This is a genomic window from Micromonospora sp. WMMD1155 (genome assembly GCF_029581275.1).
Classification (GTDB): domain Bacteria; phylum Actinomycetota; class Actinomycetes; order Mycobacteriales; family Micromonosporaceae; genus Micromonospora.
In genome coordinates this window covers 4,092,501-4,206,596 of sequence record NZ_CP120742.1, presented here as the reverse complement: position 1 = coordinate 4,206,596, position 114,096 = coordinate 4,092,501, and the positions used below count along the sequence as shown (strand labels likewise).

Below are 114,096 nucleotides of genomic sequence, written 5' to 3'. Positions count from 1 at the left end.
ACACCCCGCTCGCCGCGCAGCAGCCGGCGCAGGTGCCGGACGAAGGCCGCCTCGCCGTGCACGAAGGCGTGCACCTGACCGGCCGGGAACTCCAACGCCCGCACCGCCGCGACAAGCGCCTCGCCCACCGGGCGTTCGCCGCGGTGCAACCAGGTCACCTCGACCGCTCCCGGGCTGAGCAGCTTCTGCTCCTCCTCCGGGTCGGCGATCTCCACGAAGACGTGGGCCGGGGCACCCACCGGCAGCCGTTCCAGCGCGGCGGCGATCGCCGGCAGGGCGCTCTCGTCGCCGACCAGCAGGTGCCAGTCCGCCTCCGGGCTCGGGGCGTACGCCCCACCGGGGCCGACGAAGTGCACGGGGTCACCCGGGCGCAGCGCGGCGGCCCAGGGACCGGCCAACCCCTCGTCGCCGTGGTACACGACGTCGACGGTCAACTCCTGCGCCAGCGGATCCCACCGCCGCACCGTGTACGCGCGCAGCCGGGGCCACTGCTCCCGGGGCAGGTCCCGGCGGATCGCGGCGAGGTCCAACGGCTCGGGGTACGCGACGCCGGGCTGCGGGAACACCACCTTGATGTAGTGGTCGGTGAACTCGCCCACCGGCAGACCGGCCAGCTCGTCCCCGCCGAGGACGAGCCGGATCAGGTGCGGGGTGGGCCGCTCGGTGCGCAGCACCCGGGCCGAGGTGACGTTCCTGGGGCGTTCCGTCATGCCGGTTAGGCTAGCCTAAGCTGCCCCGCGGTGAGTCGGCGGAGCACTCCCACCCGCCAGACGGGTGTGCCAGGTCACGGCCGCCGGGTCGGTGAGCGAGGCGACCTGGTCGACGACGACCCGCAGGCGGGCCGCGTCGTCCGGGGCGTCCCGCCACAGCACGGCGAAGGTCGGGTCGAGCCCGTCCGGCGCACGCCGGACCAGCGCGGCGACCAACTCCGCCAGGATCGTCCGCTGCCGCTCGTAGCGGCCCCGGAAGCCGGACCGACGCATCACGTACCGCAGCGCGATCCCCTTGAGCAGGGCGCACTGCGCCCGCACCAGCCGGGGCACCACCAGGTCGGCGGCGTAACGGCGGTGCGGCCCGGGCCCGAACCGCTCCTCGGTGGCGGCCACCGCGGCGGACACGAATCGCCCGGTCACCCCACTGGTGGTCGCCTTCAACGCGACCTGCGCGCGATGACTGCCGTCGTACCCGGCCAGCGGGGCGAGCAGCGGGTCGGCCAGCAACTCGACCAGCACCTCGGCCAGGTCGGCGGCGGACTCCACCGAGTACGCGCCGGCCACGTCGGCACAGAGCGCCGCCCGTTCGTCGGCGTCGGCCAGCAGCGGGCGCAGCGTCACGTACCCGCCGTGGATGCCGTCCTCCACGTCGTGCACCGAGTACGCGACGTCGTCGGCCCAGTCCATCACCTGCGCCTCCAGGCAGCGGCGGTCGCCCGGCGCACCGTCCCGGATCCAGTCGAAGACCACCGCGTCGTCGGCGTACACCCCGAACTTGCGCTCGCCGGGGCGGCGCGGCCAGGGGTACTTGCCGATCGCGTCGAGCGACGCCCTGGTCAGGTTGAGCCCGGCGGACGAGCCGTCCGGGGCGAGCACCTTCGCCTCCAGGCGGGTCAACACCCGCAGGGTCTGCGCGTTGCCCTCGAAGCCGCCGCACGGCGTGGCCAGCAGGTCCAGGGCCGCCTCACCGTTGTGCCCGAACGGCGGGTGCCCGAGGTCGTGGGCCAGCCCGGCCACGTCCACCACGTCCGGGTCGCACCCCAGCCGGGCACCCATCTCCCGGGCGATCTGGGCCACCTCCAGCGAGTGGGTCAGCCGCGTACGCAGGAAGTCGTCGGTGCCGGCGGTGTGCACCTGGGTCTTGGTGGCCAGCCGTCGGAACGCCGCGGAGTGCAGCACCCGGGCACGGTCACGCTCGTACGGTGAGCGGCGGTGTCCGGTGTCCTTGGGCGACTCCTCGACCAGCCGGGCCTCCGCCCCCGCAAGCTCAATCTTCACGCAGCCGCCGCTGCTCGCGAAAGCGCGGCTCGCTCATTTCGCACGGAGGACGCAGAACTCGTTGCCCTCCGGGTCGGCGAGCACCGTCCACTCGACGTCACCCTGGTCGATGTCGACGTGCCGGGCGCCCATGTCGACCAGCCGCTCGACCTCGGCCTCCTGGTCGGCGGGGCGCAGGTCGAGGTGCAGCCGGTTCTTGCGCTCCTTGCCGTCGGCAACCGGCACGAAGACCAGGCCGGGCAGCCGGTCGGGGGACTGCCGGATCTCCACCTCGTCCATCTTCTCGGCGATCACCTGGTAGCCGAGCGCCTCGGCCCACCAGCGGGCCAGCCGAGCCGGATCGCGGGCATCGACGGTGAGGCTCTCCCAGACACTGGTCATGCAGTCACCCTTCCCGTTCGACGGCCTCCACAATCGGCCGTGTGCGAGCGAGCCAAGATTACGCCCGCCGTAGCCTCTCGGCCCGCCCCCGACGCATCGACGATGGGCACACAACCGCCGATCGGTCCGCAGTTGCCGTCCGATCGCCGAGGGTTATGGGCTCGCGGGCGGAGGTGGCAGCCGGTAGCGTTCCCGGCGCGGAACGTGACCAGCCGATCGACACACGCGGATCCCGACCGGTAAGGGGACAATCTCGTGCACGCAGACCCGGTGGTGGGAACGGAACTACGCGGGCTACGCCGCCGTCGACCCGAGATCGCCGGCACGGTCCTGGCCGGCACCGACGGGCTACTCATCTCCAGCGACCTGCCCAGCACCGACGCCACCCATCTCGCCGCCCTCGCCGCGGCCAGCTTCGGGCTCGGCCACCGGGTGGCCGACACGGTCCGATGTGGCGAGTTCCGGGAGTCGGTGGTCCGCACGACCAGCGGGTGCGTGGTGACCTACCCGGCCGGGCGCACCGCCCTGCTGACCCTGGTCACCGTGTCGCCCGCGGCGGATCTGGAGGCGCTGCACGAGGAGGCCCGAGCGGTGGCCCGTCGAGCGGGCACCGTCGTCGACCGGCGCGGCGGAGGCGTCGGCGGCACCGCCGTGCCGGAGGCACACGGGCCGCTGGCAGTGCGTACCCCGATGGCGACCCTGCCGGCGCAGTTGCGCCGCTCGTCGCGGCCCACCTGGCGTCGCCCGCCGATCTGAGCGCCGGCGGCGGACCGGCCGTCCGGTCCGCCGCCGACAGGCGTCAACGACTGTCCGAGCCGCCGGTCTCCACCACCGCCCGGCCGGCCTCCAACCGGGCCACCGGCACCCGGAACGGTGAGCAGGACACGTAGTCCAGGCCGACCTCGTGGAAGAAGTGCACCGAGTCCGGGTCGCCGCCGTGCTCACCGCAGACGCCGAGCTTCAGGCCGGGCCGGGCGACCCGGCCCTCCTCGGCGGCGATGCGCACCAGCCGACCGACACCGTCGCGGTCGATCGACTCGAACGGCGAGATGCCGAAGATGCCCAGCTCCAGGTACCGCCAGAAGAACGCACCCTCGACGTCGTCGCGGGAGAAGCCCCAGCCCATCTGGGTGAGGTCGTTGGTGCCGAAGGAGAAGAACTCGGCGGCCTCGGCGATCTGCCCGGCGGTCAGCGCCGCCCGGGGCACCTCGATCATGGTGCCGATCAGCACCTCGACGCCGCTGTCCCCCACCACCTCCGCGATGATCTTTTCGGCCTCGGCGCGTACCGTCTCCAACTCCTGCACGGCCCCGACCAGCGGCACCATGATCTCCGGGCAGGCGGTGCCGCCCGCGCGGGTGACCGCGACGGCGGCCTCGGCGATGGCCCGGACCTGCATCGCGAACAGGCCGGGGATGACCAGGCCCAGGCGGACGCCCCGCAGCCCGAGCATCGGGTTCTCCTCGTGCATCCGCCGGACGGCGGCGAGCAGCGCCTCCTCCTTGGCCACGTCCTCGCCACGCTCCTGGGCGACCGCGACGTTGACGGCGAGCTGCTCCAGCGGCGGCAGGAACTCGTGCAACGGCGGGTCGATCAGCCGGACGGTGACCGGCAGCCCGTCCATCTCGCGGAAGATCTCCTCGAAGTCCGCCCGCTGCAACGGCAGCAGCGCCGCCAGCGCCTCGTCCCGCTCACCCTCGGCACGGGCCAGGATCAGCCGCTCGACCAGCTCCCGACGGTCGCCGAGGAACATGTGCTCGGTGCGGCACAGGCCGATGCCCTCGGCGCCGAAGCGCCGGGCCCGGGCGGCGTCCGCGCCGGTGTCGGCGTTCGTCCGGACCGCGAGCCGCCGCCTGCCGTCGGCGTGCGTCATGATCCGGTGTACGGCCCGGACCAGGGCGTCGTCGACGTGCTCGGCGTCGAGGCTGCCCTCGAAGTACTGCACCACCTCCGACGGCATGACCGGGACCTCGCCCAGGTAGACCTTGCCCGTGGTGCCGTCGATGGACACCACGTCGCCCTCGTTGACGGTCTGCCCGGCCACGACGAACTTCTTCGCCGGGACGTTCACCTCGATCTCGTCGGCGCCGGAGACACAGGTCTTGCCCATGCCCCGGGCCACCACCGCGGCGTGGCTGGTCTTGCCGCCCCGCGAGGTGAGGATGCCCTTCGCGGCGATCATGCCGTTCAGGTCGTCCGGGTTGGTCTCCCGGCGGACCAGGATCACCGACTCCCCCTCGGCGGCCAGCTCGACGGCGCGGGCGGAGGTGAAGACGACAGTGCCGGACGCCGCACCGGGTGAGGCCCCGATGCCCTTGGCGACCGCCTCGAACTCGTGGTCGAGCTGGAAGCGGGGGAACATCAGCTGGGCGAGCTGCGCGCCGTTGACCCGGTGCAACGCCTCGTCCAGGTCGATCAGGCCCTCGTCGACGAGCTGCCCGGCGATGACGAACGCGGCGGCGGCGGTGCGCTTACCGACCCGCGTCTGCAACATCCACAGCTTGCCGCGTTCGATGGTGAACTCGATGTCGCAGAGGTCCTTGTAGTGCTCCTCCAGCCGAGCCATGTACCCGAGCAGCTCGTCGTAGGACTTCTTGTCCAGCCGTTCCAGCTCGTTCAGCGGCACGGTGTTGCGGATGCCCGCCACGACGTCCTCGCCCTGGGCGTTGGCCAGGTAGTCGCCGTAGATGCCCTGCGCGCCACTGGCCGGGTCCCGGGTGAAAGCCACACCGGTGCCGGAGTCCGGGCCGAGGTTGCCGAAGACCATCGTCACCACGTTGACAGCGGTGCCGAGATCGGCCGGGATCCGCTCCTGGCGGCGGTAGAGCACGGCGCGCTCGGCGTTCCACGACTCGAACACCGCCCGGATGGCCAGGTCGAGCTGTTCGCGCGGCTGCTGCGGGAACTCCCGACCGGTGTGCTTCAAAAAGATCTTCTTGTACGCGTCGACCAGCCTCCGCAGGTCGTCGGCGTCCAGGTCCAGGTCGTCGTGGGTGCCCTTGGCGTTCTTGGCCTCGTCCAGCGCGTGCTCGAACTCCTCGCCCGGCACCTCGCACACGGTCTTGCCGAACATCTGGATGAGGCGGCGGTAGGAGTCCCAGGCGAACCTGTCGTTCTGTCCGGCCTGGGCGGAGAGACCGACCACGCTCTGGTCGTTGAGACCGACGTTGAGGACGGTCTCCATCATGCCGGGCATCGAGAACTTGGCGCCGGAGCGCACCGACACCAGCAGGGGGTCCTGCGGGTCGCCGAGGCGCTTGCCCATCGCGCGTTCCAGCGACTCCAGGTGGGCCTCGATCTGCCCGGCGAGCCCGTCCGGCTCCCGTCCCGTCGCCAGGTACGCCTGGCAGGCCTCGGTGGTGATGGTGAAGCCCGGCGGGACGGGCAGGCCGAGGTTGGTCATCTCAGCGAGGTTGGCGCCCTTGCCCCCGAGCAGGTCCTTGAGGTCCTTGTTGCCCTCGGAGAAGTCGTAGACGTACTTGTGATCGACGGTCTCTTGCGCTGCCACCAGAGCCTCCACAACACACGCGCCGGATTGACACTTAACGAAGGTTCAGTTTTCTGTACCCCGAGGCGGACCACCGGCAATCCCCGGGGTCGACGCGATCGGTGGGCGAAGGTTAAGCGAACATCGCGCGACCTGGGACCGTTCGGTGACAATTGGCACAGCCATCACGACTATCCGTGTTCGTACCGTTTTCTGGGAACGCTTCCATGCGCACCAACACGCACCCCGGCCGAGCGTCGTACGCTGGATGACACGCCAGCCGGTGAACCTCACTTTTGCCATAACCGACGCGAATACACCCCGGAGTCGCCACCGTGTCGACCACCCCCGCCCCCGGCCCCGCCGCCACCCCCGCCCCGCTGTCGGCGGAGGAGCCGGGCGCGGCAACGCTGGCCCGCACGGCCGAGCAGGCCGCCCGCAACTTGCTCGCCCCGGCGGCCCCGCACCGACTGGCCGATGTCGTTCCCGCCCCCCAGCAGGTCCAGCCGGACCCGGCCGGAGACTGGACACTGAGCGCGAAAGCGGTCATCGTGGCCAGCTCCGACCCGGCGGCGCTGGCGGTCGCCGAGCAGCTCGCCGGGCTGCTGCGCCCGGCCACCGGCTACCCGCTGCCGGTCACCGACGCCACCGCGCCGGCACCCGTCGACGGCATCGCGCTGGTGCTCGACGAGACCGCCGCCGACCTGGGCGCGGAGGGCTACCGGCTCGACGTCACCACCGATGGGGTACGCGTCACCGCCGTCACCGCCAACGGCCTCTTCCACGGCGTCCAGACGCTGCGTCAACTGTTGCCGGCCACGATCGAGAGCCCGACCCCGGTCACCGAACGGTGGGCGCTGCCCGGCGGCACCATCACCGACGTACCCCGTTACCCATACCGGGGAGCGATGCTCGACGTCGCCCGACACTTCTTCACCGTCGAGGACGTCCTGCGGGTGGTCGACCACCTGGCCCGCTACAAGCTCAATCACCTGCACCTGCACCTCACCGACGACCAGGGCTGGCGGATCGCCGTCGACTCCTGGCCGAAGCTGACCACCGTCGGCGGGGCGACCGAGGTCGGTGGCGGCCCCGGCGGGTTCTACACCAAGGCCGACTACACGCGGATCGTCTCCTACGCGGCCGCCCGGCACATCACCGTCGTTCCGGAGATCGACCTCCCCGGGCACACCAATTCGGCGCTCGTCGCGTACCCCGAACTGGCACCGGACAAGGTCGCGCCGCAGCCGTACACCGGCACCGAGGTGGGTTTCAGCTACGTCGACCCGGCCGACGACCGGACGTACGACTTCATCGCCGACGTCCTGGGCGAACTGGCCGCGCTCACACCCGGGCCGTGGCTGCACATCGGCGGCGACGAGGCGTTCAAGGTGAAGGGCGAGGTCTACACCGGTTTCGTCGAGCGGGTCCAACGCATCGTCGCCGGCCTGGGCAAGACCGTCGTCGGCTGGCACCAACTCGCACCGGCCGCCCACGTCGACGGGCGGGTCCTGCAGTGGTGGGGCACGAACGGCGAAGACCCCACCACGGTCGAGGCCGTACGCCGGGGCGCCCGAATGATCGTCTCCCCCGGCAACCACGCCTACCTGGACATGAAGTACGCCCCGAACACTCCGATCGGGCACGACTGGGCCGGTCTGATCGACGTGCGACGGGCGTACGACTGGGATCCGGGCACGCACGTCGCCGGGGTGCCCTCCACGGCCGTCATCGGTGTGGAGGCCCCGCTCTGGACCGAGTCGGTCACCTCGTTGGCGGACATCGAGTTCCTGCTCCTGCCCCGGCTCCCCGCCATCGCCGAGCTGGGCTGGTCAAGCCGGGAGACCCATGACTGGGCCGGCTTCCGCGACCGCCTGGCCGGCCACGGCCCACGCTGGGACGCCGCCGGGATCGCCTTCCACCGCGCGCCCGAGATCCCCTGGCCGAGCGGGCCCACCATCCCCACCCAGCGCGACTCGGCCGTTGCCACCACCACCCGAGAGGGCGTCGACCTGACGTAGGCCCCACCTCGGTGATCGACTCCGGATCGCCGAGGTGTTGGCATCTTCCAACCCGAACACCCCCATATCGCCGACCTGGCGCGGGCCATGATCTCGGGCCGACCGGCCCGCCCGCGCCGACCCCACGCGAATGTCCGGTAACGACCGCAACGTCCCGTGATCGGGCCCACCCGGATCGCGGAATCGTGGCCCCGGCGGGGTCGTTATACCTGGCACGCCACCGGGACTGTCGAGTCGTCGGCGCGGGGCAGCCGCCGGGAACACCGGCCGGGCCACCCCGGTTACATCCCCCGCACAGCCGAGCAGCACGGGCCGAGGAGCCCGGCGGAATGATCCGCCGCCCCGGACCGTTGTGGTCTGTCCCGACGCCGACCCCACCGGGTCGCCGGGCACTGAACTTCCCCCGCATGGCCGTCCCCCGTGCGTCGTGCGGTATCCCCCGATGAAGCAGAGGAGCACGCCATCATGCGTACCGATCTGATTCGTAAGACCGCCCTGACCGCCGCCGGTCTCGCGTTCACCGGTGGCGCCATCGCCGGACCCGTCACCACCGCCTTCGCCGCCCCGAACACCAGCAAGCCGACGTCGCAGGCGCAGACCGACCGCAAGGGTCACGGTGAGCGTCAGCTGGGCGTGCGCTACGAGGCCCAGCCGAACTTCTACTACTGCGGCCCCGCCGCCGCCCGTAACGCCCTGAGCGTGCAGGGCAAGGACATCAGCGTCGACGCCATGGCCAAGGAGATGGGCACCACCGAGGCCGGCACCAACTCCATCAACGACATCACCCCGGTGCTGAACAAGGAGACCGGCAAGAACGACGCCTACCACTCCGTCGAGATCAGCACCCCGAAGGCCGACGACAAGCAGACCGACAAGCTGCGCGCCGACATCGTCCGCACCGTCGACGACGGCCGGGCCGTGGTCGCCAACATCGCCGGCACCACCACTGACACCGACGGTGGTATCCACTCCTTCGAGGGTGGGCACTACATCAGCGTGGTCGGCTACCGCGACAACGGCACCACCGTCACCATCGCCGACTCCGCCGACCCGAACACCGCCTCCTACGAGGTCACCGTCGAGCACCTCGCCGACTGGATCGCCACCCGCGGCTACGCCACCAGCTAAGCCGTAGACACACCGAAGGGCCGGACCCCACCACGGGGCCCGGCCCTTCAGCATGTCCAGATCCAGTCTCATTGCTGCGCCCCGCGCCCCGCGCCCCGCGCCCCGCGCCCCGCGCCCCGCGCCCCGCGCCCCGTGTCAACGCCGGCTGAACTTTGACCCCTCTGTTCCGGCCGAATTTTGACCCCCTCGCTGGTTGTTGATGTTCAGTCGTTGGTCTTGGTGGCTGCGGGAACGCGGCCGAGGTCGCGGTCTTTAAGCCGGTAGCTGTCGCCCTTCATCGAGATGACCTCGGCGTGGTGGACGAGGCGGTCGATCATGGCTGCGGCGACGACGTCGTCGCCGAACACTTCGCCCCAGCGGCCGAAGGGCTTGTTGCTGGTGACGATCAGCGAGGCTCGTTCGTAGCGGTTGGAGACGAGCTGGAAGAACAGGTTCGCCGCTTCGGCTTCGAAGGGGATGTAGCCGACCTCGTCGACGATCAGCAGCGGGATCCGGCCGAGCTTCACGAGCTCGTCTTGCAGTCGGCCGGCGTGGTGGGCGTCGGCGAGGCGGGACACCCATTGGGCGGCGGTGGCGAACGCGACCCGGTGTCCGGCCTGGCAGGCCCGGATCCCCAGGCCGATGGACAGGTGGGTCTTGCCGGTGCCGGGCGGGCCCAGGAAGACGACGTTCTCCTTCGACGCCACGAAGTCGAGGGTGCCCAGGTGGGCGATCGTCTCCCGCTTCAGAGAGCGTTGGTGCTCGAAGTCGAACTCCTCCAGGCTCTTGCGGGCGGGGAACCTGGCTGCCCGGATACGTCCCTCGCCGCCGTGTGCTTCGCGGGCGGCGACTTCGCGTTGCAGGCAGGCGGCGAGGAACTCCTCGTGCGTCCATGACTCGGCCCGGGCCCGCTCCGCCAGGCGTTCGACGGAGGCAGCGAGGGACGGCGCCTTGAGGGCGCGGGTGAGGAACGCGATCTCCGAGGCGACGTTGCGGCTGGTCTTGGCGGCCATCACGCAGCCACCTCGACGTCCAGGCCGAACATGCGGTCGTAGTCGCTCAACGGCCGGCGTTCGACCTGGGCGTCGACCGCGGTCGTCGGCTTGTGTTGGGCAGCGACGCGCAGGTCGGCGGCGGCTTGCCGGTGGGCAGGGTCGGTGATGCTCTGATGGCTTGCCCAGCAGCGGTCATGTCGGGCCACGGGCCGGCCGTCGGAGACCACCGTCACGTGGTCGCAGTCGGCGGTGACCTCAACCCGCCTGCCGACCACGGATGGGTGCACCGAGTAGTCGTTGCCGTCCAAGCGGACGTAGTGATCGCGGGGCAGCCGGGTGGCCTGGCGCCAGCCGACCACCGGCGCGACCGGTGGCAGTGACAGCATCGCGGCCCGGTCGGCGTCCCACCGGTCCAGCGGGCGGCAGCCCAGCATCCGGTGTTGGCGGTTGTTCGCCCGCACCAGCCAGTCGGTGAGCTGGGTGTTGAAGTCGCCGGGCGAGGCGAAACGGCGTCCGGGCAGGAACGAGGTTTCCAGATAGCCATTGGCCCGCTCGACCAGGCCCTTGGCCTCCGGGTCCGCCGGTCGGCACTGAATCACCTTGATGCCGAGGGTGCCGCGGAAGGCGTTCATCGCCTCGGTCAGCTGCGGCCTGCCAGCCCGCCACTGCCCGACGGCGGACTCGTTGTCCCACACCAACGCCTTGGGCACCCGTCCCCAGCCGGAGATCAGCGTCCAGTGCCCGACCAGCAAGTCCGGTGACTGCCGGGTCGGGATCATCACCGCTGACAGCCACCGCGAATACCCGGACACCATCACCAGCACCGGCGGCCGGCCGACCTGCCCGAAGCCCAACGGCACGTCCGCCGGCGGGAACCACAGATCACACTGCGCCAACTCGCCCGGCAGATACTCCGTCCGCTGGGCCGGGTCCGGGCGGCGGAACAACGGCCGCAACTGCTGCACCCGATCGGCGAACACCGTCTTGCCGCGGGCCCACCCAACCCGCTCCATGATCACCGTCGTCGGCATGTCCGGGAACTCCGCCAACAACGCCCGGATCTGCGGCTCGACCGCGTCCACGATCGAGCCCTTCGCCGCCCGCTGATAGCGAGGCGGCTCATGACTGGCCAAGGCCTTACGCACCGTGTTCCGCGAGACCCCCAGCCGGCGACAGATGGCCTTGATCGCCATCCGCTCCGCCCGGTGCAACCGACGGATCTCCGCCCAGTCCTCCACGCTCAGCACCTCCCGATGCTTCCGGAAGGGGTCAAAATTCAGCCGGAACCACGGGGTCAGTTTTCAGGCGGAGCCGACACCCCGCGCCCCGCGCCCCGCGCCCCGCGCCCCGCGCCCCGCGCCCCGCGCCCCGCGCCCCGCGCCCCGCGCCCCGCGCCCCGCGCCCCGCGCCAAGATCCTCACAACATCGGGGATGTTGCTGCCTCAGACACGCGGGACACAGCAACATCCCCGATTTCGCGCGAATCTTGCGACGCGCACCGGGCGCGGCCCGTCGGTTGTGTCACGGGTCCTTTGGAGCTGATGTCGTAGACGAATCAGCGTCGCAACGGCACCCGCAGCGCCGCACGACGCCAGAGCGCCGCACGACGCCAGAGCCCCGCACGACACGAGAGCCCCGCACGACGCCAGCCCCGCACGACACCAGAGCCCCACACGAGACCAGCCCCGCACGACACCAGCCCCGCACGACACCAGAGCCCCGCACGACGCCAGCCCCGCACGACGCCAGCCCCGCACGACGCCAGCCCCGCACGACACCAGAGCCCCGCACGACACCAGAGCCCCGCACGACACCAGCCCCGCACGACACCAGCCCCGCACGACACCAGCCCCGCACGACACCAGAGCCCCGCACGACACCAGCCCCGCCAGGTGGCAGCCCCGCACGGTGGCAGCGGCGGGTTGCGCATTCCGAGCTGACGTCTTGACTCGTTTACGACATCAGCTCGACAGCCTGCCGCACCCGCACGTCCGACCCCTGCGCCCGGCGGAACGGGGTCGGCATCCGGGCAGAGACAAACCCGCCGACGGCATCCCGTCGCGGACCACGGGCTCAGCCGCCGGAGTCGTCCATCTCGGCGCCCTCGGGGACCGTGTCGTCGTCCCGGCTGGCCAGCCAACCGTCCGGCAGGGCGACCTTGCCCGGCGAGTTGGTGCGCCCACGCGGTTGGCCCAGCGTGGCCACCGGGAACGGCTCCGTCGGATCGAGCTTGCCGAGCAGGTCGTCGAGCTGGGCCAGGCTCTCGATCATCGCCAGTGAGCGGCGCAGTTCGCCGCCGACCGGGAAACCCTTGAGGTACCAGGCGACGTGCTTGCGGAAGTCGGTGCAGCCGTCGCGTTCACCTCGGGCCGGGTTGCGGGCACCGGCGACGAACTGGTCCACCAGCAGCTCGGCGTGCCGGCGCATGGTCGCCGCCACCTCGCCGAGGCTGGGCAGTCGCCGTTCCGACCGGCCGTTGAAGGCGGCCTCCAGGTCGGCGAAGAGCCACGGCCGGCCCAGGCACCCACGGCCGACGACCACGCCGTCCACGCCGGTGTGCGCGACCATCCGCAGCGCGTCGTCGGCCTCCCAGATGTCGCCGTTGCCGAGCACCGGCACGTCGAGGGCCTGCTTCAGGGTGGCGATCGCGTCCCAGTCGGCGGTGCCCGAGTAACGCTGCGACGCGGTCCGCCCGTGCAGGGCCACCGCGGCCACGCCGGCCTCCTGGGCGGCCAGCCCTGCTTCGACGTACGTCAGATGGTCGTCGTCGATGCCCTTGCGCATCTTGACGGTGACCGGCACCCCGGAGGGTGACGCGGCGTCGACGGCAGCCTTCACCAGGCGGGCGAAGAGCCGGCGCCGCCACGGCAGGGCCGCGCCGCCACCACGCCGGGTGACCTTGGGGACCGGGCAGCCGAAGTTGAGGTCGATGTGATCGGCCAGGTCGCGCTCGACGACGATCCGCACGGCGGCCGCTGTGATCTCCGGATCGGTGCCGTAGAGCTGGAGGCTGCGCGGTTTCTCGTCGTCACCGAAAGCGATCATGCGCAGCGTCTTCGGGTTGCGCTCGACCAGCGCCCGAGTGGTGATCATCTCGCAGACGTAGATGCCGCCGCCCTGCTCCCGGCACAGCCGGCGGAACCCGACGTTGGTGATCCCGGCCATCGGGGCGAGCACCACGGGCGGCCACACCTGGTACGGCCCGAGAGTCAACGGCCGCAGCACGGGCGTGGTCGAGGCAGTCACCGCACAAGTGTACGGGGCCCCGACCGGCGCTCATCGCGTCGGCCGAGGCCCCGTGTGCGGCGTCTCAGCAGCCCGGAAGGCGCTCGATCAGGTAGCGCTCGACCTGGTCCAGGGAGACCCGCTCCTGAGCCATGGTGTCCCGGTTGCGCACCGTCACAGCGTTGTCGTCCAGGGTGTCGAAGTCGACCGTCACGCAGAACGGGGTGCCGATCTCGTCCTGCCGGCGGTAGCGGCGGCCGATCGCCTGCGAGTCGTCGAACTCCACCACCCAGCGCTTGCGCAGCAGCGTCGCGAGGTCCTTGGCCTTCGGCGACAGCGCCTCGTTGCGGGACAGCGGCAGCACCGCCACCTTGACCGGGGCGAGCCGCGGGTCGAACCGCATCACGGTGCGCTTGTCCACGCCGCCCTTGGTGTTCGGGGCCTCGTCCTCGTCGTACGCCTCCAACAGGAACGCCAGCACGGCGCGGGTCAGACCCGCGGCCGGTTCGATGACGTACGGCATCCAGCGCTCACTCTTGGTCTGGTCGAAGTACGACAGGTCGACGCCCGAGTGCTTGCTGTGCGTGGAGAGGTCGAAGTCGGTGCGGTTGGCCACACCCTCCAGCTCGGCGAACTCGCTGCCGCCGAACTGGAAGCGGTACTCGATGTCCACCGTCCGCTTCGAGTAGTGCGAGAGCTTCTCCTTGGGGTGCTCGTAGAGGCGCAGGTTGTCCGCCGACAGACCGAGGTCGAGGTACCAGTTCCAGCGCTCCTGGAGCCAGTACTCGTGCCACTGCTCGTCGGTGCCCGGCTCGACGAAGAACTCCATCTCCATCTGCTCGAACTCACGGGTCCGGAAGATGAAGTTGCCCGGGGTGATCTCGTTGCGGAACGACTTACCGGTCTGCGCGATGCCGAACGGCGGCTTCTTGCGGGCGACCGTCTCGACGTTCTTGTAGTTGACGAAGATGCCCTGCGCGGTCTCCGGGCGCAGGTAGTGCAGACCCTCGTCGCTCTCCACCGGGCCCAGGTAGGTCTTCATCAGGCCGTTGAACATCTTCGGCTCGGTGAAGGTGCCCTTGTTGCCGCAGTTGGGACAGTTCAGCTCGGCGAGGGAGGTCAGCGGCTTGCCGTGCTTCTCGGCGTACGCCTCCTCCAGGTGGTCCGCCCGGAAGCGCTTGTGGCAGAACTGGCACTCGGTGAGCGGGTCGACGAACTCGGCGATGTGGCCGGACGCCTCCCACACCTTGCGGGCCAGGATGACGGCGGAGTCGAGGCCGACCACGTCGTCGCGCTGCTGGACCATGGTCTTCCACCACTGGCGGCGGACGTTCTCCTTGAGCTCCACGCCGAGCGGACCGTAGTCCCACGCCGATCGGGTGCCCCCGTAGATCTCGCTGGAGGGGAAGACGAAGCCTCGGCGCTTGGCGAGGCTGACGACGGCGTCGATACGGTCGGCTGGCATGTTTCCTCCTACGCCGGCTGGCGGTCGGCGGGGGCGAGATGTGGATGGATCGGTCAGTTCGGGACCACGGTACGAGAACCGCAGCCCTGAGCCCAGCAGAATACCGGGGGCGGGTCAGCTGACCCCGCAGACCTCCACGCCCCCGGTCTGCCCGTCCTGGCCGAGGCTGACCTGCTGCTGCTCCCGGTCGCCACCGGCGAGCGTCACGTCGACCGGCACGGTCAGGCTGGTGGTGTCCACCTCACCCACCCGGAACGCCGCGACCTGTGGCTCGGCGGCGGCACGCCGCTCGAACTCGGGCCGCGACTCACGCCGTTGCGCGTCGTCGCAGAGCTGGTCGTACGCCCGCCCGTAGTCCCGCTCGACAAGCGCCTGGTAGTAGTCGCCGGTCACGGTGCGGGCCTGCTCGCGGATCGCCTGCACACCGCTGACGGCCAGGCCGACGACGGCGCTGCCGCCTCCGCCACAGCAGAGCACCACGGCGAGCGCGCCGACGCCGAGGCCGAGCCAGAGCCGGGTGCGGCGGCCCTCGGTGGGCGGCGCGGCGAACGGCGGAGCCACCCCTGGTCCGGGCGGCGGGGCGGGTGCGGTCATAGGAGCAGCGTAGTGTCCGCGGGCTCAGCGGTAAGGACCCGCAGCCCGATCACTCTCGGCGACGACCACCGCCCCGCCGGGCGCAGCGATGGCCAGTGCCTCGTACGCGGAGGGCTCGTCGACCGACTCGGCGAGCAGCGGCACGGCGCTGACCTTGACGTCGAAGGCGCCCAGCGCCCGCCGGTACGTCCCGACCGACTCCCATTCGGTGACCAGCGACCAGTACCGGGGGTCGTCGAGGGCCCGGACCAGTTGACCGCGCAGGTAGCCGGGGCGGGCGGCCAGGGCGGTGAGGGCGGCGTGCGCCCGTTCGGTGAAGTCGTCGGCGACATCGACGTCGACCACGAACCGGTTGGTCACCAGCAACGGGGGTCCCTCCTCGTAGAGTCTGTGGGATGCAGCGTACGCAGCGCCCTCTGCTCGCCCGGTTGGCCGGGGCGAACCCGACGTCGGTGTTCCTGCTCACCCTGGTGGTGGTGCTGGTGGCGTTCTTCACGCCCGGGGTGGTCGGCGGGCTGCTGACGTTGGCGCTCGCCGCGGGTCTGATCGCCCTGTTGGCGACGACCTGGGCGGTTCAGGCACCGCAGACCCGCCTGATTCGGCTGCTGATGCTGACCCTGCTCGTGACGGTGGGCCTCGCGAAGCTGCTCTGACATGCAATCATGCGTTTTTGACAATCATTATCGTTGCCACGGACAGTTGACGACATGACCAACCGCGCCACGTACCGTGTCCTGGCCGCCGCGACCGCCCTGCTCGCCCTGGGCGCCGGGGCCGGCTGCTCCACCGGTGACTCCGCCGGCGCCGACCCGAAGAAAGTCGACGTGGTGGCCGCGTTCTACCCCCTCCAGTTCCTCGCCGAGCGGATCGGCGGCGACGCGGCCCGGGTGACCAACCTGGCCAAGCCCGGTGCCGAACCGCACGACCTGGAACTCAACCCGAGCCAGGTCGGCCAGGTCAGCGATGCGGAGTTGATCGTCTACCTCAAGGGGTTTCAGCCGGCCGTGGACGACGCCGTCGCCCAGAACGGCGGCGACCGGGCCTTCGACGTGACGAGCGTGCAGCCGCTACTGGACGCCTCGGCCGGCGGGCACGACCACGAGGGCGAGGAGGGGCACGCCGAGGAGAGCGGTGGCAAGGACCCGCACGTCTGGCTCGACCCGACCCGGCTGGCCGGCATCGGCGACCAACTCGCGCAGCGACTCGGCAAGGCCGACCCGGACCACGCGGCCGACTACACCGCCCGCGCCGCGACGCTTCGCTCCGACCTGACGGCCCTGGACAGCGAGTTCAAGACCGGTCTGGCGACCTGCCAGCGACGGGAGATCGTGACCAGTCACGTCGCGTTCGGTTACCTCGCCGACCGCTACCAGCTCGACCAGGTCGGTATCACCGGGCTGAGCCCGGACGTCGAGCCCTCGCCGCAGCGGCTCGCGCACGTGATCGAGGAGGCGAAGGAGCACCAGGCCACCACGATCTTCTTCGAGACCCTGGTCAGCCCGAAGGTCGCCGAGACCATCGCCGGCCAGGTCGGCGCGAAGACCGCGGTGCTGGACCCGATCGAGGGGCTCGCCGCCGGCAGCGACGGGGACTACCTTTCGGTGATGCGTACCAACCTGCGGACTTTGCAGACAGCCTTGGGCTGCTCGTGACCGCACCTGTCATCACCGTCGAGCACGGGGTGGTCGGCTACGACGGCCGCCCCGTGCTCCGCGACATCTCGTTCACGGTGACCGCCGGCGAGGTCGTCGCGGTGCTCGGCGCCAACGGCTCCGGCAAGTCCACCCTGATCCGCGCCGTGCTCGGCCTGGTGCCGCTCAGCTCCGGCTCGGTCACCCTCTTCGACCGGCCGTTGCGCCGGTTCCGACAGTGGGCCCGCATCGGGTACGTCCCACAGCGCCTGGGCGCCGGCGGCGGCGTACCGGCCACCGTCCGCGAGGTGGTGGCCTCCGGCCGGCTGGCCCGCCGGGGGGTGCTCCGCCCGCCGGGTCGAGCCGACCGCGCCGCCGTCGACGCCGCGCTGCTCGCGGTCGGGCTCGCCGACCGGGCCGGTGATCCGGTAGCCACGCTCTCCGGCGGCCAGCAGCAGCGCACCCTGATCGCCCGCGCCCTGGCCGGCAAGCCGGAGCTGCTGGTCCTCGACGAGCCCACCGCCGGGGTGGACGCCGCCAGCCAGGAGGCGTTCGCGGGCGCGTTGCGCGACTTCGTGGGCGACGGCGGCACGGTGCTGCTGGTCGCGCACGAGCTGGGCCCGCTGCGGCCGGTGATCAGCCGGGCGGTCGTCGTCCACGAGGGTCGCATCGCGCACGACGGTGCGGTGCCGGACCCGGCCGGGCACCACGCGGCGCCCGACCACGACCACGTGCACCCGCACTGTTACGACGAGCCCGCCGGGCTGTGGAGCAACTGACCCATGGAACTCTTCCAGTACCCCTACATGCAGCGCGCCCTGATCGGCGCTCTGGTGATCGGCCTGGCCGCCCCGGCGCTCGGCATCTACCTGGTGCAGCGCCGGCTGGCGTTGATCGGTGACGGTGTCGGGCACGTGGCGTTGACCGGCGTCGGGGCCGGTCTCCTGCTCAACCGCTCACCGGTGCTGGTCGCCGTGATCGCCGCCACCATCGGCGCGGTCGCCATCGAGGTGGTACGCGCCCGTGGGCGTACCTCCGGCGACCTTGCCCTGGCCCTGCTCTTCTACGGCGGCATCGCGGGCGGCGTACTCCTGGTCGGCCTCTCGGACGCGACCAGCGCGAACCTCAACGCCTACCTGTTCGGGTCGCTGACCACCATCTCGCCCGCCGACCTGGTCACCATCGGGGTGCTCGGCGCGGCGATCCTGGTCACCATGATCGCGCTGCGCCCGGCGCTCTTCGCGGTCAGCCACGACGAGGAGTACGCCCGGGTCTCCGGCCTCCCGGTACGCACGCTCAACCTGCTGATCGCCGTCGCCACCGCGGTCACCGTGACCATCGCGATGCGGGCCGTCGGCGTACTCCTGATCAGCGCGCTGATGGTGGTCCCGGTCGCCACCGCTCAGCAGGTCACCCGGGGGTTCCGCGGCACGATGGCCGCCGCGATGGCGCTCGGGTTCTTCGCCGCCGGCTCCGGTGTCTGGGTGGCGGCCACGGCGGACACCGCTCCGGGCGCCTCGGTGGTGCTGGTGGCGATCGCGTCGTTCCTGGTGGTGGCCGTGGCCGGCGGCGTCTGGCGGGCGCTGCGCCGCCGGGCGACACCGACCGCCGCACCGGCACCGGAACCGCACGAGGTCGTACTGAGTTGATCCTCATCAGCAGGACGTCGGTGGTATTGGTTACCGTTGCAAGATGACCAGCGCGACGGGTTACGAGGGTTTCGACGGAGCCAGCGAGTTGCTCCGCGCCCTGTCCGCGCCGATCCGGCTGGCCATCGTCAGCGAGCTGGCCGATGGTGAACGATGCGTTCACGAGCTGGTGGAGAAGCTCGGCGCCGCGCAGCCGTTGGTCTCCCAGCACCTGCGGGTGCTGCGTGGCGCGGGAGTGGTCCGCGGCTCCCGCCGTGGCCGGGAGATCGCCTACAGCCTCGTGGACGAGCACGTCGCGCACATCGTGGCGGACGCGGTCAGCCACGCCGGGGAGGGATCATGAGCGAGAGCAGCACCGCGGTGCGCAACACCCGGCAGCGCTCGGCGGTGAGCGCGCTGCTGGGTGAGATGGAAGGCTTCCACAGCGCCCAGGACCTGCACGCCATGTTGCGGCAGCGCGGCGAGCGGGTCGGCCTGACCACCGTCTACCGCACCCTGCAAGGGCTCGCCGACGCCGGCGAGATCGACGTGATGCGCCCGCCGGGGGGCGAGCACCTCTACCGCCGGTGCAGCGAGGGGCACCACCACCACCTGGTCTGCCGGGCCTGCGGGCGCACCGTCGAGGTGGCCGGGCCGGCGGTGGAGAGCTGGGCCGACCGGGTCGCCGCGCAACACGGCTACGCCGATGTCAGCCACACCCTGGAGATCTTCGGCACCTGCCCGACCTGCGTCGGCTGACGGGTGCCGGTCCCGGCGCGTTCGTGGCACGCTGTCCGGCGTGAAGATCTATGCCGATCGGTTTCCGACCGCCGCCCGTCAGTTGCTCACCGACCTGCTCGTCGTCGCCTGGGTGTACACGGCGATCCGGGGCGCGCTGTGGCTGCACGACCTGGTGCAGAAGCTCGCCGTACCGGGGCAGAAGCTGGAGGGTGCCGGCAGTGGCCTCGCCGACAACCTCGCCGACGCCGGCGGCAAGGTGCGCCGGGTCCCACTGGTCGGTGACGAGCTGACCGCGCCCTTCCGGCAGGCCGCCGACGCCGCCCGAGGGCTCGCCGACGCGGGCCGGGACCAGCAGCACCTGGTCGACCAGCTCGCGCTCGCCCTCGCCGTCGCCGTGCTGATCTTCCCGCTCGGCCTGGTGCTCTTCGGTTGGCTGCCGTTGCGGGTGCGCTGGATGCGCCGGGCCGGGTCGGCCGCGAAACTGGCCGCCGGGCCGGCCGGTCGGGACCTGCTCGCGCTGCGCGCGCTGGCCACCCAGCCGCTCGGTCGGCTGACCCGGATCGCGCCGGACGTCGCCGAGGCGTGGCGGCGCGGCGACGACGCCACAGTCGACGCCCTGGCCACGTTGGAGCTGCGCCAACTCGGCCTCCGCGGCCGGGGGCGCTGAGGTCTCGCGCACACCGGCCACGACCGCGCCCCTACCATGGGGCCGCCACCGGCCCACCTCATGTCCACCGCCCCTGCCTCGAACCGCGACCGCGCCCAGCCTCGGGCCGCCACCCCGGCCCGCCTCGGGCAGCCGTGCCCGTGCGCGTTCGCCGCGCCGAGTCGGGCCGTCGCGGCTGGGGCCGCTAAGGTCTTCGGGTGTTCTACTTCCTCGTCGTCATCGCCGTCCTGCTGCTCGGCTACGCCGCCGTCCTGGTCTCCTTCCTGCGGCGGGGCAGGAAGATCCCGCCTGCGGCGTACCTGGCCCTGGCCGGGCTCAACGGCCTGATCCTGGCAGGCGTGCTGGCGTGGGCGGTGGCCCGCTGACCGTCGCTGCCACGCCGCCTCCTGCACTGCACGCCGGTTGATCAACTCCAGGTCGGCGAACCAGGGGCATCGAGGCGGCGGAATGCCACCACCTCGCGGATGTGCAGTCGATCAAGCCAGACGGCGTGCGAGGCGGCGGGGTCACGGCTTCGGTGGGATGCGGCGGCGGACGTCCGCAGCGGTGGACGGGCCGGGCGTCCAGCGGGCCACCCAGGGCAACTCGTCGGACGGGGTGATCACACCCTCCTCCAGGCCCGCGTAGCGGCCGGCGAGGATGCGCTTAGCGGCGGCGGTGTCGACCGAGTCGGTGTTGTCCCAGAGTGCGGCGAACAGGGCGTCCACCCGCACCCGCGCCTGCCGGCAGAACAGGTCGGCCAGCTCGACGTTCTCCGGTCGGGTGTCCCGTTCGGCGGCGGCCCGGACGCAGACCGCGGACATCGCGAACAGTTCGGCGCCGATGTCCACCACACGGCCGAGGAACGCCTGCTTGCGCTCCATCTTTCCCTGCCAGCGCGACATCGCGTAGAACGTCGACCGGGCCAGCTTGCGGGACGACCGCTCCACCTGCCGCAGGTGTACGGCGAGTGGCCCGAACTCGGCGTACGCCGAAGGGCTCTGCCCCCGGCCCACGGCGAGCGTCGGCAACCACTTCGCGTAGAAGGCCCCCGCGCGGGCGCCCGCTCTGGCCTTGCGGCCCAACCCCGCGTCCGGGTCGATGATGTCGCCGGCCACCGACAGGTGGGCGTCGACCGCCTCCCGGGCGATCAGCAGGTGCATGATCTCGGTGGAGCCCTCGAAGATCCGGTTGATCCGGAGGTCGCGCATCATCTGTTCGACGGCGGCCGGGCGTTCGCCCCGGGCGGCCAGCGAGTCGGCCGTCTCGTAGCCGCGCCCGCCCCGGATCTGGATCAGCTCGTCGGCGATCTTCCAGGCCATCTCGCTGGCGTACAGCTTGACCAGCGCCGCCTCGATCCGGATGTCGTTGCGGTCGTCGTCGGCGAGCAGGCAGCAGAGGTCGAGCATGGTCTCCATGCCGTAGGTGGTGGCGGCGATGAAGGAGAGCTTCTGCGCGACCGCCTCGTGCTCGCCCACCGGCCGGCCCCACTGGACCCGATCGGCGGCCCAACCCCGGGCGACGTTCAGCGCCCACTTGCCGGCGCCCACGCACATCGCCGGCAGCGACAGCCGGCCGGTGTTCAGCGTGGTCAGGGCGATCTTCAGCCCCTTGCCCTCGCCGCCGATGACGTTCTCGGCGGGTACGAACACGTCGTGGAACCGGGTGAGGCTGTTTTCCAGGCCGCGCAGGCCGATGAACTCGTTGCGCCGCTCGACGGTGATGCCTTCGCTGTCGCCTTCCACGACGAAGGCGGTGATCCCGCCTCGACGCCCCTCGCTGGCCGGCACCCGGGCCATCACCACCAGCAGGGTGGCCACGATGCCGTTGGTGGCCCACAGCTTCACCCCGTTGAGCCGGTAGCCGGTGCCGTCCTCGGTTGGCTCGGCGGTGGTAGCGAGCCGGGCCGGGTCGGAGCCGACGTCGGGCTCGGTGAGCAGGAAGGCGGACACCTCGCCGGCGGCGAGGCGGGGCAGGAAGCTCTGCTTCTGCTCGGCGGTGCCGAACATCTTCAGCGGCTGCGGCACACCGATCGACTGGTGCGCCGAGAGCAGCGCGCCGATGGCCGGGCTGACCGAACCGGCGAGCATCAGCGCCCGGCAGTAGTGCAGGTTGCTCAGGCCGAGCCCGCCGTACTTCCGGTCGATCTTCATGCCGAACGCGCCGAGGTCGGCCAGGCCGTGGAACACCGAGTCCGGAATGGAGCCGTCGCGTTCGATGGCCGCGCCGTCCACCTCGGTGGTCAGGAAGGTGCGGAACCGGCCGAGGAAGTCCTCGGCGCGCGCCACGTCGCCTGGGTCGGACCGGGGCCACGGGTCGATCAGGTCGAGCCGGAACCGACCGAGGAACAGTTCCTTGCCGAAGCTGGGTCGGTCCCAGGTGGACTCGCGGGCGGCCTCGGCGACCTGCCGGGCCTCCTTTTCGGAGACCTGCCCGGCCTCTGCCGGCAGTGGCGCGGCGGCACCGACGGTGGTTGCGGAGTCGGGATCTTCCGGTGCCGGTCGGCCGTTCTGCGTCGTGGTCACGGCTGCCCCCTCGAAGCTCGATGCGGCTACCGCCACGCTACCCCCGGTTGTTACCCAGGGGTAGCGGTGCGTGCAGATCGGCGTGGTCAGCGACCGATGATGGTGTCCGGATCGTCGTCATCATCGTCGATGTCGTCCTCACCCCAGTTGCGCCGGACGAACGGCAGGGTCACCCAGAACACGAGGAACCAGATGCCGGTCAGGGCACTGAGCAGGAAGGCGATCGGCCGGTCCAGCACGAAGTCGGTGATCAGCAGCACCGCGCTGACCATGGCGATCAGCATGAAGGCGAGGCCACCGGTGGCCATCCGGTGCGCGAACCGCACCAGCTCCGGCTTGCGCCCCTGGCGGAACAACGCCCGGTGGAACGCCACCGGTGAGATGATCAGCGCGGTGGCGGCGGCAGCCGCGAGCAGCGCGACGATGTAGACGTCTCGCTGGAACTCGCTCGTCCGGGTGAACCCGCTACTGAATGGCAGGGTGAGCAGGAAGGCGAAGAGGATCTGCACGCCGGTCTGCGCGACCCGCAACTCCTGGAGCAGGTCGGCGAAGTTGCGCTGCCAGCGCTGCTTCTCGGTCTCCTTGGACACGCGCTACCTCCGGTGAGACGCTACTGCCGGCGGTCCCGGCCGCCGGCAGCAACGCCAATGCCCCACCCGGCCGAGCGCGAAACAGGTTCACGACATCTCCCGTTCACCTCGGGGACGCACGTCGGCCACAAGCACCGGCCGAGCCGTCGCCGGCAGCCTCAGGACCCGCGCCGGATCCGACCCGCGTAGCGCGCCTCCAGCTCGGTGTTGTGCGCGTCGCCGTCCGGGATGTTCGCCGACAGGTAGACCGGGGGCCGCTCCCCCGCCGCCAGCAACCGCGCCACCACCTCCACGGTGACCTGCTGGGCCAGCAGGGCGGCGGTGATCGAGGAGACCGCGCCGACCGCGCCACCGCCGGGAAGGGGCACTGTCGCGTCACCGTACGGAGCCCCGTTGTCGAGCACCACGTCGGCGAGGTCGCTCAGCTTGCGCCCGGACGGGTGCCGGGAGGTCATCCGGCCGGAGTGCTGCGCCGAGGTGATCGCCACCAGCCCGTGGCCGCGCTCCTTGACCACTGTGGCGAACTCCACCATCGCGCCGTTGACCCCGGAGTTCGAGGCGAGCACGAACACGTCGGTGGGCCGCACCGGGGCCAACTCGTAGAGGCGGTGCGCCACGCTCGGGTCCCGTTCCAGCATCGGACCGAGCCGGTCGGCGGGTTCACCGCCGAGCAGCACCAGGTCGCGCAGCGCGATCCGGTTGGTCGGCACCAGACCACCCGCCCGACCCGCGATCTCCATGGCGAGGGCCTCCGAGTGCCCCGTGCCGAACGCGTGCACCACACCGTCGGCGCGTACGGCATCGGCGATCAGGTCCGCGGCCCGGCCCACCGCCTCCCGCTGACTGGCGGCCACCCGGCCGATCGTCTCGGTCACCACGGCCAGGTAGTCCTCGGCACTCACCGTCATGCGTCCTCCGTCGTCCGATTGCGGGCCATCTAGTCAACCGTGCCCGAGTCGAGCGGGTCGACCAGGGTGCCTCGCGTTCCAGCAGCTCAGGCTGTTCCGCCGACTCGGGCCAGGATCGCCTCGGCGAGCGGACCCGGTGCCTCGTCCGGGATCCAGTGGCTGACGCCGGTCAGCTGCACGAAGCGGTAGTCCCCGGTCACGTTCGCCGCACACGCGTCGGCGGCGGTCCGGCCGATGGCGACGTCCTGGTCACTCCACACGTACGTGCTGGGTACCGCGACCGGGCCGACCGCGGCCAGGTCGGCGCGGGACATCGCCCGGTACCAGTTCAGCGCGGCGGTGAGCGCCCCGGGCTCGCGCATCGGGTCGGCGTAGCGGTCCACCCGGGGCCGGTCACCGACCCCACCGAGCAGCTTGCGCAGCGCGGTGGCGTGCCACGCCAGCAGCACCCTCTCCGCCTTGCCCGGCTTACGGAACAGCGCGATGTACGACGACCGGGCCCTCTGTCGACCGTCGTTGGCCAGCGCGTGCGCCATGGCCGCCGGGTGAGGCACGGACACCGCGGTCAGGGTGCGGACCCGCTCGGCGTGCCGGGCGGCGACCGCCCAGGCCACGACCGCACCCCAGTCGTGCCCGACCAGGTGGACGGCGTCCAGACCGAGGGCGTCGAGCACCGCCACCACGTCGGCGACCAGCTCCGGGATCCGGTAGTCGGCCACCGCCGTGGGCCGCGCGCCCGGCGAGTAACCCCGCTGGTCCAGCGCGTACGTGCGCAGCCCGGCGGCGTGCAGTGTCGGCACGACGTCGTCCCACTCACCGCTGTGCTGCGGAAATCCGTGCAGCAGCAGAACGGGTACGCCGTCCGGCGGACCATCGACGGCTACCTCGAACGTGAAGCCTCGTGCGTCGACCCGCATGATCCGAAGCGTACCCAGCCGGGAGTCGGGCCGGTCGCTCCCGCAGGTCAGGCTGATGCCCTGCTGGGCCCACGCCCCCGGTCGGTGTTAGCGTCAGCGAGACAACTTCACATCCGACAGGGGAGCGCACAGCGCTGAGAGTGCGGGCATGCCCGCAGACCCTCGAACCTGATCTGGGTAATGCCAGCGCAGGGAGTTCGGTCGACCTCCAGCCGCGCCGTCGTCCGGTGCCACCGGACGCGGCGTGCGTCTTCTCCTGGTTCGCACTCACGAACTGGGAGCAACACATGAAATCCACCACCGACACCCACCGTTGGCGGACCATCGACATCGTGGTCGCCTCGGTGATCGCGGTCGCCTTCGGCGTCATCTTCTGGGCGTGGGGCCTGGTGTGGAGCGCCACCGAGGGCGCGTTCGCCTTCTTCCCACCGGCGCAGACGCTGCTCTACGGCGTCTGGTTGATGCCGGCCGTGATCGGCGGCCTGGTCATCCGCAAGCCCGGTGCCGCGCTCTACTGCGAGACGGTCGCCGCGGTCCTCTCCGCGCTGCTGGGCAGCCAGTGGGCCGGCACGGTGATCCCGCAGGGCATCGTGCAGGGCATCGGCGCGGAGTTGGCGTTCGCCGCCTTCCGGTACCGGTCGTTCCGGCTGCCGACCGCCGTCCTGGCCGGCGCGCTGACCGGTCTCAGCGCCGCGTTGTTCGATTTCTTCATCTGGAACGTCGAGACCGAGCTGACCGACTACCGCATCCCGTACGCGCTGATCACCATCGTCAGCGCCACCGTGATCGCCGGTGCCGGAGGCTGGCTGCTGACCAAGGCACTGGCCGACACCGGCGTCCTGGACCGGTTCCCGGCGGGCCGGGACCGAGCCCTGATCTGACCCCGGGCCGGATGCGTTGATCAAGAGGTTTGCGTCAACCGGAGGCGGAATCCTGACGCAAACCTCTTGATCAACAACGAGAAGCCGTGCGGAAGGGGGTTCGGTGGGCGCGGTCGTTCTGCGGGGGTTCGGGTGGCGGCACGCCGGGCGGCGCGCGTGGGCTCTGCGCGGCGTCGACCTGCGGGTCGAGGTCGGAGAACGGGTTCTGCTGCTCGGCCCATCGGGAGCCGGCAAGAGCACCCTGCTCAGCGCGCTGGCCGGGCTGCTCCCCGAAGACTCCGGCGAGCAGGAGGGCATCGTCGAGATCGACGGGCTCGACCCCCGTAAGGGGCGGGAACGCGTCGGCATCGTCTTCCAGGACCCGGAAACCCAACTGGTGATGGCACGCTGCGGCGACGACGTCGCCTTCGGGCTGGAGAACCGGGGAGTGCCGACCGGCGAGATCTGGCCCCGGGTGGACGAGGCGCTGCACCGGGTCGGCTTCCCGTACCCCCGGAACCGCAACACGGCCGCGCTCTCCGGCGGCGAGCAGCAACGCCTCGCCCTGGCCGGCGCGCTCGCCCTCCGCCCCGACCTGCTGCTGCTCGACGAGCCGACAGCCAACCTCGACCCGGCCGGGGCCGAGCTGATCCGGCGGGCGGTGGCCGGCGCGCTGGACGACGACACCACGCTGATCCTGGTCGAGCACCGGGTCGCCGAGGCGCTGCCGCTTGTCGACCGGGTGGTCGTCCTGGAACCCGGCGGCGGCGTCCGCGCGGACGGCACCCCCGAGGCCGTCTTCGCCGCCCACGGTGCCGCCCTGGCCGCCGAGGGGGTGTGGGTGCCGGGTCACCCCATCGCGCCCCGCCCGGCCACCGCCGCGCCCGGAGAACTGTTGCTCACCGCCGACCGGCTCGGCCTGCCACCCCGGCTGGCCTCCACCGACCTTGCGGTACGCGCCGGCGAGGCGCTCGCCGTACGCGGACCCAACGGCGTCGGCAAGTCCACCCTGGCGTTGCTGCTCGGCGGGCTGCTCCGGCCGGGCAGCGGGCGGGTCACCGCCTCCGCCGAGTTGGCCGGCGCGGACCACCGCACTCCCCCACACCGCTGGCGCGCCCCCGCTCTGGCCCGGCGGATCGGGTCGGTCTTCCAGGACCCGGAGCACCAGTTCGTCACCAGCACCGTCTTCGACGAGCTGGCGCTCGGCCCGCGCCGGACCGGTCAACCCGAGTCAGCCGTCAAGCAGACAGTGGCCGAGCTGCTGGAACGGCTGCGGCTGGCCCGACTCGCCGCTGCCAACCCGTACACCCTCTCGGGTGGTGAGGCGCGGCGGCTGAGTGTGGCGACCGCCCTGGCCACCGCGCCCCGTCTGTTGATCTGCGACGAACCCACCTTCGGCCAGGACCGGCGGACCTGGCGGGAGCTGGTCGACCTCTTCGCCGACCTTCGCGACGCCGGACACGGCGTGGTCGCGGTCACCCACGACGCGGATTTCGTCGCCGCGCTCGCCGACCGCAGCGTCACCCTGCGGCCGACCTCCGGCGACGACCGATGATCAGCATCGAGCCGGTCGCCGCGCCCGGTGCGCCACTGGCCCGCCGCAACCCGGTGGCGAAGGTCGCCGCCGCGCTGGTCTTCTCGTTCACCCTGCTGGCCACCCTGGACCCGGTGGCCCCGGCGATCGCCATCGCGCTCGAACTCGCCGTGCTGCCGCTGTTCGGCATCCGCTACCGGGTGCTGGCGCGGCGGGCCTGGCCACTGCTCCTCAGCGCCGCCGGCATCCTGGTCACCCTCGTCCTCTTCGCCGCCGACCGGTCCGGCCGGGTCCTGCTGGACGCGGGGCCGGTGTTCGTCAGTACCGGCGTGCTGCTCACCGCGCTCGGCCTGGTGCTGCGGGTCTTCGCGGTGGCCCTGCCCGGTGTCATCGTCTTCGCGACCACCGACCCCACCGACCTGGCCGACTCGTTGATCCAGAATGCGAAGGCTCCGGCCCGGTTCGCCATCGGGGCGCTGGCCGCGTTCCGGCTGGTGCCGCTCCTCGGACAGGAGTGGCAGATGATCAGCATGGCGCGGCGGGCGCGGGGCGTCGACGCGGGACGCAACCCGCTGGCCAAGCTGAGACTGTTCGCCTCCACCGCTTTTGCGCTGCTGGTCGGTGCGATCCGTCGAGGCACCCGGCTGGCCGTGGCGATGGACGCGCGAGGCTTCGACGCCGGTACACCCCGGACCGTGGCCCGCCGCCAGCACTTCACCCCCGCCGACGGGCTTCTCGTCGTCGGCGCGGCACTCCTGGCCGGAGCGGCCCTGACCACGAGCGTCCTTCTCGGCACCTTCCGCCCACTGATCGGCTGACTCGGCCCTTCCGCCGCTCCCGCCCCGAGAGCTGCGGCGCTCGTCACCCCCCCACTGGTCGCGCGCCGTCGGCCGCCCGCCGTTGGGCCGCCCGCCGCTGGCCGCGCGCCGTCGGACGCGCGCCGTCGGCCGCCCGCCGCTGGTCGCCCGCCGCTGGGCCGCCCGCCGCCCGCCGCCCGCCGCCAAGATCCGCACAACAACAGGGATGTAGTGGCCTCGTTGGTGAAGGAGGCCACTACATCCCTGATATTGCTGTCATGTCCCAGCACCCCCGCGTGGCGAGGACGCCAGGACGTCCGGTCAGCTGCGGCGGAAGGCGTAGCGGCGGGTCTGGCCGGCCTGTCGGCTACGGCCGCCGCCCGAGCGACCGCCGCCACCCTGGGGCGGTCCGGCCGTCGGTGCCACCGGTCGCCCGGCAGACTTCGGCAGGTCTGCCACCGCCGGAGCGTCGACCGCCGCGGGCACGTCGATCGACGGCGTCAGCTCACCGAGCACCGCAGCCGACTCGACCCGCACCGCCGGCAGCACCGGCTCGGGCAGCGACACCGGCACCGTCGACTCGGACAGCACCGCCGCCAGCAACGCCCCGGGCAGCGACACCGGCACCGCCGACTCGGCCGGCACCGCCGGCTCGGCCAGGACCGGCGGCAACGCCGACTCAGCCGGCACCGTGCGCTCGACCGGCACCGCCGGCTCGATCGCGAGGTCGGGGCGGGATCGGCCGTGGGCGGCCGTCTGGTCGGTGCCGAGTGGGGTTCTACGGGACTTCTTCGGATTGCGCCTGGCAGGCATCCGGGCCTCCTTCGGTGCCGACCGACTGGCCGGTCCCGCGCGTCGGCGGTCGGTCGGATCGGCTGGTGGCCGCCGCGCGACGCGACGGCCGAACAGGGAAGGAACTGCTCGCCGGGGTCGGACACAGCCAGCGCCGCCGAACGGCGGGAGGACATGCGGGACGCCCGCGAGCGCACGGACCGCGACGCGGGGCGGCGGGCCGGCTCGGAAGGTGGGGCGTCAGTAACGCATGGCCGTACCCTAACCGCCTCCCGAGCGGACGCGCACCCGATTTACTGGCACGATCGGCACATGCTGATCGCTTTCTCGATCACCCCGCTCGGCGGTGACGACTCCGTGGGTGACCTGGTCGCCGAGGCGGTTCGGGTGGTCCGGGCATCCGGCCTACCCAACCGGACCGATGCCATGTTCACCACCGTCGAGGGCGAGTGGGACGAGGTGATGGCGGTGGTGAAGCGCGCGGTCGACGTGGTCGCCGCCCGGGCGCCCCGGGTGAGCGTGGTGCTCAAGGCCGACGTCCGCCCAGGGGTGACCGACGCGCTCACCGGAAAGGTCGCCCGGATCGAAGCCCGCCTCGCCGAGGGTTGACGGGTCCCGCACGGTGTGCCCGTGGCGCCGACCGCCGCCACCAACAGCAGCCTCGCCGCCACCAACGGCAGCCTCGCCGCCACCCCGAGTATCAGAGGGTGGATCACTGGTCCCGGATCAGCCCACATCGCGATAGGTTCGGAAACGCCAATAGTGGTGACGAGAGGTGGCGGCACGGATGGCTGAGCAGGCGAGGGCACAGATCGGTGTGACCGGGTTGGCGGTGATGGGTCGCAACGTGGCCCGCAACCTGGCCCGCAACGGCTTCACGGTGGCAGTGCACAACCGCTCGCCGGAGCGCACCCGCAGCCTCGTCGCGGAGCACGGCGACGAGGGCACGTTCGTGCCCGGCGAGACGATGGCCGACTTCGTGGCGTCACTGGAACGGCCGCGCGCAGTCATCGTCATGGTCAAGGCCGGTGCGCCCACCGACGCGGTGATCGACGAGTTGGTGCCTCTGCTGGAAGAGGGCGACATCATCGTCGACTGCGGCAACGCCCACTTCGCCGACACCCGCCGCCGCGAGGAGGCGCTGCGCGCGCAGGGGCTGCACTTCAGCGGCACCGGCGTCTCCGGCGGTGAGGAGGGCGCGCTGCTCGGTCCGAGCATCATGCCGGGCGGCTCCGCCGAGTCGTACGCCAAGCTCGGGCCGATGTTCGAGAAGATCGCCGCGCAGGTGGACGGTGTGCCGTGCTGCATGCACGTCGGGCCGGACGGCGCCGGGCACTTCGTCAAGATGGTCCACAACGGCATCGAGTACGCCGACATGCAGCTCATCGCCGAGGCGTACGACCTGCTCCGCTCCGGTCTGGACGCCAAGCCGGCGGAGATCGCGGAGATCTTCCGCGACTGGAACGACGGCGAGCTGGAGTCGTTCCTCATCGAGATCACCGCCGACGTGCTCGCGCACACCGACGCGGAGACCGGCCGGCCGTTCGTGGACATCGTGCAGGACCGGGCCGAGCAGAAGGGCACCGGTCGGTGGACCGTGCAGAGCGCCCTGGACCTGGGCATCCCGATCACCGGGATCGCCGAGGCGACCTTCGCCCGCTCCCTGTCCGGGCACGTCGACCAGCGGGAGGCCGCCCGCCGGGCGTTCCCGGACGCGGGCGAGAAGTGGCAGGTCACCGACCGGGACGCGTTCGTCGAGGACGTCCGCCGGGCGCTGCTCGCTTCCAAGATCGTCGCGTACGCGCAGGGCTTCGACCACATCCGGGCCGGCAGCCAGGAGTACGACTGGGACATCGACCTCGGCGGCACGGCGACCATCTGGCGGGGCGGCTGCATCATCCGGGCCCGCTTCCTCGACCGCATCCGTGAGGCGTACGACCAGCAGCCCGACCTGCCGACGCTGCTGGTCGCACCGTACTTCGCCGACGCCGTCGCGGCCGGTGTGCCGAGCTGGCGACGGGTGGTGGGCGACGCGACCCGGGCCGGTGTGCCGACGCCCGCGTTCTCGTCGTCGCTGGCGTACTTCGACGCGCTACGCGCCGAGCGGCTTCCCGCCGCGCTGATCCAGGGCCTGCGGGACAACTTCGGCGCGCACACCTACCAGCGGGTGGACCGGGACGGCTCGTTCCACACCACGTGGGCCGCCGACCGCACCGAGTCGCCAGCGTAAGACAAACCACGGCCCACGGCCCGATCGCTCGATCCTTGATGTAGTGGCCTCCGCGACGCGGGGAGGCCACTACATCCATGTTCGGGCACGATCATGCTGGCCGCGGATCGCGGGAGACGACCGCGCCGTGGAGGGCGCCCCGATCGCGGGAGACCACCGACCACGGGAGACGTCGGCTGTGCGGGCAGCACCCGGTCAGTTGATCGTGGCGTGCATCTCCCAGACGAGGATCTCGGCCGGTTCGTCGGCGGTGACCCGTCGGCCGCCGGTCATGGTCAGTCGGGCGGCGTCGCCGGTGTTGAGCGGCCCGCTGCCCTCCAGCGTCACTGTGCCGTCAGGCACGTACAGGTGCACGAAGGGCGCGTCGGGGATGGTGACCTCGTCGCCCGGGGTGAGTCGGGCGGCGTGCAGCGTCGCGTACCGGTTGCGGATCCGGATCGCGGACGCGCCGTCGGAACGGTCCATCCCGGAGGCGATCGGCACGAGGCCACCGCGCAGCAGCACGTCCTCGATCTCCAGCTGCTCGTAGCCGGGGTCGACGCCCTGCTCGTCGGGGAGCACCCACATCTGCACGAAGTGCACCGGGTCGCTGTGCGGCTCCTGGTTGTCGAGCCGCCAGGCGTCGTTCTTCTCCGAGTGCAGGATGCCGGTTCCGGCGCTCATCCGCTGGGCCAGCCCCGGGTAGATCACCCCGGAGTGCCCGGTGGAGTCCTGGTGCACCAGGGAGCCGCGCAGCACCCAGGTGACGATCTCCATGTCCTGGTGGGGGTGGGTCTCGAAACCGGCACCCGGGCGTACCACGTCGTCGTTGTTGACCAGCAGCAGACCATGGTGGGTGTTGGCCGGGTCGTAGTGCCGGGAGAACGAGAACGAGTGCTTGGAGTCCAACCAGGAGATCCGGGTGGCGAAGCGGTCGTCGGCGCGACGGACGTCGACCGCGGGGGCCGGTGCGGTCACCAGGCACGCTGCCCGGCGTCGGGGATCGACGGCGCCCAGGTCAGGGCCGGCTCTCCGGTTGCCAGTTCGGCGATCTCGCCGGTACGCAGCTGCGGCGTGTGGCCGAACTCGGCGCAGTGCTGCTCGGCGATCTCGGCACAGATGTCGGCCACCTGCTCGCAGATCGGGTCACCCAGATCGGCCGCGTTCAACGCCATGATCATCTTGAACCGGAGATCCCGCATGTTCACCTCCGAGCGCCGCGGTCCCGCCACCTTCGGACCCTACCCGCCGCCCATACCCGGCACCCCGGAACCGCGCGGCAGCCCAAGATCGACACGACGTCGGCGATGTGGGGGCATCCCGGCGAGGCAACGCCGCCAGATCGCCGACCTGGAGTGGATCAAGGCGCCGACCGCAGACAAGCCCCGGCGCTGCACGCCCACCCGAGCACAGCACAGCGCGGCGCCGCCCGCACTCGGGTGCGGGCGGCGCCGGGGGCAGGTGAGATCGGTCAGAAGAAGCGGCGGCGCTTGGCCTTCTGGGGGCGGAGTAGGTCGGCGCCCTTGGTCAGCAGCCGGGTCGCCCCGGAGGGACCACGTCGGGCCTCCAGGGTGTGGCTGAGTCGACGGGCGCCGGCCGCGGCTACCGGCACCGCGATCGCCATCACCGCCCACTGGGCAATGCGCTTCTGGATCATGTGGGTTCACCTCCGTCAGTGGCTTCTGACGTCACTGATACCCAGTGTGACGTGCGGGTAAGCGCGTCAGCTCAGAACCGGGGCGACCGGGTTGGGCAGCGCCCCGCCGAAGCGCCGGTCCCGCTGCGCGAACAGCTCGCACGCGTACCAGAGGTGGCGGCGGTCGAAGTCGGGCCAGAGGGTGTCCAGGAAGACCAACTCGGCGTACGCGGTCTGCCAGAGCAGGAAGTTGGAGATCCGTTCCTCCCCCGAGGGGCGCAGGAACAGGTCCACCTCGGGGATCTCCGGGTGGTAGAGGTACTTCGCGACGGTCTTCTCGGTGACCTTCGCCGGGTCCAGTCGACCGGCCGCCACGTCCCGGGCGATCGCGGCGGCGGCGTCACCGATCTCGGCCTGCCCGCCGTAGTTGACGCAGAACTGCAGGGTCAGCGTCGAGTTGCCCTGGGACATCTCCTCGGCGGTCTGCAACTCGGAGATGACGCTCTTCCACAACCGCCCGGGGCGACCCGACCAGACCACCCGGACGCCGAGGTCGACCAACTGGTCGCGACGGCGGCGGATGACATCCCGGTTGAACCCCATCAGGAACCGGACCTCGTCCGGCGAGCGCCGCCAGTTCTCGGTGGAGAAGGCGTACGCCGACAGGTACGGGATGCCCATCTCGATGGCACCCTCGATGGTGTCGAAGAGGCTGTGCTCCCCCGCCTCGTGCCCCTTGGTGCGGGGCAGCCCGCGCTCCTTGGCCCACCGACCGTTGCCGTCCATCACCACCGCCACGTGCTTCGGCACCGCCTCGGTGGGCAGTGCCGGCGGCCGGGCGCCGGACGGGTGTGGTGTCGGCGGGGTCGGCTCGCGCCGGTTGGCCTTCTTGGATCGGATCACTCGGTCACTCCCTGTTCGCGCCGTCCGCCCCGGCCTCGACGTCGCCCTGTGGCCGGAGCACCACGGCTCCGCCGCCTTCCGGCGGCGAGGCCGTGCCGGCCGCCGAGGGACCCCGGTCGACCAGCGGCAGCGAGCGTAGCGCGCGCTCCAGGTGCCACTGCAGGTGAGCTGCGACCAGTCCGCTGCACTCCCGGCGTACCCCGGTGTCGGTGGCGTCGGCGACCACCCAGTCGCCGGTGGTCAGCGCGGACATCAGGTCGATGGTGGCCGGCGCGGGGTGAGCCGCGCCGGGTGGCCGGCAGTCGGGGCAGACGGCGCCGCCGGCCGGCACGGAGAACGCCCGGTGCCGGCCGGGGGTGCCGCAGACCGCGCAGGCGACGAGCGCCGGCGCCCAGCCCGCGAGGGCCATCCCCCGCAGCAGGTACGCGTCGAGGACCAGGGTGGTGGCGTGCTCCCCCCGGGACAGCGCCTTCAGTGCGCCCAGGGTGAGCTGGAACAGCCGCAGCGACGGCTCCCGCTCGACCGGGGTCAGCCGCTCGGCGGTCTCGGCGATCGCGCTGGCCGCCGTGTAGCGCGGGTAGTCCCCCAGAAACCGTTTGCCGTACAGGTCGATGCCCTCGGCCTGGCTGACGGTGTGCAGCGCGCTGCCGTGGTTGCCCTTCGGGTCTCCGGCGAGCTGGAGGTCGACGTGGCCGAACGGTTCCAGCCGGGCGCCGAACTTGCTGGTGGTGCGGCGGACCCCTCGGGCCACCGCGCGCAGCCGGCCGTGTCGACGGGTGAGCAGGGTGATGATCCGGTCGGACTCGCCGAGTTTCTGCACACGCAGCACCACCGCGTCGTCGCGGTAGAGCTGTCGGCGGTACCCGGCCATCGGGCCATTCTCCCTCGGGGTGCGATATCAGGGTTGGTTCGGGGTGCAGGCGCGGAGTAACCCCGATGCGCGCGGCTCTTCACCGGTCGTAGCGTGCTGGCCATGGCAATGCAACCGACCTCCGGCGGTCTCCGTCGGCGCGCCGCCGCCCCCGTGGCCCTGGGGCTGGCGACCACCCTCATCGTGCTCGCCGGGTGCGACAACCTGGCCATGCGTCGGCTCGACTACGACGACACCGAGCCGGTGAAGATCACCAACATCCGGGTGCTGCCGGGTTCCGGCGATGTGGTCGTCCGGGGCACCGGCACCGCGGCGGAGGCGCGGATCAAGCGGGTGGTGCGCTACCAGGGCGGCGAGCCGCAGGCCCGGTACGAGATCAAGGGCAGCGAGCTGGTGCTGGACACCGACTGCGGCGACCGGTGCAGCGTCTCCTACGAGGTCACCGTGCCGGAGGGGGTGGCCCTCCAGGGCGAGTCCGGTTCGGGTGACGTCGAGCTGAGCAGGGTCGGCGCGGTGGAGCTTCGGCTGGGTTCGGGTGACGTACGGGTCACCGGGGCCGATGGCAAGGTCGAGGTGGAGACCGGCTCCGGCAACATCGACGTGAGCGAGGTCAGCGGGGCCGTCCGCCTGCGCGCCGGGTCCGGTGACATCACCGCACGACGGCTCGTCGCCACCACGGATGCCGAGGCCGGCTCCGGCAATGTCACAGTCGAGCTGGACACACCGGCTGCGGCGCGGGTGCACGCGTCCAGCGGCGACGTGACGTTGCTGGTGCCGCCGGGCAGCTACCGGGTGCGCTCCGGTGCGGGCTCCGGGGACACTCGGGTCACCGTCGCCGACGACCCGGCCGCGTCCCTGGTGCTCGACGGTTCGGCCGGCAGCGGCAACGTGACGATCAGCCAACGTTGACGTCGACGGTGGTCGGCTCCCCGGCCGACCGCTGGGCCGGCACCGCGGCCGGCTCGGGCGCACGCCTGGACGACCCCGCACCGACGGAGTCGCCCGACAGCGCACCGGACCGGGCATCCGGCCCGGCTGGGGGCTCGCCGACGGGCGCGGCCGCCCCGGCCGGGCGCGGCGGGCCACCGGGGATCAGCTCCGGGCGGCGACGGGCGGCGACGTCCTCGACCCAGCCGACGGCGAGGGTGACCAGTCCGACCAGCGCGAAGACCAGCAGCACCCGGATGGCCAACCCCACCGGGTCCTGGTGGGACCAACCCACCACGTCGACGAGCGGGGTGAGCGCCACCACGAACGGCATGTGCCAGAGATAGACGGTGAGCGCCCGCCGGTTGACGACTGTCACCGCCCGGTCGGCCAGCCGACTGCGACTCAGCCACACCACCCCGGAGGGGGCCCGACCCAGGACGACCAGGATGAACGCGGCCGACCAGAGTGCGTTGCCCAGGTGGTTGTCGTTCAGGTCGTACCCGCGTGGGCCGGGATGCCCGACGATCCAGGCACCGCCGCCCACCGCGAGGGCGGCCGCCACCGGATAGAGCAACCGGCCGGAGAGCCGGCGCAGCATCCCGGCGTGGTGGGCGAAGCCCAGCGTCCACGCCCCGAAGTACAGCCCGAACTCGCGCAGCACCGGTGGTGCCGGGTAGATCCCCGCTTCGATCGCCACCAGGAGGAGGTACGGGGCCAGCACCGTGGGCAGCGGGGCACGCCGGAACAGCCAGAACGCCACGGGTGAGGCGAGCACGAACCACAGGTAGTCGCGCAGGTACCAGATGACGCTCAGGGCCAGTGCGCCCCAGTCGTTGGCCGGCGGGTCGGCGATCGGGAACAGCCACAGCAGAACCCGGGGGCTCACCGGCAGACCGGTGAGCAGCATGGCCGGTACGAAGACCGCCGCGAGCACCCACAGTGACGGCAGCAGCCGACGCAGCCGACGCGCGACCGCCGTCGGCCCGGAGCGGGTCAGCGACGCGGCCATCAACGAACCGGCCAGCGCGAACATCACCGACATGGCGGGGAAGACGAGGGTGAGGGTCGCCCACCCGGTGACGTGGTAGACGACCACTCGGACGATGGCCAGGAATCGGAGCAGATCGAGGTACCTGTTGCGCATCAGCCTGCATCTCGGTCGGGGACGCTTGGCGTTGTTCCCCTACCCTGCGCGGTGCCGCCGCGAAACGGGCAACACCCCCGACCGAACGTGAATCTTTCCACCACCACGACCGAAGACGATCATGAGGTACGCCGACAGTCGCGCTCCCGCCGACCGGGGCCGGTCGGCGCGGTGGTGTCAGAAGCCCAGCTTGCGCAGCTGCTTCGGGTCGCGCTGCCAGTCCTTCGCCACCCGTACGTGCAGGTCGAGATAGACCCGGCCGCCCAGCAGCTCCTCGATCTGGCGGCGGGCGTTGGTGCCGACCTCCTTGAGCCGGCTCGCCCGATGACCGATCACGATCGCCTTCTGGCTGGGTCGCTCGACGTACACGTCGGCGTAGATCTTCGTCAGTTGACCTTCGGGGATCATCTCCTCCACCACGACGGCGATGGAGTGCGGCAGCTCGTCGCGGACCCCTTCCAGGGCGGCCTCCCGGATCAGCTCCGCGACCATCACCTGCTCGGGGTCGTCGGTCAGCATGTCGTCCGGGTAGAGCTGCGGCGACGGCGGCAGGTAGTCGGTCATCACGTCGACGAGCGTGTCCACCTGGTGCCCGGAGACCGCGCTCACCGGCACCACCGCGGCGAAGTCCCCCAGCTCGCTCACCGCGAGCAACTGCTCCGCCAGCCGGCGCTTGTCCACCAGGTCGGTCTTGGTGACCACCGCCAGCACCGTCGCCTTCAACTCGGCCAACTCGCCGGTGATGAACCGGTCGCCGCGCCCGACCGGCTCGTCCGCCGGGATGCACAGGCCGATCACGTCGACCTCCGTCCAGGTGGACCGGACCAGGTCGTTGAGGCGCTCACCGAGCAGCGTCCGGGGGCGGTGCAGGCCCGGGGTGTCGACCAGGACCAACTGCGACTCCGGGCGGTGCAGCACGGCCCGGATGACGTGCCGGGTGGTCTGCGGTTTGTTCGAGGTGATCGCGATCTTGGTGCCGACGATGGCGTTGGTGAGCGTGGACTTGCCCGCGTTGGGCCGGCCGACGAAACAGCCGAACCCGGCCCGGTACGGCCTCGCCTCCGGGTCCTGCACGGGGCTCACTGGGTCACCGTGCCGAGGACCGTGCCATCCGGGGCGGCCAGGTGGATCGGGGCGTCCACCGCGAGGTCACGCACCGCCGCGTGACCGGCGCCGTCCAGCGTCGACGCCTCGGTCACCACCACCGCCGCCTCCAGCCGACTCGCCCCGGCCGCCACCGCCGACGCGACAGCCAACTGCAACGCGGTGAGGGTCAGCGACGGCAGCGCGACGCTGGCCGCCGCGTACGTCCGGCCGTCCTGATCCCGGACCGCGGCGCCCTCCACGGCGCCGACCCGCCCGCGGGCGCCCCGGGCCAGGACGACCAGCTTGGCGTCCTCGGCGCTCAGCTCGGCTGACGCGGTGGGGGCCGGCCGGGCGGCGGGGGCGGCGGGTGTGTCAGGCATCGGCTGGTTGCCTCTCGTCATCTCGGTGGTTGTCCGTGTCGTCCCCGGGGTCGGCGTGCTCGCCGCGCCCCGCGGTGTCCTTCTCGTGCCGCCCCGCGCTGCCCTGCTCGCCGCGCCCCGCGGTGTCCTTCTCGTGCCGCCCCGCGCTGCCCTGCTCGCCGCGCCCCGCGGTGTCCTGTTCGTGGCCCGACTCCACCCGGCTGACCAGGACGGTGTCGATCCGGTTACGCCTGCCGGTGGTGCCCTCGGCGACCAGCCGGAGACCGGCGACCTCGACCGTCGCACCGGGGATCGGCACCCGCCCCAGCGACTGGGCGAGCAGGCCCCCGACCGTCTCCACCTCGTCGGTGGGCAGGTCGGTGTCGAACATCTCGCCCAGGGTCTCCACCGGCAGGCGGGCGGTCACCCGGACCGACGAGTCCGCCAGACGTTCGACGGGCGGGCGTTCGACATCGTACTCGTCGGTGATCTCACCGACGATCTCCTCCAGGATGTCCTCGATGGTGACCAGGCCGCCGGTGCCGCCGTACTCGTCGACGACGATGACCAGGTGGTTGCGGGCCGCCTGCATCTCGGACAGCAGGTCGTCGACCGGCTTGGACTCCGGCACGAAGGTCGCCGGGCGCATCAACTCGGCCACCGGCAACTGCTCGGCCTGCGGGTCGCCGCCCCGGGAGCGGCGGATGAGGTCCTTCAGGTAGAGCACGCCCAGCACGTCGTCGACGCTCTCGCCGATCACCGGGATGCGGGAGAAACCGGAACGCAGGAAGAGCGCCAGCGCCTGCGCGAGCGTCTTGCCCTCCTCGATCCACACCATCTCGGTACGCGGCACCATCACCTCGCGGGCGATGGTGTCGCCGAGCGCGAAGACCGAGTGGATCATCTGACGCTCGCCGTGCTCGACGACGCCGCGCTGCTCGGCCAGGTCGACCAGCTCTCGCAACTCCACCTGGGTGGCGAACGGCCCCTCGCGGAAGCCGCGGCCCGGGGTGACCGCGTTGCCGATCAGGATCAGCAACGACGCGAGCGGGTTGAGCGCCCGGCCCAGCCACCGGACCAGCGGCGCGACCGCACGACCGACGGCGTACGCGTGCTGCCGGCCGATGGTGCGCGGCGCGACGCCGACCACCACGAAGCTGACCACGGTCATCGCGCCGGCGGTCACCAGCGCCGCCCGCCAACCGGCGCCGAAGCTGTCCACCGCGACCAACGCCACGAGCGTGGTGGCGGTCAGCTCGGCCAGCAGCCGCAGCAACAGGAGCAGGTTGAGGTGCCGGACGACGTCACCGGCGACCGCCTGGAGGGTCCTGGCGCCCCGCACCCCGTCGCGGGCCAGCTCGGCGGCGCGGGCCGGAGAGACCGCAGCGAGAGCCGCCTCGGTCATCGCGATCAGACCGGCCAGCACCACCAGGCCGGCCGCGAAGGCGATCAGCTGCAGGTCGGGAAGGCCGGCGGTGGCACCGGCCGCGAGTAACGGAGGAGTGGACATCACTGGGTGCGGGTCGACCGCCAGCTGGCCAGCAGTCGGGCCTGGAGACCGAACATCTCCCGCTCCTCCTCCGGCTCGGCGTGGTCGTAGCCAAGCAGGTGCAGCACCCCGTGCACGGTGAGCAGGTGCAGCTCGTCGGCGGGCGAGTGCCCGGCCGTCGCCGCCTGCTTGGCCGCGACCTCGGGGCACAGCACGATGTCGCCGAGCAGGGCGGGCTCGCCGCCGGCCGGCGCGGACTCACCCGGGCCGTGGTCGACGCTGCCCTCGTCCATGGGGAAGGCGAGCACGTCGGTCGGGCCGTCGCCACCCATCCAGCGGTGGTTCAGCTCGGTCATGTAGTCGATGTCGACCAACAGCACGGACAACTCGGCGAGGGGGTTGACCCCCATCTCGTCGAGGGCGTGCCGGGCGACGGCGAGCACGGCGTCGGTGTCGACGTCGACACCGGACTCGTTGGCGATCTCGATGGACAACTGCTTTCCTCTGCTTTAGCGGCGGCGGCCGGCCCGGCCGCCCTGGGCGGGTCGCCCGGGCACGGCATGGACGCCCTGCGCCTGCTGGTTCTCCCGCTCGGCGTCCCAGCGGGCGTACGCGTCGACGATCTCCCCGACCAGCCGGTGGCGGACCACGTCGGAGCTGGACAGCTGGGCGAAGTGCACGTCCTCGACGTTCTCCAGGATCTCCCGGACGACCCGCAGACCGCTGGTCGTCCCGCCGGGAAGGTCCACCTGGGTGACGTCACCGGTCACGACGATCTTGGAGTTGAAGCCGAGCCGGGTGAGGAACATCTTCATCTGCTCGGGCGTGGTGTTCTGCGCCTCGTCCAGGATGATGAACGCGTCACTCAGCGTCCGCCCCCGCATGTACGCCAGTGGCGCGACCTCGATCGTGCCCTGGGCCATCAGCTTCGGGATCGTCTCCGGGTCGAGCATCTCGTGCAGCGCGTCGTAGAGCGGGCGCAGGTACGGGTCGATCTTCTCGTTGAGCGTGCCGGGCAGGAAGCCCAGCCGCTCCCCCGCCTCGACCGCCGGCCGGGTCAGGATGATCCGGTTGACCTGCTTGGCCTGCAACGCCTGGACGGCCTTCGCCATCGCCAGGTAGGTCTTGCCGGTGCCGGCCGGGCCGATGCCGAAGACGATGGTGTTCGAGTCGATCGCGTCGACGTAGCGCTTCTGACCGAGGGTCTTGGGCCGGATGGTGCGCCCGCGCCGCGAGAGGATGTTGAGCGTCAGAACCTCGGCGGGCCGCTCGGCGCTGCCCTGCTCGAGCATGCCGACGGTACGCCGGACGGCGTCAGTGGTCAGGGTCTCGCCTTTCTCGATGAGTTCGAGCAGCTCGCTGAAGACCCGCTCGGCGAGGGCGTTGTCCGCGGGGTCACCGGTGATGGTGATCTCGTTGCCGCGGACGTGCACGTCACTGTTGACCGAGCGTTCGACGAGTCGGAGGATCTCGTCGCCAGCGCCGAGCAGATTGACCATGATCTTCGAGTCGGGCACGGTGATCCTGGTCTGCACCCGGGGCGGGCCGGGAGGTGGGGTGCCGGTCATAGGTCGGGCCGAAGGGCCCTGCGCCACCTGCTCTCGATCTCGGCGCCGGTCTGCTGGCCGGCGTGCGGACGTTACACCCATCGTATCCGTTCGACGCGGGCCGCATCGCGCCCATTTCCGCTGGCCGCGATCAACGCCCGGTGCGGAAGTCGTACCGGTCGAAGGTCTCCTGGTGACGGGTGAACCGGTACGTTGCCCAGTGCATCCGGACCACCGCGCCGGTGTCGTCCCGGGTCAGTCGCAGCAGCTCGCCGGCCTCCCGCCCGGATGCCGTCCGGAACACGTCCGGTCGGTCCGGTAGGGGCACGAAGATCGCCGGCGGCCGTCCGGCCGGGTCGCCGGCCCCGCGTGCCCGCAGGGAGCCGTCCTGCCAGGAGAAGACGTACTCGAAACCCTCGCCCCACCACCTGCCGAGCACGCCCCGGAGGGCCGCCGGCGCGGGGGCGCCGGGCCGCCACGGCTCGATGTCGGCCGGGTCCTGCTCGACCGCCGCGGCCAGCAGCCGGTGCGGCAGGTCGAACAGCTCGGTCGCCGTACCGGACGAACCGAGTACCGCGGCGCCCATCGCGCCGGCCGTGCCGTCGCCGCCCCGCCGGCCGTACACACCGGCCAGGAAACCGGGCATCGCCCCGTCGTGCCCCACGTGCATCACCCGTTCGCCCTGCGGGACCAGGATCAGCCCGAGCCCGAAGCCCGCGCCCCAGAGCGTCTCGTCGGTGGTGGTCAGCGGCCAGCGCATCTCGTCCAGCGTCGCGGGGGCGAGCACCGCGCCGGCCGGGTCCAGTGCCGCCGGGTCGGCCAGGAACGCCGCCCACCGCGCCATGTCGGTGGCGGTGCTCCAGAGCTGCGCGGCCGGGCCGACCGCGCCGAAGTCGGTCGGCGGCTCCGGGTGCGCCTCGTCGGAGTACGCGTCGACCAGGAACCCGGTGGCCGCCGTCGGTCGGGGGGTCACCGTGGTGTCGGTCAGCCCGAGCGGCGTCAGGATCCGCTCGCTGAGTGCCTGCGCCCAGCTCTCGCCGCGCAGTCGGGCGACCAGTCGACCGAGCACGGCCATGGCCAGGTTGGAGTAGTGGAACCGGCGGGCCGTCGGCAGCACCCGCTCGGCCCGGTCCAGCTCCGCCACCAACCGGTCGGCGTCCGGTGCGCGCAGGGTGTCCCACACGTCGCCGAACGGCTCGCGTTGCAGACCGGCGGTGTGCGACAGCAACCGGCGTACGGTCAGCTCACCGTGGGCGGGCAGATCCAGGTGCCGACCCACCGGGTCGTCCAGGTCCAGCAGCCCGTCGTCGCGGCACTGGAGGGTGAGCGCCGCGGTGAAGGTCTTGGTGACCGAGCCGATCCGGAACTGGGTGTCCGGCGCCAGCGGGTTGTCGCTTCCGGTGTCGCCGACGGTGCAGGTCCAGAGCGGTCGGTCGGCCCGGTGCAGCGCCACCGACACCGCCGGCACCCGGGCGTCGGCCTGCACCCGCCGGACGAGTCGACCCAGGTGCTCGTGCCCCCGGGCGGCCGGCTCGCTCACGCGAGGTCCCGGGCCAGCATCGGGCCGAGCGGCGCACCACCGAGCAGATGGGCGTGCGCGTGGAACACCTCCTGCCCGCCGTACGCGCCGGTGTTGAACATCAACCGGAAACCGTCGCCGAGCAGGCCCTCGTCCTCGGCCACGGCGGCGGACGTCGCCAGCACGTCGGCGGCCAGCGCAGGGTCACCCTGGGCGAGGGTGGCGACGTCGGCGTAGTGCTCCTTCGGAATGACCAGGACGTGCACCGGCGCCTTCGGATCGATGTCGCGGAAGGCGAGCGTGGTGTCGGTCTCCCGGACCACGGTGGCCGGGATCTCCCCGGCGACGATGCGGCAGAACAGGCAGTCGGATCCCATCGGGGCAGTGTAAGGACTGGCAGGTGGCTCGGGCAGGATGGCCGGCATGACGGATCGGGCGGTACTCGTGACCGGAGCCTCGCGGGGGATCGGCGCCGCGGTGGCACAGGCGTTCGCGGCGGGCGGTGACCGGGTGGCGATCCACCACCGCGACTCGGCCGACGCGGCCGAGGACCTGCGGTCGCGACTGCCCGGTGCCGGGCACGTGGTGGTCCGCGCGGACCTCACCGACCCGGACGCGGTCCGGGCCATGGTCGACCGGGCCGCCGAGGCGCTCGGCGGGTTGGACGTCCTGGTCAACAACGCCGGGACGTACGGCGACCGGGACGACCCGCACCCGATCTTCGGTGCCTCCTACGAGCAGTGGCAGCAGCGCTGGCGGCAGGTGCTGGAGACCAACCTGACCGGCGCGGGCAACGTCATCTGGTGCGCCGCCCAGCACATGCGTGAACGCGGCGGGCGGATCGTCAACGTCTCGTCCCGGGGCGCGTTCCGGGGGGAGCCGCACCAGCCCGCGTACGGTGCCAGCAAGGCGGGGCTGAACGCGCTGGGCCAGTCCCTCGCCGTGGCGCTCGCGCCGTACGGCATCGCGGTCGCCACCGTCGCGCCGGGCTTCGTGGCGACCGACATGGTCGCCGAGTACCTGCGCGGGGACGAGGGTGCGGCGATCCGGGCGCAGAGCCCGTTCGACCGGGTGGCCCGGCCGGAGGAGATCGCCGCCGCGGTGCACTGGCTGGCCTCGCCGCAGGCCGAGTGGGCCTCCGGCACGATCGTCGACCTCAACGGCGCCTCCTACCTGCGGAGCTGACGTCGGAACAACCGCCGGATCACCCGGTCCGGGGGGTGGTTCGGGGCACGTGGATGGGTAAGTCCCACCGACATGGCCGACTCCGCGCTGCTGGACCTCACTGCCGACTACCGGGTGGCCGACGGCCACGACGACGACCCCGTCCTGCTCCGACCCGACGGGACTCCCGTCGACACCTGGCGCGAGGACTACCCGTACGACGAACGGATGGACCGCGACGAGTACGACCGGGACAAGCGGCTGCTCCAGATCGAGCTGTTGAAGCTCCAGGACTGGATCAAGGAGTCCGGCGAGCGGCTGCTGATCATCTTCGAGGGGCGGGACGCGGCCGGTAAGGGCGGCACCATCAAGCGCTTCATGGAGCACCTCAACCCGCGCGGCGCGTCGGTGGTGGCACTCGCCAAACCGGACGAGCGGGAGGCCGGCCAGTGGTACTTCCAGCGGTGGTTGGCGCACCTGCCGGCGGCCGGTGAGATCGTGCTGTTCGACAGGTCCTGGTACAACAGGGCCGGCGTCGAGCGGGTGATGGGCTTCTGCGGCCGCAAGGAATACCTGGAGTTCCTGCGGCAGGCCCCGGAGCTGGAGCGGATGCTGGTGCGCTCGGGCATCCGGTTGGTCAAGTTCTGGTTCTCCGTCTCCCAGAACGAGCAGCGCACCCGGTTCGCGATCCGCCAGGTCGACCCGGTCCGGCAGTGGAAGCTGTCCCCGATGGACATCGCGTCGCTGGACCGGTGGGACGAGTACACGGAGGCCAAGGAGGCGATGTTCTTCTGGACCGACACGGCCGACGCGCCGTGGACGGTGGTGAAGAGCAACGACAAGAAGCGGGCGCGGCTGGAGGCGATGCGGCACGTGTTGCACCGCTTCGACTACGACGGCAAGGACCTCGCGGTGGTCGGCACACCCGACCCGCAGATCATCGGGAACGCCGGGCTGGATCTGGGGCCGGAGGAGGAGGTCGTGCCGGTGTTCCCGAGGCCCTGAACGGTCACCAGCGGCCGAGGCGGGTGGCGAGCACGCTGAGCGCCGCCACTCCGGCGGTCGAGGTGCGCAACACCGCCGGACCGAGCCGCACCGGTCGGCCGCCGGCCTCGCGGAACGCGGTCAGCTCGGCCGGGGCGATGCCACCCTCCGGGCCGACCACCAGGACGATCTCACCGGAGGTCGGCAGGTCGGCGGTGGTCAGCCGCTCGTCGGCCTCCTCGTGCAGCACGAACGCGGCGGCGGCACCGGCGATCCGGCGGGCCACCGTGGCGGTCGACTCGTCCGGCGACCCGGCCACCACCGGCAGCCACGGCCGGCGGGCCTGCTTGGCGGCCTCCCGGGCGGTCGCCACCCACTTCTCCCGGGCCCGTACGCCCCGGTCACCGCGCCACTGGGTCACCGAACGCGACGCCGCCCACGGCACGATCTCGTCGACGCCGACCTCGGTCATCGCCTGCACGGCCAGCTCGCCCCGGTCGCCCTTCGCGATGCCCTGCACGGTGACGATCCGGGGTACCGGCGCGTCCGCGTACCCCCGGGAGGTGACGGTGACCTCCAGGCTGCCCCGGCCGACGGCGGTGACCACGGCGGCGGCCGTGCCGCCCCGGCCGTCGGCGAGCAGCAGTTCCTCACCGACGCGTAGCCGCTGCACGGTCGCGGCGTGGTGCCCCTCCGGACCCGCCAGGGTCAGCGTGTCGCCGGTGGGCAGCGCCTCGACCAGGAAGAGCGGCGCGGACACCTCAGGCGTGCCCGTTGAACGCGTCGCGCATCCGGGAGAAGAAGCCGCCCTGCTTGGACAGCTCGGCGACCTCCTCACCGCGGGTCTTGGCGAAGTCGCGCAGCATCTTCTCCTGGTCCGGGTCGAGCTTGGTGGGTGTCCGCACGTCCAGGTGCACGTAGAGGTCGCCGCGACCGGTGCCGCGCAGGTGCGGCACGCCCCGGGCGCGCAGCCGCAGCGTGCTGGCCGGCTGGGTGCCGGCCTTGACGTCGACGGTCTCCTCGCTGTCCAGGGTCTTGATGGTGAGCCGGGTGCCCAGCGCCGCCGCGGTCATCGGCACGGTGACCCGGCAGTGCAGGTCGTCACCCTTGCGGGAGTAGACGTCGTGCGGCCGCTCGTGGATCTCCACGTAGAGGTCACCGGCCGTGCCGCCACCCGGGCCGACCTCGCCCTGCTGGGCCAGCCGGATCCGCATGCCGTCCTCGACCCCGGCCGGGATCTTGACGGTCAGCGAACGGCGGGTACGCACCCGACCGTCGCCCGCGCAGGTGGGGCACGGGTGCGGGATGGTGGTGCCGTAGCCCTGGCACACGGTGCACGGCCGGGCGGAGACCACCTGGCCGAGGAAGGTGCGCTGAACCGACTGCACCTCGCCGCGACCGGCACACGCCTCGCAGGTCGCCAGGTGGGTGCCGGCGGCCGTGCCGGCGCCGGAGCAGGTGGTGCAGAGCACCGCGGTGTCGACGGTGATCGGCGCCTCGACGCCGAACGCCGTCTCGTGCAGGTCGAGTTCGAGTCGCAGGATCGCGTCGGCGCCCGGGCGGGTACGCGGACGCGGCCCCCGGGTGTTGCCCCCGGCACCGCCGAAGAACGCGTCCATGATGTCCTGGAAACCGACGAACGGGCCGGCACCGCCGGGGCCCCCGGGGCCTCCGGCACCGCCGCCGCCCGGGGCGAGCGGGTCGCCACCCAGGTCGACGATCTGCCGCTTCCGGTCGTCCGAGAGGACCTCGTACGCGGCGTTGATGTCCTTGAACTTCTCCTGAGCCTCCGGGTCCGGATTGACGTCCGGGTGGAACTGGCGCGCCAGCTTGCGGTAGGCGCGCTTGATCTCGTCATCGGAGGCTTCCCGGCTCACACCGAGGATGCCGTAGTAGTCCCTGGCCACTGCGTTCCGTGTCCTCATGTTCGTCTCGCGTTGCGCCGATCCGGCAGCCGCCGGCCGTCGGCCCTGACTGGTCAGTTCTGGGCCAGCAACTCGCCCACGTAGCGTGCCACGGCGCGCACCGTGGCGATGTTGCCGGGGTAGTCCATCCGCGTGGGCCCCAGCACCCCGAGACCACCGACGATCGTCGCGCCCGGGCCGTAGCCGGTGCTGACCACCGAGGCGGCCCGCAGGTTGTCGAACTCGTTCTCGTCGCCGATCAGCACCCGGGTCGTGCTCGGCTCGGTCTCCCCGATGAGCTTGAGGAGCACGACCTCCTCCTCCAGCGCTTCGAGGATCGGCCGCAGCGAACCCTGGAAGTCGAGCAGACCACCCCGGGTGAGGTTCGCGGTGCCGGCCAGCGCGATGCGTTCCTCGTGCCGCTCGACGAGCGTCTCCAGGAGCACCGTGGAGAGCATGGTCATCGTCGGCTGCAACTCGGGCGACGCCTCCTCGACCAGTGCCTGCACCAGCGGGGGTGTGTCGGACAGCCGAGCCCCGGCCAGCTTCTCGTTGACCAGCCGACGCAGGTCGGTGACGTCGTCGGCGGGCACCGGCCCGGGCAGCTCCACCAGTCGCTGCTCCACCCGACCGGTATCGGCGATCATGACGAGCATCAGCCGGGTGGTGGAGATCGGCACCAGCTCCAGGTGACGCACCGAGGAGCGGGCCAGCGACGGGTACTGCACGACGGCCACCTGCCGCGTCAACTGGGCGAGCAGCCGCACCGTGCGGTGCACCACGTCGTCGAGGTCGACCGCGCCGACCAGGAAGCGCTCGATGGCCCGACGCTCGGCCGGGCTGAGCGGCTTGACCCGGGACAACCGGTCGACGAAGAGTCGGTAGCCACGGTCGGTGGGCACCCGGCCGGCACTGGTGTGCGGCTGCCGGATGTAGCCCTCCTCCTCCAGCACGGCCATGTCGTTGCGGACCGTGGCCGGGGAGACCCCGAGCTGGTGCCGTTCGACCAGCGCCTTGCTGCCGACCGGCTCCTGGGTGGAGACGTAGTCCTCGACGATGGCGCGGAGCACGGCGAGTTTCCGGTCGTCGAGACCCATCCTCCGCACCTCCTGTCGCACGTCGGCCGCCGACCTCCGGGGCCGGCCGGGCCGTCCTGGCACTCGACTGTAACGAGTGCCAGTCTACGTCGGTGCACCCGCCGACGCGATGATCAACGGCGGCCGGTCGGTGCGGCCCGCGCCACCCCCACCGGTCCGATCGGCCCACACCGCCGGGCGGTGTCGCACTGGTGCGGCGTTGCCAGGTGCCCCTACCGTGACATCCATGACTGAACCTCCTCGCCCTCCCGGCGCGGGTGACCCCGGCAACCATCCGCCGGAGCCGACCTCCCCGGGTTCGTACCCGTCGGCCGAGCCACCCACCGCACCACTGTCCGGCGCACCGGGCCCGGGCGGCTATCCCCCGCCCGGTGGCTATCCGCCGCCCACCGGTGACCAACCGCCGTCAGGCGGCTACCCTCCGGCGGGTGGGTACCCTCCACCCGGGGGCTATCCCCCGCCCGGCGGCTACCCGACCGGCGGCGCGTACGGCGGCCCCGGCGGCGGCTACGCGAACAACGAAGACAAGACCTGGGCTCTGATCGCGCACTTCGGCGGCGCCGCCGGGATGATCATCAGCGGCGGCGTGCTCGGCTGGATCGCCCCGCTGGTGGCGATGCTGGTCCGCGGCAACCAGTCCCCGACCGTGCGGGCGCACGCCGTGGCGGCGCTCAACTTCCAGCTCATCTGGTCGATCGTCGGCCTGGTCGGCTGGGTGCTGTCCTGCATCCTGATCGGCTTCATCGGGGTCGGCGCGGCCATCATCCTCGGCGCGGTGTTCGGCATCCTGGCCGGAATCAAGGCCAACGAGGGGCAGCTCTACCGCTACCCGCTCTCCGCGAGCTTCGTCAAGTGACAGCGGGCCGGCCGCTCCCCCGGCCGGCCCCGCACCGTCCCGTTCAGGGCAGCAGGTCGCGCACCACCGCGTCGGCGAGCAGCCGCCCGCGCAGGGTGAGCACCGCCCGACCGGCCGCGTACTGGTCGGCGGCCAGCAGACCGTCGGCCAGCGCCCGCTCGGCGCCTGCCCGTCCGGTGGCGTCGAGCACGGCCAACGGGAGGCCGCTGGCGAGGCGCAGCCGCAGCATCACGTCCTCCATGTGCGCCTCGTCGGCGGTGAGCACCTCCCGCGCCAGGCCGGGAGACACGCCGTCGGCCAACCGCTGGGCGTACGCCGAGGGGTGCTTGACGTTCCACCACCGCACGCCACCGACGTGGCTGTGCGCCCCCGGCCCCAGGCCCCACCAGTCCGCGCCGGTCCAGTAGAGCAGGTTGTGCCGGCACCGGGCCTCGTCGGTGCGCGCCCAGTTGGAGACCTCGTACCAGGAGAGCCCGGCCGCGTCGAGAGCGGCCTCCGCGGCCAGGTAGCGGTCCGCGGCCACGTCGTCACTGGGGTACGCCAGTTCGCCGCGCCGCATCCGGGCGGCGAGCCGGGTGCCGTCCTCGACGATCAGGGCGTACGCGCTGACGTGGTCCACCCCGGCGGCGACCACCTGCTCCAACGAGGCGGCGAAGTCCTCGGCCCGCTCCCCCGGCGTCCCGTAGATCAGGTCCAGGTTGACGTGCTCGAAGCCGGCGTCGCGGGCTTCCAGGGCGGCGGCGGTGGCCCGCCCGGCGCTGTGTGTGCGGTCCAGGATCGCCAGCACCCCCGGCGACGCGGACTGCATGCCCAGCGAGATCCGGGTGTAGCCGGCGGCCCGCAGCAGCTTCAACGATTCCGGGGTGACCGACTCCGGGTTGGCCTCGGTGGTCACCTCGGCGTCGGCGGCCAGCCCCCAGGTGCGGTCGATGCCGTCGAGGATGCGGGCCAGGTCGTCGGCGGGGAGCAGGGTGGGCGTGCCGCCACCGACGAAGACGGTGTCGACCCGGGGCGGTGGGCTGTCGCCCAGCACCCGGGCGGCGAGCGCCAGCTCGGCCAGGACGGTGTCGGCGTACCCGTCGCGGCTCGCGCCGCCGCCCAGCTCGGCGGCCGTGTAGGTGTTGAAGTCGCAGTAGCCGCAGCGACTGGCGCAGAACGGCACGTGGACGTACACGCCGAAGCCGCGTGCGCCGACCGCTGTGGTGGCGGTGGCGGGCAGCGATCCGTCGGCGGGGACGGTCTCACCATCTGGAAGGACGCCGGGCATGGCCACTAGTGTGCCCGGCATGACCTCTCCCGACGTCCTCGTGCGGGTCGCCACGGCCCGTGGGGTGACCACCCTCACCCTGGACAGCCCGCACAACCGCAACGCGCTCTCCACCGGTCTCATGACCCAGCTGCTGGCCGGGCTGGGTGACGCGGTCGCCGACGAGACGGTCCGGGCGATCGTGCTGGACCACACCGGCCCGGTCTTCTGCTCGGGTGCGGACCTGAAGGAGACGGCCGCCGCGTACGCCAGCGGGACGGTTCCCGCCGGCATGCTGGGTGACGTGCTCGCGGCGCTCTGGGAGTGCCCGAAGCCGGTGCTGGCCCGGGTGGGCGGGCCGGCGCGGGCCGGCGGGCTCGGCCTGATCGCCGCCGCCGACCTGGCGGTCTGCGCCGACGAGGCGACGTTCGCGTTCACCGAGGTGCGGATCGGGGTGATCCCGGCGGTGATCTCGGCGACCGTGCTGCCCCGGCTGCACCCGCGCGCCGCGGCCGAGCTGTACCTGACCGGGGACACCTTCGACGGGCGGCGGGCCGCCCAGGTCGGCCTGGTCACGGCCTCCGTGCCCGCCGCCGAACTGGACGCCGCGGTGCGGGGCTACTGCGACTCGCTGGTGCGGGGCGCGCCCGGCGCGTTGGCCGGCGCGAAGGAGTTGCTGCGTCGACCGGGCACCGCCGAGCTGCGCGCGGACCTGGCCCGGCTGTCCGCCCTGTCGACCGGCTACTTCCTCTCCGAGGAGGGGCGCGAGGGAGTCACCGCGTTCCGGGAGAAGAGATCGACTCGATGGGTGGCCGCTCTGGACGGTGGTTCCGCTGACCATGCCGGGTAGGACCGGGCTCACCGGTCGGCAGACCGGGGCCGCCGCGCCGCGGTGACCGTCGTGGGCGCCGCCGTCGAGCGTCGGCGCCCACCCGGCGGTCACCACGCGGTCGCGCCGCCGTCGACCGGATAGTTGGCGCCGGTGATGTAGGACGCCCGGTCGGAGGCGAGGAAGACCACCAGTTCGGCGACCTCCTCCGGCTGCGCGAAGCGCTTCAGCAGCGTCTTTCCGGTGATGGCGTCCCGGGCCGCCTGGTTGTCACCCAGGTCGCGCTCGCTGGCCGGGCTGATGATGGGCCCGGGGCTGACCGCGACCGCCCGGATGCCGTGTGGCGCGCCTTCGAGGGCGAGCTGTCGGGTCAGACCGATGACGCCGGCGTTCGCCGCGGTGTGGCCGACCATCGGGGGGACGTGACCGGCGATCGACCCCGCCATGGAGGCGGCGTTGATGATCACGCCACCGCCCCGCCGCACCAGGTGCGGCCAGGCGAACTTCGACACGAAGTACGGGATGTCGAGTTCTCCGGTGATGGTGTAGCGCCAGTCCTCGACCGAGAAGTCGGGCATCGGCCCGAAGCGGAGCGCCGCCGCGTTGTTGTAGACCACGTCGAGCCCGCCGTAGGCCGCTGCGGCGTCCTCGACGAGGGTGCGCACCTGCTCCGGGTCGGTGAGGTCGACCGGGGCGATGCCCGTCATCTCACCGCCGGCGTTACGAACGAGTTCGACGGTCTCGTTGTTGCCGTCGACCTGGATGTCGGCTCCGACGACCTTCGCGCCCTCCCGCGCGAAGATCTGCGCGGCGACCCGTCCCAGACCGCCGCCGGTGCCGGTGACGAGTACGACCTTGCCGTCGAGCGTTCCCATGGAACTCCTCCTTGCTCCGTGACCGGTCCGGTCGCCGGTGTCGGACGGCCGGGCGGTCAAGCGATTGACATGTCAACTGCGGCAACTCCTTGACTGGTCAATCACTTCCCGGCGGGATCGAGGCCGTGACGTGCGGAACAGGCCGGACGGGCACCACGCGGAGTGCTGGCACGGTGTGTGCCTGATGCGCCTGATCGTCGCCGGGCGGGGCTGCGGCAGAGGGCCGTTCCGGCAGGTGAGACCGGCCCCAAAGCGGGAATGTCCCGATCGGCACGCCTCGGCAGAGCCGGTCCCGAACCGCTCAGACGACCCGGAGAGGTCCGCGGGGGACGTACGCTTGGGAGACTGTCGATCTGGGGGTGTGGGTGCGAACTCGGGCAACCGTGGCGGGTGGAGTGGTCCTCATCCTCGTCGCCGTGATCGCGATCTGGCTCGTCGTACGGCAGGTCGGTGACCGCCTCCAGTTACCCCTGTCGGCCCGGAAGTGCACAGTGCAGGCCGACGGCCGGGTCGCGCTCGACGCCGACCAGATGGCCAACGCGGCGACCATCGCGGCGATCGGCGCCCAGCGCAAGATGCCCGAGCGGGCCGTGGTGGTCGCGCTGGCCACCGCGTACCAGGAGTCGGGGCTGCGCAACCTCGCCGACGGCGACCGCGACTCGGTCGGCCTGTTCCAGCAGCGGCCCAGCCAGGGCTGGGGCACGCCGGCGCAGATCCGCGACCCGCGCTACGCGGCCAACCGGTTCTACGCGGCGCTCAAGAAGGTGCGCGGCTGGGAGAAGATGCGCGTCACCGACGCCGCCCAACGGGTGCAGCGTTCGGCCTTCCCGGAGGCCTACCAGAAGTGGGCCGACGACTCCGAGGTGCTCAGCCGAGCCCTGCTGGGCGACGCCACCGGAGCGGTCGCCTGCACGGTGGGGCGCACCCCGGTGATGCACGGCGCGGCGGCGGCCGCGCAACTGACCCGCAACCTGGTGCTGGACTGGGGGTTGAAGGGCCTCGACCCGACCGATCCGACCGGGCTGACGGTCACTCCCGGCGACCAACGCGACGGCTGGCGGTACGCGCACTGGTTGGTCTCCCACGCGCAGGACCACGGGGTCAAGCGCGTCCGCTTCGGCGACCTGGAGTGGACCGCCCGCGCCGGCACCTGGGGTCGGGCGGACGGCGAGCAGAGCCCCGCCGGTCAGGTGGTGGCCGAGGTGTTCAACGAGGGCTGACGACCCGGATCTCTTAACCGGCAGTCACCGCACAATCGGACAAATGCCCATCAAAGGTTGCATCGATCACGAAGATCTCACTCTCCGCAGCTCTCCCGCTGCGCGGGGTCCCGCTGCGGTCCACGCATCGAAGACTCCCTCCCCGAGGCATCGGCCGCCGCGTTACGATCGGCGGCCTGTGCCAGAAAAGGATTCACCTCATGGGGAGGGGTACGACACGGTGTTCGATTACGGCGACCGGACCGGTTACGAACCGATCAGCGACACTGACCGCAAGGAGTTCCACGAGCAGGGCTTCCTCCTGCTGCGCAACGTCCTGACGGAGGACCACCGGGCGGCGCTGGAGGCGGCTGTCGACCGCGTCTACGCGGAGGAGCAGGCCAAGGGCACCACCAAGAAGGACGGCACCCTGCACCTGCTGGGCTTCCTGGAGCGCGACGAACTCTTCGGTGAGCTGCTGACCCACCCGATCGCCTTCCCGTACATGTGGGGGCTGGCCGGCTGGAACATCTACACCCACCACAACCATCTGGACGTCACCCCGCCGGCCGCCGAGCCGGAGAAGCCGTACTGGGGTTGGCACCAGGACGGGTACCGGCAGAACTCCGACCCGGAGACGATGGACCCGAACCTGCCCCGGCCGATGTTCTCGCTGAAGGTCGCGTACGTGCTGTCGGACCTGTCGGAGACCGGCCGTGGCGCCACCAAGGTCATCCCGGGCAGCCACCTGTGGAACTCGCTGGACCGGCCCAAGGACCTCAGCGTGCACAACCCGGACCCGGAGGGCACGGTGGAGATCACCGCCAACCCGGGTGACGCGTTCATCTTCGACCGCCGGCAGTGGCACTCGCGCTCGACGAACCTGTCGACGATCACCCGCAAGATGCTCTTCGTCGGCTACACCTACCGGTGGATCCGCCCGCTGGACGAGCTGCACCCCGACGTGAACGGCGAGTGGTACCGCAACCGCACCCCGGTCCAGCGCCAGCTGATCGGTGAGGGCACCCACACCGCCAACTACTGGGGCATCAACTGGGACGGGTACGTCGACGACGAGATCCCGCTGCGCAAGGAGCTCAAGGAGCGCGGTCTGCTCGACCGCAACATCCCCTGGCTCCGCTGACGTACCGCTGGAAGGAAGGCCCTCGGTCCGCCGAGGGCCTTCCTCGCGTTTCAGGCCTGACTGGCGAGCCGGCGGCGGGCCTTCTCCCGGATCGGCTCCGGCAGGTCCTCCGCTTCGAGCAGCCGAGGCAGCAACTCCGGCTCCAGGCTGGTGGCCCGGAACACCTCGCCGATGGTCACACCGTGCGCCGGCCGTTCCACCACCTCGACCGGGTCGCCCGGGCCGACCTCCCCCTCCCGGAGCACCCGCAGGTAGGCGCCGGGCAGCGCCCGGGCGGTGAACCGCTTGATCAGATCCGGTACGCCCCAGAATCCGGCGAAGGTGGTGCACGGCGTACGCGGCTTGGTGACCTGGAGCAGGGCCGAGCCGACCAGCCACTGCTCACCGATCACCGCGCCGGTCACGTCGACCGCGTAGGTGGACAGGTTCTCCCCGAAGCCACCCGGTCGGATGTCACGGCCCAACTCGGCCGCCCACCAGGCGGCGTCCTCCTCCGCGTACGCGTACACCGCCTGGTCGGGACCGCCGTGATGGGCGCGCTCGCCGATGAAGTCGCCGACCACCCCGTCGACCCGGACCAGCACCGGGCCGTCCACCGGCCGTTTGTCGATGCCGCTGCGACCACTCGCGTCGCCGGCCCACTCCGCCTCGGTCACCGTGCCGAGGTTCACCGCTGCCACCCTGCCCGTCATGACCGCCAGCCTAGTAACGGCCAGATCCGACCGCCCTCGCAGCGTGAGGTCAGCCCTCGACGACCGGCCACGGCGTGCAGCCCTTGACGAGCGCCGGCCACGGCGTGCGGGTCAGCCCTTGACGGCGCCGGCCACCAGGCCGGAGACCATCCGGCGCTGCACCAGCAGGAAGAAGATGATCACCGGCAGGGTGAACAGGGTGGACGCAGCCATCACCGGCCCCCAGTTGGTGTCGTCCCGACCGAAGAAGAACGTCATCGCCACCGGCAGCGTGTAGCTCCCCTGGTCGTTGATGAACGTCAACGCGAAGATCAGCTCGTTCCACGCGGTGATGAAGGAGAAGATGCTGGTGGCGACCAGTCCGGGCGCGACCAGCGGGAAGAGGACCCGCCGGAAGGTCTGGGCCCGGCTCGCGCCGTCGATGGCCGCCGCCTCCTCCAACTCCTTGGGCACCGCCGCGACGAAGCCGCGCAGCATCCAGACCGCGAACGGCAGCGAGAAGCCGAGGTACGTGAGGATCAGGCTCGGCAGGGTGTTGTAGAGCCCCAGCCGCTGGATCATCAGGAACAGCGGGATGACCAGCGCCTCCAGTGGGATCATCTGCACCACCAGCAACATGATCAGGAAGCTGGTCCGCAGCTTGAAGCGGAACCGGGCCACCGCTGTCGCGGCCAGCAGGGCGACCAGGCCGCTGAGCACCACTGTGGAGACGGCGACCAGCGCACTGTTGAGGAAGAAGTCGAGGAAGCTCACGCCGGGGATCAGGTTGCCGGTCAGGATCTCCCGGTAGTGCGCCAGCGTCGGGTGGGTCGGCACCGGCTGCGGAGTGGCCGAGAAGATCTCGTTGCTGGGCTTCAGCGACGTGGAGATCATCCAGTAGACCGGGAACGCCGCGAAGAGCGCGACCAGCAGCCCGGCGGCGTTGAGGGCGACCTTCTTCACGACTCGTCCTCCTGCCTGAGCACCATCCGAACGTAGAAGCCGGTGACCACGAGCAGGATCAGCGTGAGGATCACCGCGATGGCCGCGCCGAGTCCGTACTTCGGCGGTGGAGAGAAGGCTTCGGCGTACGAGTAGATGGCGAGCATGAACGTCGGCCGGTCCTGGGTGCCACCGGCCAGCACGAACTGCTGGGTGAACACCTTGAAGTCCCAGATCGTGGAGAGAATGATCAGGATCCCGAAGACCGGACGCAGCAGCGGGAAGGTGATCTTCCAGAAGACCCGCCACGGGCTCGCGCCGTCCACCCGGGCCGCCTCGTGCAGCTCGCTCGGCACACTCTTGAGACCGGCCAGCACGCTCACCGCGATGAACGGGAACGAGTGCCACACCACCACCAGGGTGAGGATGGCGAAGAAGAGCAGCGGTGAGTTGAACCAGCCGTATCCGGTCCAGTCGCTGCGGCCGAACAGGCTGGTGGAGAGCCCGTCGGGCAGGGCGTTGAACAGCCAGGTGGCGAGGCCGCTCGTGTCGTCGAAGATCCACTTCCAGACGATGGTGCCGGTCAGCGCCGGGGTGGCCCAGGCAAGCATCACGCAACCGGCCACGAAGGTCGCCATCCTGCGGCCGAGCCGGTTGAGCAGGAGGCCGACCAGGGTGCCGAGGACCATGGTGAGCAGCACGTTGGCCGCGGCGAACAGGACCGTGTTGCGCAGGACGGTCAGGAAGAACGGGTCGGTGAGGATGTCGGCGTAGTTGCCCAGCCCCACCCAGGGCCACTCACGGTCACCGCGAAGCTGCCGGACGGTGTTCAGCCGGTAGAAGGACATCACCACCACCTGGCCGAGCGGCCAGAGCAGCAGCACTCCGATGATCACCAACGCGGGCAGGAGCAGCAGGTAGGGCAGGCGGTCCACCCGGCGACGCCGCCGCGCGGGGGTCTCCCGCGCGGCGGACGTCTCGGGCACCTCGGTCAGCGTGGTCACTTGGCGTTGAGAATGCTTTCCATCTCGGCGGCCGCGTCGGCGGTGGCCTTCTCGACCGTCTTCTGACCCTTCATGACCGAGCTGTTCATCGCCTGGGTCACCGTCTTGGTGCGGCTGACCTCCACCCACTTCGGGGTGAGCGGCGTGAGCTTGGTGTTCTGCATGGTGGTGGCGAACGCCGCCATCACCTTGTCGTTGGCGTAGGTGTCACCCGCGACCAGGTCCTGGTAGACCGGGAAGAACCCGAGGCTGCTCGCGAAGCTCTGCGCGTTCTTCTTGTTCAGCAGCACGGTCAGGTAGTCCCAGGCCAGGTCCTGCCGCTCGCTGTCCTTCCAGATCGCCACGTCCGAACCACCGGCGAAACCGGGCGCCGCCTTGCCGTCCGGGCCGGGGATCGGGAACGTACCCCAGACCTTCTCGATCTCGGGGTTGTCCTTCTTGATGGCGCCCTGCTGCCAGCTTCCGGCGAAGGCCATCGCGGCCTTGCCGGTGGCGAACTGGGTCCGCGCGTCGATCTCGTTCCAGCCGGCCGCCGCGGGCGGGGCCACCTTGTGCACGGTCACCAGGTCGGTCCAGTACTTGACGGCCTTCTGCGCCTCCGGCGTGGTGTAGCCGGACTTCCAGGTGCCGCCCTGGTTGCCGGCGATCTCGCCGCCGGCCCCCCAGAGGAAGGAGTAGAAGGGCAGCTCCGAATTGCCCGGCAGGGCGATGCCGTAGGTGCCCTTCTTCTTCGCCTGCACGGCCTTGGCGACGGCGACCAGGTCGTCCCAGGTCTTCGGCGGCTGCACCCCGGCCTCCGCGAACCAGTCGGTGCGGTAGTAGATGGCGCGCACCCCGGCGTACCAGGGCACGCCGTACTGCTTGCCGTCGAGCTGCGCGTTGCGGACCAGGTCGGGCAGCAGGTCCTTGCCGTCGGCCCAGCCGCCCATCCGACCGCTCACGTCGGCGAGCGCCTCCTGGGCCGCCCAGCCCTGGGTCTCGGTGTTGCCCAGCTCGGTGATGTCCGGTCCCTCACCGCCGGCGAGCGCCGCCTGGAACTTCTTGGGCGCCTCGAGCCAGGGGATGTACTGCACCACCACGTCGGTGTCGGGGTGCTTCTGGCGGAACTCCGTCTCGACGGAGTCGAGGAAGGTGTTCTGCGCCTCGCCGCCCTCGCCCATCATCCAGACCGTGAGCTTGCTGTCGTCAGCCGCGTCCTCGCCGGAGCCTCCGCAGCCGGTCAGCACCATCGCGGCCGAGGCCACCACGGCGGTGACCGGGGCCAGCCGCTTCCACCTGTTCACGCCACTTCTCCCCTCGCGCCGCTTGGAACTAACCTTCTCCGCCGCACCCTAGTACGGAGAATTCCTTTACGACAGTGGGCGGGACCGGCCGAAGCGTGGCGACCGTACCGCAGCAGCCCGACCAACGGCGCTGCGGCACCGGGTCGAAGTCGGGCACACCGGCACGAAAGAGCGCCCAGCCGAGGCCGGGCGCTCTTTCGTGTAGTGCTGTGTCGTCAGTGCTGTCCTGCCAGGTGATGCAGGGTCGTTATCGGGTGACGCGGCGGCGGCCACCGACACCGGCCACCAGAGCGACCGCGATCGCCGCGACGACAACCTGCACCAGCAGCTCGCCCCAGTCCACACCAGCGGTCTCAGTCGCGATCCCGATCGCCCGCGCCAACACCGTACCCAGCAGCGCCGCACCCACACCGATCAACAGATGCAGCCAGATCGGCATGTTCTGCCGACCCGGAACCACCAGGCGGCCAAGCGCGCCGACAATGAGACCAACAACGATCGCAGTGATGATGCCCCACACGGTGAGCTCCACGGCCACCCTCCCTCAAAGAATGTTCTGACACACAAGGTGTGCTTTCTGTCGTGACCGCTAAGTTCCCGACCGGCGGAAAATCCAAACCGACTTCGCTTACCAAACGATCACGACATGGCCGACAAGGACACGTTCCATCAGCCCGCCTGGGAGGATCGGGACCAACCCCCGCCACGATCGACCAGGTCGACTGAGTCGGCTGGGCCTGGCCAGCACTGGCAGGGGCTGCCGGGCTCGACCGGTAGAGCCAGCGGGGCCGGCAGGGCCGCAGCGGGGCGAGGAGGGACCGGGCCCGACAGGCAGGGCTGTGGGGCCACGCTCGACCGGCAGCGCACGCTCGACCGGGCCGTCGGGGTCGACCGACAAGACCGCCCTCGACCGGGCCGTCGGAGTCGACCGACGAAACCGCCCTCGACCGGGCCGTCGGAGTCGACCGACAAAACCGCCCTCGACCGGGCCATCGGCCCCGGCAGGACGACTGGATTGGCTTGGCAGGCTCGGCCGCGCTCCGGCTACGCGAAAGATCGACTCCACCTCGGCGATGTTGCGGTATCAGGGTCGGCCAAAGACCGCCAGATCGGCGATCCGGAGTCGATCACGACGATCGCGCCGCCGGACCGCCACCAGCCGACACCAAGACTCCATCGATCATCCCGACTGCGTCGGGGCACCGGGCACCAGGCACCAGGCACCGGGCACCGGGCATGATCAACACGAGATCGCCGAAACTGCGGTATCCGAGGCAGCGGGATAGCCCGACTTCGCTGAACTCGAGTCGATCACGACTGCTGCCAGCGGATCAGGCCGACAAACGGGGCCTACGGCCGCCATTCCGTCCGGATAAAGAAACACCAGGGGCGCCCAGCCTGTCGGCTGGACGCCCCTCGGAAGTGTCGCGGTGTTACGGCAGTGCTGGTGTCATCGGGTGACGCGGCGGCGGCCACCGACACCGGCCACCAGAGCAACCGCGATCGCCGCGACGACAACCTGCACCAGCAGCTCGCCCCAGTCCACACCAGCGGTCTCAGTCGCGATCCCGATCGCCCGCGCCAACACCGTACCCAGCAGCGCCGCACCCACACCGATCAACAGATGCAGCCAGATCGGCATGTTCTGCCGACCCGGAACCACCAGGCGGCCAAGCGCGCCGACAATGAGACCAACAACGATCGCAGTGATGATGCCCCACACGGTGAGCTCCACGGCCACCCTCCCTCAAAGAATGTCTGACACACGATCTGTGTGCTTCCTGTCGTGAGGGTTAGATGCCCGACCCACCGAAAATCCAAACCGACTCAGTCGCAAACAAATCGCCAACGTCGATGTCGACCGGTTGCGTCGTTTGAGTGGGGCGCGCGTCCATACAGGTCAGGCATCATGTTGCCCAGGGCGACGACCTCCCCCGAAAGCCCAAAAAATCCTCCCCCGCCCCACGCCCCGCGCCACGTCCGGTGATCAAGAGGTTTGCGTCAGGATCCGGGCCTCCGGTGACGCAAAGCTCTTGATCACCGCGGACAGCGGCGGGGTGTGCGCGAGCAGCGGCGCGGCAGCGCGAGCAGCGGCGCGGCAGCGCGAGCAGCGGCGCGGCAGCGCGAGCAGCGGCGCGGCAGCGCGAGCAGCGGCGCGGCAGCGCGAGCAGCGGCGCGGCAGCGCGAGCAGCGGCGCGGCAGCGCGAGCAGCGGCGCGGCAGCGCGAGCAGCGGCGCGGCAGCGCGAGCAGCGGCGCGGCAGCGCGAGCAGCGGCGCGGCAGCGCGAGCAGCGGCGCGGCAGCGCGAGCAGCGGCGCGGCACCGCGAGCAACGGCGCGGCAGCGCGAGCAGCGGGTGGGGTTACTTCTTGGGGGCCTTGGTGTCGCCGGAGTCGGAGGAGAGCGCTGCGATGAAGGCCTCCTGCGGGACCTCGACCCGGCCGACCATCTTCATCCGCTTCTTGCCTTCCTTCTGCTTCTCCAGCAGCTTGCGCTTACGGCTGATGTCACCGCCGTAGCACTTGGCGAGCACGTCCTTACGGATGGCACGGATGGTTTCGCGGGCGATGACCCGGCTGCCGATGGCGGCCTGGATCGGCACCTCGAACTGCTGGCGCGGGATCAACGTACGCAGCTTGGCGGCGATGGTGACGCCGTAGTTGTACGCCTTGTCCTTGTGCACGATGGCGCTGAAGGCGTCCACCGGCTCGCCGTGCAGCAGGATGTCCACCTTCACCAGATCGGACGCCTGCTCGCCGGAGGGCTCGTAGTCGAGCGAGGCGTAGCCCTTGGTGCGGCTCTTCAACTGGTCGAAGAAGTCGTAGATGATCTCTGCGAGGGGCAGCGTGTAGCGCAGCTCCACCCGGTCGGCGGAGAGGTAGTCCATGCCCAGGAGGGTGCCGCGTCGGCCCTGGCAGAGCTCCATGACCGCGCCCACGTAGTCGTTGGGCGTCAGTACGGTGGCTCGGACGACCGGCTCGTACACCTCGGCGATCTTGCCGGTGGGGTACTCGCTCGGGTTGGTCACCACGATCTCCGCGCCGTCGTCGGTGATCGCCCGGTAGACGACGTTCGGGGCGGTGGAGATCAGGTCGAGGTTGTACTCCCGCTCCAGCCGCTCTCGGATGATCTCCAGGTGGAGCAGGCCGAGGAAGCCGCAGCGGAAGCCGAAGCCGAGCGCGCCGGAGGTCTCCGGCTCGTAGTCCAGGGCGGCGTCGTTGAGCTTGAGCTTGTCCAACGCCTCGCGCAGGTTGGGGTAGTCGGACCCGTCGATCGGGTAGAGGCCGGAGTAGACCATCGGCTTCGGGTCCTTGTAGCCACCGAGCGGCTCGCCGGCCGGCCGGCTGTTGATGGTGACCGTGTCACCGACCCGGGACTGCCGGACGTCCTTCACGCCGGTGATCAGGTAACCGACCTCGCCGACGCCGAGCGCGTCGGCCTTGACCATCTCGGGCGAGATGACGCCGATCTCCAGCAGCTCGTGCACGGCCCCGGTGGACATCATCTTGATCCGTTCGCGGGCGCTGATCCGGCCGTCGATGACCCGGACGTACGTGACGACACCGCGGTAGACGTCGTACACCGAGTCGAAGATCATCGCCCGGGCGGGCGCCTCGGCGTCGCCGACCGGCGGCACGAACTGCCTGACGATCTCGTCGAGCAGGTGTGGAACGCCTTCGCCGGTCTTGCCGGAGACCCGGATGCAGTCGGCGGGGTCGCCGCCGATGAGGTGGGCCAGCTCCTCGGCGTACTTCTCCGGCTGGGCCGCCGGCAGGTCGATCTTGTTGAGCACCGGGATGATGCGCAGGTCGTTCTCGAGCGCCAGGTAGAGGTTGGCCAGGGTCTGCGCCTCGATGCCCTGGGCGGCGTCGACGAGCAGCACGGCACCCTCGCAGGCGGCCAGCGACCGGGACACCTCGTAGGTGAAGTCGACGTGCCCCGGGGTGTCGATCATGTTGAGCACGGCCTGCTCACCGGCCTGCTCGCCCTCGCGGATGGTCCACGGCATGCGAACGGCCTGGCTCTTGATGGTGATGCCGCGCTCGCGCTCGATGTCCATCCGGTCCAGGTACTGCGCGCGCATCTGCCGGGGATCGACCACACCGGTGAGCTGCAACATCCGGTCGGCCAGGGTCGACTTCCCGTGGTCGATGTGGGCGATGATGCCGAAGTTCCGGATGCGCCCGGGGTCGGTGGCACCAGGGGCGTTCGCGCCGGGATCGAGCTTCGGTGGCACAGCGGTCCGTTCTGGTCGGCTGACGTGAACAGGCCGGCGCGCCGCCGACCCCCTCTATGTTCCCACGCCGCCGGGGTACGCCCACTGCGCGGGCGATGCATCGGTCCGCGGACGCCTCACTCCAGCGGTGGCTCGACGAAGAGCGCCGCCAGCCGGGGCAACCTCCGACGCGCCTCGTCCTCGTCGTCGAAGTCCCAGAAGTCGTTGAGGTCCGGCGTCCGCACCGGGTCCCGGTCCGCTGGAAGTTCGGTCGCGGTGGCCTTGCGGTACGCGTCCCAGGGCACCGACAGCATCCGCTCGGCGGAGAACTCCTCGCCGCTGAGCGAGGCCGCCCGCACCTGCGGCAGTTCGGCCAGCGAGTCCGGTTCGGCGACCGCGCGGGCGAAGACCGCCCGCCCCTGGGTCATCAGCCAGCCCCGGAAGTGCTCGAAGCCGTCGGCCGAGGCGCCACCGTTGATCAGGTACGCCGCGCCCCACAGGTCAGCCTTGTGCGAGGCGGCCAGCACCCGGGTCTGGTGTCTGGCGTACCCGACGATGTCCTCCGGATCGCGCTCCGCGAGCAGGGCGACGGCCCGGGCGGCGACCGGCCCGGGCTCTCCCCCGCCGCCGGCCCGGGCCTCGTCGATCAGCTGCCAGAAGTCCTCGGTCCTCATGGCTTGGCAGTCTGGCAGTGTCGCCGCGCGTCGCGCACGCACCCCGGGGCAGCATGGTGTGGTGTCCTCTCCCTCGTTGCCGCCGGTGCCCTACCACGCGAGCGCCCAACGGCCGTCCTGGTCGGCGTTGCCGGCGACGGTGCGGGCCGCGGTCGCCGACCGGCTCGGCGCGCCGGTGGTGACCGCCCGGGTCGCGGGCGCGGGCTTCACCCGCGGCTTCGCCGCAGTGCTCCACACCGCCGACGGTGGCCGGGCCTTCGTGAAGGCCGCACCCGCCGTCGAGCAACCGCACCTTGTCGAGTGGTACGCCCGGGAGGCGGCGATCCTGGAGCGGCTGCCGGTCGACCTTCCGGCGCCCCGCCCCCGGTGGACGCTGTACGAGGGCGACTGGTTCGTGCTCTGCACCGACGCCGTCGACGGCCACACCCCGCGCCTGCCCTGGGTGCCCGCCGAGTTGGCTGCCACCCTCAGCGGGTACGCCGAGGTCGCCGCCGCCCTGGCCGACCCGCCGGCCGAACTGACCGCCCTCAACCTGCCACACCTGGCCGATCTGGCCCGCTCGGACATCCTCTGGTGGGAGGAGGTCGCCGCCGGCCGCGAACCGGCGCCGCCGCTGCCCTCGTCGATCCTGGACCGGTTGCCCGACCTGGTCGCGTTGGAGTCCCTCCTCCCTCGGTACGCCGCCGAGGCGACCGGCCTGATCCACGGTGACCTGCGCGTCGACAACGTGCTGATCGGCGCGGACGGCCGAGCCTGGTTCTGCGACTGGACCTGGGTGGTCTCCGGACCGGCCTGGTTCGACCTGGCCGGACTGCTCCTCACCGCGTACGCCGGCGGGCTCGACGCGGACCGGCTCTTCGCCACCCACCCGGCGACCGCCGACGCGCCCCCGGACGCTCTGGACGCGACCCTGGCCGCGCTGGCCGGCTACTACCTCACCGGCGCGGCGGCGGCACCGGCGACGGCATCGCCACACCTGCCCGCCCACCAGCGGTGGAGCGGCGAGCAGTCGCTCGAGTGGCTGACCCGCCGGCGGGGCTGGCGCTGACAGCCGCCCGCCAGCCCCGGCGCCCCTCAGCGGCCCGGCGGCCCAGCGGCCCAGCGGCCCAGCGGCCCAGCGGCCCAGCGGCCCGGCGGCCCAGCGGCCCGTGATCGACTCGGGTTCCTTGAAGTCGGGCTGTCAGGCATGGTCGGATACCGCGGTTTGCGGGAAGCCGAGTGGATCAAGCGTCGAGCGTCCAGGTAGCGCGCGGACCCCGTTCGGGCCGAGCCGTTTTGGCTCGTCCCGGGCAACCTGGTAGCCTGGCTCTTCGCGTGGCGATGACGCATGTTCGTCATCCAGCGCGCAAGCTGACCAACCCGAGCTATCAAGACGAGGCTGTCGCGTGGCGAACATCAAGTCCCAGATCAAGCGCAACCGGCAGAACGAAAAGGCCCGGCTGCGCAACAAGTCGGTCAAGTCGTCGCTGAAGACCGCCGTCCGGAAGTTCCACGAGGCTGCCGAGGCCGGTGACGTCGAGAAGGCGACCGCGCTCATGCAGGACGCCTCGCGCAAGCTGGACAAGGCCGTCAGCAAGGGCGTGATCCACGCCAACCAGGCCGCGAACCGCAAGTCCGCGATCGCGAAGCGCGTGGTGTCGCTCTCCGCCTGACGACCACACCGTCAGACTGATTCGGAAAGCCCCGGGCCACGGCCCGGGGCTTCCGTGTGTCCGCAGCCCGGCCGACAGGCCGCACGTCGAACCCGACGCGTCGCCGCCCGCCCGAGTGGGCTCAGTCCGACCGGTCGGCACGGCGAGGCGGTGGCACCGCGTCTGCATTGATCACCACGCCGGTGACAGTGTGTGAGACCCACTCCACCTGGGCCCGCCCGACCGCCGGTTCCATCTGACGGCGGAACCGGTCCCGTTCCTGCTCGGGCACGAGCGCGGCGGAACGGACGACGATCGCGGCCACCACGTCGTTGAGCTTGACCATCGCCGCCACCACGACCGGCAGCACCAGCACCGACCACCAGGTGACCAACTCGGCGAGGGAGAGCAGCGCCGCCAGGGCGATGGTGCCCTCGAAGAAGAGGAAGCACAGCACGCCGCCGGGGTTGACGAACCGCAGGCCGAGGATCCGGGCGTAGAGCGGCCGGTGCCGCTCCTCGTCCGCTCCGATGGTGGCCCACACCGGGCGGTTCGCCCCCGTCACCTGGTGCTGCCCTGCCGGGCCGCCGCGACGGAGAAGACCGCGCGCTCCAGGGCGTACGCCCGGTCGTCGGAGCCACCCTTGACGGCCGCGTTGCACTCGGCGGCGACCTGCATGGCCCGGACCAGGCCCTCCGGGGTCCAGCCACGTCCCTGACGCTGTGCGCGCTCGATCTTCCAGGCCGGCATGCCGAGGCTGCTGGCGAGCTGGTACGGGTTACCGCGCCCGGCCGACGCCACCCGGGCGACGGTGCGTACTCCGTCGGCCAGGGCGTCGGCGATGGGCACCGGGTCGACCCCGACGTGCAGGGCCCAGCGCAACGCCTCCAGCGCCGCCGGCACGTCACCGACCATGGTGGCGTCCGCCACCGTGAAGCCGGTCACCTCGACCCGGCCCCGGTAGTAACGCGCGACCGTGTCGGCGCTGATCCGCCCGTCGGTGTCGGCGATCAGTTGGGAGCAGGCGGCGGCCAGCTCGCGAAGGTCGTTGCCGACCGCCGCGATGAGTGCCTCCGCGGCGTCGTCGGTGCACTTTCCGCCGGCTCGGCGGATCTCGTCCCGGACGAAGGCCAACCGGTCGCGGTGCCCCTTCAGTTTGGCCGCCGGTACGACGGTCGCTCCGGCCGTGCGCAGTCCGTCGGCGAACGCCTTGCCCTTGGCCCCGCCCAGGTGCAGGACCAAAAGTTGGACGTCCGGGTCGGGATTCTTCGCGTACGCCAGCAGCGCGGCGACCAGGTCCTTGCGGGCATCCTGGCCGGAGCGCAGGATCAGCAGCCGCCGCCCACCGAACAGCGATGGGCTGAGCATCTCCGCGATCTCGCCCACGGTGAGCGCACCGGCCTGGTACTCGCGGACGTCCACCTCGGGGTCGACGCTGCGAACCTTCGTGACAGCTTCGGTGACCGCGCGCGTGGCGAGCAGCTCCTCGTCACCGAGGACGAGCAGAATGGGGGCGAGGCCGGCGGGGGTCACGCCGCCCATATTCGCACGCCCCAGGGCGGGATCGTGCCTGCTCATTCACTGCTTGGTCGGCGGAGCCCGCACACAACGCAAATCCCGACATCTATCCCAATTGCCATTTAGTCCTCAATTTGGACGGTATTGGCCGTGCCCGAGCTGCTGCCCAGCAGGGCATGGCGGGTATCAACCCGATCATGCCGCGATGGCCCGTGGCCACGGCGACCGCGCTGATCCAGGCGAGATCAGCGACCGCGAATCGACAGGGTGGGGCCTCAGGGCGGTTGGCCCGGTGGCACCCCTCGGTGGGCGACTGCCAGGCCGTTGCTCGTCCGAACCGCTGCCAGGTCGCCGTCGGTGTCGGTCCGCAGCACCCGAGCGCCTCCCCTGCTCAACCGACCGAGCAACCCGGGGCTCGGGTGCCCGTAGGTGTTGCCGGTGCCCACCGGCACGAGCGCCACGGCGGGCCGCACCGCGTCGAGGAACCCTGGGTCCTGGTACGCCGAACCGTGGTGGGCGACCTTCAACACGTCCGCCCGCAACTGACCCGGAGCAGCCCGTGCCACCATCGCGTGCTGCTCCTCGGCCTCCGCGTCGCCGGGGAGCAGGATCCGTACCCCGGCCACCGTGGCGCTCAGCACCAACGAGTTGTTGTTCGGGTCGGACCTGGTGCCGGCCAGCGGGTACGGCGGGCCGAGCACCAGCAGGTCGACCGCGCCCACCGGATGTCGAGCGCCGGCCACAGTGGTCAGCAACGCGGCCCGCCCACCGGACGCCTCCGCCCGGACGAGGTCCCGACCGGTCTCCGGGTCCGTCGAGGACGGCGTCAGCACGGCACCGACCCGGCGGCCCCGGAACACCCCGGCCACTCCACCGACGTGGTCGGCGTGGAAGTGACTGATCACCAGCAGCGGCACCTCCCGCACGCCGAGCCGGCGCAGACAGCCGTCCACCGCACCCGGCTCCGGCCCGGCGTCCACCACCACGGCCCGGCCGGGGGCGACCGGCAGCACCACGGCGTCGCCCTGACCCACGGCGCAGACCACCACCACCCAGCCCGGCGGCGGCCACCCGGCGTGGACCAGCCGCACCGGAAGCGCACCGAAGACCGCCGCGACGGCGACGACAGCCACCAGTCGCCGTACGAGTGGTCGGCGCACCGCGACCAGCAGAGCGACGGTCAGCGCGGTCAGCAGCAGAGCGCCCGGCAGCCCGCCCGGCCACGACAGGGTGCCGCCCGGCAGCCGTGCGCCCTGGCGGGCGACGACCACCAACCACCAGGCCGGCCAGCTCGCCAACCAGGCGAGGAACTCGGCGCCACCCGGCCAGATCGGCGACACCATGGCCGCCAGCACGCCGAGCACTGTCGCCGGCGCGATCGCCGGCACCGCCAGCAGGTTGGCCGGCACCGCCACCAGGCTGACCGTGCCGGAGATCCCGGCGACGACCGGACCGCAGGCCAGCTGCGCCGCCGCCGGCACAGCCAGTGCCTCGGCCAACCCGGCCGGTACGCCCCGCCGCCGCAGCCCGTCACGCCAGCGCGGTGCGAGCAGCAGCAGGCCGCCGGTGGCCAGCACGGAGAGCGCGAACCCGGGATCACCGGCCAACTCCGGGTCGACCAGCACCAGCACGGTCACGGCGGCGGCGAGCGCGGGCAGCGCGGCCCGGGGGCGACCGGAGGCGAGCGCCGCGAGGCCGATCGCTCCCATCGTCGCGGCCCGCACGACGCTCGGCGACGGGCGGACCAGGATGACGAAGCCCACCAGCGCGACCCCGCAGAGCCCGACGGCGAGCCACGGACCGGCCCGCGCCCACCGGGCCAGCAGCAACACCGCACCTACGACAATCGCCACGTTGCTCCCCGACACAGCGTTGAGATGTGTCATTCCGGTGGCCCGGAAATCTGCTTCGACGGCGGGCGGAAGGTGGCTGGTATCCCCCACCACCAGGCCGGGAAGCAGCCCACCCGGATCGTCGGGCAACGGGGCACAGGCTCGTTGCAACCCGGCCCGCAGCGCCCCGGCGGCGCGTTGCGCCCAGCTCGACGTGCCGTGTCGCTCCGGCGCGCCGTTGGTGCTGAGCACGGCGGCGGTGAGATCGCCACCGCGCGGGACGCCGAGCCGGCCGTCGACGCTGAGGCGCTGCCCGGGGAGCAGGCCCCGCCAGGCCGGGTCGGTCGCCAGGACGAGCAACCGCACCGAGGAGTGGATCCGCCGACCGTCCGGGCCGGTGAGCCGGACCAACTCCGTCGACACCAGCAGCAGGCCCGGGCGGCCGGCGCTCCGGATCGGACGCGGATCGTCCCGCACCACCAGGTCGACGGTGACCGGAGCACGCTGCTCGGCCAGCACACGGATCGCCGGTGCGTCGCGAACGGCGAGGCGCGCCCCGGTTGCCGCACCACCGCAGACCACGCCGAGACCGACGGCCACGGCAACCCACCCGTAGCGCCGCGCCACGGCCCGGGGACGGCCGAGGCGGCCGAGCAGGTGCAGAGCACCGACCGCCGTCACACCGACCGCCGCGCCGGCCCCCAGCAGGACTGCCACGCCGCCCAGATGCAGACCAGTGAGCGCGGTGAGCCAGGCCGCGACGGCGAGCCCAGCCAGTCGCAGATCCGGCGGCTCGGACCGGGCAGGACCGACCGGCGGCGGCTCAACGGCTGCGGACCTGGTCACACCGTCACCAGATCTTTGAGCTGCTCGTAGCGGGCGTCGCCGATCCCGTCGACCTGGCGCAGGTCGCCGACGGCCTTGAACCCGCCGTGCTGGTCCCGGTGGCTGAGGATGCGCTGGGCGAGCACCGGCCCGACCCCGGGCAGCGCGTCGAGTTGGGCCAGGGTGGCCGTGTTGAGGTTCAGCGGGCCGGCGGCAGTTGACGCCCCGCCTCCCGCCGGGCCGACCGGTGCCGGCGCAGGCGTCACCCCGACCACGATCAGCTCCCCGTCGGTGACCTTGCGGGCGGGGTTGAGCAGCGCCAGGTCGACACCGGGCAGTGGACCGCCCGCCGCCTGGACCGCATCGGCGAGCCGGGAGCCGGCCGGCAGTCGCACCAACCCGGGCTTGCGGACCTTGCCCGCGACCGCCACCACCAGCTCGTCGGAGCCGGACCCGCTGGGTTCACCCGTCGAGGCGGCCGACGAGGACTCGCTGACCAGTGGCGCGACCGCCTCCGACTGGGGCCGGGACCGCCAGGCCCAGCCGGCCGCCCCCAACACCACCACCACGGCGACGACGGCCAACGCCCGCACCCCACGTCGCCCCGGATCGAACGCCCCCGGACCGACCAGTCGCGACTCGGGCTCGCCGGGCACCGGCTCCGCGAGCGGCGCGGCGGCCCGAGTGGGCAGCACACCACCCACGGGTACGCCAGCGAGGGGCGCTGCGGACCGGGGCGGCGGTGCGACGACCGTCTCCGTCAGCCGGCGCAGGCGCTGGCGTACCTCTGTCTCCTCGTCGTGCGACACACGGCGACGCTATGGCGGCGGCCGGGAACGGCAGGGTGCGTCGGCTTCGCCCTGTGGACAGGCGACGCCACTGTGGACAACGCCCTGATCATGCCCGCGATCTGCTATGGCTGCGCCGACCAGGTCGTCGTCGGGTGCTCGTGCACGGGCGTCGTCGGGAGGGGCCGCCCGGCCAGCATGCAGAAGACGGCGACGAGCAGGAGTCCGCCGGCCCCGAGGATCAGGGCACCCTGACCGGTGGCGATCTCCTCGGGCAGGCGCGGGTCGACCAGGCCCTTGGGATCCCGCAGCACGACGACGCGTTGTCCCACCGCGCCTTCCGGGTTGTCCGAGGCGCCCACGCTGCTCCCCGGCCAGGTTCCCAGTTCCCCGGGGATCCGCCGGTCGTACTGGTCGGCGAGGGTGTAGTAGAGGTGGCGTCCCTCCACGTCGCCCTCCCGCACGTCCACGACGGTCGCCACGACCCGTTCACCGCGAAGCGTGAGCACAGTCGACCAGAGTCCCCCGGCTGCGGCGAACATGAGGATGGGACTGATCAGCCAGGCCACGGACAGCATGACCATGCGGGGTGGCGGCAGGGCCATCAGCCCGGCCACCCCCAGGGCGACGCACCACAGCACGGTGCCCGGCACAGCCACGTCGTCGGCGCGGATCGACGTCGTTCCCGCCACGGCGGCGAACGCCCCGGTGACGACGAACACCGCCAGGTACGTCAAGCCCAGCGAGTTGATCCACTTTCGGCGAGCACGACGCCTCATGGCCAGAAGGGTAGGGCCGGTCGGCAACGGTGTACGCCGCTGCGACGGTCACTCGCACCGGGCGCGGGCTCCGGCGGACGCACCACCGGAGCCGACGCCCGGTGCGAGTGACAGCTAGAGGTACGGCCGAGTGATGATCTCGATCGCGTGTCCCGCCGGGTCGAAGAAGTAGAAGCCCCGTCCACCGTGCTCGGTGTTGGTCTCCCCCTCGCGCTTGAGCTGCGGGTCGGCCCAGTACGACATGCCTCGCCCCTCGACGAACGCCAGGCACCGTACGAACGACTCGTCGTCGACGAGGAACGCGTAGTGCTGCATCTGGATGTCCACCGGCGGCTCGGCGAACTGGAGCAGCACGCCCTCGTCCAGTTGGACGTTGGTGAACGGCCCCCACGACGGTGCCTCCGGCAGCCCGAACAGCTCCCGGTAGAACGCGGCCGAGGCGTTCCTGTCCTTGCTGGCGATGATGGTGTGGTTGAACGTGACTGTCATCCGTGCGTCTTCTTCCCGGTCGATCCGAAGACCCGACCGGAGGCCCGCAGCGCCTACCCAGCCACACCGATGACGAAGCCCCGAGGGCGCCGACGCCCCGGATCCCGCGCGAGGAACGCCTGCACAGCGTCGATCTCGGCGTAGTGGCTGAAGTAGCCAGAACCTCCGGGGGGTAGGCCCATCTGGGGCGCGCACCGAGGCTAACAGAGCGGATCAGTCGGTCGGACGGCGGTGGACGACCACGCAGGCCAGACCCGGGCCGGCGTGGGCGGCGACGACCGCGCCGGCCTCGGAGACGTACGTGTCGTGCAGCCGGTCACCGAACCGCTCGGTCAGCGCCACGAGCAACGCCTCGGCTCGCTGCGGCGCGGCCAGGTGGTGCACACCGAGGTCGACGTCGTCGTCTCCGGCCGCCTCGACGGCCAGGTCCACGAGCCGGGCAACTCCCCGGCTGGCGGTGCGCACCTTCTCCCGCAGCACGATCGCCCCGTCCGGCATGTGCATGATCGGCTTGACGGAGAGGGCGGTGCCGAGCAGCGCCTCGGCGGCGTTGATCCGGCCGCCTCGACGGAGGAACTCGAGCGTGTCGACGTAGAACCAGACGCTGGTGCGGTCGACGGCGGCGAGCGCGGCGTCGCGTACACCGGCGAGGTCGACGCCGGCCTCGGCGGCGGTGGCGGCTGCGATCGCCGGGAAGCCGAGACCCATGCCGGTCGAGCGACTGTCCACGACCTCGACGCGGCCGTCGAGGTCGGCGGCGGCCAGCCGGGCGGCCTCGACGGTGCCGGACAGCGCGGCGGAGAGGTGCACCGAGACGACGCCGTCGGCGCCGCCGTCGAGCAGGCGGCGGTATGTGCGGGCGAACTGCTCGGGTGCCGGGCGGGAGGTGGTCGCGGTGACCCGGCGGGCGCTCAACGCGATGGTGGCGTCGGCCGGCTGGGTCTCCACTCCCTCCAGCCCTTCCGCCCCGTTGAGGACGACTGTCAACGGCACGACGGTCAGCCGGTGCGCGTGCACCAGCTCGGGCGGAAGGTAGGCGGTGGAGTCGATGACGACCGCGACGGGCATGCCCGGCACGCTAGCCGATCGGGACGCCGAACGACGAAGCGCGATGACGCCCGGCCGGGGCGGGGATCGGCGTCAGACGGCGTCGACGGCGACCGGAGCGGTGATCAGGCCGACGTTGTGCGCCCGCAACTGCCAACCCCGGACGTCGTCGTGGCGCAGTTCCGTCCAGTGGCAGTTGGCCAGCGAACCCACGCCGCGCAGCACGGCCGCGTCCCAGCCGAGCAGGTGACCGACGCCCTGCCGGGAGGCGCCGCCGTGGGTGGCGAGCACCACGGTGCCGCCCGGTGCCGCGTGGGCGGCTTCCAGCAGCGCGGCGGCGACCCGCTCGCCGAGGTCGTGCAACGGTTCCACGTCGGCCCCGGGAGCGGGATCGCCGACCTGCCAGCGGGCGTACTCCTCGGGGAAGCGTTCGGCGACCTCGGTGAGGTGCAGGCCCTGCCACTGGCCGAAGTGCCGCTCGCGCAGCCGGGCGTCGGAGCGCGCCGGGAGGCCGGTGAGCGCGGTGAGCGCGGCGGCGGTCTCCGCGGCGCGGCTCAGGTCACTGGACACGATGGCGTCGGGCCGCAGCGCCGCGAGCAGCGGCGCGGCGGCGCGGGCCTGGTCGCGACCCAGCTCGTTGAGGGGTACGTCGGTCTGCCCCTGGACCCGGTTGGCGGCGTTCCAGTCGGTGTTGCCGTGCCGCCAGACGATCAGCTTGGTCATTCGGCGGCGGCAGACCCGCTGGCGTCTGCCTCGACCAGGTCACGGTCGACGAACGGGATGGTGGGGCAGTCCTTCCAGAGCCGGTCGAGGGCGTAGAACTCGCGCTCCTCGGTGTGCTGGACGTGCACCACGATGTCGACGTAGTCGAGAAGCACCCAGCGACCACCACGCTCGCCCTCACGCCGCACCGGCTTCGCCTTCTCGGGAAGCTCCAGCAGGCTCTCCTCGATGGCGTCGACGATGGCCAGCACCTGACGCTCGTTGGGGGCGGCGGCCAGCACGAACGCGTCGGTGATGGCGAGCTGGTCGCCGACGTCGATGATCGTGATGTCCTGCGCCTTCTTGTCGGCGGCGGCCTGGGCGGCCGCGATAGCCAGCTCGTGAGCGCGTTCGGAAACTGTCACCGTTCTCCTTCGATCAAGCGTGCGATCCTCCAAGCGTCTCACACCCGGCGACGCCCCGACCCGGCAGTTCCGCCCCGTTGAAGGCGGAAACAGGGGCATATCGGACGGGGTCAGCGCTGATAGAGGCTCCGCTTGGCGATGTACTGCACCACACCGTCGGGCACCAGATACCAGACCGGTTCACCCCGGGCGACCCGGGCACGACAGTCGGTCGACGAAATGGACATCGCGGGCACCTGGATCAGGCTGACGGTGTCGGCCGGGAGGTGCTTGTCGGTGAGCGCGAAGCCGGGCCGGGTCACGCCGACGAAGTGGGCCAACTCGAAGATCTCGTCCAGGTCCTTCCAGGACAGGATGCGTTGCAGGGCGTCCGCGCCGGTGATGAAGAACAGCTGCACCTTGGGGCCGTACTCGGCCTGGAGGTCACGCAGGGTGTCGACCGTGTAGGTCGGCCCGCTGCGGTCGATGTCGACCCGGCTGACCTGGAAGCGGGGGTTGGAGGCGGTGGCGATGACGGTCATCAGGTACCGGTCCTCGGCGGGGCTCACCGGTTCGTCGGCCTTCTGCCACGGCTGCCCGGTCGGGACGAAGACCACCTCGTCCAGGCCGAACCGGTCCGCCACCTCACTGGCCGCGACGAGGTGCCCGTGGTGGATCGGGTCGAAGGTGCCACCCATGATCCCGATCCGCCGGATATCTTCCTCCACCCCGTGATCGTAGGCCGGGCCCGTCAGCGGGTTGTTGCGGCCCGGCAACGGACGCCCGCCAGCCCGTCGGGCCGCGGCCGACGGTCCCTGGACGGCGCGCGTGATCGATTCGCACACTGCGCGGTGATCGACTCACTTTCCTGCAAACCGGGGGGTTGGAACGGCCCGGACACCGCGCTTCCATGGACAGCGAGTCGATCATCCCTGACCGCCGTGCGAAGGACCGCCGGGCGCCGACGAGCAGCGCTACGTCATCGACTGGGACGCCCCGGTCACGGCGGAGCCCGCGCTGCGCTGAGCGGTGGGCGTGGGGTGGCTCGTCGGCCACCCCACGCCCGACGGCGCTCAGGCCGCGGCGGCGGCCACCGCCGTTCGGGCGACGAGCGCGCGGCGCAGGTCGTCGTCGGCATCGGTCACCACCCGGCGCAGGCCGGGGGTCAGGTCGTCGCGGGCCAGCAACGCCGCGGCCGCCTCCCGGGTCGGCTGCGCCACGGCGTAGCGGGGAAACGCCAGGGCCGCCACCCGGTCGGCCGTCCAGGGGGTACGCCGACGCGCGGCGGCCGGCATCTCCGCGAAGTACCTGTCGACGTACGCGGCGGTCAGCTCGGCCTGTTCGGGTTGCCAGAACCCCTCCGCTGTCGCTTCCAACAGCCGGTTGGACAGGTCGGTGTCCCGCACGATGATCTCCCACGCGGCCTGCTTCGCCCCCGGGTCGGGCAGGGCGGCCCGGCAACGGGCGGCCCGTTCCGCGCCCGCGGAGCTGACGTCGGCGGCCGCCTCGATGGCGATCTCCGCCTCGCCGGCGGCACCCAGCACCACCAGTCGGCGCAGCACCGCCCAGCGCAGCTCCGCGTCGACCTTCAGGCCGGCCGGCACGTCCCGGCCGGCGAGCCAGCCGACGAGCAGGTCGGCGTCGGTGGTGGCGGCGATCCAGCCCCGCGCGGCGGCGAGCTGCAACGACTCCCCGGCCGGCGCGCCGTCGAGCAGGCGCCGGCACGCCTCGGCGACCCGGGCCAGCGCCGCCGACCGGGTCAGCGGGTCGAGGTAGCGGTCGACGAGTGACCGGCTGAGCGTCAGCACGTCCTCCGCGATGATCACCTCGCTTTCGGTGGGCAGCGCGGCGACGATCAGATCGACCAGGCCGGTGACCGGCCGCTCCCCGTCGGTCGCCGCGTCCAGTGCCTCGCCCCACAGCACCGCCCGGGCCAGCGGATCGCTCAGATCGGGCAGCACCAGCGGCACGGCCTCCGCCGACGCCGGGTCGAGACGCACCTTGGCGAAGGTGAGGTCACCGTCGTTGAGCAGCAGCAACCGGGCCGCCGGAGAGCCCTCCAGCTGACCCAGCACGGTCCGATCACCGTCGACGGCCGGGTCGATCGCCACCTCGTCACGCTGGACGGTGCCGTCCGCCGAGTAGCGGCCCACGCCGATCCGGTGCGGACGCAGCACCGGGTGCGAATCGGGTGCGCTCTGCACCACTGCCACCTCGGTGTAGCGGCCGTCGGCGTCGACGCCGACCTCGGCGCGCAACGTGTTGACCTGCGGCTGACGCAGCCACAGGTCGGCCCAACCGGATAGGTCCCGACCACTGCTGGCGGAGAGACTGGTGAGCAAGTCGTCGAGGGTGGCGTTGCCGAAGCGGTGCGCCGCGAAGTGCGCGTTCAGGCCGGCCAGGAACGCCTCGTCGCCGAGCCACGCGACGAGTTGCCGCAGCACACTGGCCCCCTTGGCGTACGAGATGCCGTCGAAGTTGAGCAGGCCCTCGTCGGCGTCGGCCACCTCCTCCGGGGCGACCGGGTGGGTGGAGGGGCGCTGGTCGGCCGCGTAGCCCCAGGCCTTGCGGCGCATCGCGAAGGTGGTCCACGCCTGGTCGAAACGGGTCGCCTCGGCGGTGACCCGGGTGCCCAGGTACTCGGCGAAGGACTCGTTCAACCACAGGTCGTCCCACCAGCGCATGGTGACCAGGTCACCGAACCACATGTGGGCCATCTCGTGGGCGATGGTAGTGGCCCGCTGCTCGCGCTGCGTGTCGGTGACCGCCGAGCGGAAGATGTAGTCGTCGCGGAAGGTGACGATGCCCGGGTTCTCCATCGCCCCGGCGTTGAACTCGGGCACGAACGCCTGGTCGTACTTGCCGAACGGGTAGCGCTCGGTGAAGAGCTGGTGGAAGCGGTCCAGGCACTGCCGGGTGACGCTGAAGATCTCGTCGGCGTCCGCGTCCAGGTGCTCGGCCTGCGACCGGCGGCAGTAGAGGCCAAGCGGAACACCGTCGTGCTCGGCCCGCCGGACGTGCCACGGCCCGGCGACGAGCGAGAAGAAATACGTCGCCAGGGGCGCGCTCGGGGCGAACTCCCACCGGCCGGGGGCAGGGTTGGCGACCACCTCGGCGTTGCCGGCGACCGTCCACTCCGGTGGCGCGGTCACCGAGAGGGTGAACGGGGCCTTGAGGTCGGGTTGGTCGAAGGCGGCGAAGATGCGCTGCGCGTTGTCGAGAAACGACATCGCGTAGAGGTAGGTCTCGCCGTCGGCGGGGTCGACGAAGCGGTGCATCCCCTCGCCCGCGTTGGAATACGCCATCTCCGCCTCGACGACGAGCGTGTTCTCCGCGTCGAGGTCGTCGAGCGGCAGCCGGTTGTCGGCGAGCAGGCCGGGGTCCAGGTCACTGTCGTTGAGGCGTACGCCCAGCAGGGTGGTGGGCTTGACCTCGGCGAAGGTCGCGGTGCCGGGGGTCGCCCGGAACCGGATCTCGACGCGGGAGCGGAACAGCTCTCCGCCGCCGGTCAGGTCGAGGTCCACCTGATAGGACTCGACAGTAATCGCCGCGCCACGCGCGGTCGCCTCTACACGGGTCAGGCTCGGCATCCGCTTATCCTGCCCGATGGGGATCGGCACCCGGTCACCACACGACCCTCGGCACTGGAGGAAAGAACCATGGCGCAGCACCCCAAGGGCGACTTCGACCTCTCTCGGGCGGTCTGGCAGCGGGCCGAGGGGGACACCTCCGACAGCGCCGTGGAAGTCGCCTTCGTCGACGACCTGATCGGGATGCGCAACTCGGCCGAGCCGGAGGGGCCGGTGCTGGTCTTCACCCAAGCCGAGTGGGACGCGTTCGTGGCCGGCGCACAGGACGGCGAGTTCGACCTGGACTGATCGGGTCGGCCGGTGTGCGGTCGCCGTGCCGGTGCCCCCAGTCGGGGTGCCGGCACGAGACCCTCCGGCGTCGCGGCGACCGGCCCGGGCCGGTGGTCAACCATCGGCCCGACCCGGACCGTCGCCGTCGCCCCAGCCGAGGCCGCCCGGCCCCGGGGCGTGGTGGAAACCAGGATGGTCCGCGACGTCGACGCAGCGCTCGCCGTCCGGGCCGACCGCACCGCAGAACAGCCGCTCGGCGCGCTGCCAGGCGTCCGCCGGCGACAGGGCCGCCGCGCCCAGCGCCAGCTCCGGGCGGAGCAGGCTCAGTGCCTCCGCGTACGCCACGGCCAGCTCGCGGGCCTCGGCGGCGTCGGGCGCGGTGAAGCCCAGGTGCACGGTGAAGAACCGGCGCGGTCGGGTGGGCCGCCGGGGCGGCCCGATCAGTGACCGCCCGTCACGGTTGCCGCCCAGCGCCCCGAGCGCCCGCCGCTGCCGCCAGTGCGGTGATGTGTTGTCGCGCATCCGCCCTCCCCGTGGTTGCTCCACCAGCAGCCAACCAGGTTCCGCCGCCTCTGGGAGGGGCCAGCCGGCGTGCCGTCGACACGGGGATTCAGCGGCGGCGACCGGGGTACACGCAGCCGGTCGGCGGCGACCGGCCGCACCCGCGCGTGAGGAGACCCGATGGCGAGCATGCCGGTCGACCGCAGCCCGGACAGCACCCTCGCGCTGCTCCGCGCGGGCTACCGGTTCATCGGCGAACGCTGCGATCGGTACGGCAGCGACGTCTTCCGGACCCGGATCCTGCTCGCTCCGACCATCTGCCTGCGCGGCCGAGCGGCGACCGAGTTGTTCTACGACACCGAACGCTTCCGACGCGCCACCGCCATGCCGTTGCGGGTGCAGCGGACCCTCACCGGCCGGGGTGGTGTGCAGGGGCTCGACGCAGCGGCGCACACCGACCGCAAGGCCATGTTCATGTCGATCATGACGCCGACCGCCATCGGGCGGCTCGGTCAGCTCTTCGACGACGAGTGGCGTGCTCGGATCCCCGCCTGGGAGGCCGCCGGGCCGGTGTCGCTCTACGACGAACTGGGTCGGCTGCTCACCCGGGTCGTGCACACCTGGGCCGGGGTGCCACTGCCCGCGTCGCAGGTCGACGAGCGCGCCGTCGAGCTGCACGCCATGATCGAGGCCCCGGCGGTGGCCGGTCCGCGGCACTGGCGGGGACGGCTCGCCCGGCGCCGCGCCGAACGCCGCCTCGCCGACCTGGTCGAACGGACCCGGGTCGGTCTCGCTCCGGCGCCGACCGGCAGCGCCCTGGCCGTGATCGCCGAACACCGCGACCGGCGGGGCGACCTGCTCCCCCGCCGGATCGCGGCGGTGGAGCTGCTGAACGTGTTGCGCCCGGTGGTCGCCGTCGACCAGTACATCGCCTTCGCCGCACTCGCCCTGCACGACCACCCGGGCTGGCAGGACCGGGTCCGCCACGACGACGAGGCCACCGAGCACTTCGTCCAGGAGGTACGCCGTTACTACCCGTTCTTCCCGATGGCGGCGGCCCGGGTCCGGCGCTCCTTCGACTGGCGGGGTCACCACTTCCCGGCCGGTCGTCGGGTGCTGCTCGACCTCTACGGCACCAACCACCACCCGGAGCTGTGGCCGGAACCGGAGCTGTTCCGTCCGGAACGGTTCGCCGGGCGACGGGTGGACCCGTTCGAGCTGATCCCGCAGGGCGGCGGTGACCACTGGGCCGGGCACCGGTGCGCCGGTGAGTGGATCACCATCGACCTGATGAAACGGGCGGTCGCCAACCTCACCACCACCATGCGCTACGACGTGCCGATCCAGGACCTGACCCTGGACCTGCACCGGATGCCGGCGCTGCCGCCCCTCGGCCTGACCCTCACCAACATCCGCGGCACCGACTGATCGGACGATGCTCGTGCGTGATCGGCCAGGGCGGGCAGAGGTACGACGGGCGCCGGCTCCGCCGGTCCGCCTGCCGATGACGTACGTGCTGCCGCTGCGCTGGCACTCCGACAGCGGACTGGCCGAGTTGACCGACTACCTGCGCTGGCTGGCCGGGAGGGTCGACGTGCTCGTGGTCGACGGCTCGGCACCGGACCTCTTCGCCCGGCACGCCGACGCCTGGGCGGGGCTGGTCCGGCACCTCCCACCGGACACCACCGGCTCCGGGCTCAACGGGAAGGTGCTCGGCGTCCGCACCGGCGTCCGCGCCGCCGAGCACGAACACGTGGTGATCGCCGACGACGACGTCCGGTACGACCAGGCCGGGCTGACCGCCGTGCACCTCCTGCTCGACGAGGTCGACCTGGTCCGCCCGCAGAACTACTTCGACCCGCTGCCCTGGCACGCCTGGTGGGACACCGGCCGGACGCTGCTCAACCGGGCCCTCGGCGCGGACTACCCGGGCACCCTCGCCGTGCGTCGCAGCGCCTTCCTCGCCGTCGGCGGGTACGACCCCGACGTGCTCTTCGAGAACCTGGAACTGATCCGCACCATGCGCGCGTACGACCGCACCGAGGCCGCGCCGTCCTGGCTGTACGTCCGCCGGCTGCCTCCGGACGCCGCGCACTTCCGCGGCCAACGGGTCCGTCAGGCGTACGACGATCTGGCCCAGCCGGCGCGTCTGCTGACCGCGCTCGCGGTCCTGCCGGCGCTGGCCGCGGCGGTGGCGGCCCGGCGACCGGCGCTGGTGCTCGGCGCGACGGCCGGTACCGTCGCCCTCGCCGAGATGGGTCGCCGCCGAGCGGGCGGCGCGGCGGTCTTCCCTGCCGCGACGGCGCTGGCGGCACCGGTCTGGCTGCTGGAACGCGGGGTGTGCGGCTGGCTGGCGGTCGCCCAACGGTTCCTGCTCGGCGGGGTCCGGTACGGCGACGGCCGGATCCGCCGGGCCGCCCACCCGATCCGTGCCCTGCGGCCCGACCAGGCCGCGCGGCGGCCCGGACCGCACGACAGCTCGCGGTCACCGGGGTGGCAGCGAGCTGTCGCAACGGTGTTCGGCCGGTTCAGGGGCTGACCTGGTGCCGGGCCTGCTGGGCCTGGTCCTTGACGTCGTACGCGGCGGACCTCGTGTCGTCCTTGACGACGTGCACGGCGTCCTGGGCGGTCGACTTCACCGACTCGGCGGCCTGCTGGGCCGGCTCGCGCAGCTCTTCCTTCAGCTCGCTCGCCACCGCGCCCAGCTTCTCCGTCACCGCGCCGCTGTGCTCGCTGACCCGCTCCTTGAGCTGGGTCGCGGCCTGCTGCTCGCGGCGGGAGGCCGGGATCAGCGACGAGGCCAGCCAGCCCACCCCGAACGCGATGAGGCCGGCGGCGAGGGGGTTGCCCTGGGACTTCTGCCGGATCACCCGCGGTGCGCTGTGGGCGGCGTCGCTGACCGTGGCCGCCGCCGACTGCGCGGCGTCGCCGACGCTGGAGGCCGCCGACGAGGCACGGTCACCCACCGAGTGGGCGGCGTGGCCGGTGCCGTGGCCGAGGTCAGACGCGGTTCCCATCACCTTGTCCCTCACATTCTGCAGAGCGGAGCGGGCCCGCTGCTTGCGGTCGTCGACGATGCGGCTGGGGCTGACCTTGTACGCCAACGCGTCCACATCGGAGCTGAGGCTGTTACGGGTGGCTTCGATCTCGCGGCGGATCTGATCGGGATCAGTGCTCATCGGGTGACTCCCTCCGGGTGTGGCTTGAGCGCGTCGGGGATCCGCTGCACGCTGTCGTTGGTCTGCTTGAGCCCGCGTACGTGCTGGGCGTTCTTCTTGGCCATGGAGTAGAGGACGGCGGCGACCACGGCCCAGAGCACGGCCACGATCAGCGCGGCCAGACCGGAGTCCATGACGTTGTCCAGGAACTGCCACACGGCGATGGACACGAAGAGCGCCACCATGTAGCCGCCGAAGCCGGCACCGCCGAAGAGCCCGGCGGCCTTGCCGGCCTTCTTGCCCTCCTGGCGGATCTCCGCCTTGGCCAGTTCGACCTCCTGACGCATCAGCGTCGACAGGTCGGTGGTGACCTGACGCATCAGGTCACCCAACGAACTGCTCTTCACCTCGTCGGCGGTGTGCGGGGCACCCGCGTCGGGGTGGTAGCCGGAGCCCGGCCCGGGCCCCTGCGTCGGCATGGTCATGCCGCCGCCTCCCTTCGGACGACTCGGCGGGTCACGGGCGAGGGCTGCCGCTGGACGGCACGCCCGGCAGCGGGTCGGTCTGGGTCACCGGCGGCAGCGGCTGACCCGTGCCGGAGTGCTGCGGGTAGTCGCCCCGGGTGGGCTCGGCGTACCCGCCCGGCGTGGGCTCGGCGTAGCCACCCGGCGTGGGCTCGGCGTAGCCACCGGACGTGGGGGTGGCGTAGCCGCCCGCCGGGACAGGGTCCGGCGTCGTGCGGGGGGCCGGCGGCGGTGTCGGGATCACGGCGGTCCGCTCCGGGTCGTACGCCCCAGCACCCCGGTAGGTCGACGACCCGTTGCCGGAGTCGTCGCCACCGGCCGAGAGGCCGCGCGTCAGCCGGCCGGCGAGCACGCCGAGAACCGCCGCGCCGACCAGGAACGTGCCCGGGTTACGCCGCGCGTAGTCGCGGACCTCGGTGATCAGGTCGCCGGGCTCGCGTTCCTCGAGCCAACCGGCGACGCCGTGCACCCGGTCGGCGGCCTGGCGGGCCAGCTCGGTCACCGGGCCGGCCTGGCCACCCTGCTCGGCCATCGAGCGCATCTCGTCGGCCAGCGAACGCAGCCCACCGGCGGCCTTGCGCTGCTGCTCACCGGTCTGGCTGGCGAGCTGGGTGCGGGCCTCGCCGTACAGGTTGCGGGCCTGCCGGGCCGCCTCACGGCCGACCTCGGTGCCCTGCTCCTTGGCGGTCTGGGCGACCGCGCCGCCGGCGTGCGCGGCCTCGGAACCAACCTGGCGCGCCTGGTCGCGGACGCCACCGCCGTTGGTCGACTCCTGCCCGTACGTGGAAGACGTAGGTGAAATTTCGTAAGACATGATTTCCCTTCCGCTCGAAAAGTCGTCGCGGTTGTGCTGGGGGGATGCGATCGCGTCGCCACGACCGCTGACCATTCACCTACCCGGCGTTCTGGCTTCCATACCTCTTCGTGCATTCCTCTGCGCGGTCGGTCGCGACGACTTCAAAATGGAGGATCGTCGGGCTGCGTCACCACGCCGCTGCGGACAGTGGGGTTCGCGAGGGTTGGCAGATCCACGGAGGGGGCAGCGATGGCACGAGACGCGCGAGGTGGCCGACCGGCCGTCCACCGACCCCGGGTCCAGGTGGCCGCGTTGGTGGTCGCCGGCGTCTTCCTGCTGATCGGCGTCCTCGGCTACATCCCCGGCATCACCACCGACTACGGCGAGCTGAGGTTCGGCGGGCATCACTCGGACGCCAAGCTGCTCGGGCTGTTCCAGGTGTCGATCCTGCACAACGCCATACACCTGATCTTCGGACTGGCCGGTCTGGTGCTGGCCCGCAGCGTCGCCGGCGCCCGCGTGTTCCTGGCCGCCGGCGGTGCGATCTACCTGGCTCTCTGGTTGTACGGCCTGGTGATCGAGGCGATCAACCCGGAAGGCGGGGCGAACATCCTGCCGGTCAACGACGCGGACAACTGGCTGCACCTCGCGCTCGGCTTCGGGATGCTCGCGCTCGGGCTGCTGCTGTCGAACGAGGCCGGCACCGGCGGACGCCTCGACAACCCCGCCGACCGCCACTGACCTGGCGCTGCGGGGTTCGGCCGAGTCGAAGCCGGTGGACCAGACCGACCGACCGGAGGACGACGAGCGCCGGGCCACCCCGAAGTCGCCGTGGCCGGTACGCGTCGGTGGCCTGCCGCTGGTGGTCTACCGCAACAGCCTCTCCCTCGCCCTGCTGCTGATCTTCGCCGGTTCGTTCGTCGGTCACCTGCTCGGTGGCACCACCACCTACAAACAGGAGCAGGCACTACAGAGCGGCGCGCCGCCGATCGGGGTGTGGGAGTTCCTGAGCACCAGCGACTTCTGGTTCCAGTCCATGCAGAACTGGCAGAGCGAGTTCCTCGCCGTCGGCGCGCTGATCCTGCTGAGCATGGTGCTGCGCCAACACGGTTCGCCGGAGTCCAAGCCGGTGACCGTCGAGCACGCCAGCACCGGCGCCTGAGCCGGGGGCGCGGCCGTCAGGCCGCGACCGGCAGCCGCTTGGCGAAACAGACGCTGTACGGGTTGCCCACGTACTCGCCGTACACCGGGATCGGGTCGTAGCCGCACGAGGTGTACAACCCGATCGCGGCCGGCAGGTAGGTGCCGGTCTCCAGGCAGACGACCGAATGCCCCTGCCGGAACGCGCACTCCTCCAGCGCGGCCAGCAACTGGCGGGCGATGCCCCGCCCCCGGTACGCGGGCCGGACGTACATCCGCTTGACCTCGCCGGTCTCGGCGTCGAGCGCCTGCAGCCCACCGCAGGCGACCGCCCGACCGTTGACCACCACCGCCAGGTAGCGGACGTCGTCGTGCGGTACGAAGACCTGCCCGTCCAACCCGCCGTCGGCCTCCCGCAGCTCACGCTGCTGGGCGACGACGAGGGCGGCGATCTCCGGATCGGTGGCAGGCCGGGACTCGATCAGCATCACCCCACGCTAGGAGGGGTGGATTTCGCGGAGGTTTCCGGAAGTCAACCCGATCACGGAGCGCAACGGACTACTCGGCGTCGTCCTCGTCGATGTCGTCGGACGCGTCCGCGCCCACCTCGTCCTCGGACCGCACCCGGCGGGCCTTCCGAGCGGCGAGCCGGTCCGCCGCGGAGGCCCGGTTCGACTTCTCCTCCAGGCGGATGTCGGTGCCCCGGTTGCCGGGGACGAACTCCACGCCGGCGAAGAGCGTCGGCTGCCAGTCGAACTCGCGCTCGCCGATCCGGACCAGGTCACCGGGCTGCGCGCCGGCCTTGGCCAGCTTGTCCTCCACCCCGAGCCGGGCCAGCCGGTCGGCCAGGTAGCCGACCGCCTCGTCGTTGTCGTAGTTGGTCTGCTTGACCCACCGTTCCGGCCGGACACCGTGCACCGTGTACGAGCCGTCCCCCTCGGCGGTGATGGTGAACCCGGCGTCGTCCACGGCGATCGGGCGGATCACGATCCGGGTCGGCTCGGCGGGCGGCGCGGCCTTGCGCTCCGCCTCGACCAGCTCGGCCATCGCGTAGGTCAGCTCCTTGAGCCCTTCCCGGGTCGCCGCGGAGACCTCGAACACCCGGTAACCGCGCTCCTCCAGGTCCGGGCGCACGATCTCGGCGAGGTCCCGACCGTCCGGCACGTCGACCTTGTTCACGGCCACCAGTCGGGGGCGGTCGGCCAGCCCGCCGTACTGGTTCAGCTCGGCCTCGATGGCGTCGATGTCGGCGACCGGGTCGCGGCCGGGCTCCAGGGTCGCCGAGTCGATGACGTGCACCAGCACCGCGCAACGCTCGATGTGCCGGAGGAACTCCAGACCGAGCCCCTTGCCGGTGGCCGCGCCGGGGATCAGACCCGGCACGTCGGCGACGGTGAAGGTGTGGTTGTCCAGCCGGACCACACCGAGGTTGGGCACGAGGGTGGTGAACGGGTAGTCGGCGATCTTCGGCTTGGCGGCGGAGATCACCGAGATCAGCGACGACTTCCCGGCCGACGGGAAGCCCACCAGACCGACATCGGCGACGCTCTTGAGCTCCAGCACAATGTCCAGTTGGTCGCCGGGTTCGCCCAGCTCGGCGAAGCCGGGGGCCTTGCGCTTGGCGTTGGCCAGCGAGGCGTTGCCGCGCCCGCCGCGCCCACCGCGTGCGATCTCGAAGGTGGTGCCGACCCCCACCATGTCGGCCAGCACGGTGCCGTCGGTGGTCTGCACCACAGTGCCGTTGGGCACCTTGAGCACCAGGTTGCGGCCGTTGGCCCCGTCCCGGTTCGAGCCGGCGCCGCCCTTGCCGTTGTCGGCCTTGACGTGCGGGTGGAAGTGGAAGTCGAGCAGCGTGGTCACCTGCGGGTCGACCACCAGTGACACGCTGCCGCCGTGCCCGCCGTTGCCGCCGTCCGGCCCACCGAAGGGCTTGAACTTCTCGCGGTGGATCGAGACACAACCGTGCCCACCATCGCCGGCCTGCAAGTGCAGAACGACCCGGTCAACGAACGTTGCCACGGTGTCAACCCTTCCAGCGAGGTCCGACCCCGCACTTCGAAAAAGGCTAAGCGGGCCGGGACCCGGAGGTCCACGGCCCGCTTGAGCGAAGAGAACTACTGCTGCGGAACGATGCTGACGGTCTTGCGACCGCGCTTGGTGCCGAACAGGACCGCACCGGCGGACAGCGCGAACAGCGTGTCGTCGCCGCCACGGCCGACCAGGTCACCGGGGTGGAACTTGGTGCCACGCTGCCGGATGATGATCTCACCGGCGCTGACGACCTGACCACCGAAGCGCTTCACGCCGAGTCGCTGGGCCGCGGAGTCACGACCGTTACGCGAGCTGGACGCACCCTTTTTGTGAGCCATTGGACGACGACCTACTTCCCGCTGGAGATGCCGGTCACCTTGACCTGGGTCAACGGCTGGCGGTGACCCTGGCGCTTGTGGTAGCCAGTCTTGTTCTTGAACTTGTGGATCCGAATCTTCGGGCCCTTGGTGTGCGCGGCGATCTCGCCGGACACCGCGACCTCGGCAAGCTTCGCCGCGTCGGTCACCAGGTCGTCACCGTCGACGAGGAGCACCGCGGTGAGCTTCACCGCGTCACCGGGAGCACCGGTGAGCTTCTCGACCTCGATCACGTCGCCCTCGGCGACCTTGTACTGCTTGCCGCCGGTCTTGACGATCGCGTACATCGGAGGCGCACTCCCTGTCGTTGAGTCTGCTGGCGGTCGTCCCCGCGGCGGCTCGCCGGGTAGCAGTGCACGGCGGCGCGGGCACACGGGAACTCGGCACACCAAAAGTGCGCCGCAGGCAAGAGTACGCCATCGCCGGCCCGGACCCCAAACCGGCCCGCCCTGGTCAGCGTACGCAGAGCTGGTCGAGACGCTGCTGGAGCCGGTCCAGCTCGGTCTCGTCGATGGACTCGACGTCTGCGCCGAGGGCGGCCACCTCCGCGCCGAGGTCGGTGAGCAGAGTCTTGAGCTGCGGATCGGTGGCCCGCTCCGACTGCTTCCGCAGCTCGGCCCGCCAGCCCTCCAGAGCCGCTTCGGCCCGCCCCCGGGCGACCTCGGCCGCACCGCTGTCCCCGGCGCCCACCGCCGCGACCATCCGGCCCAGCTCCGCCACGTACGTCCGGACGGCTGTGGTGCTGGCCTGCTGGGCGGCGGCGCAGACTCCGGTGGCGTCGCCCGCGGCCCCGCCACCGGCCGGGGCACCGGTGGCCAGCCCTGTCCCACCCGGCTCAGGCCGGTCGGCGGGGCACCCGACCGTGCCGGAGAGCACGGTGACCAACGCGGTGACGACGAGCAGACGGCGCATCTTCTTCTCCTGACCCGGGCCGGCCGGTCGTGGGCCGGGGTGGCCGCGACGGCGAGGTCCCTCCCCCGTCACATTGCCGGGGAAGGGACCTCGCCAAACACGTGGCCGGTCAGGCGGTCAGGGGCGCGTCCGGCGACGGGCGCCACCCCGGCGCGAACGACGCCTGCCGCCGCCACCCTCGGTGGTGTCCTCGTCGCCGTCACCGTCGCCGAGCGCGTCCGGGTCGTCCGCCGCGGCCAGTCGAGCCGACTCACCCTGCTGGCTGTCGGAGACCGCCGGAGCGGCGGCGGTCTCCGTCTCGTACCGGGACAGGTCGTAGCCCATGGTGTCCTGGTAGTCGGCGTCCGCCTCGGCGCTGGTGTCGGTGTCGACCACCTCGACCGTCGCCCGCTCGGCCGGGGCGTTCTTGCGTGCCCGACGGCGGGACGAGGTCGAGCCCTGCTCGGCGGCCGGAGCGACGGGCGCCGACGAGGCGACCGCCTTGACCTTCTCCCCCGCACCGGCGGCGCGCGGCTTCTCCGGCACCGGCTCGGTGTGGATGATGACGCCCCGACCCTTGCAGCACTCGCAGGTCTCGCTGAACGCCTCCAGCAGGCCCGCGCCGATCCGCTTACGGGTCATCTGCACCAGACCGAGCGAGGTGATCTCGGTGACCTGGTGCTTGGTGCGGTCCCGGCCGAGGCACTCGGTGAGCCGCCGCAGCACCAGCTCCCGGTTCGACTCCAACACCATGTCGATGAAGTCGATCACCACGATGCCGCCGATGTCGCGGAGTCGGAGCTGACGGACGATCTCCTCCGCCGCCTCCAGGTTGTTACGGGTGACGGTCTCCTCCAGGTTGCCCCCGGAGCCGGTGTACTTACCGGTGTTGACGTCGACGACGGTCATCGCCTCGGTGCGGTCGATCACCAGCGAGCCACCGGAGGGCAGGAAGACCTTGCGGTCCAGCCCCTTGATGATCTGCTCGTCGATCCGGTACTCGGCGAAGACGTCACTCGTGCCGACGTGCCGACGCACCCGGTCCACCAGGTCCGGGGAGACGTGCGACAGGTACGACTCGACCATGTCGTACGCCTGCTCGCCCTCGATCACCAACTCGCGGAAGTCCTCGTTGAACAGGTCGCGGACCACGCGGATGACCAGGTCGGGCTCCCCGTAGAGCAGCACCGGAGCGCCACCCTCGGCGGCCTTGGCCTGGATGTCCTCCCACTGCGCCTGCAGACGCTTGACGTCACGGGCCAGCTCGTCCTCGGTGGCGCCCTCGGCGGCGGTACGGACGATCACGCCCGCGCCGTCCGGAACCAGCTTCTTGAGCACGTCCCGCAGCCGCTTGCGCTCGTTGTCCGGAAGCTTGCGGCTGATCCCCGACGCGTTGCCGTTGGGCACGTAGACCAGGTGCCGGCCGGAGAGCGCGATGTGGCTGGTCAACCGAGCGCCCTTGTGCCCGATCGGGTCCTTGGTGACCTGGACCAGCACCGAGTCGCCGGAGCGCAGCGCCTGCTCGATCGACCGGGCCCGCCCCTCCAGACCGGACGTGTCCCAGTTGACCTCACCGGCGTACAGCACCGCGTTGCGGCCCCGGCCGACGTCGACGAACGCCGCCTCCATGCTCGGCAGCACGTTCTGCACCTTGCCCAGGTACACGTTGCCGGCCATGGTGCCGGCGGAGTTGCGGGTGACGTAGTGCTCGACCAGCACGCCGTCCTCCAGGACGGCGATCTGGGTGCGGTCACCGCGCTGGCGGACCGCCATCACCCGGTCGACCGCCTCCCGGCGCGCCAGGAACTCCGACTCGCTGAGGATCGGCGGGCGGGTACGCCGCTGCTCCCGGCCGTCCCGGCGGCGTTGACGCTTGGCCTCCAGGCGGGTCGAGCCGGAGACACCCTGCACCTCGTCGACCGTCCGACGCGGCTCGCGGATCTTGACCACGGTCGGGACACCGTCGTCGGCGGCGCCCTCCGTGTCGCCCGCGCCCCGGCGACGACGACGACGGCGACGACGGGTCAGACCGTCCCCGCCCTCGGCCTCCTCGTCCTCGTCCCCCTCGGCTTCGGCGGTCTCCTCCTCGTCGGCCTGCGCCGCCTCCTCGGACTCCTCGTCCTCGGCGTCGTCGGCCCCGCCCTTGCCCCGGCCGCGCCCACGGCGACCACGACGGCGGCGGCGGCGCGCGGCGGCGCTGTCCTCGTCGTCCTCGTCCGCCTCGGTGGCCTCCTCGGCCTCCTCGACCGGCGCCTCCTCGGCCTCGATCGCCTCGATCGGCTCCACCGGCTCGGCGTCGCGGCGGCCACGCCGACGGCGGCGGGACGGCTCGGCGGCCTCCTCGACGGCCGGCTCCTCGGCGACCGGGGCGGACTCCACCGGCCGGGTCACCGGAACGGCGTCCGGCTGGGGGGCCATGAACAGCACGGTGGGCGCGGACAGAGCGGCCCTCCGCCGACGGGTACGCGGCTGCTCCGGCTCGACCTCGGCGGGCTCGTTCGGTGCGTCGGTCACACCGGGAACCGCCACCCCGGGCGACACCTCGCCCGAGCGATCCGGCGCGCCGTCGGCCCACGCCGATTCGGCGGCGGCCGCACTCGGGAGGGTCTCCGTGTCGCCCAGCTCGGCCTCGGCCTCGCGCAGGTCGGACTCGGCCGGCTCGTCGGCGACGGCCGACTCCTCGATCGCCTGCGGCTCTTCGGCGGCTGCGGGCTGCTCGGCCGCGGGCGGCTCCTCGACGGCAGCCGGTGTGGCCTTCTTACGCCGGGTCCGGGTCACCTTCACCGGCGGAACCACCTCGGCCGACGCCGCCTCCGCCGAGGCGGCGACCAGCGGCTCGTCGGCGGTGGTCTCGACGGGAGTGGCCTTCCGGCGGCGTCGGGGGGTCTTCGGGGCGACCTCCTGGTCGCCGGAGACCGGGGCGAGGACCTCGGCCTGCGGGGACTCGACGATGCCGGCCCCGGCGGTGGTCGCCTCGACCGGCGCGTCGGTCTGCTCCGGTCGGTTCAGCGGGGCGGCCCGGCGGCGGGTCGCCCGGGTGCGCCGCACCGGCGCGGCCGGCTCGGCGCTCTCCGCGCCGCCGGCGTCCGGCGGACCCACCGGAGCAGAACCCACGGCCGTGGTGCTGTCGTCAGCGGTCTCGCCGGCCGGCTGTGAACCGGTCCGTTCGCCGCCCTCGGGCTCGTTCTCGAGCATGGACGTTCTCCAGTTCTGGCTGCCCCGGGCGCGGGTGAGCGCTGCCACGCAGGGTCGCCGCAAAAGTGTTTCCGCCGGGCGCGCGTGGTGCGCGACCGCCGAAGTCTGCCTGCCAGAGCACCGACCGTCGGTCAGTGCTCAACGATGGCTGCCCCGCCGCGGTCCGCATCCAACGGATCCACGATCGCACCCTGCGCGGTCAACGTGCCCTGAGCCAGCCGGGTCACCCTCGGCGAAACCGGCGGCTCCAGGTCGGCCACCACGCGGAGGCCGGAAAGGACGTCATCGGGCCGCACGGACGGGGTGACCTGCCGCACGACCAGTTCGAGTATCGCACACGGGACGGCTGGCGCCCCGGAAGGCGTCGGCGTCGGTGCGGAGGCATCGATGGATATCACGGCGGCACGAGCGTCGAACGTCCGTCGGCCCTGCTTGGTCATCCGCTCCACCAACACCTCGTCGGCGGCGACGAAGGCGTCCACCGCGGCGCGCAGCACCGCCGGGTCGACCTCTGGCATCTCGATGTGCCAGAGCGACGCCTCGATCCGGTCCGGCAGATTGCCGCCCTCGGCGATCACGGCGTCCAGGACGTCCAGCCCCGGCGAGAGAGCGGCATCCAGGGCGGCCCGCAGCGCCTCCGGGTCGACCGCCTCCTGTAGGCCGATCTCCAGGTACTCCGCCTCGCTCGCCACCCCGGTGGGCGCGGCGCTGGCGTAGGAGATCTTCGGGTGCGGGGTGAAACCCTGGGAGAAGGCGATCGGCACGGCGGCACGGCGCAGCGCGCGCTCGAACGCCCGGGCGAAGTCCCGGTGCGACGTGAACCGCAGCGGTCCGCGCTTGGCATAGCGGATGCGGACGCGCTGGACGACCGGCGCCTGGCCGCCCTCGGGTTGAGGCTTTCTGGCGATCGTGTGCTCCTCGGGGGTACCTGCGTGTCCACCCATCCTGGCGCAGGCGTCGTGACGGTACGCAGCCGGGGCGGTCGAACGGCACCGACAGACGGGTGCAAACCGGCCGCCGGTGTCGTGACCACGTCGTGAAGCCGGCCGGCCGGCCGGCGACCAGAAGTCGACGACCGGCCATCAGGCTCGGGGCTGGTTACCGCTGCGTCGGCGGCGCGGGGGGCGGACCACCCGGAGGCGGCCCGTACCCGGGGGGCGGGGCGTAACCCGACGGAGGGGCGTAGCCGGAGGGCGGAGGGGCGTAACCGGGCGGCGGGGCGTAACCCGCCTCCGGCGAGGGGTACGCGCCGGGCGCCGCCTGGTCGAGCAGGTGATCCGGGATGTCGGCAGCCCGTGCCGCTTCCCGCCGGTAGCGACGACGGTTCCAGATCAGGAAGACCACCAGCCCCAGCAACAACACCAGCACCAAGGCGATCCCGATGCCCACCACCATGACCTGCTGGTCGGTGGGGCCACCGCGGTCACCGTGCTGGGTGACGTCGAACTCCTCGTCCGCACCCCCGGTGCGGGCCGGACCCGGGTCGGTGGCGGCGGCCGGGTCGAGCAGCGGGTTGGCGGTGACCGGCGGCACGTTCGCGGTCAGCGCCTTCACCGGGTCGATCACCCCGAAGCCGTACTGCGGGTCCCGTCCGGAGGGACCGGCGTCCCGCGCGGTCCGGATGATCCGGTTGATCACGCTGGCGGCGTTGAGGTCCGGATACTTCGCCCGGATCAGCGCGGCGAGAGCGGAGACGATCGCGGCGGAGTCGGAGGTACCGTCACCCCAGCCGTAGCCGCCCTTGTTGGCGACGTTGTAGATGCCGTCGCCGGGAGCGGCGACCACCGCCTCCGGCCCCTGGACGGAGCCGGACCAGAACGCGCCGCCCCTGGTCGTCCCCGTCACCGCGATGACACCGGGAGTGTTGGCGGGGCTGTCCACGGCGACGCTGCCCCGGGCGGTGTTGCCGGCGGAGGCGACCACGACGACGTCACGGTCCAACGCGTACTTGATGGCGTCCTTCTCCACCGGGTTGGCGAAGCCCGGGCCACCGATGGACATGTTGATCACCTTGGCGCCGCCGTCGACGGCCATCCGGATGCCCCGGGCAATCCCCTCGTCGCGGTAGCTCCCGCCGTCCTTGCGCATCTTGATGGGCAGGATTCTCGCCCCGGGGGCGACGCCGACCACACCGTCGCGGCTGGCCTTCGCCGCGATGATGCCGGCCATGTGCGTGCCGTGCCCGTCCTCGTCGGCCCGGCCGTCTCCGGAGGCGCCGTAGCTGCGACCACCGGCGAGCACCTGACCACGCAGGTCCGGATGGCTGGCCTCGACGCCGCTGTCGATCACGGCCACGATCACGCCCTGCCCGGTCGAGATCTCGTGCGCCTGGTCGATCCGCAGCTCGTCCAGATACCACTGCTCGGCGCGCCGGGGCGCGGCGGCCGCCGGTTGGGCGGCCCCGACGACCAGAAGCCCGGCCAGCAGGCAGGCGGTCACCGGCCGGAGCGCTCCGAGGTTCACAGTCATCCGCCCGTCCTCATCGAAGGATGCCCGGGGACGCACCGTCACCAGGGCCCCACGGGTCGTCGTCCTCAGTCAACCACGACGAGTGCTCGGAGCCGGTGCCGCCGCCGTGTCCGGCGCCGCCCGCGCCGCCCATCATGCCGCCGCCCATCATCCCGACCCCGCCGACGCCGGCAGCGCCACGCGCGCCGCCCGCCATCCCCGCACCGCCGGCGGCGGTGCGGAGCGCGTTCGACGCGCTCGTCAGCGGTGGCACCTTTCCGTTGCCGCCACCCACCATGCCGGGGATGCCGCCGACGCCGATCCCGCCGCCCGCGCCCAGGCCACCGCCGGCGCCGATCCCGCCGGCCGAGCCCACGCCGGGCCCGCCCCCGAACCCGCCGCCGGCGCCACCGAGACCGGCACTGCCGAGCCCGCCGCCGCCGATGCCACCGCCCAGGCCGCCGACACTGCTCGGGCCGGCACCGGCCAGACCGCTGCTGTAGTCGTCGTCGCCGGGGTAACCGGAGCCGGTAGACGGGGGCGTGAGCTGACCGGCGCCGGAGGGCGAGCCGCCGCCGATCCCACCGGGCCCGGTCGGGGAGAACGGGTCGACGGTCGACGTCGGGCCGCCCGTGTCGCCGATGCCCGGTGGCCTGCTGCCGATGGTGGGCCCAACACCACCGATGTCGGGCTTACCGCCGAAGTCGCCACCACCGATGTCGGGCCGACCGGTCGGCGGGACCCGGGGGTCGCGACGGAGGTCGTCCGAACCGTCGGTGCCGTCCGGCCTGTTCACGGTGAGCTTGGGACGCTCGGTGTAGACCGCCTGCGGCAACGGCGCCATCGCCGTGTTCGCCGCCTGCTGGTTGTCCCGGTACCAGTTGTCCAGGTGGGACTTGGTGTCCCACCAGCCGCCCCGCTTCTGGTCGCCGGCCTGGCCGTCGACCTTCATCGTCGCTTCCAGGTCGTCGGCCTTGTCGCGGAACGCGCCGTCGGCGTACGACGCCGGGTTGTTCTGGTAGTCCTGCCGCAGGGCGGCGAGGAAGCCGGACGAGCTCTCGCCGTCGCGGGCGTCGTCGAGTTCGGTGCCGTTGGGCAGGCTCCACTCGTTGAAGCCGAAGTCGTCCATCAGCGGAATCGGGATCGTGGAGACCGACTTGCGGATGTCGCCCTCGATCCGGATCAAGGCGCCACTGACGTTCGTCGCGTCGGTGATCAGATCCTCGATCTGCCTGCCGATGGTGCTCAGGTGCTCGCGGTACGCGTCACCGCCGCTGCCCTTCCAACCGGCGAGCATCCCGGGCAGGCCGCCGACGTGCGGGCGCTCCTGACCCGTCGCGATCGGCCCGACGAACGATCGGCCGACCAGCGCGTCGCGCAGGTGTTGCAGACCAGTGGAGAGGTTGTTCCAGCCCGCTCCTACCGAACCGACGGTCTCCGGGTCCGCGGAGAGCGTCACCTCGCGGACACACCGCTCCCAGGTTCCTCCAGCCATGACCGTCCCCCTCAGGCCGTGTACGGGTAGGTGGGCGTGCCGCCGGCAGTGGGCGGCGGTGCGGCGGACTCCAGCAGTCGCTCGATCTCCTTGCCGTTGGCCGCGTTACGCGCCTCGGTGTCGCGGAACGCCTTGGCGATCTCCTCGGTACCCTGCTTCAGCGCGGCGAGCTTCTGAGTGAGCGTCGCGAGGTGCGCCTCCATGTTGCCCGTGGAGGTGGTCAGCGCCGCCCACTGCATGCGGGCGTCCTCGTACGCCCCGAACGGGGTGCCGTTGGGAACGGTCTGGGCGTTGTTGCTGTCGCCCTTCATCCGTTCCTTGATGCGCTCCATCTCGTAGCTGAGGGTGTCCTCGACGTACTGCTTCAGGCGTTCGACGTACGCCGCCGCGGCGTCCAGGTCCTCGACGCTGACGTGCAGATCGCCGGTGCTCGGCGGCGGGATGCTCCCCATGCGATTCCTCCCCCGTTCCCGACCCGCCGGGTCGGTCCATGTCAGACGCAGCGTATCGAAGTCTGACCAAGTCGGGGCAGCCCCCGTTCGCCGTCGACACACACCGACCGGAGTCGGTGGAACGTGGCGGCGCGGCACGGAGCCCGACCGACGCCAACGGGCCCGCGAGACGCGGACCCGTTGGACGACATCGGAAGTGGAGAGTAGCGGGCAGCGCCTGCGGGCGCCGCCCCGGCGGCGAGGTCAGGCCCCGCCGGTCGGCACCTTCATGCCGTTGCCACCCACCGGGGTGAGCGGCAGCAGCTTCTTGCCGGTCGGGCCGATCTGGATCTCGGTGTCCATCGACGGGCAGACGCCGCAGTCGAAGCACGGCGTCCACCGGCAGTCGTCCTGCTCGAACCCGCTGACCGAGTCCTGCCAGTCCTGCCAGAGCCAGTCCTTGTCCAGCCCCGAGTCGAGGTGGTCCCAGGGCAGGACCTCCAACTCCTCGCGCTGCCGGGTCGTGTACCAGTCGAGGTCCACCCCGAACGCGGGCAGCGTCTCGGCCGCCGCGTCCACCCAGCGCTGGTAGGAAAAGTGCTCGCTCCAGCCGTCGAACCGGCCGCCGTTCTCCCAGACCTTGCGGATCACCGAGCCGACCCGCCGGTCACCCCGGGAGAGCAGTCCCTCGATCAGCGAGGGCTCACCGTCGTGGTAGCGGTAGCCGATGGCGCGACCCAATGAGCGGTCCGAGTTGATCGCCTGCTTGAGGATCTTGAGCCGGTGGTCGATGACCTCCGGACGATCCATGGCGGCCCACTGGAACGGGGTGTGCGGCTTCGGCACGAAACCGCCGATCGAGACCGTGCAGCGGATGTCCTTGGAGCCGGTGGCGGCCCGACCGGCCCGGATCACCTCGTGCGCCATCTCGGCGATCTCGAGGACGTCCTCGTCGGTCTCGGTGGGCAGGCCGCACATGAAGTAGAGCTTCACCTGCCGCCAGCCGTTGCTGTAGGCGGTGACGACGGTGCGGATCAGGTCTTCCTTCGACACCATCTTGTTGATGACCTTGCGGATCCGCTCGGACCCGCCCTCCGGGGCGAAGGTCAGGCCGGTACGCCGCCCGTTGCGGGACAGCTCCTGCGCGAGGTCGATGTTGAAGGCGTCCACCCGGGTCGACGGCAGCGACAGCGAGACGTTGGTGCCCTCGTACTGCTGGGCGAGGCCCGAGCACATGTCGCCGATCTCGGAGTGGTCGGCCGAGGAGAGCGACAGCAGGCCCACCTCGGAGAAGCCGGAGAATTCCAGGCCCTCGCGGACCATCTGCCCGACCGTGGTGATCGACCGCTCCCGCACCGGACGGGTGATCATGCCCGCCTGGCAGAACCGGCAGCCCCGGGTGCAACCCCGGAAGATCTCCACCGCGTACCGCTCGTGCACCGTCTCGGCCAGCGGCACGAGGGGCTTCTTCGGGTACGGCCAGGCGTCCAGGTCCATCGTCGTGCGCTTGTGCACCCGGAACGGCACGTCCGCCCGGTTCGGCACGACCCGCTGGATCCGCCCGTCCGGGAGGTAGTCGACGTCGTAGAAGCGTGGCACGTAGACGCTCTCGGTGCGGGCGAGCCGCAGCAACAGTTCGTCACGACCACCCGGGGAGCCCTCGGCCTTCCACTCCCGGACGATCGCGGTGATCTCCAGAACCGCCTCCTCGCCGTCACCGAGCACCGCGGCGTCGATGAAGTCGGCGATCGGCTCCGGGTTGAACGCGGCGTGCCCACCGGCCACGATCACCGGGTCGGCGTCGGTGCGGTCGGCGGCCAGCAGCGGAATGCCGGCCAGGTCGATCGCGGTGAGCATGTTGGTGTAGCCCAGCTCGGTGGCGAAGGAGAGACCGAACACGTCGAACTCGCGTACCGACCGGTGCGCGTCGACGGTGAACTGCGGCACGCCGTGCGTGCGCATCAGGGTCTCCAGGTCCGGCCAGACCGCGTACGTCCGCTCGGCGAGGGTGTCGGGCAGCTCGTTGAGGACCTCGTACAGGATCTGCACACCCTGGTTGGGCAGACCCACCTCGTACGCGTCGGGATACATCAACGCCCAGCGGACGGCTGCCGCGTCCCAGTCTTTGGTGACCGCACCCAGCTCGCCCCCGACGTATTGGATGGGCTTGGAGACCTGGGGCAGCAGCGGCTCGAGCTGGGACCAGACCGAATGGGTAGCGGCCGCGCGCGGCGTCGTGGACGGGGCACTCATGATGCCCAAGGGTACGCGCCCGTCCGGCGGTGGCGACGCGGTACTAACCTCGGACCGGCGCGAGAGGAGATTGCCGCGATGCCCGAGCCCCAGCCGGGAGCACGGCCGGCCGACGGGAGCACCCCGGGCGCAGAGCCGGACCGCGATCCGGCGGCCGCCGACAAGCCGACCTCCCCACCCGTACCGTCGGACCAGCCCGAGGCAACCGCCACCGAGGACGTCCCCGCGCCCAGGTGGAGCGGGTCGGCCGCGGTGCCGCCCCCGTTGCCGCGCCGACCAGCCTGGGGTGAGTCGGCCGAACCGACCCCACCGCAACCCGTGCCCGTCGGGCTGCCGGAGCACCAGACTCCGGTCGACCCGTGGGCCGGGGTGGACACCGGCGGCTGGGACCTGCCCTCCGCCGAGCTGCCCCCGCTGCCTCCGACGACGCCCTATCCGGTGCCGCCGGCGACCCGGCAGTGGTCCACCCCGCCCGCTCCCCCGGTCGGGCCGCACCAGGCGCCACCACCGCCATCACCCCCGCCGGTCGCCGGGCCCATGATGCCGAGTCGGCCGATGTCGCCGCCCGCGCCGCCGCCCGCGCCGCCGCCTGCGCCGCCGCCCGCGCCGGTCCGGCCACCGAAGCAACGCCGGGGCGGGCACACCACGCCGCCGACCGCGCCACCACCCGGGCGACAGGTGCCCAAGGGGTACGCACCGCGCCGCCGACGCCGCCGCTGGCCGTGGCTGCTGCTGCTCACCCTGGCCTGCTGCTGCGGTTGCCCCGCCTACTACGGGTTCCCGATCTCGGCCCAGTACCCGTCCCGCGCCGCGCTGCCCGAGCAGGTCGAGGACCTCACCCTGCGACAGGACAACCGCAGCGCGGAGACCGCGAAGCAACTGGCGAACGAGGTACGCAACGAGCACCTGCTGGCCGAGGACACGTTCGCCGGGGTCTACTCCACGTCGAGTGGCAAGCGGGTGACCGTCTTCGGCGGCACCGGGTTCCGGCTGACCCCGGAGGCGGACGCGGAGGCCGAGATCAGCCGGCTCGCCGACCGGTACGCCCTGGACACCCCGGAGACCGTGGACACCGGCGTACGGGGGCGACACGAACGCTGCGCCGTCGGCCGGGCCGACGGCGGCGACGTGGTGGTCTGCACCTCGGTCGACCACGGCAGCATCGCCACCGCGGTGTTCACCCGGCTCTCCGTCACCGACAGCGCCACACTGCTGAACACCCTGCGCTCCCAGATCGTCCGACCCGAAAGGGGCTGAGCCCCACGCCGGGCGGTCGACCAGCGCCGCTGGCGTGCCGGCGTTGACGTCCGTGACGCCGCGTGAGGTCGCGCCGGAACGACACATCACATCGGGCGATATACCTCTGAGTCATATTTATGACTCAGAGGTATATCGCCTTCTGGACCGGGTGTGGCCGAACGCCGGCCACCGGGCGCGGGCGGCCGACCGCAGGTGGTCGGCCGACGCCCTGGTCAGGCGTCGCGGGTCGGGTCCGGATGGGCGCGGGGCGGGGCGTAGCGGGGGACGTACTCCTGACCGGTGAGCTTCTGGATCTCGCTCATCATCTCGTCGGTCATCTGCCGCAGCGAGGTCCGGTCGTCCGGTCGGCCGGTGAAGTCCAGCGGCTTGCCGAACCGCACGGTGATCTTGGCAATGCCGGGCCGGGGCACCCGGGCGCCGATCGGCTGCGCCTTGTCCGTGCCGATCATGCCGACCGGGATGATCGGCACACCGGCGGCGATGGCCAGCCGGGCCGCGCCGGTGCGGCCTCGATAGAGCTTGCCGTCCGGCGAGCGGGTGCCCTCCGGGTAGACCACCACGAGGTCACCGCCCTTGAGCGCCGGGATCGCCGCGTCGAACGCGGACAGCGCGGCCCGGCCGCCGGCCCGCTCGACGGGAATGGCGCCCAGGCCGGTGAGGACGAACTTGGAGATCGCGCCCTTCACCCCGGTGCCCTTGAAATACTCCGACTTGGCCCAGAACGCCAGGTGTCGGGGCACGACCGTGCCGAGGAACAGCTCGTCGGCCACCGAGAGATGGTTGCCGGCGAAGATCGCGCCGCCGGTCTCCGGCACGTGTTCCAGACCCTCCACGGTCGGGCGGAACGCCACCCGCAGCGTGGGCGCCACGGTCAGCTTGCCGATGGTGTAGAGCAGGGGCACTGGTCCTCCGGCAGATGAGGTGCGAGCAGGCGGTGTCACCGTAGCGGACGCCTCCACACCTCGCAGACGGAGGTGTGGAGGCGTCCGCGTCCACGCGTTACGACCGGCGGACGGTGACGGTGACCTGCTCGCCCTCGCCGACCTCACCGGCGAAGCCGTCGAGGCCCTCGGCGAAGTCCACCGAGTCGGCGAGCACCTCACCGGAGACGAAGTCGACGTACGCCGACACGGCAGCGCGTACCTCGTCGGAGGCCGACACCGACACCACGATCCGGTCCGATACGTCCAGGTCGGCGTCCCGGCGGGCCTGCTGCACCACCCGCACCACATCGCGGGCCAGCCCCTCGGCGGCCAACTCCGGGGTCACCTCGGTGTCCAGCACCACCACACCCTCACCGCCCGGCAGCGGCGCCGAGTGCTCGGCGTCGGCGGCGACCAACCGCAGCTCGTACTCGCCCTCGGCGAGGGTGACGCCGGCGGCCACCGGGGCGCCCTCGACCAACTCCCAGTCGCCCGCCTTGACCGCCTTGATCACCTGCTGCACCTGCTTGCCGACCCGCGGGCCGAGCGCCCGGGGCACCACCGTCAACACCTGCTCGCAGTACGCGGACAGCTCCGCGCTGAACTCCACCGCCTTCACGTTGACCTCGTCGGCGATCAGGTCGGCGAACGGGCGCAACTGCTCTGCCGCCGGCGAGGCCACGGTCAGCTTGGCCAGCGGCAGCCGCACCCGCAGGCCCTTGGCCTTGCGCAGCGACAGCGCCGCCGACGCGACCGCCCGGACGTTGTCCATGGCCGCCACCAGGTCGTGGTCGGCCGGGAACTCGGTCGCCTCCGGCCAGTCGGTCAGGTGCACCGACCGCTCACCGGTGAGGCCGCGCCAGATCTCCTCCGCGGTCAGCGGCGCGAGCGGCGCCACCACCCGGCACAGCGTCTCCAGCACGGTCCACAGCGTGTCGAAGGCGTCGACGTCTCCGGACCAGAACCGGTCCCGGGAACGGCGCACGTACCAGTTGGTCAGCGCGTCCAGGTAGGACCGGACGGTCGCGCAGGCGCCGGAGATGTCGTACGCGTCCATCTGCGCACCGACCGTGGCCACCAGCTCGTTCGTCTTCGCCAGCACGTACCTGTCGAGCAGGTGCGTCGAGTCGGTACGACGACGCGCCTGGTGCCCGTCGGCGTTGGCGTAGAGCGTGAAGAAGTACCACACGTTCCACAACGGCAGCAGCACCTGCCGCACGGCGTCCCGGATGAGCGTCTCCGTCACCGCCATGTCCCCACCCCGCAGCACCGGTGAGGACATCAGCATCCACCGCATCGCGTCCGACCCGTACGAGTCGAAGACGTGGTAGACGTCCGGGTAGTTGCGCAGGCTCTTGGACATCTTGCGTCCGTCCGAGCCGAGCAGGATGCCGTGGCTCAGGCAGTTGCGGAACGCCGGCCGGTCGAACAGCGCGGTGGCGAGCACGTGCATCGTGTAGAACCAGCCACGGGTCTGCCCGATGTACTCGACGATGAAGTCACCCGGGTAGTGGTGCTCGAACCAGTCCGCGTTCTCGAACGGGTAGTGCACCTGGGCGAACGGCATCGACCCGGATTCGAACCAGCAGTCCAGCACCTCCGGCACCCGGCGCATCATCGACTGACCGGTCGGGTCGTCCGGGTTGGGGCGGACCAGCTCGTCCACCGCAGGCCGGTGCAGGTCGCTCAGACGCACCCCGAAGTCCCGCTCGATGTCGGCCAGTGAGCCGTAGACGTCCAGGCGCGGGTAGTTCGGGTCGTCGGACTTCCACACCGGGATCGGCGAGCCCCAGAACCGGTTACGGCTGATCGACCAGTCGCGGGCGTTGGCCAGCCACTTGCCGAACGAGCCGTCCTTGATGTGCCCGGGCGTCCAGTTGATCTCCTGGTTCAGCTCGACCATCCGGTCCCGGAACTGGGTCACCGCGACGAACCACGACGACACCGCCTTGTAGACCAGCGGGGTGTCGCAGCGCCAGCAGTGCGGGTACGAGTGGGTGTAGGTGTCCTGCTTGAGCACCACCCCCCGCTCCTTCAGCTCCCGGATCACCGGCTTGTTGACGTCGAAGACCTGCTCACCCTGGTACGGCGGCACCAGTGCGGTGAACCGGGTGTGGTCGTCGACGGTGACGATGGTGGGGATGCCGGCGGCGTTGCAGACGTTCTGGTCGTCCTCACCGAAGGCCGGGGCCAGGTGCACGATCCCGGTGCCGTCCTCGGTGGTCACGAACTCCGCGCCGAGCACCTGGTAGGCGTTCTCCCCGGCCTGCTCGACGAGGAAGTCGAACAGCGGCGTGTAGCGGCGTCCGACCAGGTCCCGGCCGTACACCGTGCCGACCTGCTCGTACCCGTCCAGCTCCGTGGCGTACGCGGCCAGCCGCGCGGCACCCACGACGTACCGCTGACCCTCGCGCTCCAGCACCGCGTACTCGATGTCCGGGCCGACGGCGAGCGCCAGGTTCGACGGCAGGGTCCACGGCGTGGTGGTCCAGACACCCAGCTTGACCGGCCCGCGCACCAGCTCCGGGGCGGACTCGTCGGCGGTCAGCCCGAACCACACCGACAGCGTCGGGTCGTGCCGGTCCCGGTAGACGTCGTCCATCCGGGTCTCGGTGTTCGACAGCGGCGTCTCGCACCGCCAGCAGTACGCCAGCACCCGGAAGCCCTCGTAGATCAGACCCTTGTCGTGCAGGGTCTTGAAGGCCCACATGACGCTTTCCATGTAGTCCAGGTCGAGGGTCTTGTAGTCGTTGGCGAAGTCGACCCAACGGGCCTGGCGGTTGATGTACCGCTCCCAGTCCTGGGTGAACTCCAGCACCGACGTGCGGCAGGCCTCGTTGAACTGGGCCACGCCCAGGTCGATGATCTCCGCCTTGCTGGTGATGCCGAGCTGCTTCTCCGCCACCACCTCGGCGGGCAGGCCGTGGCAGTCCCAGCCGAAGCGCCGCTCCACGTGCCGCCCGCGCATGGTCTGGTAGCGCGGCACCACGTCCTTCACGTAACCGGTGAACAGGTGACCGTAGTGCGGCAGGCCGTTCGCGAACGGCGGGCCGTCGTAGAAGACGTACTCGTTCTTGCCGTCGTCGCCGGCCGGACGGGCCTCGACCGACGCCTCGAAGGTCTTGTCCGCCGTCCAGTGCTCCAGCACCCGGCGCTCGACCGCGGGCAGGTCCGGGCTCGCCGGGACACCGGCGCCGGTCGGGTCGTGCAACGGATAGGCCATCTGCTGTCGCTCTCCTCGCAGCTCACTCTTCGTGGTCTGCGAGGACGAACCTTCCGGGGTACGCCTCGAACGACGCTCCCCGGGTGGCCCGCGGTACCACCCCGCTTGACGGTCAGGATCGACCGCCCGCTCGTTTGCCGGCTGTGACGGGCCGCACCCGTCCGGTTCTACTGAGCCGGTCACCCGGCCGTTCTTCCGGAGGCTCACCGGTGATGGCCGGGTCATCGCCTTACGGTGCTCAACGATACAAGACCCACCCGCCGCCCCGCCGCCGAGTAATCGGTGCGGGCATGAGCGGGGTCACACCTCCGGCTGTCACGGCCGACCCTGGTCCGTTCGTCGTGTCGGTGTCCGAACCGATCAGGGAGGTAAGCATGCAGCGGATGAACACGCCCGAGGTCATGCCGGAGGGATACCGGGCCGTCCTGGGCCTGGAGAAGTACGTCCAGACGAACGTCGACCACACGGTGCTGGAGCTGGTGAAGCTCCGGGCGTCGATGATCAACGGTTGCGCGTTCTGCGTGGACCTGCACAGCCGGGACGCGCTCGGTTCCGGCGAGTCGAGCCGGCGGCTCTTCGCGGTGGCCGCCTGGCGCGAGGCGCCCTTCTTCGACGAGCGGGAGCGGACCGCGCTGGCGCTCACCGACGCGGTGACCCGTCTCGGCGACCACGGCGTACCCGACGACGTCTGGGAAGCCGCCGCGAAGGTGTGGTCGGAGAAGGAGCTGGCGGACCTCGTCCTCGCGATTGCCACAATCAACGTGTGGAACCGACTGGCGGTCACCATGCGTACGGAGCCCCCGGCACAGGTGTGACGACCGAGGCGACGCAGGCGGCCGGTGCGCTCCAGGCGCACCGGCCGATGCTGCTCGGGCTGGCGTACCGCCTGCTCGGAAGCCGCCACGACGCCGAGGACGTGCTCCAGGAGGCGTACCTGCGCTGGTTGGCCGTGGACCGTTCGACGGTGGCCGAGCCGCGCCGCTACCTGTCCCGGGTCGTCACCCGGCTGGCCCTGGACCGGCTGCGGGCCCGGCAGGCGAGCCGCGAGACGTACGTCGGGCCGTGGCTGCCCGAGCCGGTGCCGACCGAGCCCTCCCCGTTCGGGCCGTTGGACCGCGCCGAGTTACGCGACTCGGTGTCCATCGCCCTGTTGCACGTGCTGGAGCGGCTCACCCCGCCGGAGCGCGCCGTGTACGTCCTGCACACCGCCTTCGACCTGCCGTACGCCGAGATCGCGGAGATCCTGGACCGGACCCCCGAGGACTGCCGGCAGCTGCACCACCGGGCGGTTTCCCGGGTACGCCAGGAGCAGCGCCGGTTCACCGCCGGCCGCTCCGAACGCGAGCGCCTGCTGGACGCCTTCCTCGCCGCCGCCCGCGACGGTGACCTGGCGACGTTGACCAGCCTGGTCGCCGCGGATGCCACCGCGTGGAACGACGGTGGTGGGCGGGCGCGGGCCGCCCGCAACCCGGTCAACGGGGCGGACCGGGTCGCCCGCTTCTTCGCCGGGGTCTACGGCCCACCCCGGAAGTGGTCGTTCCGTCGGCTGGAGCTGAACGGCGAACCCGCCGCCCTGCTCACCAGCGGGGACGGCAACCGTTACGCGCTGACCGTCGCGGCGGCCGACGGCCGGATCACCGGGATCTACGTGGTCGGCAACCCGGCGAAGGTGCCGCCGGTCGACTGAACCCCGCCGCCGCCGTCGGCGCCGCGTCGACGGCTCCGGTCAGCCCAGCTCGGGGAACCAGAGCGCGATCTCGCGCTTGGCGCTGTCCGGAGAGTCGGAGGCGTGCACCAGGTTCTCCCGGTTGGACAGCGACAGGTCGCCCCGGATGGTGCCGGCGGCGGCCTTCCGGCCGTCGGTCGCGCCGACCAGCCCACGGACCACGTCGATGACCTGGTCACCGGAGAGCACCAGGGCGACCAGCGGACCGCCGGTCATGAAGTCCTTCAACGGCGGGTAGAACGCCTTGTCGACGTGCTCGGCGTAGTGCTCGTCGGCGAGCGCCGCGTCCATCGTCCGGTGCACCATCGCGTCGATCCGCAGCCCCTTGCGCTCGAAGCGGGAGAGGACCTCGCCGACCAGGCCGCGGCGGACCGCGTCGGGCTTGATCAGAACGAGGCTGCGCTCATCCGGGCTGTTGCTGGACACGCTGGGTTCCTCCTGTACGCGTTGAACGCTCGAGATCGGTACGGTCAGCCTAGCGACCCGGTCCCGGCGCCGGCGCGGCGGCCGGTCTTTCCCCCGGTGGCCGATCCGGCCTAGCCTGGCCCTGACCCCGGGAGGTCCACTGTGGCGAATGGCGGGAACCGGCCCATCGCGCCGGTACGCAAACTGATCGGCACGGTGCTGGGCACCGTGGCCACCTTCGTCGTCCTCTTCGGGCTGGGCATGACCAGTTGGGCCATCGTGGCTCTCGGAGTCGCCCTGCTGGTGCTGGCCATCGCCCTGGCGACCGTACGCGGCGGCGGGCGCACCTGGGTGGTCGGCGTCGGGCACGTGCACAGCGCCTCCGAACCACCCACCCAGTACGCGTTCGGCCGCTGCGAACTCCAGTTGGTCATCGACGCGCCCGGCCTGCCACCACGATCAAAGAAGATCATCGAACCTCGGGTGCCGGTCTCCAAGTGGCCGTCGCTGGGCCAGACCCTGCCGATCCGGGTCGCGCTGGACGACCAGCGGCACGTCAAGGTCCTCTGGGACGAGGTGCCGACCCACGCCGAGACCGCCGCCGCCGTCGCCGACCTCCCGCCGGAGTTCGCCGACGCCGACGCGATGGACGAGGTGCTGATCCAGCAGGACGCCCCACCGTGGGCCGACCGCGCGCCGGACGACGACTTCCGGGACGACTTCCGCGACCCGCACGGCGACCCCTTCCGCGACCCGCACGGCGACCCGGTGCGCTCCGATCCCCTGCGTTCGGATCCCCTGCGCGACGACCCGGGTGTCGCGTCCGAGGAGCGCGAGCCGGTGGTGGTGCACCAGACCCCGGGCGGCCCGGTGTTGGAGGGCGTCCTCGTCGAACCCCAGGCCAGCGGGCTGCCCCGACGGGCCACCCCGGCGCCGCGCACGGCCCCCGAGGAGCGCTTCGACGAGCCCGACACCGACCGGTACGACCCCCCGCGCGACGACCTGTCGACCCCGGACCCCGCCGACCCGCCACCCGTTCAGCGCGTCGACCCACTCAGCGCGCAGCGCTCCGACCCGCTGAGCGCCCAACGCTCCGACCCGCCACCCGCGCAGCGCTCCGGACCGGGCGCGGCCGACCCACTGGATCCGCTCGACCTGCCGCTGGACGACCCCTCCCCGACCACCGCGGGCCGCGAGACCGTCACCGACGAGGAACTGGACCAGGCGATCTTCGGGTTCGACGCGGCGTCAGCCGCGGATCCGACCGCGCCGATCAGCGGGGTCGGGCTCACCCTGCTGGTCACCGACCTGTCCCGGTCGCTCGGCTTCTACCGCGACATGCTCGGCTTCACCGAGGTCGACCAGGGCGCCCACAACGCCGTACTCGCCTCCGGCACGACCCGGCTCGTCCTGCGCGAGGTGACCGGGGCCGCGCCGATCAGCCGCCGCCTGGTGCACGTCAACCTCGAGGTGAACGACATCGAAGCGGCGTACGAGCGGCTCCGTGGATCAGGCGTCCGCTTCACGTACGCACCCCGGGTGGTCAACCGGGGCAGCAAGCTGGAGGTGTGGGCGGCGGCGTTCCGTGACCCCGACGGCCACGGCATCGCCCTCACCCAGTGGCGCGAACGCGCCGACGCCTGACCCGCCCGCCTCGGCCGACGCCACCGGCGTCAGCCGAGGATGACCCGACGCACGTGCAGCGCGTACGCCCACACCAGGGCGAAGATGACGCCCAGCCCGAACAGCGACCAGTGCAGCAGACCACCAAGGATCAGCAGACCCTGGAGTACGGTGCCGGCGTTCCAGGCCCACGACCGGCGCATCATGCCGGCGAGCACGACGGCGGCCACCGCCAACGCCACCACCACACCGATCGCGGCGCCGCTCAGGTCACCGCCGACCACCCGTACCGGCTGGATCGCCAGCAACAGCACCAGCGCCTCCAGGGCGAGCGTCCCCGCGCCCAGGCCGCGTACCGCCGCCTCCGGGTTGCGCAACCCGGACCGCCGCGGCTGCCCGGGCTCCCCCACCGGCTGGTCGGCCGGTGGCCCCTCGCCCGCCGACCCGGACGGGTCGTCGGTGGCGTGCGGATCCCGCTGCGGGCCGGTCATCGCTTCAACAGCCGGCGGGCGTCGGCGACGGTGACCACCGACCCGGTTACCAGGACCCCGACCCCGCTGAGCTCACCGGGGACGTCCTCCTCGGCCAGAGCCACCGCCAGCTCGATCGCGTCCGGCATCTCCTCGGCCGACTCCACCCGCTCCTCGCCGAACACCTCGGTGGCCAGCGCGGCGAGTTCCGCCACCGGCATCGCCCGTGGCGAGCTGTTGCGGGTGACCACCACCAGGTCGGCCACCGGCTCCAACAGCTCCAGCAGGGCCTCCGCGTCCTTGTCGGCGAGTACGCCGACCACCGCCACCAGCTTGCTGAAGGCGAACTCCTCCTGCAGGGCGGTGACCGTCGCGGCCATGCCGTGCGGGTTGTGCGCGCCGTCCAGCAGGACGGTGGGTGCGCTCCGGACCCGCTCCAGCCGACCCGGCGAGCTGGCCGAGGCGAAGCCCTCCCGGACCGCCTCGATGTCGAGCTGCCGGCGGGCCCCGGCGCCCAGGAACGCCTCCACCGCCGCCAGCGCCACCGCGGCGTTCTGCGCCTGGTGGGCACCGTGCAGCGGAATGAACACGTCGTCGTACACACCGCCCAGGCCCTGGATGGTGAGCACCTGGCCGCCGACCGCGACCGCCCGGCGCAGGACGCCGAACTCGCCGCCCTCCCGCGCGATGGTGGCCCCGACCTCGGCGCAGCGTTCCAGGAGTGGACGCGCCGCCTCCTCCTCCTGGGCGGCCGCGATCACGGTGGCGCCCGGGTGGATGATGCCGGCCTTGGCCAGCGCGATGTCCTGAAGCGTGTCGCCGAGCCACTCGGTGTGGTCCAGCCCGATCGGCGTGATCACGCAGACGCCGGCCTGGATCACGTTCGTGGCGTCCTCGGCGCCGCCGAGCCCCACCTCGACCACAGCGATGTCGACGGGCGCGTCGGCGAACGTGGCGAACGCCAACGCCGTGGTCATGTCGAAGTACGTCAGCGGCTCGTCGGACCGCGCGTCGACCAACTCGGCCAGCGGCTTGATCTCCCGGTAGACCGACGCGAACCGCTCCTCGCTGACCGGCTCCCCGTCCAGGCTGATCCGCTCCCGCACGGTCTCCAGGTGCGGGCTGGTGTAGCGGCCGGTGTGCAGCCCGAACGCCCGCAACAGCGAGTCGATCATTCGCGCGGTGGAGGTCTTGCCGTTGGTGCCGGTCAGGTGGATCGCCGGGTACGCCCGCTGTGGGCTACCGAGCAGGTCGAGCAACGACTCGATCCGGTCCAGCTCGAAGACCATGCGGGTGAAACCACGGGCGTTCAGCTCCGCCTCGACGGCGGCGAAATCGGTACGGTCGGTCACGAGGACAGTGTCTCCAGAGCAGCGTCGATCCGGACCAGGTCGGCCTCGGCGGTGGCGAGCCGGTCGCGGATCTTCGCGACCACCGGCTCAGGGGCCTTGCCGACGAAGGCGGGGTTGTCGAGCTTCGCCCGGGCCTGCGCGACCTCCTTCTCGGCGGCCGCACGGTCCTTCGTGAGCCGGGCCCGCTCGGCGGCCAGGTCGATCGACCCCCGGGTGTCCAACGCGACACCGACCGCGCCGGGCATGGCCAACGTGGCGCTGGCCTGGAAGTCGTCCCCGGCCGGGTCCAGCCGGACCAGCGAACGGATCAGAGGCTCGTGGGCGGCGATGCCCGCCCCGGTCAACCCGTCGAGGCGGGCGGCCACCCGCTGCGTCGGGCGCAGCCCCTGGTCCGAACGGAACCGGCGGATCTCGGTGACCACCCGCTGCACGCTCGCCAGCTCGGCCTCGGCGGCATCGTCGACGAGCGCCCGGTCGGCCACCGGCCAAGCGGCGGTCTGCACCGTCTCGCCGCCCGTCAACGCGAGCCACAGCTCCTCGGTGACGAACGGGATGATCGGGTGCAGCAGCCGCAACAGCTGGTCGAGCACGTGCCCGAGCACCCGACGGCTGACCTCCGCCCGCTCACCACCCTCGGCGAGCACCGGCTTGCTCAGCTCCACGTACCAGTCGCAGACGTCGTCCCAGGCGAAGTGGTAGAGCAGGTCACACACCTTGGCGAACTCGTACGCCTCGAACTGCTCGTCCACCTCGGCCGTCACATGCGCCAGCCGGGACAGGATCCACCGGTCGACGGTGGAGAGCTGCTCGACGGGCGGCAGGTCGCCGGTGGTGTGCGCGCCGTTCATCAGCGCGAACCGGGTGGCGTTCCACAGCTTGTTGCAGAAGTTGCGCGAGCCCTGGCACCACTCCTCGCTGACCGGGACGTCCTGACCGGGGTTACCACCCCGAGCCAGGGTGAACCGGGTCGCGTCGGCGCCGTACCTGTCGATCCAGTCCAGCGGGTCGACCACGTTGCCGAACGACTTCGACATCTTCTTGCCGAACTGGTCACGCACCATGCCGTGCAGCGCCACCACGTCGAACGGCGGACGGCCGTCCATCGCGTACAGGCCGAACATCATCATCCGGGCGACCCAGAAGAACAGGATGTCGTACCCGGTGACCAGCACGCTGGTCGGGTAGAACTTCGCCAGTTCCGGGGTCTGCTCGGGCCAGCCGAGGGTGGAGAACGGCCACAGGCCGCTGGAGAACCAGGTGTCCAGGACGTCCTCGTCCTGGTGCCAGCCGTCGCCGGTCGGTGGCTCCTCGTCGGGGCCGACGCAGACGACCTCGCCGGCCGGGCCGTACCAGACCGGGATGCGGTGCCCCCACCAGAGCTGACGGGAGATGCACCAGTCGTGCATGTTGTCGACCCAGGCGAAGTAGCGCTTGGCCAACTCGGCCGGCTCGATGCGGACCCGACCGTCGCGCACCGCGTCACCCGCCGCCTGTGCCAGCGGGGTGGTGTTGACGAACCACTGCAACGACAGCCGGGGCTCGACAGTCGTCTTGCAGCGGGAGCAGTGCCCGACCGCGTGCACGTACGGGCGCTTCTCGGCGACGATCCGGCCCTGCTCACGCAGCGCCGCGACGATCGCGGGACGCGCCTCGAACCGGTCCAGCCCCTCGAACGGCCCGGGCACGGTGATCACACCGCGCTCGTCCATGACGGTCAGCGCGGGCAGGTCGTGACGCTGGCCGATCTCGAAGTCGTTCGGGTCGTGCGCGGGCGTCACCTTGACCATGCCCGTGCCGAAGGACGGGTCGACGTGCGCGTCGGCGACGATCGGGATCCGGCGGCCGGTCAGCGGCAGCTCGACCTCGGTGCCGATCAGGTGCTGGTAGCGCTCGTCGTCCGGGTGCACGGCCACCGCCGTGTCACCCAGCATCGTCTCGGCCCGGGTGGTGGCCACCACGACCTCGTCGCTGTACCGGATGGAGATCAGCTCACCGTCGTCGTCGGTGTGCTCGACCTCGATGTCGGAGAGCGCGGTGAGGCAGCGCGGACACCAGTTGATGATCCGGTTGGCCCGGTAGATGAGGCCGTCGTCGTACAGCTTCTTGAAGATCGTCTGGACGGCCCGGGACAGGCCCTCGTCCATGGTGAAGCGCTCGCGGTCCCAGTCCACGGAGTCGCCGAGGCGACGCATCTGGCCCAGGATGGCACCCCCGGACTCGGCCTTCCACTGCCAGACCCGCTCGACGAACTTCTCCCGGCCCAGGTCGTGTCGGGACAGCCCCTGGGCGGCGAGCTGCCGCTCGACGACGTTCTGGGTGGCGATACCGGCGTGGTCCATGCCCGGCAGCCACAGCGCCTCGAAGCCCTGCATCCGCTTCCGCCGCACCAGGGCGTCCTGCACGGTGTGGTCCAGGGCGTGGCCCATGTGCAGCGAACCGGTGACGTTCGGCGGCGGGATGACGATGGTGAAGGGCGGCTTGTCGCTGTCCGCGGAGGCCCGGAAGTGCCCGGCGGCTACCCACTGCTCGTACCGTCGCTGCTCTACCTCGCCCGGCTGGTACTGGCCGGCAAGGGTCGGGGCGGCGGGGCGGTGGGCATCCAGTCTCTCGGTCACCTGACAAGTCTACGGAGGGCTTCTCCGGACCTGACGTGCGCCACCTCTCGTTCGCGTACGGTGTCGGCTATGTCCGACGCACATCTCACCGAGCGTTCGCTCGACGGCGGTCACGAGCCGGTCGAGTTGAGCGAGGAGCCGATCCAGCTCAGCACCAGAGACTCCGGGGGCGACCCCGCCGAGCGGTCCGGCGGCTGGTCCCGGCGCCGCAAGATCGGCTGGGCGATCGCCCTTGCAGTCGGCCTCGCCGGCGCCGGTGTGCTGGGCGTCGGTGGGTGGCGTGTGGCGCAGCAGAAGAACACCCAACTGACCTCACCCGATCGGGTGGCGGGCCTGACCCGCGACGACAGCGAGCGGGCCAAGAGCACCGCCGACTACCTGCGCAGCGGCCTGGCCGCGAACATCGAGCTGGACCGCAGCTTCGGCACCGTCTACCGCGACCCCGCCGACGACAAGCGCTCGGTGCTCATCTTCGGGGGCACCACCCTCCTGTGGCAGCCGGAACGGGACCTGGACAGCCTCTTCCGCCTGATGTCGGACGAGACCGGCTCGGTGAGCGGCCTTCGCGAGGTGCCCGCCGGCGACCTGGGCGGCGTCCTCAAGTGCGGCAGCACCAGCGGCGAGGGCGGTGACTTCGCGGTGTGCGGTTGGGCCGACCACGGCAGCGTCGTGATGGCGATGTTCCCGGGCCGGTCGGTCACCGACGCCGGCGGCCTGCTCCGCAACCTCCGCTCGGAGATGCAGACCCGAGGCTGACCCGAGCGGGTGCCTCGCTCGCCGCCCGGCAGTTTCGGCCGGTCCTCAGGCCGTCCGGAGTCTCTCCGACGCTCTTTCGCCGTGGTGTTCCCGGAGCTCTTGTGTCGGGGTGTTCCCGGGGCTCCTGCGTCCCGGTGTTCCCGGGGCCGCGATACCCGCGGTTTCAGCGAAGTCGAGGCGCTCAGACCTCAGGGCGCTTCCCGCCGCCCTGCGGAGGCATCGGCACGCTGCGCGCCTCCTGCACCCGGATTTCGGCCCGCGAGGCTCTGGCAGCCCTGGCGGTCCCGGCGGCTTCAGGTCGCCGATGTGGCGGTATTCGATGTTGGGGATGCGCCCACATCGGCGATCTGGAGTGGATCACCTCGCGGTGGATCGGTTGCAGCGGCTGCGGGAGCCGACACTGGTGCAGCCCTCGGCGGAGAAATGGCCTGGTGTAGCGGTTGCGGGGCCGGCTGAGCGCAGCCCCAGCAGCATCCGGCCGTGAAACGGCCGGCGGGACGGCCCCGTGGAGTAGCCCGAGAGGACGGCGCGATGAGACGGACCGATGAAAACGATCTAACAGATCGTCCCGGTGGAGTAACCCGGGAGGACGGTGTAGCGGAACGGCCGGTGGGACGGCCCCGGTTGGGACAGCCCCGATTATCGGCCCGCTGCGATGACGTATGCGGGAACGAATGCCGGATATGCAGAACGGGCCACCCCGCAAAGGGGTGGCCCGTTCTGGAAGATTGTCCGGCGGCGTCCTACTCTCCCACACCCTCACGAGTGCAGTACCATCGGCGCTGGAGGGCTTAGCTTCCGGGTTCGGAATGTAACCGGGCGTTTCCCCTCCGCCATGACCGCCGTAACTCTATGAACATATCAAACAACCCGGCAAACAGTTCACGGGTGTTCGCTTGTTCAGAGTTGCACAGTGGACGCGTAGCAGCTTAGTAGTCAAGTCCTCGGCCTATTAGTACCGGTCAACTGAACCCGTTACCGGGCTTACATTTCCGGCCTATCAACCCAGTCGTCTAGCTGGGGGCCTTACCCCACCAAAGGTGGGTGGGATACCTCATCTTGAAGCAGGCTTCCCGCTTAGATGCTTTCAGCGGTTATCCCTTCCGAACGTAGCTAACCAGCCGTGCCCTTGGCAGGACAACTGGCACACCAGAGGTTCGTCCGTCCCGGTCCTCTCGTACTAGGGACAGCCCTTCTCAAGTATCCTACGCGCACGGCGGATAGGGACCGAACTGTCTCACGACGTTCTAAACCCAGCTCGCGTACCGCTTTAATGGGCGAACAGCCCAACCCTTGGGACCTGCTACAGCCCCAGGATGCGACGAGCCGACATCGAGGTGCCAAACCATCCCGTCGATATGGACTCTTGGGGAAGATCAGCCTGTTATCCCCGGGGTACCTTTTATCCGTTGAGCGACACCGCTTCCACTCGCAAGTGCCGGATCACTAGTCCCGACTTTCGTCCCTGCTCGACCTGTCAGTCTCACAGTCAAGCTCCCTTGTGTACTTGCACTCAACACCTGATTGCCAACCAGGCTGAGGGAACCTTTGGGCGCCTCCGTTACCCTTTAGGAGGCAACCGCCCCAGTTAAACTACCCACCAGACACTGTCCCTGAACCGGATAACGGTCCGAAGTTAGATACCCAAATCAACCAGAGTGGTATTTCAAGATTGCCTCCACCCATACTGGCGTATGGACTTCACCGGCTCCCACCTATCCTACACAAGCTAATTCGAGTACCAATGTCAAGCTATAGTAAAGGTCCCGGGGTCTTTCCGTCCTGCCGCGCGTAACGAGCATCTTTACTCGTACTGCAATTTCGCCGGGCCTGTGGTTGAGACAGTGGGGAAGTCGTTACGCCATTCGTGCAGGTCGGAACTTACCCGACAAGGAATTTCGCTACCTTAGGATGGTTATAGTTACCACCGCCGTTTACTGGCGCTTAAGTTCTCCGCTTCGCCCCGAAGAGCTAACAGGTCCCCTTAACGTTCCAGCACCGGGCAGGCGTCAGTCCATATACATCGAATTACTTCTTCGCATGGACCTGTGTTTTTAGTAAACAGTCGCTTCCCCCTGCTCTCTGCGGCCATACAACGCTCCACCCGCGCGGGGCTTCACGTCTCCGGCCCCCCTTCTCCCTAAGTTACGGGGGCAATTTGCCGAGTTCCTTAACCACAGTTCGCCCGATCGCCTCGGTATTCTCTACCTGACCACCTGTGTCGGTTTGGGGTACGGGCCGCTAAGAACTCGCTAGAGGCTTTTCTCGGCAGCATAGGATCACTGACTTCACCTGAATCGGCTCGGCATCACGTCTCAGCCCCATGCGGTGCGGATTTGCCTACACCACGGCCTACACGCTTACCCCGGCACAACCACCGGCCGGGCTCAGCTACCTTCCTGCGTCACCCCATCGCTTGACTACTACCCGCCAGGTTCCCACGCTCCCCACCATTGACCCGAAGGTCGCCGGCAGTTCGGGTGGTTAGCACAACGAGGTTCATCAGGGACGCTCTTTCGCGGGTACGGGAATATCAACCCGTTGTCCATCGACTACGCCTCTCGGCCTCGCCTTAGGTCCCGACTCACCCAGGGCGGATTAGCCTGGCCCTGGAACCCTTGGTCATCCGGCGGAAGGGTTTCTCACCCTTCTTTCGCTACTCATGCCTGCATTCTCACTCGTGCCGCGTCCACAACTAGGTCACCCCGCTGCTTCACTCGCGGCACGACGCTCCCCTACCCATCCACACACCTGCACGCACCATCAAGGGCACGCGTGGTTGAAATGTGAATGCCACAGCTTCGGCGGTGTGCTTGAGCCCCGCTACATTGTCGGCGCGGAACCACTTGACCAGTGAGCTATTACGCACTCTTTAAAGGGTGGCTGCTTCTAAGCCAACCTCCTGGTTGTCTATGCGACCCCACATCCTTTTCCACTTAGCACACGCTTAGGGGCCTTAGCTGGTGATCTGGGCTGTTTCCCTCTCGACTACGAAGCTTATCCCCCGCAGTCTCACTGCCGCGCTCTCACTTACCGGCATTCGGAGTTTGGCTGATTTCGGTAAGCTTGTGGGCCCCCTAGACCATCCAGTGCTCTACCTCCGGCAAGAAACACGCGACGCTGCACCTAAATGCATTTCGGGGAGAACCAGCTATCACGGAGTTTGATTGGCCTTTCACCCCTAACCACAGGTCATCCCCCAACTTTTCAACGTTGGTGGGTTCGGCCCTCCACGCGGTCTTACCCGCGCTTCAGCCTGCCCATGGCTAGATCACTCCGCTTCGGGTCTAGGACACGCGACTGAACCGCCCTATTCAGACTCGCTTTCGCTACGGCTCCCCCACACGGGTTAACCTCGCCACATGCCACTAACTCGCAGGCTCATTCTTCAAAAGGCACGCCGTCACCCCGCAAGGCTCCGACGGATTGTAGGCGAACGGTTTCAGGTACTATTTCACTCCCCTCCCGGGGTACTTTTCACCATTCCCTCACGGTACTCGTCCGCTATCGGTCACCAGGAAGTATTTAGGCTTACCAGGTGGTCCTGGCAGATTCACGGCAGATTTCAGGGGTCCGCCGCTACTCGGGAACACCCACAGAAGGTCAACAGCTTTCACCTACCGGACTCTCACCGTCTACGGTCAGCCATTCCAGACTGTTCGACTAGCCATTGACTTTGTAACTCCTCGAATGCATGTCAGTACACTCAGCAGGGTCCCACAACCCCGACCACGCAACCCCTGACAGGTATCACACGCAGCCGGTTTAGCCTCAATCCGCTTTCGCTCGCCACTACTCACGGAATCACTAAATTTGTTTTCTCTTCCTACGGGTACTGAGATGTTTCACTTCCCCGCGTTCCCTCCACACACCCTATGTGTTCAGGTGTGGGTGACACCACATGACTGGTGCCAGGTTTCCCCATTCGGACACCCTGGGATCACAGCTCGGTTGACAGCTCCCCCAGGCCTATCGCGGCCTCCCACGTCCTTCATCGGCTCCTGGTGCCAAGGC

General features: G+C 71.3%; 107 protein-coding genes, 2 rRNA genes, 1 pseudogene and 1 riboswitch (2 of these 111 running past the window's edge). Of the genes and pseudogenes, 35 read left to right on the top strand and 75 right to left on the bottom strand.

The window, feature by feature from the left end:
- The 3 genes in view from O7617_RS19395 to O7617_RS19385 are tightly spaced (at most 39 nt apart) and all read right to left on the bottom strand, a layout consistent with a single transcriptional unit that may run on beyond the window.
- Positions 1-710 carry the 5' portion of a siderophore-interacting protein gene (locus O7617_RS19395; protein ID WP_282257180.1) on the bottom strand. The gene continues 127 nt to the left of window position 1, outside the view, so 710 of the gene's 837 nt are visible here — the first part of the coding sequence; its start codon is at positions 708-710; its stop codon lies off the left edge, out of view.
- 15 nt (positions 711-725) lie between these two features.
- The gene (locus tag O7617_RS19390) at positions 726-1,985 is read right to left on the bottom strand and encodes a deoxyguanosinetriphosphate triphosphohydrolase (protein ID WP_282264796.1); all 1,260 of its coding nucleotides are present in this window, start codon (positions 1,983-1,985) and stop codon (positions 726-728) included.
- Between the two features lie 39 nt (positions 1,986-2,024).
- Complete coding sequence (locus O7617_RS19385) at positions 2,025-2,372, bottom strand: VOC family protein (protein WP_282257179.1); 348 nt, start codon at positions 2,370-2,372, stop codon at positions 2,025-2,027.
- Between the two features lie 255 nt (positions 2,373-2,627).
- On the opposite strand from O7617_RS19385, the gene O7617_RS19380 reads away from it, so the two are divergent.
- The gene (locus tag O7617_RS19380; RefSeq protein WP_282257178.1) at positions 2,628-3,128 is read left to right on the top strand and encodes a roadblock/LC7 domain-containing protein; all 501 of its coding nucleotides are present in this window, start codon (positions 2,628-2,630) and stop codon (positions 3,126-3,128) included.
- A 43-nt stretch (positions 3,129-3,171) separates the two neighbouring features.
- On the opposite strand, the gene ppdK is transcribed toward O7617_RS19380, so the two are convergent.
- On the bottom strand, positions 3,172-5,880 hold the full coding sequence (gene ppdK / locus O7617_RS19375) for a pyruvate, phosphate dikinase (RefSeq protein WP_282257177.1): 2,709 nt from the start codon (positions 5,878-5,880) through the stop codon (positions 3,172-3,174).
- Positions 5,881-6,194: 314 nt separating this feature from the next.
- Between ppdK and O7617_RS19370 the strand changes: the two genes are divergently transcribed.
- Entirely contained in the window at positions 6,195-7,880 is a 1,686-nt protein-coding gene (locus O7617_RS19370; RefSeq protein ID WP_282257176.1) for a beta-N-acetylhexosaminidase, read from the top strand.
- A 465-nt stretch (positions 7,881-8,345) separates the two neighbouring features.
- On the top strand, positions 8,346-9,008 hold the full coding sequence (locus O7617_RS19365; protein ID WP_282257174.1) for a C39 family peptidase: 663 nt from the start codon (positions 8,346-8,348) through the stop codon (positions 9,006-9,008).
- 203 nt (positions 9,009-9,211) lie between these two features.
- Here O7617_RS19365 and istB read toward each other — a convergent pair whose 3' ends face one another.
- The 6 genes from istB to O7617_RS19335 form a co-directional block, all read right to left on the bottom strand.
- Positions 9,212-10,000, bottom strand: coding sequence for an IS21-like element helper ATPase IstB (gene istB / locus O7617_RS19360; RefSeq protein ID WP_013730719.1), 789 nt, complete (start codon positions 9,998-10,000; stop codon positions 9,212-9,214).
- Positions 10,000-11,229 carry an IS21 family transposase gene (gene istA, locus O7617_RS19355; RefSeq protein ID WP_282257169.1) on the bottom strand — a complete coding sequence of 410 codons (1,230 nt, stop codon included), beginning with the start codon at positions 11,227-11,229 and terminating at the stop codon, positions 10,000-10,002. The genes istB and istA overlap by 1 nt, the downstream gene beginning before the upstream one ends.
- Before the next feature lie 826 nt (positions 11,230-12,055).
- Entirely contained in the window at positions 12,056-13,228 is a 1,173-nt protein-coding gene (gene dusB / locus O7617_RS19350; RefSeq protein ID WP_282257168.1) for a tRNA dihydrouridine synthase DusB, read from the bottom strand.
- Positions 13,229-13,292: 64 nt separating this feature from the next.
- Positions 13,293-14,672: a glycine--tRNA ligase gene (locus O7617_RS19345; protein WP_282257167.1), complete on the bottom strand. Its 1,380-nt coding sequence runs from the start codon at positions 14,670-14,672 to the stop codon at positions 13,293-13,295.
- Between the two features lie 114 nt (positions 14,673-14,786).
- The gene (locus O7617_RS19340; RefSeq protein ID WP_282257165.1) at positions 14,787-15,266 is read right to left on the bottom strand and encodes a hypothetical protein; all 480 of its coding nucleotides are present in this window, start codon (positions 15,264-15,266) and stop codon (positions 14,787-14,789) included.
- 24 nt (positions 15,267-15,290) lie between these two features.
- The gene (locus O7617_RS19335) at positions 15,291-15,632 is read right to left on the bottom strand and encodes an antibiotic biosynthesis monooxygenase (RefSeq protein ID WP_282257163.1); all 342 of its coding nucleotides are present in this window, start codon (positions 15,630-15,632) and stop codon (positions 15,291-15,293) included.
- A gap of 29 nt (positions 15,633-15,661) precedes the next feature.
- On the opposite strand from O7617_RS19335, the gene O7617_RS19330 reads away from it, so the two are divergent.
- From O7617_RS19330 to O7617_RS19295, 8 genes are all read left to right on the top strand, one after another.
- A complete protein-coding gene (locus O7617_RS19330) occupies positions 15,662-15,919 on the top strand; it encodes a hypothetical protein (RefSeq protein WP_282257162.1) in 258 nt (85 codons plus the stop codon).
- A 54-nt stretch (positions 15,920-15,973) separates the two neighbouring features.
- Positions 15,974-16,918, top strand: coding sequence for a metal ABC transporter substrate-binding protein (locus O7617_RS19325; protein WP_282257161.1), 945 nt, complete (start codon positions 15,974-15,976; stop codon positions 16,916-16,918).
- Entirely contained in the window at positions 16,915-17,676 is a 762-nt protein-coding gene (locus O7617_RS19320) for a metal ABC transporter ATP-binding protein (protein ID WP_282257160.1), read from the top strand. Before O7617_RS19325 ends, O7617_RS19320 begins: the two co-directional genes overlap by 4 nt.
- 3 nt (positions 17,677-17,679) lie before the next feature.
- Positions 17,680-18,546: a metal ABC transporter permease gene (locus O7617_RS19315; protein ID WP_282257158.1), complete on the top strand. Its 867-nt coding sequence runs from the start codon at positions 17,680-17,682 to the stop codon at positions 18,544-18,546.
- A gap of 43 nt (positions 18,547-18,589) precedes the next feature.
- The gene (locus tag O7617_RS19310) at positions 18,590-18,889 is read left to right on the top strand and encodes a metalloregulator ArsR/SmtB family transcription factor (RefSeq protein ID WP_282257156.1); all 300 of its coding nucleotides are present in this window, start codon (positions 18,590-18,592) and stop codon (positions 18,887-18,889) included.
- Entirely contained in the window at positions 18,886-19,284 is a 399-nt protein-coding gene (locus O7617_RS19305) for a Fur family transcriptional regulator (RefSeq protein ID WP_282257155.1), read from the top strand. The genes O7617_RS19310 and O7617_RS19305 overlap by 4 nt, the downstream gene beginning before the upstream one ends.
- A 40-nt stretch (positions 19,285-19,324) precedes the next feature.
- Entirely contained in the window at positions 19,325-19,933 is a 609-nt protein-coding gene (locus tag O7617_RS19300; protein WP_282257154.1) for a hypothetical protein, read from the top strand.
- Between the two features lie 197 nt (positions 19,934-20,130).
- Positions 20,131-20,298: a hypothetical protein gene (locus O7617_RS19295; protein ID WP_282257153.1), complete on the top strand. Its 168-nt coding sequence runs from the start codon at positions 20,131-20,133 to the stop codon at positions 20,296-20,298.
- Positions 20,299-20,439: 141 nt separating this feature from the next.
- Here O7617_RS19295 and O7617_RS19290 read toward each other — a convergent pair whose 3' ends face one another.
- The 4 genes from O7617_RS19290 to O7617_RS19275 form a co-directional block, all read right to left on the bottom strand.
- Positions 20,440-22,362, bottom strand: coding sequence for an acyl-CoA dehydrogenase family protein (locus tag O7617_RS19290; protein WP_282264795.1), 1,923 nt, complete (start codon positions 22,360-22,362; stop codon positions 20,440-20,442).
- 161 nt (positions 22,363-22,523) lie between these two features.
- A complete protein-coding gene (locus O7617_RS19285) occupies positions 22,524-23,027 on the bottom strand; it encodes a DUF6328 family protein (protein WP_282257152.1) in 504 nt (167 codons plus the stop codon).
- A gap of 158 nt (positions 23,028-23,185) precedes the next feature.
- Positions 23,186-23,935, bottom strand: coding sequence for an SIS domain-containing protein (locus O7617_RS19280; protein ID WP_282257151.1), 750 nt, complete (start codon positions 23,933-23,935; stop codon positions 23,186-23,188).
- A gap of 86 nt (positions 23,936-24,021) precedes the next feature.
- Positions 24,022-24,852: an alpha/beta fold hydrolase gene (locus O7617_RS19275; RefSeq protein WP_282257150.1), complete on the bottom strand. Its 831-nt coding sequence runs from the start codon at positions 24,850-24,852 to the stop codon at positions 24,022-24,024.
- Positions 24,853-24,960: 108 nt separating this feature from the next.
- Positions 24,961-25,065: riboswitch (TPP riboswitch) on the top strand.
- A 74-nt stretch (positions 25,066-25,139) separates the two neighbouring features.
- Here O7617_RS19275 and O7617_RS19270 point away from each other — a divergent pair.
- From O7617_RS19270 to O7617_RS19260, 3 genes are all read left to right on the top strand, one after another.
- A complete protein-coding gene (locus O7617_RS19270; protein WP_282257149.1) occupies positions 25,140-25,733 on the top strand; it encodes an ECF transporter S component in 594 nt (197 codons plus the stop codon).
- 103 nt (positions 25,734-25,836) lie between these two features.
- Complete coding sequence (locus O7617_RS19265; RefSeq protein ID WP_282257148.1) at positions 25,837-27,267, top strand: ABC transporter ATP-binding protein; 1,431 nt, start codon at positions 25,837-25,839, stop codon at positions 27,265-27,267.
- Positions 27,264-28,064 carry an energy-coupling factor transporter transmembrane component T gene (locus O7617_RS19260; RefSeq protein ID WP_282257147.1) on the top strand — a complete coding sequence of 267 codons (801 nt, stop codon included), beginning with the start codon at positions 27,264-27,266 and terminating at the stop codon, positions 28,062-28,064. The genes O7617_RS19265 and O7617_RS19260 overlap by 4 nt, the downstream gene beginning before the upstream one ends.
- A gap of 300 nt (positions 28,065-28,364) precedes the next feature.
- On the opposite strand, the gene O7617_RS19255 is transcribed toward O7617_RS19260, so the two are convergent.
- On the bottom strand, positions 28,365-28,856 hold the full coding sequence (locus O7617_RS19255; RefSeq protein WP_282257145.1) for a hypothetical protein: 492 nt from the start codon (positions 28,854-28,856) through the stop codon (positions 28,365-28,367).
- Between the two features lie 291 nt (positions 28,857-29,147).
- Between O7617_RS19255 and O7617_RS19250 the strand changes: the two genes are divergently transcribed.
- Together O7617_RS19250 and gndA are read left to right on the top strand one after the other, a co-directional pair.
- Complete coding sequence (locus tag O7617_RS19250) at positions 29,148-29,444, top strand: thiamine-binding protein (RefSeq protein ID WP_145779424.1); 297 nt, start codon at positions 29,148-29,150, stop codon at positions 29,442-29,444.
- Positions 29,445-29,622: 178 nt separating this feature from the next.
- On the top strand, positions 29,623-31,065 hold the full coding sequence (gndA, locus tag O7617_RS19245) for an NADP-dependent phosphogluconate dehydrogenase (protein ID WP_282257144.1): 1,443 nt from the start codon (positions 29,623-29,625) through the stop codon (positions 31,063-31,065).
- 195 nt (positions 31,066-31,260) lie between these two features.
- On the opposite strand, the gene O7617_RS19240 is transcribed toward gndA, so the two are convergent.
- The 5 genes from O7617_RS19240 to recO form a co-directional block, all read right to left on the bottom strand.
- Positions 31,261-32,022 carry a pirin-like bicupin family protein gene (locus O7617_RS19240; RefSeq protein ID WP_282257143.1) on the bottom strand — a complete coding sequence of 254 codons (762 nt, stop codon included), beginning with the start codon at positions 32,020-32,022 and terminating at the stop codon, positions 31,261-31,263.
- Positions 32,019-32,276, bottom strand: a complete 258-nt coding sequence (locus tag O7617_RS19235) for a thioredoxin reductase (protein ID WP_282257142.1) — start codon at positions 32,274-32,276, stop codon at positions 32,019-32,021. The genes O7617_RS19240 and O7617_RS19235 overlap by 4 nt, the downstream gene beginning before the upstream one ends.
- A gap of 239 nt (positions 32,277-32,515) precedes the next feature.
- Positions 32,516-32,701, bottom strand: coding sequence for a hypothetical protein (locus O7617_RS19230; protein WP_282257141.1), 186 nt, complete (start codon positions 32,699-32,701; stop codon positions 32,516-32,518).
- 66 nt (positions 32,702-32,767) lie between these two features.
- Entirely contained in the window at positions 32,768-33,583 is an 816-nt protein-coding gene (locus O7617_RS19225) for an isoprenyl transferase (RefSeq protein WP_282257140.1), read from the bottom strand.
- Positions 33,584-33,587: 4 nt separating this feature from the next.
- Positions 33,588-34,454 (bottom strand): DNA repair protein RecO, encoded by an 867-nt coding sequence (recO, locus tag O7617_RS19220; protein WP_282257139.1) that lies wholly within the window; start codon positions 34,452-34,454, stop codon positions 33,588-33,590.
- A 102-nt stretch (positions 34,455-34,556) separates the two neighbouring features.
- Between recO and O7617_RS19215 the strand changes: the two genes are divergently transcribed.
- The gene (locus O7617_RS19215) at positions 34,557-35,363 is read left to right on the top strand and encodes a DUF4097 family beta strand repeat-containing protein (protein WP_282257138.1); all 807 of its coding nucleotides are present in this window, start codon (positions 34,557-34,559) and stop codon (positions 35,361-35,363) included.
- On the opposite strand, the gene O7617_RS19210 is transcribed toward O7617_RS19215, so the two are convergent.
- The 8 genes and pseudogenes from O7617_RS19210 to O7617_RS19175 form a co-directional block, all read right to left on the bottom strand.
- Positions 35,350-36,528, bottom strand: coding sequence for an acyltransferase (locus tag O7617_RS19210; RefSeq protein WP_282257137.1), 1,179 nt, complete (start codon positions 36,526-36,528; stop codon positions 35,350-35,352). The two genes, O7617_RS19215 and O7617_RS19210, sit on opposite strands and share 14 nt — an antisense overlap.
- A 177-nt stretch (positions 36,529-36,705) precedes the next feature.
- On the bottom strand, positions 36,706-37,611 hold the full coding sequence (gene era / locus O7617_RS19205; RefSeq protein WP_282257136.1) for a GTPase Era: 906 nt from the start codon (positions 37,609-37,611) through the stop codon (positions 36,706-36,708).
- Positions 37,608-37,994, bottom strand: coding sequence for a cytidine deaminase (locus O7617_RS19200; RefSeq protein WP_282257134.1), 387 nt, complete (start codon positions 37,992-37,994; stop codon positions 37,608-37,610). Before O7617_RS19200 ends, era begins: the two co-directional genes overlap by 4 nt.
- A 190-nt stretch (positions 37,995-38,184) precedes the next feature.
- Positions 38,185-39,507, bottom strand: a pseudogene (locus O7617_RS19195) (hemolysin family protein); the annotation flags it as partial.
- Complete coding sequence (gene ybeY / locus O7617_RS19190; RefSeq protein WP_282257133.1) at positions 39,483-39,956, bottom strand: rRNA maturation RNase YbeY; 474 nt, start codon at positions 39,954-39,956, stop codon at positions 39,483-39,485. The pseudogene O7617_RS19195 and the gene ybeY, both read right to left, overlap by 25 nt.
- Positions 39,957-39,971: 15 nt before the next feature.
- Positions 39,972-41,030, bottom strand: coding sequence for a PhoH family protein (locus tag O7617_RS19185; protein ID WP_269682781.1), 1,059 nt, complete (start codon positions 41,028-41,030; stop codon positions 39,972-39,974).
- A gap of 130 nt (positions 41,031-41,160) precedes the next feature.
- Positions 41,161-42,549, bottom strand: coding sequence for a serine hydrolase domain-containing protein (locus O7617_RS19180; RefSeq protein WP_282257131.1), 1,389 nt, complete (start codon positions 42,547-42,549; stop codon positions 41,161-41,163).
- Entirely contained in the window at positions 42,546-42,905 is a 360-nt protein-coding gene (locus O7617_RS19175) for a histidine triad nucleotide-binding protein (RefSeq protein ID WP_282257130.1), read from the bottom strand. The genes O7617_RS19180 and O7617_RS19175 overlap by 4 nt, the downstream gene beginning before the upstream one ends.
- 46 nt (positions 42,906-42,951) lie before the next feature.
- Here O7617_RS19175 and O7617_RS19170 point away from each other — a divergent pair, with 46 nt between their 5' ends.
- A complete protein-coding gene (locus O7617_RS19170; RefSeq protein WP_282257129.1) occupies positions 42,952-43,713 on the top strand; it encodes an SDR family oxidoreductase in 762 nt (253 codons plus the stop codon).
- A 72-nt stretch (positions 43,714-43,785) separates the two neighbouring features.
- Entirely contained in the window at positions 43,786-44,697 is a 912-nt protein-coding gene (gene ppk2 / locus O7617_RS19165; protein ID WP_282257128.1) for a polyphosphate kinase 2, read from the top strand.
- A 4-nt stretch (positions 44,698-44,701) separates the two neighbouring features.
- Here ppk2 and O7617_RS19160 read toward each other — a convergent pair whose 3' ends face one another.
- The 3 genes from O7617_RS19160 to hrcA all read right to left on the bottom strand — a co-directional run bounded on the left by O7617_RS19160 (position 44,702) and on the right by hrcA (position 47,677).
- Positions 44,702-45,436, bottom strand: a complete 735-nt coding sequence (locus O7617_RS19160) for a 16S rRNA (uracil(1498)-N(3))-methyltransferase (RefSeq protein WP_282257127.1) — start codon at positions 45,434-45,436, stop codon at positions 44,702-44,704.
- Between the two features lies 1 nt (position 45,437).
- Positions 45,438-46,583, bottom strand: a complete 1,146-nt coding sequence (gene dnaJ, locus O7617_RS19155) for a molecular chaperone DnaJ (protein WP_282264793.1) — start codon at positions 46,581-46,583, stop codon at positions 45,438-45,440.
- A 71-nt stretch (positions 46,584-46,654) separates the two neighbouring features.
- Positions 46,655-47,677: a heat-inducible transcriptional repressor HrcA gene (gene hrcA, locus O7617_RS19150; RefSeq protein ID WP_282257126.1), complete on the bottom strand. Its 1,023-nt coding sequence runs from the start codon at positions 47,675-47,677 to the stop codon at positions 46,655-46,657.
- A 226-nt stretch (positions 47,678-47,903) separates the two neighbouring features.
- On the opposite strand from hrcA, the gene O7617_RS19145 reads away from it, so the two are divergent.
- Complete coding sequence (locus O7617_RS19145) at positions 47,904-48,533, top strand: DUF4870 domain-containing protein (protein ID WP_282257125.1); 630 nt, start codon at positions 47,904-47,906, stop codon at positions 48,531-48,533.
- Positions 48,534-48,576: 43 nt separating this feature from the next.
- On the opposite strand, the gene hemW is transcribed toward O7617_RS19145, so the two are convergent.
- On the bottom strand, positions 48,577-49,800 hold the full coding sequence (hemW, locus tag O7617_RS19140; RefSeq protein WP_282264792.1) for a radical SAM family heme chaperone HemW: 1,224 nt from the start codon (positions 49,798-49,800) through the stop codon (positions 48,577-48,579).
- Positions 49,801-49,819: 19 nt separating this feature from the next.
- Between hemW and O7617_RS19135 the strand changes: the two genes are divergently transcribed.
- Positions 49,820-50,629, top strand: a complete 810-nt coding sequence (locus O7617_RS19135; RefSeq protein ID WP_282257124.1) for an enoyl-CoA hydratase-related protein — start codon at positions 49,820-49,822, stop codon at positions 50,627-50,629.
- An 89-nt stretch (positions 50,630-50,718) separates the two neighbouring features.
- Here the strand turns inward: O7617_RS19135 and O7617_RS19130 are convergent, their stop codons facing one another.
- The gene (locus O7617_RS19130; RefSeq protein ID WP_282257123.1) at positions 50,719-51,483 is read right to left on the bottom strand and encodes an SDR family NAD(P)-dependent oxidoreductase; all 765 of its coding nucleotides are present in this window, start codon (positions 51,481-51,483) and stop codon (positions 50,719-50,721) included.
- Between the two features lie 359 nt (positions 51,484-51,842).
- Here O7617_RS19130 and O7617_RS19125 point away from each other — a divergent pair, with 359 nt between their 5' ends.
- Together O7617_RS19125 and O7617_RS19120 are read left to right on the top strand one after the other, a co-directional pair.
- Positions 51,843-52,703 carry a hypothetical protein gene (locus O7617_RS19125; protein WP_282257122.1) on the top strand — a complete coding sequence of 287 codons (861 nt, stop codon included), beginning with the start codon at positions 51,843-51,845 and terminating at the stop codon, positions 52,701-52,703.
- A gap of 220 nt (positions 52,704-52,923) precedes the next feature.
- Positions 52,924-53,826, top strand: coding sequence for a phytanoyl-CoA dioxygenase family protein (locus O7617_RS19120; protein WP_088988074.1), 903 nt, complete (start codon positions 52,924-52,926; stop codon positions 53,824-53,826).
- Between the two features lie 50 nt (positions 53,827-53,876).
- Here O7617_RS19120 and O7617_RS19115 read toward each other — a convergent pair whose 3' ends face one another.
- The 8 genes from O7617_RS19115 to O7617_RS19080 form a co-directional block, all read right to left on the bottom strand.
- Positions 53,877-54,518 (bottom strand): MOSC domain-containing protein, encoded by a 642-nt coding sequence (locus O7617_RS19115; protein ID WP_282257121.1) that lies wholly within the window; start codon positions 54,516-54,518, stop codon positions 53,877-53,879.
- 111 nt (positions 54,519-54,629) lie between these two features.
- Positions 54,630-55,460 carry a carbohydrate ABC transporter permease gene (locus tag O7617_RS19110; RefSeq protein ID WP_269682769.1) on the bottom strand — a complete coding sequence of 277 codons (831 nt, stop codon included), beginning with the start codon at positions 55,458-55,460 and terminating at the stop codon, positions 54,630-54,632.
- Positions 55,457-56,443: a sugar ABC transporter permease gene (locus O7617_RS19105; RefSeq protein ID WP_282257120.1), complete on the bottom strand. Its 987-nt coding sequence runs from the start codon at positions 56,441-56,443 to the stop codon at positions 55,457-55,459. The genes O7617_RS19110 and O7617_RS19105 overlap by 4 nt, the downstream gene beginning before the upstream one ends.
- A complete protein-coding gene (locus tag O7617_RS19100) occupies positions 56,440-57,726 on the bottom strand; it encodes a sugar ABC transporter substrate-binding protein (protein ID WP_282257119.1) in 1,287 nt (428 codons plus the stop codon). Before O7617_RS19100 ends, O7617_RS19105 begins: the two co-directional genes overlap by 4 nt.
- A 247-nt stretch (positions 57,727-57,973) precedes the next feature.
- On the bottom strand, positions 57,974-58,258 hold the full coding sequence (locus O7617_RS19095; protein WP_088991454.1) for a GlsB/YeaQ/YmgE family stress response membrane protein: 285 nt from the start codon (positions 58,256-58,258) through the stop codon (positions 57,974-57,976).
- A gap of 918 nt (positions 58,259-59,176) precedes the next feature.
- The gene (locus O7617_RS19090) at positions 59,177-59,461 is read right to left on the bottom strand and encodes a GlsB/YeaQ/YmgE family stress response membrane protein (RefSeq protein ID WP_088991454.1); all 285 of its coding nucleotides are present in this window, start codon (positions 59,459-59,461) and stop codon (positions 59,177-59,179) included.
- A gap of 625 nt (positions 59,462-60,086) precedes the next feature.
- A complete protein-coding gene (gene lepA / locus O7617_RS19085) occupies positions 60,087-61,961 on the bottom strand; it encodes a translation elongation factor 4 (protein ID WP_282257118.1) in 1,875 nt (624 codons plus the stop codon).
- A 116-nt stretch (positions 61,962-62,077) separates the two neighbouring features.
- Positions 62,078-62,614, bottom strand: a complete 537-nt coding sequence (locus O7617_RS19080; RefSeq protein ID WP_282257117.1) for a DUF4240 domain-containing protein — start codon at positions 62,612-62,614, stop codon at positions 62,078-62,080.
- Between the two features lie 61 nt (positions 62,615-62,675).
- Between O7617_RS19080 and O7617_RS19075 the strand changes: the two genes are divergently transcribed.
- Both O7617_RS19075 and rpsT read left to right on the top strand, forming a co-directional pair.
- Entirely contained in the window at positions 62,676-63,662 is a 987-nt protein-coding gene (locus tag O7617_RS19075) for a phosphotransferase (RefSeq protein WP_282257116.1), read from the top strand.
- Positions 63,663-63,999: 337 nt separating this feature from the next.
- Complete coding sequence (rpsT, locus tag O7617_RS19070; RefSeq protein WP_282257114.1) at positions 64,000-64,266, top strand: 30S ribosomal protein S20; 267 nt, start codon at positions 64,000-64,002, stop codon at positions 64,264-64,266.
- Between the two features lie 121 nt (positions 64,267-64,387).
- Here the strand turns inward: rpsT and O7617_RS19065 are convergent, their stop codons facing one another.
- From O7617_RS19065 to pepN, 11 genes are all read right to left on the bottom strand, one after another.
- Entirely contained in the window at positions 64,388-64,810 is a 423-nt protein-coding gene (locus tag O7617_RS19065) for a hypothetical protein (protein WP_282257113.1), read from the bottom strand.
- Positions 64,807-65,787: a DNA polymerase III subunit delta gene (holA, locus tag O7617_RS19060; RefSeq protein WP_282257112.1), complete on the bottom strand. Its 981-nt coding sequence runs from the start codon at positions 65,785-65,787 to the stop codon at positions 64,807-64,809. Before holA ends, O7617_RS19065 begins: the two co-directional genes overlap by 4 nt.
- A 251-nt stretch (positions 65,788-66,038) precedes the next feature.
- Entirely contained in the window at positions 66,039-68,441 is a 2,403-nt protein-coding gene (locus O7617_RS19055; RefSeq protein WP_282257111.1) for a ComEC/Rec2 family competence protein, read from the bottom strand.
- On the bottom strand, positions 68,438-69,229 hold the full coding sequence (locus O7617_RS19050; RefSeq protein ID WP_282257110.1) for a ComEA family DNA-binding protein: 792 nt from the start codon (positions 69,227-69,229) through the stop codon (positions 68,438-68,440). Before O7617_RS19050 ends, O7617_RS19055 begins: the two co-directional genes overlap by 4 nt.
- 104 nt (positions 69,230-69,333) lie before the next feature.
- The gene (locus O7617_RS19045; RefSeq protein ID WP_282257109.1) at positions 69,334-69,987 is read right to left on the bottom strand and encodes a DUF3592 domain-containing protein; all 654 of its coding nucleotides are present in this window, start codon (positions 69,985-69,987) and stop codon (positions 69,334-69,336) included.
- Between the two features lie 114 nt (positions 69,988-70,101).
- A complete protein-coding gene (locus O7617_RS19040) occupies positions 70,102-70,476 on the bottom strand; it encodes a VOC family protein (RefSeq protein WP_282257108.1) in 375 nt (124 codons plus the stop codon).
- A 213-nt stretch (positions 70,477-70,689) separates the two neighbouring features.
- Positions 70,690-71,544 carry a DegV family protein gene (locus O7617_RS19035; RefSeq protein WP_282257107.1) on the bottom strand — a complete coding sequence of 285 codons (855 nt, stop codon included), beginning with the start codon at positions 71,542-71,544 and terminating at the stop codon, positions 70,690-70,692.
- A gap of 72 nt (positions 71,545-71,616) precedes the next feature.
- The gene (locus O7617_RS19030) at positions 71,617-72,246 is read right to left on the bottom strand and encodes a histidine phosphatase family protein (RefSeq protein WP_282257106.1); all 630 of its coding nucleotides are present in this window, start codon (positions 72,244-72,246) and stop codon (positions 71,617-71,619) included.
- The gene (gene rsfS / locus O7617_RS19025) at positions 72,243-72,650 is read right to left on the bottom strand and encodes a ribosome silencing factor (RefSeq protein WP_282257105.1); all 408 of its coding nucleotides are present in this window, start codon (positions 72,648-72,650) and stop codon (positions 72,243-72,245) included. The genes O7617_RS19030 and rsfS overlap by 4 nt, the downstream gene beginning before the upstream one ends.
- Before the next feature lie 110 nt (positions 72,651-72,760).
- Positions 72,761-73,357: a nicotinate-nucleotide adenylyltransferase gene (gene nadD, locus O7617_RS19020; protein ID WP_269682755.1), complete on the bottom strand. Its 597-nt coding sequence runs from the start codon at positions 73,355-73,357 to the stop codon at positions 72,761-72,763.
- A gap of 345 nt (positions 73,358-73,702) precedes the next feature.
- The gene (gene pepN, locus O7617_RS19015) at positions 73,703-76,219 is read right to left on the bottom strand and encodes an aminopeptidase N (RefSeq protein WP_282257104.1); all 2,517 of its coding nucleotides are present in this window, start codon (positions 76,217-76,219) and stop codon (positions 73,703-73,705) included.
- A gap of 69 nt (positions 76,220-76,288) precedes the next feature.
- On the opposite strand from pepN, the gene O7617_RS19010 reads away from it, so the two are divergent.
- Positions 76,289-76,507, top strand: a complete 219-nt coding sequence (locus tag O7617_RS19010; protein ID WP_030491749.1) for a DUF397 domain-containing protein — start codon at positions 76,289-76,291, stop codon at positions 76,505-76,507.
- Positions 76,508-76,603: 96 nt separating this feature from the next.
- On the opposite strand, the gene O7617_RS19005 is transcribed toward O7617_RS19010, so the two are convergent.
- Positions 76,604-77,011 carry a hypothetical protein gene (locus O7617_RS19005; RefSeq protein ID WP_282257103.1) on the bottom strand — a complete coding sequence of 136 codons (408 nt, stop codon included), beginning with the start codon at positions 77,009-77,011 and terminating at the stop codon, positions 76,604-76,606.
- Positions 77,012-77,170: 159 nt separating this feature from the next.
- Here O7617_RS19005 and O7617_RS19000 point away from each other — a divergent pair, with 159 nt between their 5' ends.
- Together O7617_RS19000 and O7617_RS18995 are read left to right on the top strand one after the other, a co-directional pair.
- A complete protein-coding gene (locus tag O7617_RS19000) occupies positions 77,171-78,418 on the top strand; it encodes a cytochrome P450 (RefSeq protein WP_282257102.1) in 1,248 nt (415 codons plus the stop codon).
- Between the two features lie 76 nt (positions 78,419-78,494).
- Complete coding sequence (locus O7617_RS18995; RefSeq protein ID WP_282257101.1) at positions 78,495-79,529, top strand: glycosyltransferase family 2 protein; 1,035 nt, start codon at positions 78,495-78,497, stop codon at positions 79,527-79,529.
- Here the strand turns inward: O7617_RS18995 and O7617_RS18990 are convergent.
- From O7617_RS18990 to O7617_RS18980, 3 genes are read right to left on the bottom strand one after another with little or no spacing between them, the layout of a single operon-like run.
- Positions 79,519-80,169, bottom strand: coding sequence for a DUF3618 domain-containing protein (locus O7617_RS18990; protein ID WP_282257100.1), 651 nt, complete (start codon positions 80,167-80,169; stop codon positions 79,519-79,521). The genes O7617_RS18995 and O7617_RS18990 overlap by 11 nt on opposite strands.
- Positions 80,166-80,633 (bottom strand): phage holin family protein, encoded by a 468-nt coding sequence (locus O7617_RS18985; RefSeq protein WP_282257099.1) that lies wholly within the window; start codon positions 80,631-80,633, stop codon positions 80,166-80,168. The genes O7617_RS18990 and O7617_RS18985 overlap by 4 nt, the downstream gene beginning before the upstream one ends.
- A 31-nt stretch (positions 80,634-80,664) precedes the next feature.
- Complete coding sequence (locus tag O7617_RS18980) at positions 80,665-81,486, bottom strand: hypothetical protein (RefSeq protein ID WP_282257098.1); 822 nt, start codon at positions 81,484-81,486, stop codon at positions 80,665-80,667.
- Between the two features lie 231 nt (positions 81,487-81,717).
- On the opposite strand from O7617_RS18980, the gene O7617_RS18975 reads away from it, so the two are divergent.
- Together O7617_RS18975 and O7617_RS18970 are read left to right on the top strand one after the other, a co-directional pair.
- On the top strand, positions 81,718-82,209 hold the full coding sequence (locus O7617_RS18975) for a DUF4383 domain-containing protein (protein WP_282257097.1): 492 nt from the start codon (positions 81,718-81,720) through the stop codon (positions 82,207-82,209).
- Between the two features lies 1 nt (position 82,210).
- On the top strand, positions 82,211-82,630 hold the full coding sequence (locus tag O7617_RS18970) for a DUF6766 family protein (protein WP_348774196.1): 420 nt from the start codon (positions 82,211-82,213) through the stop codon (positions 82,628-82,630).
- 16 nt (positions 82,631-82,646) lie between these two features.
- On the opposite strand, the gene O7617_RS18965 is transcribed toward O7617_RS18970, so the two are convergent.
- From O7617_RS18965 to O7617_RS18915, 11 genes are all read right to left on the bottom strand, one after another.
- The gene (locus O7617_RS18965; RefSeq protein ID WP_278141234.1) at positions 82,647-83,096 is read right to left on the bottom strand and encodes a GNAT family N-acetyltransferase; all 450 of its coding nucleotides are present in this window, start codon (positions 83,094-83,096) and stop codon (positions 82,647-82,649) included.
- A gap of 70 nt (positions 83,097-83,166) precedes the next feature.
- Positions 83,167-84,627 carry a GTPase ObgE gene (gene obgE / locus O7617_RS18960; protein ID WP_282257095.1) on the bottom strand — a complete coding sequence of 487 codons (1,461 nt, stop codon included), beginning with the start codon at positions 84,625-84,627 and terminating at the stop codon, positions 83,167-83,169.
- A 95-nt stretch (positions 84,628-84,722) separates the two neighbouring features.
- Positions 84,723-84,977, bottom strand: a complete 255-nt coding sequence (gene rpmA / locus O7617_RS18955; protein ID WP_007464062.1) for a 50S ribosomal protein L27 — start codon at positions 84,975-84,977, stop codon at positions 84,723-84,725.
- A gap of 11 nt (positions 84,978-84,988) precedes the next feature.
- Positions 84,989-85,303: a 50S ribosomal protein L21 gene (gene rplU / locus O7617_RS18950; RefSeq protein ID WP_007464063.1), complete on the bottom strand. Its 315-nt coding sequence runs from the start codon at positions 85,301-85,303 to the stop codon at positions 84,989-84,991.
- 166 nt (positions 85,304-85,469) lie between these two features.
- Complete coding sequence (locus O7617_RS18945) at positions 85,470-85,928, bottom strand: hypothetical protein (RefSeq protein WP_282257093.1); 459 nt, start codon at positions 85,926-85,928, stop codon at positions 85,470-85,472.
- Between the two features lie 117 nt (positions 85,929-86,045).
- Positions 86,046-89,102: an Rne/Rng family ribonuclease gene (locus tag O7617_RS18940; protein WP_282257092.1), complete on the bottom strand. Its 3,057-nt coding sequence runs from the start codon at positions 89,100-89,102 to the stop codon at positions 86,046-86,048.
- Positions 89,103-89,233: 131 nt separating this feature from the next.
- Positions 89,234-90,046, bottom strand: a complete 813-nt coding sequence (locus tag O7617_RS18935; RefSeq protein WP_282257091.1) for a TIGR03936 family radical SAM-associated protein — start codon at positions 90,044-90,046, stop codon at positions 89,234-89,236.
- Positions 90,047-90,200: 154 nt separating this feature from the next.
- Complete coding sequence (gene mycP, locus O7617_RS18930; protein ID WP_282257090.1) at positions 90,201-91,571, bottom strand: type VII secretion-associated serine protease mycosin; 1,371 nt, start codon at positions 91,569-91,571, stop codon at positions 90,201-90,203.
- A 10-nt stretch (positions 91,572-91,581) separates the two neighbouring features.
- Positions 91,582-93,045, bottom strand: a complete 1,464-nt coding sequence (locus O7617_RS18925) for a hypothetical protein (RefSeq protein ID WP_282257089.1) — start codon at positions 93,043-93,045, stop codon at positions 91,582-91,584.
- Between the two features lie 11 nt (positions 93,046-93,056).
- Complete coding sequence (locus O7617_RS18920) at positions 93,057-93,497, bottom strand: hypothetical protein (protein ID WP_282257088.1); 441 nt, start codon at positions 93,495-93,497, stop codon at positions 93,057-93,059.
- A gap of 243 nt (positions 93,498-93,740) precedes the next feature.
- Complete coding sequence (locus tag O7617_RS18915) at positions 93,741-95,729, bottom strand: TIGR03960 family B12-binding radical SAM protein (RefSeq protein ID WP_282257087.1); 1,989 nt, start codon at positions 95,727-95,729, stop codon at positions 93,741-93,743.
- A 78-nt stretch (positions 95,730-95,807) separates the two neighbouring features.
- Here O7617_RS18915 and O7617_RS18910 point away from each other — a divergent pair, with 78 nt between their 5' ends.
- The gene (locus O7617_RS18910; RefSeq protein WP_282257086.1) at positions 95,808-96,986 is read left to right on the top strand and encodes a hypothetical protein; all 1,179 of its coding nucleotides are present in this window, start codon (positions 95,808-95,810) and stop codon (positions 96,984-96,986) included.
- A gap of 215 nt (positions 96,987-97,201) precedes the next feature.
- Here O7617_RS18910 and O7617_RS18905 read toward each other — a convergent pair whose 3' ends face one another.
- Positions 97,202-97,891 carry a lysophospholipid acyltransferase family protein gene (locus tag O7617_RS18905; protein ID WP_145779371.1) on the bottom strand — a complete coding sequence of 230 codons (690 nt, stop codon included), beginning with the start codon at positions 97,889-97,891 and terminating at the stop codon, positions 97,202-97,204.
- Positions 97,892-97,988: 97 nt separating this feature from the next.
- Entirely contained in the window at positions 97,989-101,135 is a 3,147-nt protein-coding gene (gene ileS / locus O7617_RS18900; protein ID WP_282257085.1) for an isoleucine--tRNA ligase, read from the bottom strand.
- Positions 101,136-101,509: 374 nt separating this feature from the next.
- Between ileS and O7617_RS18895 the strand changes: the two genes are divergently transcribed.
- Together O7617_RS18895 and sigJ are read left to right on the top strand one after the other, a co-directional pair.
- A complete protein-coding gene (locus tag O7617_RS18895; protein WP_282257084.1) occupies positions 101,510-101,950 on the top strand; it encodes a carboxymuconolactone decarboxylase family protein in 441 nt (146 codons plus the stop codon).
- On the top strand, positions 101,947-102,822 hold the full coding sequence (gene sigJ, locus O7617_RS18890) for an RNA polymerase sigma factor SigJ (RefSeq protein ID WP_282257083.1): 876 nt from the start codon (positions 101,947-101,949) through the stop codon (positions 102,820-102,822). Before O7617_RS18895 ends, sigJ begins: the two co-directional genes overlap by 4 nt.
- 39 nt (positions 102,823-102,861) lie before the next feature.
- Here the strand turns inward: sigJ and ndk are convergent, their stop codons facing one another.
- Positions 102,862-103,287 carry a nucleoside-diphosphate kinase gene (gene ndk / locus O7617_RS18885; protein WP_074313773.1) on the bottom strand — a complete coding sequence of 142 codons (426 nt, stop codon included), beginning with the start codon at positions 103,285-103,287 and terminating at the stop codon, positions 102,862-102,864.
- 141 nt (positions 103,288-103,428) lie between these two features.
- Here ndk and O7617_RS18880 point away from each other — a divergent pair, with 141 nt between their 5' ends.
- A complete protein-coding gene (locus tag O7617_RS18880) occupies positions 103,429-104,910 on the top strand; it encodes a VOC family protein (protein WP_282257082.1) in 1,482 nt (493 codons plus the stop codon).
- Between the two features lie 29 nt (positions 104,911-104,939).
- On the opposite strand, the gene O7617_RS18875 is transcribed toward O7617_RS18880, so the two are convergent.
- From O7617_RS18875 to O7617_RS18865, 3 genes are read right to left on the bottom strand one after another with little or no spacing between them, the layout of a single operon-like run.
- Positions 104,940-105,380 (bottom strand): DUF4233 domain-containing protein, encoded by a 441-nt coding sequence (locus O7617_RS18875; RefSeq protein ID WP_282257081.1) that lies wholly within the window; start codon positions 105,378-105,380, stop codon positions 104,940-104,942.
- Positions 105,377-106,711 carry a folylpolyglutamate synthase/dihydrofolate synthase family protein gene (locus tag O7617_RS18870; RefSeq protein WP_282257080.1) on the bottom strand — a complete coding sequence of 445 codons (1,335 nt, stop codon included), beginning with the start codon at positions 106,709-106,711 and terminating at the stop codon, positions 105,377-105,379. Before O7617_RS18870 ends, O7617_RS18875 begins: the two co-directional genes overlap by 4 nt.
- Positions 106,708-109,326: a valine--tRNA ligase gene (locus tag O7617_RS18865; RefSeq protein WP_282257079.1), complete on the bottom strand. Its 2,619-nt coding sequence runs from the start codon at positions 109,324-109,326 to the stop codon at positions 106,708-106,710. Before O7617_RS18865 ends, O7617_RS18870 begins: the two co-directional genes overlap by 4 nt.
- A gap of 69 nt (positions 109,327-109,395) precedes the next feature.
- Between O7617_RS18865 and O7617_RS18860 the strand changes: the two genes are divergently transcribed.
- Positions 109,396-110,082, top strand: a complete 687-nt coding sequence (locus tag O7617_RS18860; RefSeq protein ID WP_282257078.1) for a hypothetical protein — start codon at positions 109,396-109,398, stop codon at positions 110,080-110,082.
- A 730-nt stretch (positions 110,083-110,812) separates the two neighbouring features.
- Here O7617_RS18860 and rrf read toward each other — a convergent pair.
- Positions 110,813-110,929: ribosomal RNA gene (gene rrf, locus O7617_RS18855) — 5S ribosomal RNA — on the bottom strand.
- A gap of 85 nt (positions 110,930-111,014) precedes the next feature.
- Positions 111,015-114,096: ribosomal RNA gene (locus O7617_RS18850) — 23S ribosomal RNA — on the bottom strand; it runs 29 nt beyond the window's last position.

Excerpts from the sequence above, each read along its gene's own strand:
- O7617_RS19270 (WP_282257149.1), top strand. The coding sequence starts at position 25,140 with ATGAAATCCACCACCGACACCCACCGTTGGCGGACCATCGACATCGTG.
- O7617_RS19250 (WP_145779424.1), top strand. The coding sequence starts at position 29,148 with ATGCTGATCGCTTTCTCGATCACCCCGCTCGGCGGTGACGACTCCGTG.
- rplU (WP_007464063.1), bottom strand. The coding sequence starts at position 85,303 with ATGTACGCGATCGTCAAGACCGGCGGCAAGCAGTACAAGGTCGCCGAG.
- O7617_RS19330 (WP_282257162.1), top strand. The coding sequence starts at position 15,662 with ATGCAGCGTACGCAGCGCCCTCTGCTCGCCCGGTTGGCCGGGGCGAAC.
- O7617_RS19315 (WP_282257158.1), top strand. The coding sequence starts at position 17,680 with ATGGAACTCTTCCAGTACCCCTACATGCAGCGCGCCCTGATCGGCGCT.
- O7617_RS19230 (WP_282257141.1), bottom strand. The coding sequence starts at position 32,701 with ATGATCCAGAAGCGCATTGCCCAGTGGGCGGTGATGGCGATCGCGGTG.
- O7617_RS18935 (WP_282257091.1), bottom strand. The coding sequence starts at position 90,046 with ATGGGTGGACACGCAGGTACCCCCGAGGAGCACACGATCGCCAGAAAG.
- O7617_RS19185 (WP_269682781.1), bottom strand. The coding sequence starts at position 41,030 with ATGACCGGCACCCCACCTCCCGGCCCGCCCCGGGTGCAGACCAGGATC.
- O7617_RS19365 (WP_282257174.1), top strand. The coding sequence starts at position 8,346 with ATGCGTACCGATCTGATTCGTAAGACCGCCCTGACCGCCGCCGGTCTC.
- O7617_RS19210 (WP_282257137.1), bottom strand. The coding sequence starts at position 36,528 with ATGCGCAACAGGTACCTCGATCTGCTCCGATTCCTGGCCATCGTCCGA.
- O7617_RS19280 (WP_282257151.1), bottom strand. The coding sequence starts at position 23,935 with ATGACGGTGAGTGCCGAGGACTACCTGGCCGTGGTGACCGAGACGATC.
- O7617_RS18975 (WP_282257097.1), top strand. The coding sequence starts at position 81,718 with ATGGCACGAGACGCGCGAGGTGGCCGACCGGCCGTCCACCGACCCCGG.
- O7617_RS19035 (WP_282257107.1), bottom strand. The coding sequence starts at position 71,544 with ATGCCCGTCGCGGTCGTCATCGACTCCACCGCCTACCTTCCGCCCGAG.
- O7617_RS19005 (WP_282257103.1), bottom strand. The coding sequence starts at position 77,011 with ATGCGCGACAACACATCACCGCACTGGCGGCAGCGGCGGGCGCTCGGG.
- O7617_RS19200 (WP_282257134.1), bottom strand. The coding sequence starts at position 37,994 with ATGCCTGACACACCCGCCGCCCCCGCCGCCCGGCCGGCCCCCACCGCG.
- O7617_RS19305 (WP_282257155.1), top strand. The coding sequence starts at position 18,886 with ATGAGCGAGAGCAGCACCGCGGTGCGCAACACCCGGCAGCGCTCGGCG.
- O7617_RS19310 (WP_282257156.1), top strand. The coding sequence starts at position 18,590 with ATGACCAGCGCGACGGGTTACGAGGGTTTCGACGGAGCCAGCGAGTTG.
- O7617_RS19255 (WP_282257145.1), bottom strand. The coding sequence starts at position 28,856 with ATGCCTGCCAGGCGCAATCCGAAGAAGTCCCGTAGAACCCCACTCGGC.
- O7617_RS19130 (WP_282257123.1), bottom strand. The coding sequence starts at position 51,483 with ATGGGAACGCTCGACGGCAAGGTCGTACTCGTCACCGGCACCGGCGGC.
- gndA (WP_282257144.1), top strand. The coding sequence starts at position 29,623 with ATGGCTGAGCAGGCGAGGGCACAGATCGGTGTGACCGGGTTGGCGGTG.
- O7617_RS18995 (WP_282257101.1), top strand. The coding sequence starts at position 78,495 with ATGACGTACGTGCTGCCGCTGCGCTGGCACTCCGACAGCGGACTGGCC.
- O7617_RS18860 (WP_282257078.1), top strand. The coding sequence starts at position 109,396 with ATGTCCGACGCACATCTCACCGAGCGTTCGCTCGACGGCGGTCACGAG.
- O7617_RS18910 (WP_282257086.1), top strand. The coding sequence starts at position 95,808 with ATGCCCGAGCCCCAGCCGGGAGCACGGCCGGCCGACGGGAGCACCCCG.
- O7617_RS18945 (WP_282257093.1), bottom strand. The coding sequence starts at position 85,928 with ATGCGCCGTCTGCTCGTCGTCACCGCGTTGGTCACCGTGCTCTCCGGC.
- O7617_RS19385 (WP_282257179.1), bottom strand. The coding sequence starts at position 2,372 with ATGACCAGTGTCTGGGAGAGCCTCACCGTCGATGCCCGCGATCCGGCT.
- O7617_RS18965 (WP_278141234.1), bottom strand. The coding sequence starts at position 83,096 with ATGCTGATCGAGTCCCGGCCTGCCACCGATCCGGAGATCGCCGCCCTC.
- O7617_RS19000 (WP_282257102.1), top strand. The coding sequence starts at position 77,171 with ATGGCGAGCATGCCGGTCGACCGCAGCCCGGACAGCACCCTCGCGCTG.
- O7617_RS18875 (WP_282257081.1), bottom strand. The coding sequence starts at position 105,380 with ATGACCGGCCCGCAGCGGGATCCGCACGCCACCGACGACCCGTCCGGG.
- ileS (WP_282257085.1), bottom strand. The coding sequence starts at position 101,135 with ATGGCCTATCCGTTGCACGACCCGACCGGCGCCGGTGTCCCGGCGAGC.
- O7617_RS18980 (WP_282257098.1), bottom strand. The coding sequence starts at position 81,486 with ATGTCTTACGAAATTTCACCTACGTCTTCCACGTACGGGCAGGAGTCG.
- O7617_RS18985 (WP_282257099.1), bottom strand. The coding sequence starts at position 80,633 with ATGACCATGCCGACGCAGGGGCCCGGGCCGGGCTCCGGCTACCACCCC.
- O7617_RS19045 (WP_282257109.1), bottom strand. The coding sequence starts at position 69,987 with ATGAGGCGTCGTGCTCGCCGAAAGTGGATCAACTCGCTGGGCTTGACG.
- recO (WP_282257139.1), bottom strand. The coding sequence starts at position 34,454 with ATGGCCGGGTACCGCCGACAGCTCTACCGCGACGACGCGGTGGTGCTG.
- O7617_RS19325 (WP_282257161.1), top strand. The coding sequence starts at position 15,974 with ATGACCAACCGCGCCACGTACCGTGTCCTGGCCGCCGCGACCGCCCTG.
- O7617_RS18925 (WP_282257089.1), bottom strand. The coding sequence starts at position 93,045 with ATGGCTGGAGGAACCTGGGAGCGGTGTGTCCGCGAGGTGACGCTCTCC.
- O7617_RS18940 (WP_282257092.1), bottom strand. The coding sequence starts at position 89,102 with ATGCTCGAGAACGAGCCCGAGGGCGGCGAACGGACCGGTTCACAGCCG.
- O7617_RS18895 (WP_282257084.1), top strand. The coding sequence starts at position 101,510 with ATGCAGCGGATGAACACGCCCGAGGTCATGCCGGAGGGATACCGGGCC.
- O7617_RS19170 (WP_282257129.1), top strand. The coding sequence starts at position 42,952 with ATGACGGATCGGGCGGTACTCGTGACCGGAGCCTCGCGGGGGATCGGC.
- ppk2 (WP_282257128.1), top strand. The coding sequence starts at position 43,786 with ATGGCCGACTCCGCGCTGCTGGACCTCACTGCCGACTACCGGGTGGCC.
- O7617_RS18920 (WP_282257088.1), bottom strand. The coding sequence starts at position 93,497 with ATGGGGAGCATCCCGCCGCCGAGCACCGGCGATCTGCACGTCAGCGTC.
- O7617_RS19040 (WP_282257108.1), bottom strand. The coding sequence starts at position 70,476 with ATGACAGTCACGTTCAACCACACCATCATCGCCAGCAAGGACAGGAAC.
- O7617_RS19260 (WP_282257147.1), top strand. The coding sequence starts at position 27,264 with ATGATCAGCATCGAGCCGGTCGCCGCGCCCGGTGCGCCACTGGCCCGC.
- rpmA (WP_007464062.1), bottom strand. The coding sequence starts at position 84,977 with ATGGCTCACAAAAAGGGTGCGTCCAGCTCGCGTAACGGTCGTGACTCC.
- O7617_RS19145 (WP_282257125.1), top strand. The coding sequence starts at position 47,904 with ATGACTGAACCTCCTCGCCCTCCCGGCGCGGGTGACCCCGGCAACCAT.
- O7617_RS18915 (WP_282257087.1), bottom strand. The coding sequence starts at position 95,729 with ATGAGTGCCCCGTCCACGACGCCGCGCGCGGCCGCTACCCATTCGGTC.
- O7617_RS19340 (WP_282257165.1), bottom strand. The coding sequence starts at position 15,266 with ATGACCGCACCCGCCCCGCCGCCCGGACCAGGGGTGGCTCCGCCGTTC.
- mycP (WP_282257090.1), bottom strand. The coding sequence starts at position 91,571 with ATGACTGTGAACCTCGGAGCGCTCCGGCCGGTGACCGCCTGCCTGCTG.
- hrcA (WP_282257126.1), bottom strand. The coding sequence starts at position 47,677 with ATGGGTCTCGACGACCGGAAACTCGCCGTGCTCCGCGCCATCGTCGAG.
- O7617_RS19275 (WP_282257150.1), bottom strand. The coding sequence starts at position 24,852 with ATGCGGGTCGACGCACGAGGCTTCACGTTCGAGGTAGCCGTCGATGGT.
- O7617_RS19135 (WP_282257124.1), top strand. The coding sequence starts at position 49,820 with ATGACCTCTCCCGACGTCCTCGTGCGGGTCGCCACGGCCCGTGGGGTG.
- O7617_RS19175 (WP_282257130.1), bottom strand. The coding sequence starts at position 42,905 with ATGGGATCCGACTGCCTGTTCTGCCGCATCGTCGCCGGGGAGATCCCG.
- O7617_RS19215 (WP_282257138.1), top strand. The coding sequence starts at position 34,557 with ATGGCAATGCAACCGACCTCCGGCGGTCTCCGTCGGCGCGCCGCCGCC.
- O7617_RS19080 (WP_282257117.1), bottom strand. The coding sequence starts at position 62,614 with ATGAGGACCGAGGACTTCTGGCAGCTGATCGACGAGGCCCGGGCCGGC.
- istB (WP_013730719.1), bottom strand. The coding sequence starts at position 10,000 with ATGGCCGCCAAGACCAGCCGCAACGTCGCCTCGGAGATCGCGTTCCTC.
- O7617_RS19345 (WP_282257167.1), bottom strand. The coding sequence starts at position 14,672 with ATGCCAGCCGACCGTATCGACGCCGTCGTCAGCCTCGCCAAGCGCCGA.
- pepN (WP_282257104.1), bottom strand. The coding sequence starts at position 76,219 with ATGCCGAGCCTGACCCGTGTAGAGGCGACCGCGCGTGGCGCGGCGATT.
- O7617_RS19115 (WP_282257121.1), bottom strand. The coding sequence starts at position 54,518 with ATGACGGGCAGGGTGGCAGCGGTGAACCTCGGCACGGTGACCGAGGCG.
- hemW (WP_282264792.1), bottom strand. The coding sequence starts at position 49,800 with ATGCCCGGCGTCCTTCCAGATGGTGAGACCGTCCCCGCCGACGGATCG.
- O7617_RS18990 (WP_282257100.1), bottom strand. The coding sequence starts at position 80,169 with ATGAGCACTGATCCCGATCAGATCCGCCGCGAGATCGAAGCCACCCGT.
- O7617_RS19010 (WP_030491749.1), top strand. The coding sequence starts at position 76,289 with ATGGCGCAGCACCCCAAGGGCGACTTCGACCTCTCTCGGGCGGTCTGG.
- O7617_RS19030 (WP_282257106.1), bottom strand. The coding sequence starts at position 72,246 with ATGACCAAGCTGATCGTCTGGCGGCACGGCAACACCGACTGGAACGCC.
- holA (WP_282257112.1), bottom strand. The coding sequence starts at position 65,787 with ATGGGCGGCGTGACCCCCGCCGGCCTCGCCCCCATTCTGCTCGTCCTC.